We start from the raw sequence: 111,034 nt of genomic DNA, 5'->3' as shown, positions 1-111,034 counted from the left end.
TCGTGACCACGCTCGGCGAGGACCTCAGCCAGTTCTGGACCTTCGACCCCGAAGAGGCGATGGACGAAGAGCCCTACAACGACCTCAAGGGCACCTGGGTCAAGTGAGTCGACACCCCTGGGGCCACCGCAGCACGCGGTGGCCCCAGGCCGTGACACTCGCCGACGCGAAACGGAGATTGCAATGGAGATCGAGATGGTGCTCGCACGCACCCTCAACGGCTTGTCGTACGGGGCGCTCCTGTTCCTGGTGGCCAGCGGACTCACGCTGACCTTCGGTCTCATGCGCACCCTGAACCTGGCCCACGGAGCCTTCTACCTCCTCGGTGGCTACCTGGCGTTGGAGGTGCTGGGTACCACCGGCAGCTACTGGGCGGGGCTCGGCGCCGCCATGGTGGCCGTGGGGCTGGTGGGCATGCTGTTCGAGCGTGTCCTGCTGCACCGCTTCATCGGACGTGAGCTGCAGCAGATCATCGTCACCATCGGTCTCGCGTTCTTCCTCTCCGATCTGATGCTCGGGTACTTCGGAGGAGCTCCGAGGAACCCACCGCGCCCACCCGGCCTGACCACCTCCATGGAGGTCGGCGGCCTGACGTTCCCGTGGTTCCGCATCGCGCTGATCGTCATCGCGCTCCTGGTCTGGTTCGGCCTGTGGTACCTGGTCAACCGCACCCGTGCCGGAGCCCAGATCCGCGCCGCCGTCGACGACCAGGAGATGGCTCGCGCGGTCGGCATCAAGGTGCCCCTCATCTTCATGCTTGTCTTCGCCTGCGGGTCCGCGCTCGCAGCGTTCGCCGGCGTCTGGGGTGGCGCCTTCACCGGCCTCGAGCCGGGCACCGAGTCCCAGATGCTGATCATGGCGCTCGTCGTGGTCGTCGTCGGGGGCCTGGGCTCGGTCAACGGCGCCCTGCTCGCCGCCGCCCTCGTCGGGCTGGTCGACGAGTTCGGGAAGACGCTGTTCCCCGAGTTCGCCATGTTCACCGTCTTCGCACCGGTCGCGCTCCTCCTCGCGATCCGGCCACAGGGCTTGTTCGGAAAGGCGAACGCATGAGCACGCTGACCCACTCCCGCACGCGCACGGCCCTCGTGGTGCTGGCCCTCGTGGCCCTCTTCGTCGCCTTGTTCCTGGCGCCGTTCTACGTCCCGCTCTACTACATGTCGATCGTCACCCGCATCGTCATCGTGGGAGCGTTCGCCGTCGCGTTCAACATCGTCTTCGGCCTCGGCGGGATGCCGTCCCTGGGACACGCCGCGTTCTTCGGCCTCGGGGGCTACGTGGTCGGCCTGGGTGTCACCCGATGGGAATGGGGACTCGGCACCATCCTGCTCGGTGTCGTCGTCGTGGGGGCCGGCCTGGGTCTGGTGCTGGGCCTGCTGTGTCAGCGCGTCAGCGGAATCTACCTGCTCCTCATGACGCTCGCCGTCGGTCAGGCCATCTACGGCCTCGTGTTCCAGAACGCTCGAATCACCGGGGGCGACATGGGCATCAGCGGTGTCTTCCGTGACGTCCTTCCCTTCGAGCTTGCATCTCGTCAGCAGTTCCACCAGTTCGCCGTCCTCGTCTGCGCCGCCGTGATGGCCCTGCTGTGGTGGTTCATGCTCTCCCCGATGGGACGCGCCATCGTCGGACTGCGCGAGAGCGAGAGCCGGATGGGCAGCCTGGGGTACAACCCCGGCATCTACAAGGCCGCTGCCTTCGTCGTGTCCGGCCTGGCGTGCTCCTTCCTGGGTGCGCTGTACGCCGTGCAGCGAGGCTTCGTCGGCACCGACGGGCTCGAGTGGACGTTGAGTGCAACGGTCCTCCTGGCCGCGATCGTGGGCGGCTCGCGGTTCTTCCTGGGCCCGTTCATCGGCATTGCGGTGATCATCGCGATCGAGGCGTTCTTCCAGGAGTACACCGAGCGCTACACCACCGTCCTTGGCCTGTTCTACATCCTGACCATCCTGGTCCTGCCCAACGGCATCCTCGGCATCGGACGGAGCCGCAAGGCGCCCGCCGACTCACCCGCCCCGCTCGAAGACCACGCCCGACCCACCGAACGCGAGGCAGTCTCATGAACCCCGCACCCGCCATTGCAGCCCGTGACATCAAGGTCCACTTCGGAGGCCTGAAGGTCCTCGAAGGGATCGACCTGACCGTCGACACCGGAGAACGACGCGCACTGATCGGCCCCAATGGCGCGGGAAAGACGACGCTCTTCAACGTCTTGGACGGCCACATCAAGCCGACCGCCGGCACCGTCGAGATCTTCGGCGAGTCGGTGGGCACCCTCAAGCCGCACCAGCGCGCCCGCAAGGGGCTGGCTCGCACCTACCAGATCACCAACCTGTTCGCGGAGCTCACCGTGCGCGAGAACGTACACCTCGCGCTCGCGGCGGTGCGCGGAGTGGACCGCAACAAGTTCTGGAGCCCACTGACCCGCATCCCGGGCGTGAAGGCCCGAGCTGAGGAGCTCCTGCGCACGTGGGAGCTGTGGGACCGACGGGACACCACCGTCGCGGAGCTGGCCTACGGCCAGCAGCGGGTCCTGGAGATCGTGATGGCCCTCGCCGGCAACCCCAAGGTGTTGCTGCTCGACGAACCCACCGCAGGCCTGTCCCGGCGGGACGCCGACATCCTCGCCCAGGTCGTCGACGCCCTGCCCGGCGACCTCGCGCTGCTCGTCATCGAGCACGACATGGACATCGCGTTCCGACTCTGCGGCCAGGTGACCGTCCTGGCGGCAGGAGCCATCCTCGAAGAGGGCAGCCCCGCACAGATCCGCAAGTCGCGTGCTGTCATCGAGACCTACCTGGGAGAACACGATGACGTTGCTTGAGTGCGAGGGGCTCGACACCTACTACGGCGACAGCCAGGTGCTGCACGACACGTCGCTGAGCATCGGCCGCGGAGAGCACATCGGCGTGATCGGCCGCAACGGGATGGGCAAGAGCACCCTCGTGTACACGATCATGGGCATCGTGCGCGCACGCCGCGGGCGCGTGGTGTTCAACGGCAAGGACCTCACCGGCGTCGCCCCGGAGAAGGTGGCGGCGGCGGGCATCACGCTCGTTCCCCAGGGCCGACGCGTGTTCGGCTCGCTGACCGTGGGGGAGAACCTCCGCGTGTCGCACGTCGACCGCGGCTCCGACGGGTGGACCGTCGACCAGGTCTGCGACCGCCTTCCCATCCTGCGCGACCGCTGGTCCCAGCCGGCCGGGCAGATGAGTGGCGGGCAGCAGCAGATGCTCGCCCTGGGCCGCGCGCTGGTCGGCAACGGAGACCTCGTCCTGATGGACGAGCCGAGCGAGGGCCTCGACCAGCATCACCTCGCACTCGTCGTCGACGTCGTCCAGGAGCTGCGTCGCCGTGGCACCGCGGTGCTGGTCGTGGAGCAGAAGCTGCGCTTCGCCCTCGACATGGTCGACGAGCTGAACGTGATGGTGCGCGGGCAGTTCGTGCAGACCATCTCCACCGAGCAGGCCCGCAACGACCCGAGCGTGCTCATGGAAGGACTGGGCTTCGGGTCCGCAGCGGTCTGAGCCACCCGTCACACACATCGAGGGTTGGAGGAGAACACCGTGCTCGACGCGCGAGACCGGGTGACAGGCCGCACGCCGTACGTCATCAACCACGACCTGCCCGGCATGCTGCACTGCCAGGTCGTGCGCTCGACGCTGCCGCACGCGCGCATCCTGGAGGTCGACACGTCGCAGGCCGCGGCCGCCCCCGGCGTCCGCGCCGTGGTCTCCGGGCAGGACCTGCGTGCCATGGACGACGTCGCGTCGCGCTTCGGTCCCGTGCTCGCCGACCAGCCGGTGCTGGCCCATGACGTGGTGCGCTACGTCGGCGAACCCGTCGTGGCCGTCGTCGCCGAGACCGCTCATGCCGCCGCTCGTGCCGCCGAGCTGGTCGAGGTGACCTACGAGCCGATGCCCGCGGTCTTCGACGCCATCGAGGCCTGCAGCGGTCAGGCGCCCATCCTGTTCACCGAGGTGCCGGAACGCGACCCGATGTTCGTGGATATCACCTTGCGGGCCGACCACGACCGCAACATCTGCAACACCTTCACCGTCGAGCGCGGTGACGTCGAGGCCGGCTTCGCGCAGGCCGACCACGTCTTCGACGAGTGGTACGACAGTCCGGCCGTCGGTGCGGTGCCGCTGGAGACGCACGCCGTGGTGGCCGACTGGCGCGCTGACGGCGTCACGGTGTGGAGCAACACGCAGACGCCCCACATCGTCCGCCGCCAGCTCGCCCTGCTCCTGCGCACCACCTTGAGCAGGGTGCGCGTCATCGTGCCGGCGGTCGGCGGTGGGTTCGGTGCGAAGGCCTACGCCGCCATCGAGCCCGTCGCGGTGCTCATGTCGAAGGTCTGCCGGGCACCAGTGCGGATGCACCTGCGCCGTGACGAGGAGTTCGTCACCATGACCAAGCATGCGATGAAGGTGCGGCTGCGGACCGGCGTCACCGCCGAGGGCGTCATCGTCGCTCGCGAAGCCACCGCCTACTACAACGCGGGTGCCTACGCCACGATCAGCCCGCGCAAGGTGATGTTCGCCGGGTACGGGCTCAACGGCCCCTACCGGATCCCGAACGTCCGCATCAACGCGCACGCGGTTCTCACCAACACGCCGCCCGCCGGCGCGTACCGGGGGTTCGCCATCAACCAGGCCGCGTGGGCCTACGAGAACCAGATGGACACGATCGCCGAGCACCTCGGCATCGACGCCGTCGACCTGCGTCGCCGCAACCTGCTTGTCGACGGAGACACCTTCTGCACCGGCGAACAGCTCGACCACCTCAACTTCGTCGACATGCTCGACACCGTCGCCGAGAAGGTCGGCTGGGGCCGGGTGCCGGCCGTGGAACGCGACGGCGACGTCGTACGGGCCTGGGGCGTCAGCGCGGTCATCGAGGGCACCATCACCCCCTCGACCTCCGCTGCCGCGGTGCGTGTCAACGACGACGGCAGCGTGGTGGTCCTGACGAGCTCGGTGGAGATGGGCCAAGGAATCCGCTCCGCGCTGGCCTACAACGTCGCCGCGCACCTCGGTGTGTTCATCGACGACGTGCAGGTCTCCTACGTCGACACGGACCTGACCCCCTACGACCAGCAGACCACCGCCAGCCGGTCCGCGTTCTCCATGGGCGAAGCCCTGGGGCGGGCTTCCGAGGACCTCATCGAGAAGATCCGCCACCTCGCCGCGGGCCTGCTGGAGGCCCCGGTCGAGGAGATCGAGTTCGACCGGGGCGCGGTTCAGGTTCGCGGAGTACCCGACACCCGCATGAGCATGGCGGACGTCATCAGACGCACCATGAGCGGCGACGTGCTCGGGGAGGGAACCTTCACGACCTCCGGCGGGCTGGACCCGTTCACGGGTCAGGGCATCGGTTCCGCGCACTGGCACCAGTCGATCGGTGCCGCGCAGGTCGCAGTCGACCTCGGGACCGGACGTGTCACCCTCGAGCGTTACCACGGTGCCGTGTTCGCCGGGAAGGTCATCGACCCGGTCGGTGCGCAGCACCAGTGTGAAGGCTGCCTGCTGTTCGGCGTCGGCAACGCGCTGTTCGAGGAGCTCGTCTACACCGACGGGCAGCTGGTGAACGGGAGCCTGGCCGACTACATGGTCCCCACCATGGAGGACCTACCGACCGACCGCTCCTTCGACCTTGTCGAGGACCCCGAGCGCGGGGAGCCGCACGGCCTAGGCGAACCGGCGTTGCCGCCCATTGCACCTGCGATGAGCAACGCCGTCTACCGGGCCACCGGGGTGCGCGTGACCTCGCTGCCCCTGACCTCGGAGCGGGTGTACCGGGCCCTGCAGGAGGCGAAGGGATCGACATCACGGACCGGTGCAGAGGGCGGTGTGGCATGAGCAGCGACGACGAGACCCTGGTCCTCCTGCCCGACGAGGAGGGCGAGGTCCAGCTGACCTTGAACGTGAACGGGCAGCGACGCAAGGTCACCGCCCGCACCACGCAACCACTTCTCGAGGTCCTGCGCGACGAGCTGCGTCTGCACGGCGCTCGGAGCGGCTGCGGTGTGGGGATCTGCGGCGCCTGCACGGTGCTGCGTGACGGCGCCGCCGTCAACAGCTGCCTGACCCTGGCCGGCCTGTGCGCCGACGCCGAGATCACCACCATCGAGGGTCTCGACGACGGGGAAGGCGACCTCTCCCCGGTCCAGGAGGCGTTCCTGCGTCACCGCGCGTTCCAGTGCTCCTACTGCACCTCCGGCTTCATCCTCGCTCTCGAAGCACTCCTGCGCAGGAATCCCCACCCGAGCGAGAAGGACGTCCACGAGGCCTTCAGTGGGCAGGTGTGCCGGTGCGGCAGTTACACCCAGATCATGGCCGCAGCGCGGGAGTTCGTGGGGGAGCCGAGCGCCGACGAGCCCGTCACGGGAGACGCTCCCTCGGCCGCAGGTGGACGGGCAGGCGAGGACCAGTGAGCTCTCCGCCGATCTTCTTCCCTCGCACCCTGGCCGAGGCCTGCGAGATCCTTGCCGACTACGACGGGCAGGCCAAGGTCGTGGCCGGCGCGACCGCGTTGTCGCTGCTCATGGGGCAGAAGCTGGTCGACCCCGAGGGCCTGGTCTCGCTGAGCAGGATCCCCGACCTCGACCGGATCACGGTCGCCGATGGCGTCCTCACCCTGGGCGCCCTGGTCAAGCACACCGAGGTCGACCGCTCCGAGCTCGTGCGGGAGCACGCTCCCGTCCTGGCGCAGTCCTTCGCCGTGGTCGGCAACCCGCGCATCCGCGCGGCCGCGACCGTGGGCGGGGTGCTCGCCGAGGCCGACTACGCCTCCGACCCCCCTGCGCCCGTGGTGCTCCTCGACGGGTGGGTCACCGCGGTCGGCCCGCACGGGACCCGCGAGATCGCCGCCACGGACCTGTTCGTCGGTTTCTACGAGACCAGCCTCGAGCCCGACGAGGTCATCTCCCACCTGCACGTCCCGGTGACGGACCCGGCCGCCTTCACCTCGTACCTGAAGTACTCCTCCAGGTCGGCAGAGGACCGTCCGTGCGTCGGCGTGGCAGTACTGGTCCGCGTCGACGACGACGGCTCGTGCGCCGACGTGCGGGTCAGCGTGGGTGCTGCCGCAGAGGTTCCCCTGCGGCTGCGGGAGGTGGAGAGGGAGGCGATCGGTCATCGGCTGGACGAGGCGCGGATCGCGCGGATCGGCCAGGCCTATGCCGACGCGCTGGACCCGATCGAGGACGTGCGCGGCAGTGGCTGGTACCGCACCGAGATGACCCGAAACCTGATCTCGCGAGCGCTCACGAACGCACGCGACGCCTCGGCCCGAGCAACTGGAGCAGGAGAGAACAAGCCATGATCGTAGACAGGCGGATCGTCATCGACGCCGCGGCTGCCGAGACGTTCGAGCGTGTCGTCGACATCCCCTTCGTCGGGGAGTGCCTCCCCGGCGCGTCCGGCGTCCGGGACACAGGGGACGGCGTGTACGCGGGCAACTTCATCGTCAAGGTGGGCCCCGTCAAGGTCAACCTCGACGGCACCGTCAGCATCACCGAACACGATGTCGACGCCCGCCGCGCAGTGCTGCAGATGAGGGGATCGGACCGGCGGGTCGGCGGGGAGGTTGTCGGCCGGATGGACCTCGCGGTCGAGGAGAGCGGCGAGACCGCGTCCCTGCTGGTCGTGCACACCGAGTTCACCATCTCGGGCAAGCTCGGCCAGTTCGGCCAGGCCGTGATGCTGAAGAAGGCCGACCAGATCACCGAGGGGTTCGTCGACGAGTTCTCGCGGCGCATGGGCGAGCTCCCCGTGGGCGAGACCACCGGGACCGACACGGGCCGCCCGATCGAGATCGTGGAGGCCACCGGAGCGGGTGCCGTCCCGGGCGTGCAGGGTCCGGATGCTGTGCGTGCCGCCGCGATGGTCCAGCCCGGCGCCGTCGCCCGGTCCGAGCCGGGGGTGGTGGCACCGGTGGACATGGTCGACCCGATGCCGTTGCTGCACGCACTGCTGGGCCTGCTGCGCCGCAGCCGACACTTCACCCACATCGAGTCCCGGGCGGACCTGGGGGACAAGGCGGTCTCAGCCGAGCCGGTGTGGATCACGCATCAGGCGATGCGCTCCGGTGTCCGAGGGGCCGACGTCGCGGCCGCGCCGGCGTACGTGGTCGAGGCGCGCCTGGGCAGGCCCGAGGACGTCCCGACGTTCTGGCGTGACGCCACCCGGGCCGGACTGGACGCGGCCGCCGCCATCGCGCTGACGCCGATGGGGCCTGCGGTCGCTGACGTCGCCGCGCTCGCCGAGCTGGGTGCGGCACTCGCCACGCAGACCGGTCGCCCCGTTCTCGTCGTGGCCACCACGCCGTGGTCGCTGATGTCGGTGGCGCGGGTGGCCCAGACCGGTGTCGTGCACGGCATCGTGGCCGACACCGGCGCCGTCACCTCGGGCGACGCGACGACCTGGATGTGCCTGGCGGTCGAAGAGGTGCGTCGCGCCGGTCTGGAGTCACCGCTGCTGGCCGGCCCGAGCGCCTCTTCGGCGGACGACGACGCCCTTCGCGCCGCCGGGGCGGATGGAGTCATCCGGCGTCACAGGTCGCGCAACCCCGTCAGGCGGGTCACGGCAGCCCGACGGCGCTGACAAGGCATGCGAGATGCGTGAGGTCCTCGACGAGCTGCTCGCCTGGTGGTCGGCCGGGGAGGTCGTCGGTGCCGGGACCGTCGTCGACACGTTCCGCTCGGCCCCCCAGCCGCCCGGGGCGACCATGCTCGTCGGACCCGACGGCACCGTAGTCGGGTCGGTCTCCGGGGGCTGCGTCGAGGGCACCGTCTACGACCTCGCGACCGACGTCCGAGAGACCCGCGACGGAGCACTGTACCGGTTCGGCGTCTCCGACGACGAGGCGTTCTCTGTCGGGCTCACGTGCGGCGGAGAGCTCGGCATCCTGGTGACCGCCATCGACAAGACGAGCTTCGTCGACCTCGACCGGTTCGTCGCCGACGTCAAGGCAGGTCGGCCCGTGGCGCTGGCGACCGTCATCGAGCACCCCGACCCGGCCCGCGTCGGGCGACGACTGGTGCTGCGCCCGGACCACCCCGGCTCCACCGCGTCACCCCCGACCGGTGGCACCGCGACCGGCGACCTGGGCAGCGACCGGCTCGACCAGGCGGTCCTGGACGATGGCCTGGGCCTGCTCTCCGCGGGGCAGGACGGCGTCATCGAGTACGGCCCCGACGGGCAACGGCTTGAGACCGGGTGCCGGGTCTTCGTCTGCTCCTTCGCGCCCGCCCCACGCCTCATCGTCTTCGGCGCCATCGACTTCGCCCGGTCCATGACGACAGCGGGACGCTTCCTCGGCTACGACGTCACCCTGTGTGATGCCCGCCCGGTCTTCGCCACCCCTGAGCGGTTCCCCGACGCCGACCGGGTCGTCGTGGACTGGCCGCACCGCTACCTCGCTGCCGAGCGCGACGCCGGGCGTCTCGACGCGCGCACGGCGCTGACCGTGCTGACGCACGACCCGAAGTTCGACGTGCCGCTCCTCGAGGTGGCGCTCCGGCTGCCCGAGGTCGGCTACGTCGGCGCGATGGGGTCGCGGCAGGCCCACGAGGACCGCCTGGCGCGGCTGCGCGCGGCAGGGGTGACCGACGCCGAGCTCACGAGGCTTCGCTCTCCCATCGGGCTGGACCTGCGCGGGCGTACTGCGCCCGAGACGGCCATGAGCATCGGCGCGGAGATCGTGGCCCTCCGATGGGGTGGGACGGGGGTGCCGCTCACGCATGTGAACGGGAGCATCCACCAGCATGCAGATGCGGACGTCCAGTCGGCTGATCAGTCGCCCTGAGTCTCCCCACCCGCAGATCTGCGCCAGATTCGGTTCGTGCTGCGCTTGAACTTCGTGGATCTCTTTGTATACAGTTGCATCCAGACGATACGAGAGGCGGCAAAATGTCGAAGCGAGTCATTGTCGTAGGCGGGGGCAACGCGGCCCTGTGTGCGGCACTTTCTGCCCGGGAGAACGGCGCGGACGTCGTGGTGCTCGAGCGCGCCGAGGGCGAGCTGAAGGGCGGGAACACCGCCTTCACCGCAGGCGCGATGCGGGTGGCGTACGACGGGGTCGACGACCTCCTCACGTTGATGCCCGAGCTGACCGACGAGGAGCTGGCGAACACCGACTTCGGCAGCTACTCCGCCTCGGACTTCTACGACGACCTCGCGCGCGTCACCGAGTACCGGACCGACCCCGAGCTCGCGAGCGTCCTGGCCGACGAGAGCCTGCCGACGCTGCAGTGGATGAACAAGCAGGGCGTGCGGTTCGTGCCGATCTACGGCCGCCAGGCGTTCAAGATCGACGGCCGCTTCAAGTTCTGGGGCGGACTGACCGTCGAGGTCTCCGGCGGCGGTCCCGGCCTCGTCGACGCGCTCACCAAGGCGGCCGCCAACGCTGGCGTGCAGGTCGAGTACGGCGCCCGCGTGCTCTCGCTCATCGCGGGCGACAACGGCGTGTCCGGGGTCACCGTGCGCCAGCACGGCGTGACCCGCGAGGAGCACGCCGACGCGGTGATCCTCGCCAGTGGCGGCTTCCAGGCGAACACCGCGTGGCGGACGCAGTACCTCGGCCCGAACTGGGACCTCGCCAAGGTGCGCGGCACCCAGTTCAACACCGGCGACGGTCACCAGATGGCGCTCAGCATCGGGGCCAGCCCGGCCGGCAACTGGTCCGGCTGCCACGCCGTGAGCTGGGAGCTCAACGCTCCCGAGTTCGGCGACATGGCCGTGGGCGACCACTTCCAGAAGCACAGCTACCCGTGGTCGGTCATGGTCAACGCCGAGGGGAAGCGGTTCGTCGACGAGGGTGCTGACTTCCGCAACTACACCTATGCCAAGTACGGACGTCGGGTGCTCGAACAGCCCGGCCAGTTCGCGTGGCAGGTCTTCGACAGCAAGGTCAGCCACCTGCTGCGCGACGAGTACCGCATCAAGCAGGTCACGAAGGTCACCGCGAACACCCTCGAGGAGCTCGCCAAGAAGATGGACGGCGTCGACGCGGAAGGCTTCCTCGCCGAGATCCGCGCCTACAACGCAGCCGTCGACCAGGACGTCCCCTTCGACCCGAACGTCAAGGACGGACGAGGGACGAGCGGCCTGGCGGTCAACAAGACGAACTGGGCCAACACCATCGAGGACGGGCCGTTCGAGGCCTACGCGGTCACCTGCGGCATCACGTTCACGTTCGGGGGCCTGCGCATCAACCGCGACGCACAGGTGCTGGACACGGACCAGCGCGTCATCCCCAACCTGTACGCAGCAGGGGAGATCGTCGGCGGCGTCTTCTACTTCAACTACCCGGGTGGCTCGGGCCTGACGAACGGTTCCGTCTTTGGCAAGATCGCCGGCGCGAACGCGGCCGGCTGATCACGCCAGGCGGCCACGGGAGGGCATCCATGTCGACAAGTGCTGCACCATCCCACGCGGCACCGGCGAAGCAGCCAACGACGTACTGGTTCACCGCGTGCCAGTTCGTCGTCCGCACCGAGGCCGAGGGGCTCACCCGACAGGCCGCCTCCATGGCACACGCCAAGCAGATGGGGACGACGCTGACGGCGTGCGGGCTCGATGCCACGAGCTGGCACCGACTGTGGGAGGTGCCCTTCGTGGCCGCGGCGGTCAAGGACCGCTGTCCGCAGTGCGTATCCATCTGCGCCGAGGCGCGACCTTGAGGGACCCGCGGGCTGTGCTCCAAGGCGTTGGAAGGCAGTCGAACGACACCAGAGGCCAGGGATGACACTGCAAGGCGACGATCCAGCGGAGCAGGGCACGTGCGGGTGGGAACGCCCGCGCCCCACCGGGTGGGCCCTCCGGCAGGCGCTCGACGAGGACCCCCCCAACCCACCCAAGGAGATGCAGCTTGATTCCTACTGAAGCCCTCACTGGGTCGCTCGTCGTCTTCGACGACATACTCCCCGCCAAGCAGGGCATCGCGTTCGAGATGGCCATGGGGCAAGTGCTGCGCATCGTCGACGTCGAGGGCCAGCAGGTGCCGGACCTGCTGTGCTTCAACGCCGCGGACCATGCGGACAAGTTCTCGCCGCCGAACACCCAGCTGCTCAACCAGACAGTCTTTCTCAAAACCGGACATCACCTGTACTCAACCCGAGCCAGGCCGATGATGACCATCCTCGAGGACACGGTCGGCGTCCATGACGTGATCAGCGGGGGGTGCAGCGCCGCCACGAACGAGTTTCGTTACGGCGTGCGAGGCACGGCGAGCTGCCGCGGCAACTTCGAGGAGGCGCTCGCCCCGTACGACATTCCTGAACCTGAGATCCCGTACAACTTCAACATCTTCATGAATGTGACGGTCGCAGCGGACGGCGCGACCGCGATCGAGGAGAGCCCGAGCAAGGCGGGTGACTACATCGACTTGCGTGCCGACATGGACCTCGTGGTGGCGATCTCGAACTGCCCGCAGTCGCGCAACCCGTGCAACGGCTGGAACCCGACCGCGCTCCGGCTTATTATGCACGAGCCGGAGGCTCGCAGCAGCGCCTGACGCGCAGTGTGCACAGGCTCGGCGCGGTGGGCATGGCTGGCAGCCCCACTGACCGGCCGGACGTGCGGTCGGTCGGTCTTGTCACGGTCGCCAGGAACGGCGTCGAGGTCCTGTCCACCTGTCCCCGGCCGAGCATCGGCAACCGTCCAGTCACGGCTGTGGAGTCGACAACCTCCCCGACGGCGAGACGGCATGAACGAGCGTCGGTTCGGTTGCAGGCCCGGCTGCTTCGGCGTGTGCGGCACGGCCGCGGATGCTGGATCGCACGGTGTTCGCAGATCTGACCTGCGGGCTTGTGCTGGTCTGGTGCCCCAGGCAAGAGTCGAACTTGCGACCTTTCGCTTAGGAGGGGTTGATCGATCGCACCGACCTGCGGCTCAGATGGTCAGAATCTCCCGATTCACACATAAACCTCCGAGCCGTAGGCTTCGCTGCCTGCCCCTCACTCAGACGCGCCCTGACGCGGATCTTCAACTCGCCGGCTTGTCTGACGGCGACTCATGAGCACGCGCACATGCCGACGGTCTCAGGGGTCAGCGCAACACTTCCTTGATTCGAGTAGGTTGCGGTGTGTCGGCGACGCCTGAAAACTGACCCCCTATCGCCGGTCGAAAACTGACCCCCCTCCGAGACCCTGACCTCACCAGCGGTGAGGCAGGAGGACGGGAGTGTTGTCAGTGGAGGACTGGGCAGAGATCCGCAGGTTGCACCGGGCCGAGGGGTTGCCGATCAAGATGATCGCCAGGACGTTGGGCGTCTCGCGCAACACGGTCCGTGCGGCGCTGGCGGTTGACGGGCCACCGAGGTACGTGCGGAAGCCAGTGGGGTCCGCGGTCGATGTGTTCGAGCCGCGGATCCGTGAGCAGCTTCAGGCGGTGCCGACGATGCCGGCCACGGTGATCGCGGAGCGGGTCGGCTGGGACCGTGGGATGACGGTGTTCAAGCAGCGGGTGGCCGAGCTGCGTCCGGCCTATCTGCCGCCCGATCCTGCGTCGCGGACCACCTATGAGGCCGGTGAGCTGGCGCAGTTCGACTTCTGGTTTCCCGACATCGAGCTCCCGGTCGGCTACGGGCAGACCCGGACCGCGAAGCGGCTGCCGGTGATGACGTGCGTGACCGGTTACTCGCGCTGGTCCGGTGGCATCTTGATCCCCTCGCGCGAAGCCGAGGATCTGTACGCGGGCTGGTGGCACCTGCTGTCGACCCAGCTGCAGGGTGTCCCGAAGACGCTGGTGTGGGACGGCGAAGGAGCCGTCGGCCGGTGGCGCGCACGACGACCCGAGCTGACCGGTCACTGCCAGGGTTTCCGCGGTGTCCTGGGGGCGAGTGTGTACATCTGCAAGCCCGCCGACCCTGAAGCCAAGGGGATGCTCGAGCGGCTGCATGACTACCTCGAGAGGTCCTTCCTGCCCGGACGGCGTTTCGCGTCGCCAGCGGACTTCAACGTCCAGCTGGCCGGGTTCTTCGCCAAGGCCAACGCCCGTCGGATGCGGGTCCTGGGCTGCACGCCCGGTGACCGGGTCGAAGCCGACCGGGCCGCGATGTTGCCCCTGCCACCGGTCCCGCCCGAGGTCGGCTGGCGCAAGACGCTGCGGCTTCCGCGTGACCACTACGTCCGCGTCGACTCGAACGACTACTCCGTCCACCCCGCCGTGGTCGGGCGCCGGATCGAGGTCCACGCCGACCTGGACCGGGTGTGGGTGACCTGCGAGGGCGCGGTCGTGGCCGACCACGCCCGGGTGTGGGCACGGCACCAGACCATCACCGAGTTCGAGCACACCGTCGCCGCCAAACACCTGCGCCACGGCCGAGCCGACCTCCTGCGGCCAGTCGCCGACGCTGCGACCGGCGAGGAGGTCGAGATCCGCTCACTCGGGTGCTACGACCTAGCACTCGGCCTCGTCGATGAGCTGGTCGACGAGGAGGTGTCGTAATGGCCACCCGGACGAAGTCGGCACCGAGGACCGGCCGCGATGTCACGAGCGAGCTGGAGTTCCTGACGCGGGCGTTGAAGGCACCCACGCTGCGCGAATCGGTCGCCCGGCTGGCCGAGCGGGCGCGCGAGGAGTCCTGGACCCATGAGGAGTTCCTGGCCGCGTGCCTGCAACGCGAGGTGTCAGCGCGGGAGTCCCATGGTGGGGAGGGACGGATCCGCGCAGCCCGGTTCCCGGCCCGCAAGAGTCTGGAAGACTTCGACTACGACCACGCCCGTGGCCTGAAGCGGGAGACGATCGCGCACCTGGGCACCTTGGACTTCGTTGCTGGCAAGGAGAACGTCGTGCTCCTCGGCCCGCCCGGCACCGGGAAGACCCACTTGGCCACCGGGCTGGCGATCCGGGCCTGCCAGGCAGGGCACCGCGTCCAGTTCGCCACCGCCAGCCAGTGGGTCGATCGGCTCGCCGAAGCCCACCACGCGGGCCGGCTGCAAGACGAGCTCCGCCGGCTGGTCCGCTACCCGGTGCTGGTCATCGACGAGGTCGGCTACATCCCGTTCGAACCCGAGGCCGCCAACCTGTTCTTCCAGCTCGTCTCATCGCGCTACGAACGCGCCAGCCTCATCGTCACGTCCAACAAGAACTTCGCCCGCTGGGGCGAGGTCTTCGGCGACGACACCGTCGCCGCCGCGATGATCGACCGGCTCGTCCACCACGCCGAGGTCATCGCCTTGAAGGGCGACTCCTACCGGCTGAAGAACCGAGAGCTCGGCCGCGTCCCCGCGGCCGTCAACGAAGAGAACTAGAAACTGAGGGGGTCAATTTTCAACCGTCGGAAAGGGGTCAGTTTTCGACCGTCGTTGACACGGTGGGACGCGGTGACTACGAGAAGTTGACGCCGGAGACGGTCGAGCGTTGTCGACAGACCCAGGGGCGCGCCGGCCGCTGAGCAAGGCCGGCCTGCGGAGGCGGTCACATGCGAGTTGTCCCGAGGATCATGGACGTGGCAGAACGACGTCGATCGCGGTGTCGCCCGGCTGGCTCGCGAGTGTCACCCTGCCACGGTGGGCGCCAGCTATGGCCTGCACCAGTGATAGTCCGAGGCCGGCGCCCCCGCGGCTCCGGGCTGCGTCCCCGCGGGTGAAGCGCTCGAACGCGTGCGGTGCGAGGTCGGGCGCGAATCCGGGGCCGTCGTCGTGGACCGTGAAGCCGGCGCTGGTCGGTCCGGCCGTGCCGGTCACTGTCACGGTGCTGCCGGGCGGCGTGTGTTTGAGTGCGTTGGTGAGCAGGTCCGGTACGGGGCGAGGACTTGGGCGCTGACCGGGCTTCGGCGCCCTGAGGGGCCGAGAAATTGACATAGAATTCCCATAGATCGACGCCGTCAACGCCGCTGTCGAGCGTTTCGCAGAGCACCGGACGCACCAGTGCGACACGCCACGGCATAGCCCGACACGGAGCGAACAATGACAAAACCGCAGGTCAGCGCGGGATTCGCGTATCTGACCTGCGGTTTTGCGGTGGTGCCCCAGGCAAGAGTCGAACTTGCGACCTTTCGCTTAGGAGGCGGCTGCTCTATCCACTGAGCTACTGGGGCGGTGCCACGTCACCGGTGGTGCTGCGGCGGGAAGCATCCTGCCACGACGGCGTACACCGCTGCGCATCAGCACATCGGTCAGTGGGACGGCAGCGAGCCGGACAGCCGCTCGTGGCGTTCGGCGCTCGACGGGTTGAGGCCGACGATCTCCACGGTCTTGCCCTTGCGGGCGTACTTGGTGGTGATGGCGTCGAGCGAGGCGACGGTGGAGGCGTCCCAGACGTGGGACTGCGACAGGTCGATGACGACGTGGGCGGGGTCGCCGGCGTAGTCGAACTGGGTGTAGAGGTCGTTGCTCGAGGCGAAGAACAGCTCGCCGGTGACGCGGTAGACCGCGCTGGTCGTGCCGTCGCGGTTCGTGACGAGCTCGCGGTGCGTCTCCGTGAGGTGGGCGACGCGGCGCGCGAACAGGGTCATGGCGACCAGCACGCCGACCCCGACGCCGATCGCGAGGTTGTGGGTCAGCACGGTCACGACGACCGTGGCCAGCATGACGGCGGTCTCCGACTTCGGCATCCGCCGGAGCGTCGACGGCTGGATCGAGTGCCAGTCGAAGGTGCCGACCGAGACCATGATCATGACGGCGACGAGCGCGGCCATCGGGATGAGCGCGACGACGTCGCCGAAGCCGACGACCAGGACCAGCAGGAAGACGCCGGCGAGGAAGGTCGAGATCCGGGTGCGGGCGCCGGACGCCTTCACGTTGATCATCGTCTGGCCGATCATCGCGCAGCCGCCCATGCCGCCGAAGAAGCCGGTGACCACGTTGGCCGCGCCCTGGCCCCACGCCTCACGTGTCTTGGCGGAGTGGGTGTCGGTGATGTCGTCGACCAGCTTGGCCGTGAGCAGCGACTCCAGCAGGCCGACGAGCGCCATCGCCACGGCGTAGGGCGCGATCACCTGCAGGGTGTCGAGGGTCCACGGCACGTCGGGGAGGAAGAGGGCCGGCAGGCTGTCGGGCAGCTCGCCCTCGTCGCCGACGTCGGGCAGGGACAGTCCGGCCAGCAGGGCGAAGCCGGTCAGCGCGACGATCGCGACGAGCGGGGACGGGATCACCTTGTTGAGGCGTGGGAAGCCCACGATGACCGCGATGCCGACGGCGACCATCGGGTAGACCAGCCACGGCACGTCGACCAGGTGGGGCACCTGGGCGAGGAAGATCAAGATGGCCAGCGCGTTGACGAACCCGACCATCACCTGGCGCGGGATGAAGCGCATCAGCCGGGCCACGCCCAGCAGCCCCAGCACAACCTGGATGACCCCGCCGAGCAGCACCGTGGCGATCAGGTAGTCGTAGCCGTGGTCGCGCATCACCGGCGCGATCACCAGCGCGATGGCGCCGGTGGCTGCCGAGATCATCGCCGGACGACCGCCGAGGAAGGCGATCGAGACCGCCATCGTGAAGGACGCGAAGAGGCCGATGCGCGGGTCGACCCCGGCGATGATGGAGAACGAGATGGCCTCGGGGATCAGGGCCAGCGCGACGACGAGGCCGGCCAGCACCTCGGTGCGCAGCATCCGGGGCGAGCGCAGCGCGGCTCGCACAGTGGGCTCGGGTGCGGGCTCGGACTGGGCCATAGAGTCGGTGGTGGCAGGCACGAGCAACAAACCTACCCTTACGTGAGGGTAGGGTTGAAATCGAAGGGCAGGAGGGCGCGGTCGTGGGCGAGCAGTCCGTCGAGGGGGCCGTGATGCACATCGGCGAGGTGGCCGCGCGCACCGAGCTGTCCCTGCGCAGCCTGCGCCACTGGGAGGAGGTCGGACTCCTCACGCCGTCGGGCCGCACCGACGGCGGCTTCCGGCTCTACACCGAGTCCGACGTCGACAAGATCCTCGTCATCCGGCGGATGAAGCCCCTGGGGTTCAGCATCGAGGAGATGAAGGCCGTGATGGGCGACCTGGAGGTGCTCGACGACGCGTCGTCCGACCCGGCGGCCGGGCAGGCCGCACGCGATCGCCTCGCGGCCGTGTCGGGGGAGGCCGCCGAGCGGCGGGAGCGGTTGGTGCGCCAGCTCGAGATGGCCGACGAGTTCATCGGTCTCCTCGCCGCGCGCCGTCGTACCTGAGCAGTCCCGAGCGCAGGGGTCGGCGCTGCGGAGGGCGGCAAACTTGCCGGAGTGAAGTAGATTCCGTCCCGGTCCAGTTCCCACCCCTGCGAAGGTGCCCACGTGTCGGACGAGTCGCGCCCCGAATCTCCTGCGGGCGCGCCCAAGCGCCGCGGCAAGGCCGCCCGCAAGCACACCGTGGGACGCGTCATCCTCATCAGCGCGGTCGTGCTGGCCCTCATCACCGGGCTCGGCACGGTGTACTTCATCCGCCACCTCAACGGCAACATCGAGGGGCTCTCGCTCGACGCGCTCGGTGACGAGGAGCGACCCGAGAAGGTCTACACCGGCAACGGCGAGCCGCTCAACATCCTCGTGATGGGCTCCGACTCGCGCGACTGCGAGGGCTGCGACATCGACGCGGAGGGCGGCGGCGGCTCCGACACCACCATCCTCGTGCACCTCTCCGCGGACCGCAGCCGGGCGTACGCCGTCTCGATCCCGCGCGACTCGATCATCGACCGGCCCGAGTGCAACGACGGCGACTCCGCCGCCGCGACCGACGTGATGTGGAACGCCGCCTACACCGAGGGCGGCCCGGTCTGCACCCTCGACCAGCTCGAGACGACCACGGGCATCTACGTCGACCACTTCGTCGTCGTCGACTTCGCCAGCTTCGGCGACATGGTCGACGCCGTCGGCGGTGTGCCGGTGTGCGTGCCCGAGGACATCGTGGACCGCGAGCACCAGATCTTCGTCCCCAAGGGCAACCCGTCGGTCCTCTCGGGCGACCAGGCGCTCGACTACGTCCGCGCACGCTACGTGGGCGAGCAGCTCCAGCAGAACGACATCTCCCGGATCCGGCGCCAGCAGGAGTTCATCGGCGCGCTGGTCCGCGAGGTGCAGTCGGCGGGCACGCTGACGCGGCTCGACAAGGTCGTGAAGTTCCTCGACGCGGCCACCAAGTCGCTGACCACCGACGAGGAGTTCGCCTCGGTGACCCGGCTTGGAAAGGTGGCGATGCAGCTGCAGGGGATCGGCCTCGACAAGGTCCAGTTCGTCACGCTGCCCACCGAGTACTACCCGCGCGACTCCGAGTTCTGGGGCAAGGTCTACTGGACGCCCGAGGCCGAGAAGATCTGGGAGCTCATCAACGAGGACAAGGCGATCCCGCCGCGTCTGCTCGGCGGCAACTCCGTCAGCGCCGAGGGACCGCCCGAATCCTCGGAGACGCCGTCGCCGACCGCGGACGGGGAGACCCCGACGCCCTCCGAGACGCCCTCCGAGACCCCCACGCCGACCGAGACGGCCTCGCCGAGCGAGACCGCCAGCCCTGACGCCCCGGCCACGACCGAGCCGGAGCCCGTCCCCGGCATCTGCGCCTGACCTGCTCGTGACCCCCGACGACGCCACCGACGCCACCGACACCACCGGTCCCGCCGACCCGGTGGCCCCGGCGGCCGAGCGCGAGCCGGAGTGGAAGCGCCGTCGCCGGCTGGCGGCGGTGTTCGGGGACGGCGCGCCCGAGCAGACGAGCGACGACCGCGACCCGCGCGAGGACCGCTCGGGCAAGGGCGACGACTGGTACCGCGACCAGGTCCCGCCCCACCACGGCTGACCGCCACCACGGCTGACCGCCACCACGGCTGACCGCCCCGGCGCGCCGCCGTACGACGCGCGGGCGGGCGGTGGTCCACCCACGTTCACGGGCTCGCGAGTGTGGCTCAGCCACCGCTGAACGGGGCGTCTCGGGAGCGGGAGTGACCAGCCGGACGACGAACGGCCCGCCCCCGGTCGGGGACGGGCCGGTGAGCGTCGTACGACGGGGTGGCTCAGACCGCGCCGCCGCGAGCGCGGAGCAGGTCGCGGATCTCCTCGAGCAGGGCGACGTCGGGGGCCGCGCCGGCCTCCTCGGTGGGGAAGAAGCGCTCGCGCGCCTTGGTGTAGGGCAGCACGATGAAGAAGTAGACGACGGCGCCCATGATCAGGAACGAGATCAGCGCGTTGAGGAAGGCGCCGAAGCTGCCGGCCTCGCCGCTGAAGAAGTCGTCGGTGTTGGGCAGCAGGCCGGTGAGCCACTCCGTGAAGGTGGTGACGACCGCTGCGAAGGCGAGCGCCATGATCAGGCCGGTGGCGATCTCGACCAGGTTGCCCTTGAGGACGAAGGCCTTGAAGCCGCTCATGCTGGGTTCTCCTTCTGACGGGGCCCCGAGAGGAGCCGCGGACGGTGCGTGCTCCTCACGCTAGCGGTTCCACGACACGGTGAGGAACTGCGTCAGCGCGGCGCCCGCGATCGTGACCGCCTCGTCGGCGCTCGCCCCGACCACGACGAGTGCTCCGCCCGATCCGCCCGCCGGACCCTCGGGGACGCCCGTCGGGGTCGCGAGGACGGTGACGTCGCGCGCCACCAGGACGGCCTCGCCGGTGCCCGGGTCGGTCGCCAGCAGGTCGACCTCGTCGCCCGCGTGCAGCAGCGCGGCCATGCCCGCGTCGGGCAGCCGGACCGGCACGACCGTCTCGCCGGGGTGGGCCAGCGCCAGCCCCGGACCGACCAGGCGTACGCCGGTCAGTACCTCGCCGCGGCCGATCGGTGCCGCCAGCACGCGGCCGGCCGCGCCGACCCCGGCGTCGGGCAGGGCGTCGGGCGGGGCGAGGTCGACGGGCCAGTCGCGCACGACCAGGTCGTCCTCCTCGAGGAGCGAGCCCGAGGGCAGGTCGCGCGCCGCGACCAGCACCTCGACGGTCTCGGCCGGTGGCGGGGCGAGCGTGCGTAGCGCGGCGAGGGCGGCGGCGGCGGTGAGTGCGGCGGCGATCAGCCGACGACGGCGCCGCAGCTGGTGGCGCGCGGCGCGCAGCCGACGCCGCGCCGGCGGGAGTCCCGGGAACATGCATCGACGCTAGGCCGGACGGGCGTGCTCCCGCTCGGCCTCTCCACAGGGGAGGTCAGCCGGGGGAGATCAGTCGGAGGAGGTCAGTCCGAGGAGGACGACGACGAGGAGGACGTCGAGGAGGACGAGCTGCTGGACGCTGCGGTCGACGACGACGAGGAGCCGCCGTCGGAGGAGGACGAGGACGAGGAGGACGACTTCGAGGTGGACGCGGACGTCGAGGCGGGGGTCGAGGAGGACGCGTCCGAACGGCTGTCGGTGCGGTAGAACCCGGAGCCCTTGAACACCACGCCGACGGCGTTGTAGAGCTTGCGCAGCCGGCCGTCGCACTCGGGGCAGACGGTCAGCGCGTCCTCGCTGAAGCTCTGGAACTGCTCGAAGGAGTGGCCGCACTCGGTGCAGGCGTACTGGTAGGTCGGCATGTGGGTCCTCGGAAAGCGACTGGAGAGCGACTGACGGGATCGGCCGGGCCGGCGCGACGCGCTGGCACTCGAGCCCTTCGACTGCCAATGGTACGGCACAATGGTCGAGCGATGACCGAGCCTGCCGACACCACCGACTCCGCCACCAGTTCCGCCGCGACCGATCAGAAGGCCGAGCCCACCCGCGGTTCGCGCTGGCAGGCCTTCCGGCGCGCGCCCCGGGCGGTGCGCTGGACGGCCTGGATCGCCCTCGGCCTCGTGCTGCTGCTCCTCGTGCTGGCCGTGGCGGTCGTGGTCGTCGTACGCCGTCCGCTGCCGCAGACCGACGGCGAGATCGAGGTGCCGGGCCTGTCCGCGTCGGTGGAGGTGGTGCGCGACGAGCACGGCATCGCGCAGGTCTACGCCGACTCCGACGCCGACCTGATGTTCGCGCAGGGCTTCGTGCACGCGCAGGAGCGCTTCTTCGAGATGGACTTCCGTCGCCACGTGACGGCGGGCCGGCTCTCGGAGATCTTCGGTCCCGACACCCTCGAGACCGACCGCTTCATCCGGACGATGGGCTGGCGTCGGGTCGCCGAGCGCGAGCTGGCCCTGCTGGAGCCCGCGACCCGCGACGCCCTGACGGCCTACGCCGCCGGCGTCAACGCCTACATCGGCGACCGCAGCCCCTCGCAGCTGGCGGCGGAGTACAGCATCCTCGGCCTCACCGGGCTCGACTACACGCCGGAGGAGTGGGAGCCCGTCGACTCGCTCGCCTGGCTCAAGGCCATGGCGTGGGACCTGCGCGGCAACATGGAGGCCGAGGTCGACCGGGTGCTGCTCTCGCTCGACCACACCGAGGACGAGGTCGCGTCGCTGTGGCCGGGCTATCCCTTCGACGAGCACCCGACGATCGTCAGCGGCGGCGGGGTCGTCGACGGCGTCTTCGAGCAGAACGCGACGGGCAACGCGACCCGCAACCCGCGCCGGCCGGCGTACGCCCCCGGGGTGGTCACGGCGCTCGAGCGCGTGCGCGACCGGCTCGACGCGATGCCCGCGCTCATCGGCAAGGGCCGCGGCATCGGCAGCAACTCGTGGGTCGTCGACGGCGAGCACAGCGCGACCGGCGCGCCGATCCTGGCCAACGACCCGCACCTGGGGATCAGCCAGCCGGGGATCTGGATGCAGATGGGGCTGCACTGCCGCGAGCAGGCGCCCGACTGCACGCTCGACACCGCGGGCTTCACGTTCTCCGGCGTCCCCGGCGTCATCATCGGCCACAACGCCGACATCGCCTGGGGCTTCACCAACCTCGGCCCGGACGTGACCGACCTCTTCCTCGAGCAGACCGAGGGCGACGACCGCTACGTCCGCGACGGCGGGACCGAGGCGATGGAGGTGCGCACCGAGACCATCGAGGTGCGCGGTGAGGACGACGTCGAGCTGCGCGTGCGCGAGACGGTGCACGGACCGCTGATCAGCGACGTCTCGTCGGAGTTCGCGACCGTCGGCGCCAACGCACCGACCGACGAGCCCGGCGAGCGGGGGAGCGGGTACGCCGTCGCGCTGGCGTGGACCGCCCTCGAGCCGGCACCCACCGCCGACGCGATCCTCGCCCTCAACCGGGCCTCGGACTGGGACTCCTTCCGCGCCGCCGCCGCCGACTTCAGCGTGCCGGCGCAGAACCTCGTCTACGCCGACCGCGAGGGTCACATCGGCTACCAGTCACCAGGCCGGATCCCGATCCGGCGCGGTGGCAACGACGGCACCATGCCGGTGGAGGGCTGGATCAGCGCCAACGACTGGACCGGCGACTACATCCCCTTCGACGGGCTGCCCAGCGTGCTCGACCCGGAGGAGGGCTTCATCGCGACGGCCAACCAGGCCGTCATCGACGAGCGCTACCCCTACCTGCTCACCAAGGACTGGGACTACGGCTACCGCTCGACGCGCATCCGCGAGCTGCTCGAGGCCGAGGGGGAGCTGTCGGTGCCGGAGATGGCCGCGCTCCAGCTCGACTCGGCGAACCCGATGGCCGAGACCCTCGTGCCCTACCTCCTCGACGTCGAGGCGCTGCCGTCGCCCTACTACCGCAACGCGCTCAACCTGCTGCGGCAGTGGGACTTCTCCTCACCCGCCGACAGCCCCGCCGCGGCCTACTTCAACGTCGTGTGGCGCACGATCCTGGAGAAGACCTTCCACGACGACCTGCGCCAGCGCACCTGGCCCGACGGCGGTGACCGGTGGTTCCGCGTGGTCGGGCAGATGCTCTCCGAGCCCGCCGGGCCGTGGTGGGACGACGTGCGCACCGACGACGTCGTGGAGACCCGCGACGACATCCTGCGGGCCGCGCTCGTCGACGCGCGCGACGAGATGACGCGCCGCCAGTCCCGCGACCCGCGCCTGTGGGAGTGGGGCCGGCTGCACCGGATGGACCTGCGCAACGCCACGCTCGGTGACTCGGGTGTGGCGCCGGTCGAGCGCTTCTTCAACCGCACCGGCTGGGAGGTGGGCGGCGGCTCGTCCGTCGTCGACGCCACGTCGTGGGACGCGGTCGAGGGCTTCGAGGTCACGGCCGCGCCGTCGATGCGGATGGTGGTCTCGCTCGCCGACTGGGACGACTCCCGGTGGATCAACCTCACCGGCGTCTCCGGGCACCCGACCTCGTCGCACTACTCCGACCAGACCGAGCTCTACGTCGACGGCGAGACCCTGCCCTGGGCCTTCTCCCGCGACGCCGTCGAGGCGGCAGCCGGGGACCGGCTGGTCCTCACGCCCGCGGAGTAGCCGCCAACGCCGTCACCCCACTGCCCGTGAGGGCGAAGCCGACCGGCACGTCGTGGGGGTCGGCCGGCACGTCGAGCCCGACCTCGTCGTCGTACAGCACCACGGCGACGGGGGTGCCGGGGAGGACGCGGGGCAGGGCGCGGTCGTAGCAGCCACCACCCTGGCCGAGCCGCGTGCCGTCGAGCGAGACGCCCGTGCCCGGCACGAGCACGACGTCGGCCCGGGCGATCGCCTCGCGTCCGAGGCGCGGGGCGGTCGGCTCGAGGAGGCCGCGCACCGCCGGGGCGAGGCCGTCTCGACCGGTGTACGCCGCCCAGTCGAGGTCGAGCCCCGGCAGCACCACCGGCAGCAGCACCCGCTTCCCGGCGTGCGCGAGCGCGTCGAGGAGCAGGCCCGTGCCGGGCTCGCTGCCGACCGAGACGTAGGCCGCCACGGTGGCCGCGCTGCGCACCGGTTGCCACGCCAGCGCGACGTCGACCACGTCGGCCGAGAAGGCGGCTGCTGCCTCGAGCGGGCGGCGTTTGCGCGCGGCCTGCACCTGGTCGCGCAGCGCGGTCTTGGCCGCCGAGTGTCCTGCTCCCACACAGGCAGCCTACGATCGAACCATGGCAGGCAAGGGCAATCCGCAGGGTCTCGTTCTCGCGCGCGAGAAGATGCGCCAGGCAGGCGTCGACGAGGTCGCGATCGACACGTTCGCGCACTACTACCGGCTCCTCGAGCACGGGGAGACCGGCATGATCGCCGAGGACTCCATCGAGCCCCTCGACATGGAGTCGCTGGCCGACGTCGAGGTCCCCGAGGAGACCGCCGCCGAGGCGATCCGCAAGACGGCGGTCATCAAGCTCAACGGCGGCCTCGGCACGTCGATGGGCATGGAGCGCGCGAAGTCGCTGCTGTGCGTGCGCCGCGGGCTGAGCTTCCTCGACATCATCGCCCGGCAGGTGCTGCACCTCCGCAAGGAGCACGACGCCACGCTGCCGCTGCTGTTCATGAACTCGTTCCGCACCTCGTCCGACACGATGGCCGCGCTCGCGCGCTACGAGGAGCTCCCGGTCGAGGGGCTGCCGCTGGAGTTCCTGCAGAACAAGGAGCCCAAGCTCCTCGCCGCCGACCTCATGCCCGCGGCGTACCCGAAGAACCCGGACCTCGAGTGGTGCCCGCCCGGCCACGGCGACATCTACACCGCGCTGCGCGGCACCGGGCTGCTCGCCCAGCTGCTCGACGCCGGCTACCGCTACGTCTTCGTCTCCAACTCCGACAACCTCGGCGCGGTGCCGGACGCGCGCGTGGCCGGCTGGTTCGCCCAGAGCGGCGCGCCCTTCGCGATCGAGGCCGTGCGTCGTACGCCGTCGGACCGCAAGGGCGGGCACTTCGCCCTCCGCAAGGCCGACGGCCGCATCGTGCTGCGCGAGTCGGCGCAGACGCTCGACGCCGACAAGGAGGCGCTGGCCGACCTCACCCGCCACAAGTACGCCTCGACCAACAACCTGTGGTTCGACCTGCAGGCGATGGTCGACGCGCTCGACGCCCGCGGCGGCATCCTCGGCCTGCCGCTCATCAAGAACGTCAAGCACCTCGACCCCGCCGACAGGTCCACCCCGGAGGTCATCCAGATCGAGACGGCGATGGGTGCAGCGATCGAGGTCTTCGAGGGCGCGCTGACGATCGAGGTCGGCCGCGACCGGTTCGTCCCGGTGAAGACGACCGACGACCTGCTCGTCCTGCGCTCCGACGTCTACGACCTGGGCCGCGACTTCGTGCTCGACCAGGCCGGTGACGAGGTGCCGTTCGTGTCGCTCGACGGCGACTTCTACAAGCTGGTCGGCGACTTCGACAAGCGCTTCCCCGAGGGCGCGCCGTCGCTGCGCGAGGCCGAGTCGTTCACCGTCGCCGGCGACTGGACCTTCGGACCCGGTGTCCGGGTGGTCGGCCCCGTCGCGCTCGAGGCGTCGTCGGCCCAGCGCGTCGAGGGCGGCACCGTGCTGAGCGAGGACCCGGCCCAGGGCACCGATGGCTGACCTGCTGCCCGTTGCCGACTACGTCGAGCGCATCCTCGCCACCGTCTCCCCGCTGCCGGCCTTCCCGCAGCCCCTGATGGAGGCGCTCGGGCTGGCCCTGGCCGAGGACGTCGTCGCCCCGATCTCGCTTCCGAGCTTCGACAACTCCGCGATGGACGGCTACGCCGTGGTCGCCGAGGACGTCGCCGGGGCGAGCGAGGACGACCCCGTCACGCTCCCCGTCGTCGGGGAGATCGGTGCCGGGCAGTCGTCGATCCTGGCGATCTCGCCGGGCAGCGCCGTCAAGATCATGACCGGGGCGCCCGTGCCCGCAGGAGCGACGACGGTGGTGCCCTACGAGTGGACCGACCGCGGCGTCGCCAGCGTCCGGATCAGCCGCGCCGCCACGCCCGGCCAGCACATCCGGCCCACCGGTGACGACATCACCGAGGGCGACATGCTGCTCGAGGAGGGCACGGTCCTCGGGCCACGCCACCTCGGCCTGCTCGCCGCGGTGGGTCGCGCGACCGTACGCACCCGGCCGCGGCCGCGCGTCGTGGTGATCTCCACCGGCTCCGAGCTGCGCGACCCCGGCACGCCGCTGGGTCGCGACTCGATCTACGACGGCAACTCCTACCTCCTTGCCGCCGCCGCCCGGGCCGCCGGCGCCATCGCCTACCGCGTCGGGATCGTGCCCGACGAGGCGCACGCCTTCACCGAGGCGCTGAGCGACCAGCTCGTCCGCGCCGACCTCGTCGTCACCAGCGGCGGCGTGAGCGAGGGCGACTTCGACGTGGTCAAGGAGTCGCTGTCGCACCACGGCTCGATGTGGTTCGGCGGCGTCGGCATGCAGCCCGGCAAGCCGCAGGGCTTCGGCACGGTCGGCGAGGACGACACCCCGGTCTTCACCCTTCCCGGCAACCCGGTCTCCTCCTACGTCTCGTTCGAGATGTTCGTGGCGCCGGCGATCCGCCGGATGATGGGCAAGCTGCCCTACGTCCGGCCCGCCGGCCGCGCCCGGCTCACCCACGGCCTGTCGTCGCCGGAGGGCAAGGTCCAGCTCGTGCGCGGCCACTACGAGACCGACCGCGGCGGCACGTTCGTCTCGCCGGTCGGCGGCCACGGCTCGCACCTCCTCGGCGACCTCGCGACGTCCAACTGCCTGATCGAGGTGCCCGCGGACACGACCGCGATCCCCGCCGGCGAGATGGTGGCGATCCGCAAGCTCGACGAGGAGTTCTGATGGCCACCCAGCACGAGGGGGGCGACCGGCTCACCCATGTCGACGAGACCGGTGCTGCCCGCATGGTCGACGTCGGCGACAAGCCCGTCACCGCGCGTACGGCGTCCGCCTCCGGCCGCGTGCTCGTCAGCCCGGCCGTGGTCGAGCTGCTGCGCGGCGAGGGCGTGCCGAAGGGTGACGCGCTGGCGGTGGCCCGCATCGCCGGGATCATGGGCGCCAAGCAGACCCCCGCGCTCGTGCCCCTGTGCCACCCGCTGTCGATCTCCGGCGTCACCGTCGACCTCGAGGTCACCGACGCGTCCGTCGACATCACCGCGACCGTCCGCACGACCGACCGCACCGGCGTCGAGATGGAGGCCCTCACCGCCGTCTCGGTCGCCGCGCTCACCGTCGTCGACATGGTCAAGGCGGTCGACAAGGCCGCGACCATCACCGACATCCGGGTCGAGGCCAAGAGCGGCGGCCGATCCGGCCCATGGACACGGTGACGCTGTGGGAGCGATGAGCCTCCCGGCGGCAGTGGTCGTCGCGTCCAACCGCGCGGCGGCCGGGACCTACGCCGACGAGACCGGGCCGCTGATCGCGGCCTGGCTGCGCGACCAGGGCTTCGACTGCGGCGACCCGGTCGTCGTGCCCGACGGCGACCCGGTGCGCGACGCCATCGCCGCGGCCGTCTCGGCCGGAGCCCGGCTGGTGCTCACCACCGGCGGCACCGGCCTGACCCCGACCGACCGGACGCCCGAGGCGACCGCGCCGCTGCTCGACCGCGAGGTGCCCGGCATCGCCGAGGCGATCCGCGCCGCCGGGGTCGCCAAGGGCGTGCCGACCGCGATGCTCTCGCGGGGCCTCGCCGGGGTCGCCGGCGACTGCCTCGTCGTCAACCTCCCCGGCTCGCGCGGCGGGGTGAAGGACGGCCTGGGCGTTCTCGAGCCCGTCGTGCGCCACGCCGTGGAGCAGGTCGTCGGGAGCGACCACTGAGCGGCCTGTCCGGGAGCGCCCCCGGCTGGCCCGCCCGCCTGGAGTCGCAGGGCGTGGTCGTCCGCGCGCTGCGCCGCTCGGACGCCGACGAGTGGCAGGCCGTGCGCGCCCGCAACCACGACTGGCTGCGGCCGTGGGACGCCACCGTGCCGCCGGGCGCCGCGCCGCGCCCGTCGTCGTACAAGGTCGTCACGCGCTCCCTGATCCACCAGGCCAAGCTGGGCCAGTGCCTGCCTTTCGTCATCGAGGTCGGGGGCCGCTTCGCCGGGCAGGTCACCGTCAGCAACGTGGCCCGCGGCTCGGCGCAGTGGGGCTCGATCGGCTACTGGGTCGCCGCCGAGGTGGCCGGGCGCGGGGTCGCGCCCCGGGCGGTGGGGATGGTGATCGACCACTGCCTCGGACCCGTCGGACTGCACCGGGTCGAGATCTGCGTACGTCCCGAGAACACCAACTCGCTGCGCGTCGTGGAGAAGCTGGGCCTCGAGCAGGTGGGCTACGCGCCGCGCTTCCTGCACATCGACGGTGCGTGGCGCGACCACCGGATCTTCGCCGTCACGGCCGAGGAGGCACCCGAAGGGGTCCTCGTCCGGCTCCAGACACACCCTTCACACCAGTAGTTCTGCGACACACCTCTTGACATCCGCCTCGCCCGCGCTCCCCGCTCCTACGCTTCGAGCGTGGACCTGAGCGCTCTCATCTTCGTCGCCCTTGCCGTGGCGTGGGCCGTCTACCTGATCCCCAAGGCCCTCAAGCACCACGACGAGGTCGTCCGCAGCCGATCCGTGGAGAAGTTCTCCCACACGATGCGCGTCCTCGCCCGGCGCGAGCCCGTCGACCGCCGCAACGCCCGCCTGGTCGTCTCGCCGATCCGGGCCTCGCTCCGCCCGCCCGTCGAGACCAAGGCGCACACCGAGCCGGAGGTCGTGGCCGCGTCGGTCACGACGGAGGTGACCCGCGAGGTCACCGTGTCGAGCCCGGTGTCACGTCCGCTGTCGCCGGCCGCCGAGCGTGCGTCCGCCCGCCGGGCCGCGAAGCGCCGCCGCAACGTCCTCGCGCTGGTCCTGCTGGCCAACGCCGTCGTCGTCGGCCTGGCCGTCGCCCGCGTCGTCGCCTGGCCGTGGGTCGCCGCGTCGGTCGCCGTCCTCGTCGCGTGGCTGGTGGCCTGCCGGGTGTCGGTGCGCGCCGAGCGTCGCCAGCGTGCGTCCCGCTCCGCCATCGAGATCGGCCTGCCGCCGGTCGTCGAGGAGGAGCCCGACGAGTCCGAGCTGACCGGCGAGATCACCGTGACCCCGCCGCAGCCCCGCGTCCCCGCCGCGCCGTCCGCGTCCGAGCCGTCCGCACCCGCGCAGGCCCCGCCCGCCGCCGACACCCCGGCGGTGCTCACCGGCGAGGTCCCGGTCGTCGGCGGTTGGGACATGGTGCCCACCACGCTGCCGACCTACGTCAGCAAGCCGGCCGCCCAGCGGCGCACGGTCTCCACGATCGACCTCGACTCCACCGGCGTCTGGTCGAGCGGCCACCACGACGGCGACTCCGCCCTCGCCCGCTCGGCCGAGCAGTCCGCGAAGGACGCGAAGGCCGCCCGCGAGGCCGGCGAGACCCGCCGCGCCAGCGGCGCCTGACGTCCGCCGGGTTGCTCCACGCGCGCCTGGAGATGAACTTCCACCCGCACGCGTGGAAGTTCAGGCCCCGAAACGGTCTCGTACGCTCAGGTGCTGATGCATTTCCACGCGTACGCGTGGAGGTTCAGGCCGCGCGCGGGGGTCGTACGCCGGGGTCGGGATGGACTTCGACCCGCACGCGTGGAAGTCCACCAGGGCGATTGGGTGGGCGCCGAACCGCTCGTGTATCTTGGCGTCGCGCCTCCGGGCGCATGGGGCTGTGGCGCAGTTGGTAGCGCGTCTCGTTCGCAATGAGAAGGTCAGGGGTTCGAATCCCCTCAGCTCCACCACGTGAACCGCCCGTCACCGCAAGGGGACGGGCGGTTCTGCGCGTCCGGGGTCCCAGCCGGGAGCCGCACCGCCGTCAGAGGGCGATGGCCCGGTTGACCCAGGTCGATGCGACCACCATGCCGACCTTCTCGTAGAGACCACGCGCTCCGGCGCGGGTGTCGGTCGACAGGTAGCACCGGTCGGCCCCGTGCTCGCGCGCACGGGCGAAGGCGTCCACCAGCATCGATGGCGCGAGCCCACGGCCGCGGTGGTCGGGTCGCACCGCGATGCGAGCAACGTAGGCGCTGCCACCGGCCAGGAACACGTGGGTGGCACCGACGACCTCGCTGTCGGGCGAGACGAGGAGCCGCAGGTTCCAGGGCTCGAAGCCGGGTCGGCCCCACACCCGTGCGCCGAAGTCGTCCAGGCTCATCCGGTCGCGGTCGGACCACTCGAGGAAGCAGTCCTCGACGAGGGTCCACGCCGAGCTCCGGTCGGCCTCCTCCGCGTCGCGCAGCACGAAGCCGGGAGGCAGCGGCCGGGCTGCGATCTCGCTGCTCGGCGGCAGCTCGAGGTCCCAGGCGGTCCATCGAGCCTCGTAGCCGAGGTCGCGCATGAGCCGGTCGGCCGCGCTGTCCTGCGGGACCTGGGTGCCGATCCTGGTGGACCCGGCCGCGCGAGCGGTCGCCTGCAACCACTGCGCGATGGCTGTGCCGATGCCGCGACCCTGGTACGACGGGAGCACCGCGGTGTAGGCCACGTCCACGTCGCTGTGGTCGGCGTACGCGACCAGACGGTCGCCGTCGAAGACCCCGATCGTCCGTGCGCTGACGTCGTAGCTGGGCCGCTGCCAGTCGGCGACCACGTCCGCCAGGGTCATCTCCGCCTCGCCGAGGTCCACCTCCTCCTCGGCTGCGATCACGGCGTGCACCGACTCGGCGTCGGCGAGGGTGAGTGGGCGGGTGGTGAGACCGTCGGGCAGTCCGCTGGGAGCTGTCATGGCTCCATGGTGCGTGCACCACCTTGCGGCTCGCTTGCGTCGCGGCACCCGAGCCGCCAGCGGCGTACAAGGACGACGCAAGGAGCGCGCAAGCCCGCACCGGTTGTCTCGAGGTCGTCACCGACCTCGAGAAAGCGAACACCATGTCCACGACCAGCGGATCCGACCTCGCGTCGTCCCGTCCGACCACGCCCGACCCGCGGACCGCGGAGGTCTGGCAGCGCCTCGCTGCCCGACTCGTCGACCACGTCGGCCTCGCCGTCGCCACCACCGTCCTGCTCGCCCCGCTCGGTCTGGGGGCATCGGTGCTGGGCGGTCCGGCCGGCCTGCTGGCGGGAGCCTTCTCCGCGGTGGTGTCGGCCGCGGTGACGATCGGCTACTTCGCCGTCCTGGAGTCACGCGACGGGCAGACGATCGGCAAGCGCCTGCTCGGCGTACGGGTCGTCGACACCACCGGCGCGTCCCCCGCGATCGGCGCCGCGCTGCGACGCAACGCCTGGACCGGTCTCGGCGTCGTGTCGGCGGTGCCGGTCGTCGGTGGACTGGCGGGCAGCCTCGCGACCCTGGTCGCCGCGATCGCCATCCTCGTCGGCATCGCCGGCGACCCCGAGCGACGCGGCTGGCACGACCGGTTGGCCGGCGGCACCCGCGTCGTCCTCCGTGACCGCTGAGCGCCCGCGAGCCCCGGGCCCCGCCGTGACCACCACCCCACGCACCACCGCACGCACCACCGCACGCACCACCGCACTCGCACCACCGCACTCGCACACCCACACACCAGCTCGACCCACGAAAGGCACGACCATGAAGAAGCTCGCCATGTCCATCGCGACGACAGCCGTCGCCGCGGGACTGATCGCCCCCGGTCCGGCCGGCGCCACCGCCGCCGCCTGGAACGACGGGTTCCAGGACCAGGACACGATCATCGACTGCATCACCAGCACGACGTCCGTCGGCGTGAGCGCCAACATCGGCTGGTCCTCCCCGTCCGGGCAGGTGCCGAAGGTCGGTGAGAAGTTCTACATCCGCGGCTACGCCGGCCTGGTCGGCCTGCCGTGCAGCGGCAAGGTCGCGATCCTGCCGGAGCTGCTCGCACCGACCGGTGTCGAGTACGTCGACGAGGACGTGCAGTGGGACGTCTACCACACCGGGGAGCAGCCCTCCTTCGCCTCCGGCGGTCTCGACTTCGACCACGGCGCGAACGGCGGCTACCTCATGGCACCGGCAGGCACCGAGGCGTTCACGCTGCGCCAGGGCGACATCGTGGAGTTCCGGTTCCCGGTCCGCGCCACGCGCGAGCTCAAGGGTCCGGCCACCCAGCAGCCGAACTGCCAGTCCCGGCTCGACGGCGACGCGCCGTGCCCGATCAGCCAGGCCGGGGACCACATGCAGATCGCCTACACGGTGGGCGGGCACGGGGGAGACAAGTACTACGTGACTCCCTACGTGGGCCTGTTCGCGAGCAACGCCCAGACCACGCCGACCCCGACCACGCCGATCCCGACGACGCCGACCCCGACCACGCCGACCCCGACCACGCCGACCACGCCGGCCCCCAACCCGGGCCCGGGCGCAGGCAAGGTGGCCTCGACGACGTCGGCCACCTGGAAGGTGGTGCCGGGCCGTCGGGGCAAGGTGGCCGTGACCGTGAAGGCGGCCGTTGCGGCCACCGGCACGGTGGTGGTGCGTGACAAGGGCAAGGTCGTCGCCCGGGCGACGCTGAGCCCGTCCCGGCGCGGCAAGGTCACCGTCAGGCTGCCGAAGCTCCGCCGCGGCACGCACAAGCTGGTCGCCGCCTACCTCGGCTCGCCCGACGTGGCGGCCTCCGCCTCGCGTCAGCGCACCATCACCCTGCGCTGACCTGCCGGAGTCCGCAGCCCGCACGCGACCCCCTTGCGTGGGCCGTGGGCTCACCCCACGCCGCCGCGCAACGGGCCCCACCCCGTTGCGCGGCGGCGTGCTGTCGTCCCTCACCTTGACCGCCGCCACCCGAGCGCGCAGCGGAAATCCCCCGGGTCGATCGCCTGCCGCGGTCTACTATTCGTCAGGCTCGGACGGGTGCAAGGGGGGCAGGGCGTGATCGAGGTGCTCGGTCCGCTGCAGGTGCGTCACGGAGACGAGCCGATCACGGTCGGCTCGGCCCGCCACCGTGAGGTGCTCGCCGCGCTCGTCGTCGATGTCGGCAGGGTGGTGTCCGTCGACGCCCTGCTGGAGCGGGTGTGGGGCGGTGCCGGGCGAGGCGCCAGCGCCTCGAACCTCCACGCGGTCATGTCCCGACTGCGCTCGCGCCTGGCCGGACTGCCCGGCGTCTCGATCAGCACCGTGTCGCCGGGATACCGGCTGGAGGCCGCGGACGGCACCGTCGATGCGGTCGTCTTCGTCGAGGGGTTCGCCCGGGCGCGTGAGCACCACGCACGGGGTGACCTGGCCGCCACGAGGCGAGAGCTCGACGCGGCGCTGGCAGCGTGGCGCGACACGGCCTACGCCGACGTACGGCTCCCGTTCGCCGAGGTCGAGGCCGCCCGTCTCGAGGGCATCCGGGTGAGCGCCTTCGAGCTCCTGGTCGAGGTCGAGCTCGCGCAGGGCCGGGTCCGGGAGGCCCTCGACCACCTCACGCCCCTGGTGTCGGAGCACCCGCTCCGAGAGGCGTTCCGGCGCCACCAGATGCTCGCGCTCTACCGCGCCGGCAGGCAGGCGGAGGCGCTCGAGGTGTACGCGGACCTGCGGCACCTCCTGGCCGAGGAGTTGGGGATCGACCCGGGGCCGCAGCTGCAGGAGCTCCACCAGCGCATCCTCGCCCACGACGACGACCTGCTTCCCGCCGCGCAGGAGGCGCCGCCGACCGAGGACGCGCCGGCGTCTCGGCCCGTGGCGGGCCTCAGCTGGCACTCCGACGTCGTCGTCCCTGCCGACGACCTGGTGGGCCGAGGTCGCGACGTCGACTACCTGGTCGACCTGCTCACCGCCTCCCCCCAGCGACTCGTCACCGTCACCGGGGTGGGAGGGGTCGGGAAGACCCGACTCGCGTACGCCGTGGCCGAGGCGTCGCGCGACGCGTTCCCCGGTGGCGTCTGCATCACCTCCCTCATCGCGGTGACTGACGAGCACGTGGTGCTGCCGACGATCGGTCGCGGCCTCGGGCTCAGCGGGGTCGAGGGGCAGGACGCGTTCGACGTGGTCGCCCAGCACGTCCGGGGCGCCCGCACCCTGCTCGTGGTGGACAACTTCGAGCACGTCCTCGACGCCGCGCCCGTGCTCGCGCGGCTGGTGGCCACCTGCCCGCTCCTCAGCATCCTGGTCACCAGCCGCACCACGTTGCGGGTCCGCGGCGAGCTGCAGTACCAGCTCGCACCCCTGTCCCTCCCCGGGCCGGGCGTCGGCCACCCGGACGCCGCTGCCGCGTCCACCGCGATCGAGCTGTTCGTCGCACGGGCCCGCTCCGCCCGGGCCGGCTTCGAGCTAGACGAGGGAAACGTGGGCGCGGTGTCGAGCATCTGCCGGCGGCTGGCCGGCATCCCACTGGCACTCGAGCTCGCAGCCGCCCGGACACCGCTCCTGCCGCCCGCGGCCATGCTGGAGCGCCTCGACCGCGTGATGGCCACGGCAGGAGCGCGCGACCTCCCCGCGCGGCAACGCACCATGCGGTCGGCGATCGACTGGAGCTACCAGCTCCTCAACCCTGACGAGCAGCGCCTGTTCCGTCAGCTCGCCGTCTTCGCCGACGGCTTCACGCTCGAGGCGGTCGAGGCGCTCCGCCCGCGGGACGACGCGGACTCGCTGGCGGCGCTGGAGTCGCTGACGTCCCACTCGCTGGTGCTGCGCGACCTCGACCACCCCGAGGCGGTGCGCTTCCGGATGCTCGAGCCGATCGCGCAGTTCGCGGACAGCCGGCTCGAGGGCGTGGAGGCCACCGATGCCCGTGACGCCCACCTGCACTACTTCCTCGACCTGATCGAGCGGACCGCGGCCGGGTTCCGCGGTCACGCCACGCGCGCGTCGCTCGCAGTGACCGAGCGCGAGCACGCCAACCTGACGAGCGCGATCGAGTGGGCACTCGCTTCCGAGCGCGGTGAGCTGGCCGGTCGGGCCTGCTGGGCGATGTGGCTGTACTGGTGGCTGCGCGGCCACCTGCACGAGGGACGCCGGCTGACCCAGGCGACCCTGGCGCACGACCTCACCGGGCCGACCCGGACCCGTGTCACCGCCGTGCTCGGCGCGATGGCCTTCGCCCAGGGCGACCTGCAGGCGGCCACGTGCTGGGGCGAGGGCGCGGCCCTGGGGCGGAGCATCGGCGACATCGAGGGGCAGGCCCACAACGTCGCGGGTGAGGGACTGGTCGCGCTGGCCAGCGGCGACCTCGCCGCCGCCGACACCCACCTCGACGCGACGATCGCGCTGACCGAGTCGTGCGGGCTCCGTGGCGGGTGGCTCTGGACCCTGGCGCACGTGTGGCTCGGCACCGTCCGGCTCCTGCAGGGAGATCCCGGCAAGGCGACCCCGCTGCTCCACGACGCGCTGACCGCGGCCCGGGTGCGTGAGGACCCGCTCGCCATCTACATCACCCTCTTCACCTCGGTGCAGGTCGCCCTCACCACGGGCGACCTCGCGTCCGCACGCCTGCAGCTGCGGGAGGGCATCTCGCTCAGCCTCGACACCGGCGACATGGCGAACCTGGCCTACTTCCTCGAGAGCCTCGCCGTCGTCGAGTCCCAGAGTGACGACTGGCGGCACGTGGCTCTCCTCCTCGGCGCGGCCGACGAGCTCCGCGAGACCGTCGGCAGCAACGTCTACGGCTACTACCAGCCGGACGAGCAGGTCCTGTCCCAGACGCGGGCCGCCGCCCGCGAGCACCTCGGCGAGACGTACGACGACGTGCTCGCCCGGGGCCGACGGCTGTCACTCGACGAGACCGTCGACCTCGCCCGGAGGTGCACCGACGTCGTGGCCTGAGGGAGTGGGCCTGAGGGAGGGGCCTGAAGGAGTGGCCTGAGGGAGTGGCCTGAGGGGCCCGCAAGGGGTGCGGAAGCGCGCCGCAAGCATCGCGGAAGGGGTCGGCCCTAGCGTGGGGCGCATGGACCTGCCTTCCCTGCCGGACGCGCCGCCGGTCGAGCCCCCGGAGCCCGGGCTGCCCGCAGCCTGGATGCCGGACCACTGGACGCACCCCGAGGTCGTGCAGGTGGGACCCCACCACCACCTCCGGCCGATCCGCGCGACGGATGTCGACCTCGACCTCACGGCCGTCCGCGGCTCGCGGGAACGGCTGTGGTCGATCTACGGGACCGTGTGGAGCTGGCCGCCGGCCGACCTCACCCGGGAGCAGGACCTCGAGGACCTGGTCCGTCACGCGGCGGAGCACGAGGAGCACGAGTCGTTCACCTACGCCTTGTTCGACGCCGAGGAGACGACACTGCTCGGCTGTGTCTACATCGATCCCCCCGGCCGCGCCGGCGCCGACGCCGACGTCTCCTGGTGGGTCGTCGACGACCTGGTGGGCACCGAGCTCGAGAGCCGGCTCGGTGCCTTCGTCCCTGCCTGGGTGGCGTCGGCCTGGCCCCTGCGCCGGCCTCGCTTCATCGGGCGTGACCTGACGTGGGACGCGTGGCTCGCCCTCCCCGAGCAGGAGGCCGGCGCGTGACAGTCGCACCCGGCGACCGGCGGCGCAACGTTCAGTCGCCGGTCGGTCCGAAGCGCTCGACCCGGATCGCGCCCGGGTCGAGCCCGCACGCGACCAGAAGGTCCTCGGCGTACGACGCGAAGCGGGCCGAGCCGCAGACGTACCCCAGGTCGACCCCCTCGAGCAGGGGCGTGAGCTCCGCTGCAGTGAACGGTCCGGCCGGTCGGCCGTCGACGTCCGCGCGGGTGAAGGCCAGTGTCGCGCCGTACCTCTCCAGCTCGGAGGCGTAGGCGAGCTCGTCGCGGCTGCGGCCCATCGCGGCGATGCGCAGCAGGTCGGTGCGACCGAGCCGGCGCGCGGTGCGGGCCATGGCGACGGCCGGCACCACGCCGGTGCCGCCGACGAGGCACAGGACGCGGCTCTTCGTGTCCCAGACGAACCAGCGACCGATCGGCCCGCGCAGCTCGAGCACGTCGCCCACCTCGGCGACGTCGGCGAGGAACTCCGACACCTCGCCGTCGGGCTGCCGCTCGACGAGCATCTCGAGCAGCGGGTCGTCGCTGTCGGAGGCCAGCGAGTAGGACCGCTGGGCGGTGTAGCCGTCGGGGGCGCGCAGCCGGAGGATGTAGTGCTGCCCGGGCAGGTGGTGGGGCCGGTCGTCCACGTGCAGCCGCAACCGGACGGTGGTCGGCGTGGGCTGGTCCTTCTCGATGATGCGGCCGTCGCTCCAGGCCGCCATGGGCGCCGGTGCCACGTCAGTCGTCGCCCTGGTAGCGCTGCTCGCGCCACGGGTCGCCGCGGTCGTGGTAGCCGTTCTGCTCCCAGAAGCCCGGCCGGTCCTCGGTCATCAGCTCGAGGCGCGAGAGCCACTTGGCCGACTTCCAGAAGTAGAGGTGCGGCACCAGCAGGCGCAGCGGGCCGCCGTGCTGGCGGGGGAGCGGCTTGCCGTCGACGCTCCACACCACCCACGCCTTGCCGCCGGTGACGTCGGCCAGCGGAAGGTTGGTGGTGTAGCCGGTGACCGAGTGGGCCAGGACGTACGCCGCCGCGGGGTCCGGCTTCGCGACGTCGAGCAGGTCATCGACGCTGACGCCGCTGAAGGTCATGTCGAACTTCGACCACGTGGTGACGCAGTGGATGTCGCCGAAATAGGTCGAGCCGGGGACCGCGTGCAGCTCCTGCCAGGTCCAGGTGTGCGGCGACTCGACGAGCCCGTCGATGCTGAAGGTCCACGACTCCTCGGGCTTCTGGGGCGTGGCCTCCGCGCTCAGCACCGGCCACGACGCGCCGGTGTCGTACTGCCCGGGTGGCAGCCGTCCGCGCTCCGGCTCGGGACGGCGGCGGTGGAACCCTCGGGTGACAGGCATCGATGCTCCTGGGACTCGGCTCGTGCACGAGGCGGACGAGGGCCAGTCTGCCGTGGCCCGGGGCCTATGCGAAGTGCGCCCACTCGCCCTCCGAGACGACCTCGACCCGGTCTCCGTCGACGAGGACGGCGGACTGCTCGTCGAGTGCGTACGCCGGGTTGCCCAGGTCGGCGGCCCACTGCTCGGCGACCTCCAGGGTGTTGCCAGGGAACAGGCCGACGTGGGGGAAGAGCGAGAAGTCCACGAGGCCGAGGGTCCGGTCGCCCTCCTCGGGCCGCCACTCGACGAACAGGTCGCCGATGCGCGGGGTCAGCGCCATGCTGCCGGCGCTGACGCCGACCCAGACGGTGTCGGTCAACTCGGGGATCAGGTCCACGAGGCCGGACTCCCGCACCCAGTGGGCGAGGTAGGTCGCCTCGCCGCCGTTGACGAGGAGGATGTCGGCCTCGCGCACCCAGGGCACCCAGCGGTCCGGACTGATCGTCGGGAGCGCGGTGAGGTCGAGCACGCCGACCGAGCGCCAACCGAGGCCGGTCATCGTCGGCGGCGTGCGGTCGGTGACGAAGCTGCGCAGCAGCTCCGGTCCGCACATCGGGTGGCCCCACTGGGCCGTGGGGATGGCCAGTGCCGTGGCCTCCTCGACCGGCTTGCCGAGCAGCTCCACCAGCGCTGCGCGGATGCTGTCGTTGGTCACACCACCGGAGGTCAGCAGGAGCTTCATCCCTGCATCGTCGCAGGAGGTGCCCGGCGCTAACGTCGTCCCGTGAGCGACTACCAGCGGATCCTCGTGGTCAGCACGCAGGCCGACGCCGCCGAGGTCGCGCGGGTGCGCGCCGGGATCGCGTCGTCCGCCGTCGTCCTCACTGCACCGACCGCCGACGGCAAGCGGATCGTGCAGGGCCTCGGGCGCACCGCCCACCCCGAGACGCTGCTGGCGCCGGTGCGCTTCCCCGACGTGGACCGCGGGCACCGGCTCGACGAGGTCGTACGTCGCCATGCCGTGGCCGACCGCTACCGCGACGTCGTCGTGGTGGCCGACCCCGCCACGATCATCCTCCTGCTCCGGGTGCTGGCACCCGACCAGCTGCCCGCGTCGGGCCCCGTCACGGAGGTCGGCCTGCCCCGCGGCCCGCGGCCGGTCCCGCTGGGCCGGGCCGCCGGCGCCGGCGTCGCCCTCGCGGTGCTGGTCGGCCTGCTGTCGGCCGCGGTGCCGGTCTGGGTGCTGCCGGCCCTGGCTGCGGTGGCCGGGGTCGTGCTCCTCGCGCTGCCGGGGCGCCGCTGGCTGGGCCAGTCGGTGCTGATCGCGGTCGCGGTGTCGCTGGTGGTCTCGCTGCTCGCGATCGCAGGGTCGGCACGGTTCCCCGGCGCCTGGTGAGGCTGTCCGGAGGGACGCTCAGCCCTTGCGGGGGCCGAAGAGCAGCCCGCGGCGCGCGGCCTTGCGGGGCTGCGGGATGGCCGGGGCGGGCCACCACTCGAGGCTCGGGTAGCCGGCCCGGTTGAAGCCCTCGCGGTAGACGAAGTTGTCCCCGCACGTGCAGACCCAGCGCTCGCCCACCTCGTGGTCCTCACCGGTCGGTGCACCCTCGGTCTGCAGGCAGACATGGATCATCATGGAGTCCATCAACGCTCCCTCCCTGGCGTCGAGCCCTGGCACAAACCCCCGTGTGCGCCGGGCTGGACCATCGTCGCGGGGCCCTACCGGAAAGAGAATGGGCGCCGGCCGAACTGCGGTCCATCTTGAGGAAACCTCGATTGTTCCTGCCTGGTTCACGGACCGCGCAGCGGCGGAGACCGCCCGTCGTCAGATCCAGCGCTGGAACCAGATGCGGGCCTGCCACTCCGACTTCGTCAGCAGCGCGTCGGTCCAGATCGGCCAGAACCACGCGAAGGTGATCAGGGCCAGCACGGTGAAGCTGCCCGCGACGACCACGCCGAAGGTGCGCCTCGGCGTGGGGACGTCGGAGGTGCCGATGAGGTGGCCCATCGCCAGCACGATCGAGAGCACCAGGAAGGGCAGCGAGGTGATGGCGTAGAAGAAGAAGATCGGACGGTCGTCGTAGGCGAACCAGGGCAGCCAGGTGCTGGCCAGGCCGGCGACCACGACGCCGTGGCGCCAGTCGCGCGCCCCGACCCACAGCAGCAGCGAGGCGATGGCGGCCAGGCAGCCGCCCCACCAGATGACGGGGTTGCCGATGAGCAGCACCTGGCGGATGCAGCTCGAGCCCGAGGGTGCCTCGCACGCTTGCGAACCGGGCTGGATGTCGGTCTGGGCGTCGACGCCGACCGGGCGGCCCATGACCAGCCACGTCGAGGGCTTGGAGGCGTAGATGTGGGTGGAGTCGTTGAGGAAGTGGCTGTGGAAGGTGTAGACGTCCTGGTGGTAGGACCACAGCGACCGCAGCGACTGGGTGACCTCCCCGAGGCCCTCGGCGTCGGGCTCGCTCGCGGTCGGCCATGCCTCGCCACCGGCGTACGACGTGTACTGCGTGTTGCTGAACGCCTCCTCGTAGGCGTCGGCGTTCAGCAGCCACCCCGTCCACGACGCGACGTACGTCGCCAGCGCGACGCCGACCAGCGCGACGAACGCCGGTACGCCGTCGAGGACCACCGAGCGGAGCAGCGGCCGGCGCTGGCCGAACGCCCGGCGGGCTCCGGCGCTCCACAGCCACGCGAGCAGGCCGAAGACGGCGAGCGCGTAGACCGCGGACCACTTGGTGCCGCACGCGAGGCCGAAGGACACGCCCCCGGCGACGAGCCACGGGCGCCACCACGTGCGCGTCGCGCCGGCGGCCAGCCGGTCGCGCAGCCACTGGCGGTCGGCGACGACGCAGTGCACGCCGCAGAGGGTGAAGAAGGCCAGGAAGATGTCGAGCAGCGCCAGCCGGGACAGCACGAGCTGGAGGCCGTCGACGGACAGCAGCAGGCCGGCCACGAGCCCGAGGACGGTCGAGCCGGTGACGCGCCGGGCGAAGCGGCACATCAGCAGGACCATCAGCGCCCCCACCAGCGCCGACGCCGTGCGCCAGCCGGCGGGGTCCATCCCGAAGACCTCGATCCCGCCGGCGATCAGCCACTTGCCGACCTCGGGGTGGACGATCATCGACGGGCCGTCCTGGAACAGCCCGGTGAGGTCGCCGTTGAGGATCGTCTTGTCGGCGTCCTCGACGTACTGGCGCACGTAGCCGTGGTTGAGCAGCGACCACGCGTCCTTGGCGTAGTAGGTCTCGTCGAAGGAGAACGCGTGCGGCGTGCCGAGGTTCCAGCGCCTCAGGAAGAACGCCAGGGCGGCGAGGCACAGGGCGCCCGCCCACCCGAGCATCGGGTCCTCCGACCGCCAGCGCGGACGATTCCGCTCGGCGGCTGTCGGGATCACGCGGGAACTCTAGCCAGACGTGACCGACCCGTCCGGTGCCTCCGTCCGTAGGCGCCGGCCGGGCCGGCGCCCGCTCAAACGCCGATCGAGGCCCAGTCCCCCCAGATCGCGAAGGTCAGCCCACGGCTCGCCTGGATGTTGACGAAGAGGGTGTGCCCGTCGGGGCTGAACGTCGACCCGGCGAACTCGTCGTTCTCGCGCCCGACCATCGCGTTGCGGGCGATGGAGAACAGGTCGCCCTCGGTGGTCAGACCTCGCAGGTAGTTGCCCTCGTCGTGGTCCTCGCAGAGCACCAGCGTGCCGCGCGGGCTGGTGGTGACGTTGTCGGGGAAGTCGAGCACCTGGCGGCTCTCGGACTGGTAGACGCACCGCAGCGTCTGGGTGCGGGTGTCGTAGCCCCACACCTGGCCGTAGCCCTTGCCGTAGCCGTCGACGTTGTCGGGCCCCGTCATTGCCTCGCCGCCCCCCTGGGTCGCGGTGAAGTAGACGACGCCGTCGTGGAAGACCTGGCCCTCGCAGCGCGAGAAGTGCGCCGCGCCCTTGGCCCGGCCCTGGTCGCCGACGAAGTTGATGGCGGTGTCGTTGCTCGTCGGCGCCGGCTCGCCCGGCGTGTAGGGGAACTCCACGTCCGGCTCGTCGATGTCGACCCACTCGACGTCGTGCACCGTCGTGGTGTCCTGGTGCGCCTCGAGGTGCGCCTGCGGGCGCCCGGCGACCGCGAGCATCTGCAGCTGGCCGTTGTGGTCGAGGTTGCGGTGCCGGTCGCGCCGCTCCCGGGGCACGTAGCGGTAGAAGCCCGAGGGGAAGGCGAAGTTGTCCTCGGTCAGGTAGAGCACGCCGTCGGCCGGGTCGTACGACACCGCCTCGTGCGCGAAGCGGCCGGCCTTGCGCAGCGGTCGCGCGTCGGCGAGGCCGCCGGCCGGGACCTCGAAGACGTAGCCGTGCCGCTTCTGCAGGGGCACGTTGGACGCGCCCGTGAAGTCGGGCCCGACGTCGGGGCCGTTGACGGTCTCCTCGCAGGTCACCCAGGCGCCCCACGGCATCTGGCCGCCGCTGCAGTTCATCATCGTGCCGCTCAGGCTGGTGTAGGCGTCCTGCACCTCGCCGTACCTCGTCACCTGGATCGTGGTCGTGCCCGCGCCGCCGCGCTTGTCGTAGGGCTTGGTCGGACCGAACGCCGGCTGCGGGTTGTTGACCTCGTGGTTGCGCACCAGCAGCACCGACCCGCCGGGCCCGGCGAAGGCCCCCATCCCGTCGTGCCGACCGGGCAGCCGGGTGCCGTCGCGCAGGGTCACCGGCGACGACGTGTCGTGGAAGGAGCGGTAGGAGAAGCCTGCCGGCAGGTCCAGCCGTACGACGCCGTCGCGGGCGTCGGGGACCGGGACGAGCGTGCCGGCGGCGGCACCGGCGAGCGCGCCCGTGCGGGAGAGCGCGTTGGCGTTGGCGAAGCCGGCGAACGGGCCGGCGGCGAGGGCGCCACCGAGGGCTCCCGTGATGGCGGTGCGGCGGTTGAGCTGCATGTGAGTGACCTCCGGGGGCAGCGAGGACGATGGGGGGATCTCGACACGCTAGGCCTGCGGAGCCGGGAGCGGAACCCCTCCCGCCAGCATCTACGGTGATCCCATGAGCACCCCCCGACCTTCTTCTCCTCCGCTTCGCTCCCCCGAACAACGCCGCGGGGACCCCGCTTGACTGGCGTCCTGGTGCTCGCGGGCACCCCGATCGGGCAGGCCGGCGACGCGCCGCCGCGGCTGGCCGCCGAGCTGTCGGGTGCCGCCGTCGTCGCGGCCGAGGACACCCGCCGCCTCAAGCGGCTGTGCGCCGACCTCGGCATCACCCTGTCCGGGCGCGTCGTGTCCTACTTCGAGGGCAACGAGCAGGCCCGCACCCCGGTGCTCCTCGAGGCCCTGCTCGCCGGCGAGCGGGTCGTGCTGGTGACCGACGCGGGGATGCCGAGCGTCTCCGATCCGGGCTACCGGCTCGTCGCCGCGGCGGTCGAGCACGACGTACGCGTGACGGCCGTGCCGGGCCCCAGCGCGGTGCTCACCGCGCTGGCCGTGAGCGGGCTGCCCGTCGACCGGTTCTGCTTCGAGGGCTTCCTGCCCCGCAAGGCGGGCGAGCGGGGACGACGCCTGGCCGCCCTGGCCGCGGAGGAGCGCACGATGGTGTTCTTCGAGGCGCCGCACCGCACCGAGGCGGCGCTGGCCGCGATGGCGGAGGCGCTGGGCGAGGACCGTCCGGCCGCGGTGTGCCGTGAGCTCACCAAGACCCACGAGGAGGTGCGCCGCGGCCCGCTGGCCGAGCTCGTCGCCTGGGCCGCCGACGGCGTACGAGGCGAGGTCACGATCGTCGTCGAGGGGTCGAGCGGCGCCCCGGCCCTCGGCACCGACCCCGGCACCCTGCGCGCGGCGGTCGCCGACCTCGAGGCCGCCGGATCGACCCGCAAGGAGGCGATCGCCGAGGTCGCCAAGCGGTCCGGCCTGCCCAAGCGGGAGGTGTACGACGTTGTCCACCGCTGAGGGCGGGGCCGGGCCGACCCGCAGCCGCGCGGCCACCGAGGAGACCTCTGGCGCCCGGCGCGACCGGGAGCGACCGCCGGCCCCCGATCCGCTCCCGCACCCTGTCGTCGACAACCACTGCCACCTCGACATCGCCGACGGGGACTGGCTCGACACCGCGGACGCCATCGCAGCCGCGGCGGCCGTCGGCGTGCCGCGGATCGTGCAGATCGGCTGCGACCTCCCCGGTGCCCGCTGGGCCGTAGCCGCGGCTGCCGAGCACGACGCGCTCGTCGCCGGCGTGGCCCTGCACCCCAACGAGGCGCCACGCCTCGCCGCGGCCGGTCGCCTCGAGGAGGCCCTCGCCGAGATCGAGCAGCTCGCGCAGGCCCACGACAAGGTGCGGGCCGTCGGCGAGACCGGCCTGGACTTCTTCCGCACCGGCGAGGACGGGCGGGCGGCGCAGGAGGAGAGCTTCCGGCGCCACGTCGAGATGGCCAAGCGGCTCGACAAGACCCTCGTCATCCACGACCGCGACGCCCACGACGACGTGCTCCGCGTCCTCGACTCCGAGGGCGCGCCCGAGCGCTGGGTGATGCACTGCTTCTCCGGCGACGAGGCCTTCGCGCGGCGCTGCCTGGACCGCGGCGCCCACCTCAGCTTCGCCGGGACGGTGACGTTCAAGAACGCGCAGCAGCTGCGCGACGCGCTGGCGGTCACGCCCCACGACCGGCTGCTGGTGGAGACCGATGCGCCCTACCTGACGCCCACGCCGTGGCGTGGTCGGCCCAACGCCTCCTACCTCGTCCCGCACACGGTGCGGGCGATGGCGGAGGTGCTGCAGGCCGACCTGGAGGCGCTCTGCGCGGCGATCGACGCCACCACCGAACGCGTCTTCGGCGGCGCCTGGTAGCCGTCCAGACCCCGTGTCCCACCCCCGTCCCGGGGCCCCTCCGGAGGGGTGGGCGTGAGGCGGATCTCCCCAGGAATTTGCCCCGAAGAGTTTGCGTCATCGCCGGTCATCGTTATCGTCCTGTGATTGTTGGCCGGGATCGGGAGTGATTTCCGGCAGCACGAGGACCGGATCGGGCCGGTCCTGCGAGGCCCCCGCTCGCACGTCGTACGGCTCCCGCGACCCCGTCGTGATCGCCGTGCATCGCTCGGCCGGGGGGTGCTGCCGCCCGAGGCCCGGGTAGTACGACGTTCGGAGAATCGTGCGCTCTCGACTCGCGCAGCTCAGCAGGTCCAAGACAGTCCTGGCGACCCTCGTGGCGCTGGTGGTGGCAGCCGTCGGAGGTACGACGGTCGGCTACGCAGCCCTCACCAAGGACGTGACCCTCACCCTGGACGGGGAGACCCGTCAGGTCAGCGCCATCGGTGACACGGTCGCCGACGTGCTCGCGGCCGAGGGTGTCGAGGTCGGCGACAAGGACCTGGTCGCCCCGGCGGTCGACGAGGCCGTCAGCGACGGCTCGGCCATCGCCGTGCAGTTCGGGCGTCCGCTCGAGCTCGACGTCGACGGCACGTCGCACACCTACTGGGTCAACTCGACCGACGTCGCCAGCGCCCTCGGCGAGATCGGTCGGCGCTTCGAGGGTGCCGACCTGTCGGCCAGCCGCGGCTCCTCGATCGGCCGCAGCGGGCTGTCCCTCGCGGTCGTCACGCCCAAGGTGGTGCACCTCAAGCTCGGTGCCCAGCAGCTGAAGAAGCGCAAGCTGACCGCGATGACGGTCGCCGACGTGCTCAAGTCAGCCGACTTCGAGGTCGACCGCCACGACAAGGTGCGCCCGTCGCTGACCACCGAGATCGCCGACGGCGACAAGATCGTCGTGACCGACATCCGCGTGGCCACCAAGAAGGTCAAGCGCGAGGTCCTGGACGCACCCGTCGTCGAGCGCGAGGACTCCTCGATGTTCGAGGGCGAGCAGGAGGTCGTGCGCGCCGGTCGCGACGGCGTCCGCGCCGTCACCTACCAGCTCCGCTTCGTCAACGGCGAGCTCGCGGCGCGCAAGGTCGTCAAGGCCGACGTGCGCCAGAAGGCCGTCGCCCGCATCGTCGCGGTCGGCACCAAGGAGAAGCCCGAGGAGCCGGCTGCCGACTTCTCCGGCGGCAGCACCGTGTGGGACGCGCTCGCGCAGTGCGAGTCCGGCGGCAACTGGGCCATCAACACCGGCAACGGCTACTACGGCGGCCTCCAGTTCAACCTCGGCACCTGGCAGGCCTACGGCGGCACCGGCTATCCGCACCAGGCCTCCCGCGAGACGCAGATCGCCGTGGCGACCCGCCTCCGCGACGCCACTGGCGGCTACGGCTCCTGGCCGAGCTGCTCCTCCAAGCTCGGCCTGCCCCAGTGATCCTCGCCTGAACCGCTGTAACGCCGGGTTACTGCAACTACCCACCCACATGCATCAGGGTGGGTACAGCGATCAACCCGGCGTTACAGCGGCACTAGGCTGACGCCATGACCTCCCATCCGGCCGGCCCGAGACTCCTCGGGCCGGCCGAGGTGCGTCAGCTGGCCGCCGAGCTCGACCTGCGACCCACCAAGCAGCGGGGCCAGAACTTCGTCATCGACGCCAACACCGTGCGCCGGATCGTCCGCGAGTCCGGCATCACCGGCGACGACGTGGTCGTCGAGGTCGGGCCGGGGCTGGGCTCGCTCACCCTCGCGCTGCTCGAGGTCGCGCGCCGCGTGATCGCGATCGAGCTGGACCCGCTCCTGGCCGAGCGGCTGCCCGCCACCATCGCGGCGTACGCCCCTGCGCAGGCCGACCGCTTCGAGGTGGTGCTGGCCGACGCGATGCGGGTGGACGCCCTGCCGGGTCCGCCGCCCACGGCGCTGGTCGCCAACCTGCCCTACAACGTCTCGGTGCCGGTGCTCATCCACCTGCTGACCCTGCTGCCGTCGCTCGAGCGCGGCCTGGTGATGGTGCAGGCGGAGGTCGCCGACCGCCTCGCCGCCCCACCTGGGTCGAAGACCTACGGCGTGCCCAGCGTGAAGGCGGCTTGGTTCGCCGACGTACGCCGTGCCGGTGCGATCGGGCGCAACGTCTTCTGGCCGGCCCCCAACGTCGACTCCGGCCTCGTCGCCTGGACCCGGCGCGAGCCGCCGCAGACCACCGCGACCCGCGAGCAGGTCTTCGCCGTCGTCGACGCCGCCTTCGCGCAGCGGCGCAAGCAGGTGCGCGCCGCGCTGCGCGGGCTGGCCGGCTCGGCGGACGCCGCCACCGCCGCGCTCGAGCTCGCCGGCGTCGACCCCACCGCCCGCGGCGAGGTCCTCGACGTGCACGACTTCGCCCGCATCGCCGAGGGCCTGGCGGCGGCTCGGTGACCGTCACCGTCCGCGCCGCCGCGAAGATCAACCTCCACCTCGGGGTCGGCGCCCCCCGCGAGGACGGGTTCCACCCGCTCGACACGGTCTACCAGGCGATCTCGCTCTACGACGACGTCACCGTCTCCGACGCCCCCGACGACGCGCTGACGGTCACCGGCTCCGCGCACGTCGACGTGGCGGGTGTCCCCACCGACGCCTCCAACATCGCGATGCGTGCCCTGGCCGAGGCGCCGTGCGGGGGTGCGCACCTCGTGCAGATCGCCAAGCAGGTCCCCGTCGCCGGCGGCATGGCCGGCGGCTCGGCCGACGGTGCGGCGGCCCTGCTCGCGCACGACCGGCTCCACGACCTCCGCCAGCCCGACGACCTGCTCCTCGCGCAGGCCGCCCGGCTCGGCAGCGACGTGCCCTTCTCCCTGGTGGGAGGTACGGCGCGTGGGCGCGGCCGCGGCGAGGTGGTCGAGCCGATCGTCGACCACGGCACGTGGTGGTGGGTCGTGGTCCCCGCCGCGGTCGGCCTGTCGACGCCCGAGGTCTACCGCCACTTTGACCGGCTCCACCCCGACGCGCCGGCGCAGCCCGCCGAGCCGACCGAGCTCCTCGCCGCGCTCGCCACCGGCGAGCCGGTCCGGCTGGCCCGGGCGCTCCACAACGACCTCCAGGAGCCGGCCATCGACCTGCGCCCCGAGCTCGGCGACCTGATCGCGCGCGGCGAGGCCGAGGGTGCCCTGCGCGGCATGGTCAGTGGCTCGGGCCCGACCTGCGTCTTCCTCTGCGACTCGCAGGAGGGCTCGATGGAGGTGCTCACCGCGCTGTCGTCGTCGTACGACGTCGTGCTCTCCGCGGTCGGTCCCGTCGCGGGAGCGCACGTCGTCGGCACCGGGGGAGCGCACCAGGACCTGCGGTAGCGGGATGGGGTCCTGACCCGGTGGCGTGAACCGCCGCGGACGGGGAAGCATCTCGATATGTTGTGCGCGGCGTCGACGACGTCGCACTGATCGCCTGGGGGAGGCATCGTGACCGTGTTCCTGGTGGTGGGCGCCGTCGGCGTCCTGCTGCTGCTCGTGGCGCTCGTCGTCGGCGACGTCCTCGACGGCGCCCTCGAGGGGCTCAGCGCCGGCTTCTTCTCGACCGAAGCGCTCGCCGGGTTCCTCGGCGCCCTCGGCTTCGGCGGCGCGATCGCGCTCGAGGCGACCGGGTCCACCTCGCTGGCCGTCGTCATCGGTCTGGTGCTCGGCGTCCTGCTCGGCTGGCTGGCCGCGAAGGCCTCGACGTTCCTCCACGGCGACGGGGAGGGCGACACCGTGCGCACCTCCGACGTGCTCGAGCGCATCGGCTCCGTGGTCAGCGCGATCCCCGAGGGCGGCTTCGGCGTCGTGTCGCTCAGCGTCGGCGGCCACATCACCCGCCTCAACGCCCGCTCGAGCACCGCCGTGCCGGCCGGCACCCAGGTCAGCGTCACCCAGGTCATCTCGCCCACGGCCGTCCAGGTCGAGCCCCTCTTCCTCCCCTGACCCGTTCCACGTACGCCATCTCGCTAGGAGCACCTGCCCATGTTCGGTCTGTCCCCGGTCGTCACCTCCGTGATCGGCCTCCTCGTCCTCCTCGTGCTGCTCGCGCTGCTGGTCACCACGCGCTACAAGGTGGCCGGCCCCAACGAGTCGTTCATCGTCACCGGGCGCAAGGGCAAGGGCGAGGTGCGCAACCCGGAGACCGGCGAGATCTCCACCGACCTGTCGGGGCAGAAGGTCGTCATGGGCGGCGGTGTGTTCGTCATCCCGTTCGTGCAGCGTCTCGCCACCCTCGACCTGTCCTCGCGCCGCATCTCGGTGCAGATCCGCGGCGCGGTGTCGGGGCAGGGCATCAAGCTCAACCTCGACGGCGTGGCGCTGGTCAAGGTCGGCGGCAACGAGGACTCCATCCGTGCCGCCGGCCAGCGGTTCCTCAGCCAGCAGGAGGAGATCGAGACCTTCACCCAGGAGGTGCTCGCCGGTGCCCTGCGCTCGATCGTCGGCTCGATGTCGGTCGAGCAGATCATCCGCGACCGCGCCGCCTTCGCCCAGCGCGTCGCGGAGGAGTCCGAGTCCTCGCTCACCGGCCAGGGCCTGGTCCTCGACACCTTCCAGATCCAGGACATCACCGACGACGGCTCCTACCTCGCCGACCTCGGCCGCCCCGAGGCCGCCAAGCTCAACCAGCTCGCCTCGATCGCCGAGGCCAACGCCCGCCAGGCCGCCGAGCAGGCCCGCATCGCCGCCGAGCAGGAGATCGCCGTCACCCAGCGGGCGCTCGCCCTCAAGAACGCCGAGATCAAGGCCGAGACCGACGCCGCCAACGCCCAGGCCGCGGCCGCCGGCCCCCTCGCCCAGGCCGACCGCGACCAGGCCGTCCTGCTCGAGCAGGAGAAGGTCGCCGTCCGGCAGGCGGCGCTGAAGGAGCGCCAGCTCGACACCGAGGTCCGCAAGCCCGCCGACGCCGAGCGCTACCGCGTCGAGACCGAGGCGCAGGGTCGCCGCAGCTCGGCGATCCTCGAGGCCGAGGCCCGCAAGGCGGCCTCGATCGCCAACGCCGAGGCCGAGGCCGAGAAGGCCCGCCTGACCGGTGAGGGCGAGAAGTCCCGCCGCTCGGCGCTGGCCGAGGCCGAGGCCATCGAGGGCGCCAAGCGCGGTGAGGCCGAGAAGGCCCGCCGCGTCGCCGAGGCCGACGCCGTACGCGCCGAGGGCGAGGCGCAGGGTGCCGCCATCCTCGCCGCAGGACAGGCCGAGGCGGAGGCGATGGACAAGAAGGCCGCGGCGTTCGCCGGCTACAACGAGGCCGCCGTGCTGCAGATGCTCATCGAGGTCATGCCCAAGGTGGCCGCCGAGCTGGCCCGCCCGATGGGCAGCATCGACAAGCTGACGGTGATCTCCGCCGACGGCGCCGGCGAGCTGCCCAAGCAGGTGACCAACAACCTCGTGCAGACCATGGAGATGCTCAAGGCCACCACCGGGCTCGACGTGGAGTCGCTGATCCAGAAGTACTCCGGCACCAACGGCACGGCCGCGCCCTCCCTCGCCGGAGGCGCGACCGACGGCGACGGGCGCCCCGCCAGCTGAGCCCCTACCTGGGCGGTGCGTGAGACAGCTTCTGGACGCGCGAAAGCTGTCTCACGCACCGCCCGCGCGGGGACGCCACGTCGAGCGGTGAGTGACGCAGGGTTCGGCAGCTCAGAACGTGTCTCACGCACCGCCAGCCCGAGGGCGTACGCCGATCCGCGTCCGCTGGGCCGCACCTGAGAGGATCGCCCGGACATGGCGAACCTGATCAACCTCGAGCGCGTCTCGAAGTCCTACGGCGTGCGGCCCCTGCTCGACAACGTCTCGCTCGGCATCTCCGTCGGCGAGCGCGTCGGCGTCGTGGGCCGCAACGGCGACGGCAAGACCACCCTGCTCGAGGTGATGACCGGCCTCGAGGTGCCCGACTCCGGTCGCGTCTCCCGCACCCGCGGTGTCGAGATCGGCTACCTCCACCAGGGCGACGAGCTCGTCGACAGCCACACCGTCCGCGAGGCGGTGCTGGGCGGGCGGCAGGACCACGAGTGGGCCGCCGACCCGACCATGCGGCAGGTGGTCGAGGAGCTGCTCGCGGGCGTGACGCTCGACCGCGCGGTCGTGGGCCTGTCCGGCGGCGAGCGCCGTCGCTGCGCGCTGGCCGCGCTGCTGCTCTCGCGCCACGACCTGATCGTGCTCGACGAGCCGACCAACCACCTCGACGTCGAGGCCGTCGCCTGGCTCGCCGGCCACCTCGTCGGCCTGCCGAGCGCGCTCATCGTGGTGACCCACGACCGGTGGTTCCTCGACGCGGTCTGCCAGACCACGTGGGAGGTGCACGACGGCGCGGTCGACTCCTACGAGGGCGGCTACGCGGCGTACGTCCTGGCCAAGGCCGAGCGCCAGCGGCAGGCGGCCGCCACCGAGACGCGGCGGCTCAACCTCGCCCGCAAGGAGCTCGCGTGGCTGCGGCGCGGCGCCCCGGCGCGTACGTCGAAGCCGAAGTTCCGCATCGACGCGGCCAACGCGCTCATCGACGACGTACCCCCGCCGCGCGACCGGATGGAGCTGCAGCGCTTCGCCAGCCAGCGGCTCGGCAAGGACGTCATCGACATCGAGGACGTCGACCTGGCGCGCGGTGAGCGGGTGCTGCTCCACCACGCGACCTGGCGCATCGGGCCGGGCGACCGCGTCGGGATCGTCGGCGTCAACGGCGCTGGCAAGACCTCGCTCCTGTCGCTGATCGCGGGCACCCTCGAGCCCGACGTCGGGCGGGTCAAGCACGGGCGCACCGTCGAGATGAAGCACCTCACCCAGGCGCTCGACGAGATCGACCCCGAGGCGCGGGTGCTGCCGACGGTCGAGTCGATCCGGCGGGTCACCAAGACCCTCGACGGCCAGGAGATCACCGCCACGTCGCTGCTCGAGCGGTTCGGCTTCACCGGCGACCGGCTGACCGCGCGGCTCGGCGACCTGTCCGGCGGTGAGCGGCGACGCTTCCAGCTGCTCAAGCTGCTGCTCACCGAGCCCAACGTGCTGCTCCTCGACGAGCCCACCAACGACCTCGACATCGACACCCTCAACGTCCTCGAGGACTTCCTCGACTCCTGGCCCGGCACCCTGATCGTGGTATCCCACGACCGCTACTTCCTCGAGCGGGTCACCGACTCGACGTGGGCGCTGCTCGGCGACGGGCAGGTCTCGATGCTGCCGCGCGGGGTCGACGAGTACCTCGAGCGTCGGGCCGCCCTGCAGGCTGCCGCCGCCTCGTCCGCCGCCTCGTCCGCCACCGCTGCGTCATCCGAACCCGCACCTGTGCGTACGTCTTCGGATGACGCAGGCCCGTCGGAGGCGGCTGCCGCCTCCCCGAAGGCGCGGGCCGGAAGCGCCGAGGACCGTGCGGCCCGCAAGGTGCTCGCCCGGGTGGAGAAGCAGCTCGAGCGCATCGCCGTACGCGAGGCGGAGCTGCACGCCGAGATGGAGGCCAACCTCACCGACTACGACCTGCTCGCGCGCGTCGGCGAGCAGCTCGGCGAGCTGGCGGCGGAGAAGGAGGAGCTGGAGCTGGAGTGGCTCGAGGCCTCCGAGGTCGTGGAGTAGCGGGTCCCCGCAGCCCGATCAGCTGAAGGGCGCGAGCAGCGAGCGCAGCAGTCCCGCGAGCTGGGTGCGGTCGCGGTCCGGGAGGTCGGCGAGCAGGTCGGCCTCGGCCGCGAGCAGCGCCTCGAAGGCGCCGTCGACCGCGGCCTTGCCGTCGGCGGTCAGCCGGACCAGCACGCCGCGGCGGTCGTGGGGGTCGGGCAGCCGCTCGACGAGCCCGCGCCCGGCGAGCCGGTCCACGCGGTTGGTCATCGTGCCGCTGGTCACGAGCGTCTCGCGCAGCAGCCGGCCGGGGGAGAGCTCGTACGGCTGACCGGCCCTCCGCAGCGCGGCGAGCACGTCGAACTCCCACGACTCGATGCCGTGCGCGGTGAAGGCGTCGCGCCGGGCGAGGTCGAGGTGGCGGGCCAGGCGGCTGATGCGCGAGAACACCTCGACGGGCGCGAGGTCCAGGTCGCCACGCTCGCGGCGCCATGCCTCGACCAGGTCGTCCACCTCGTCACGCATGCCGCCATCGTGCCAGATCGGTCGAGAATCTTGACATCGAGACTGTTTCGGACGAGGGTGGAGGTATCTCGACATCAAGACACTTCCTCTCGATCCGGGATATCTGAGGACGTTCTGGTAGGTGGATCCAGCGATTGACCTACCACGACGTCCTCAGATATCTCCGTACGAGACGAGGGCCGCCGCCGACTGCCTGTGGAGGACGCACATGAGCCACACCTGGGACCCCGACCGCTACCTCGCGTACGCCGACGAGCGCGGCAGGCCGTTCGTCGACCTGCTCGCCCGGGTGCCCGCCGAGAACCCGCGCGTCGTCGTCGACCTCGGCTGCGGGCCCGGGAACCTCACCGCGCTGCTGGCCGCCCGGTGGCGCAGCGCCGCGGTCACGGGCGTCGACAGCAGTCCCGAGATGATCGAGGCCGCCCGCGCGGTCGGCGGCATCCGGTGGGAGGTCGGCGACCTGCGCGACTGGGCCCGCCGCGACCCGCTCGCCCTGCACGAGCCGATCGACGTACTCGTGTCCAACGCCACCCTGCAGTGGGTCCCCGACCACCTCGAGCTGCTGCCCGGCCTGCTCGACCGCCTCCAGCCCGGCGGCTGGCTCGCCTTCCAGGTGCCCGGCAACTTCGACGAGCCCAGCCACACCACCCGCACCGACCTGGCGGCCCGGGCGCCGTACGCCGAGCACGTGCACGACGCCCGCGTGCCGGCGAGCCACGACCCGGTCGACTACGCCCGCGTCCTGCTCGACCTCGGCTGCGAGGTCGACGCCTGGGAGACGACGTACCTCCACGTCCTGACCGGCGAGGACCCGGTCTTCGACTGGGTCTCGGGCACGGGCGCGAGGCCCACGCTGCAGGCGCTGCCTGACGACCTGCGGCCCCTCTTCGAGGACGAGTTCAAGGCGCTGCTGCGTGACGCCTACCCGGCCGACACCGCGGGTCGCGTGGTCATGCCCTTCCGGCGGATCTTCGTGGTCGCGCGCAAGCCGCAGGGGGTGCCGGTCCCGTGAGGCTCCACCACGTGCAGGTCGCCTGCCCGCCCGGGGGAGAGGATGGAGCCCGCCGCTTCTACGCCGAGGGGCTCGGCATGGCCGAGGTCGACAAGCCGGCCGACCTGGTGGCGCGCGGCGGGTGCTGGTTCCGGGCGTACGACGACGCGGGGGCCGTCGCGGCCGAGCTGCACGTCGGCGTCGAGGAACCGTTCGCGCCGGCCCGCAAGGCGCACCCGGCCTTCGTTGTCGCCGACCTCGAGGAGGTCGCGGACCGGCTCCGGACGCTCGGCTTCGACGTGGACGAGAGCCAGCGCGACTCGTTCCCCGGCCACGTCCGGCTCCACACGCACGACGGCCACGGCAACCGGGTCGAGGTGCTGCAGCTCCGCTGAGCGGTTGTCCCCAGAATGGGGGCACCTCGGCGACCGCGCGCGTGGCGGGGGCCGATACGTCCCTACGGTGTCGGGGTGCTGAGGGAGCGCAGGGGGTCGGGAGCACACGCCGTCGGGCGGGTGCTCCTGGGCGCTGCCGTCGTCCTCGCGGTCGGCGCGGTCGTGCTGGTCCGCTTCTGGGGGCCCCGCGAGCCGGAGCCGTCCCCGGACACCGCGGCGCGGACGGTGCCGCCCGCCGAGCTGCGCGAGGCTGCAGGCCAGCGCGTCTTCATCGGCCACATGTCGATCGGCTGGAACCTGCTCGACGGACTCGACCGGCTATACGCCGACAAGGACGTCGCGGAGGCGCGGGTCGTGCAGGTGGCGGTCGACGACCCGGTCCCGGAGGTCCCCGCCGGGCAGGGCGCGGTGATCCACGCCGAGATCGGCGTCAACGGCGACCCGATGGGCAAGCTCGCGAACTTCGACACGGTGATGCGCGCGGGCCTGGTCAGCCAGGTCGACGTGGCGATGGTGAAGCTCTGCTACACCGACGTGACGGCGGCGACCGACGTCGACCGGCTCTTCGCCGCCTACCGCCAGACGCTCGACGACCTGCAGCGCGACCACCCGGACGTCCGGTTCATCCACGCGACGGTGCCCCTGACCGCGGCACCGTCCGGGGTCAAGCAGCACCTCAAGGTCCTCGTGCGCGGCGACGACAACGACGCCCGCGAGCGCTTCAACGACCTCGTCCGCGAGGCCTACGCCGACGACGACCTCTTCGACATCGCCGCCGTCGAGAGCACCGCCGCCGACGGCACCAGGCTGGCCACGCTCGCCCCGGGGTGGGCCGATCCCGACCGCCAGCACCTCAACCCCGCCGGGGCGACCGTGCTGGCCGCCCGGTTCCTCGACGTCCTCACGCAGGGAGCACCCGCATGACCGCCACCACCGCCGAAGCCGCAGCGCCGCCCCTCTTCGAGCGCCACCTCGCCCGCCTCGACGCCGAGGCCGCGATCCTCCCGGACCATCCCGAGGAGACGCCCGAGTCGACCCTCCGCGCCCTGTGGGCCGTGGCGGCGGGTACGCCGCTCTCCGTGGCGGCCGCGTCCGTCGCGCCGCTGCGACCCCTGACCGACGAGGGCGAGCGGTTGCTCGGCGCGCTGATGGAGCGGCGCATCGCCGGGTCGCCGCTGGGCCACCTCACCGGGCGGCAGAGCTTCATGGGTGTCGAGCTCCTCGCCGGGCCCGAGGCGCTCGTGCCCCGGGTGGAGACGGAGATCCTCGGCCGCACCGCGCTCGACCTGGTCCGCACCACCGAGGGTTCCCTCGTCGTCGACCTGTGCACGGGCGCCGGCAACCTCGCGGCAGCCGTCGCGGTGGCCGCCCCGCGCGTCACGCTCCACGCCGCCGACCTCTCGACGGCAGCCGTCGGCCTGGCTCGCGCCAACATGGTCTTCACCGGGGTCGCCGACCGCGTGACGGTGCACGAGGGTGACCTGTTCGACGCCCTGCCCGCCGAGCTGCGGGGCGGGGTCGACGTACTTATCTGCAACCCGCCCTACATCTCCTCGGCCCGGGTGGGGGAGATGGCCGCCGAGATCTCCGAGCACGAGCCCCGCATGGCCTTCGACGGCGGCAGCCTGGGCCTGTCGATCGTCAGCCGGCTCGTCCAGGAGGCGCCCGACTGGCTGCGCCCCGGCGGGTGGCTGTGCTTCGAGATCGGCCTCGGCCAGGGGTCGTACTGGCAGAAGCGGATCCCGCGCTTCCCCGGGTGGGACGTCGTCGAGCCGGTCGAGGACGACGAGGGCAACATCCGCGTCATCACCGCCCGCCGGAGCTGACCGCCACGGCCCCGACTCGGTGGGGAAGTCCGACACCTCGAGGGGGTTGCAACGGCCTCCAGGTGGCGGACTCCCCGCACGAGCGGGGACTCCGCCCGAAGTTACCGACTGGTAGCATTCCGGCATGACTGCCGTCCTCGACCTGTGGCGGAAGACCTCCGCCCTCCCGCTGGGCACCCGGGCCTTCTCGCTCGCGTTCAGCCAGAAGGCGCCGTACTTCGCCTCGATCCGCCCGCGGTTCACCGTCATCGAGCCCGACCGCGCCGAGCTCGTCATCCGCAAGCGGCGGCGGGTGCACAACCACCTCGGGACCGTGCACGCGATCGCGCTGTGCAACGGCCTCGAGGCGGCGATGGGCGCGCTCGCCGAGGCGACCATCCCGCGCGACCGGCGCTGGATCCCGAAGGGCATGGAGGTGGCCTACACCGCCAAGGCCACGACCGACATCACCTGCATCGCCGAGACCGACCCCGAGCAGTGGACGGCGGATCCGGGTGACGGCTACGACCTGCCGGTGCGCGTGCGCGGCGTACGCACCGACGGCACGGTCGTCGTCGAGGGCGAGATCCGGCTCTGGGTGACCGAGAGGACCGGAGCGTAGCGACGGGTCAGGCGGTGTTGCTCCCGCCGTCGAGGTTGCCGACCCGGCTCAGCTCGAGCGGGCTCTTCTCGCCGACCAGGCGCTTCTGCACCTTGGTCGCGATCCAGGTCAGGACCAGGTTGACCGCCACGTAGAGCGCCGTGATCACGATCGCGACCTGCACCTGGTTGTTGAACTCGAGGTAGATCGGCTTGCCCACGGCGGTGAGGCCAGGCGCGAGGATGTAGTAGCCGAGGCTGGTGTCCTTCAGCGCGACGACCATCTGGCTGATGATCGCCGGCAGCATGATCTTGACCGCCTGGGGCAGCAGCACCGACGTCATCACCTGCGACTTGCGCATGCCGACGGCGTACGCCGCCTCGGCCTGGCCCCGCGGCACGGCGTTGATGCCGGCCCGGAACACCTCGGCGAGCACCGACCCGTTGTAGAGCGTCAGGGCGATCACCACGCACCAGAACGACGTCAGCGGGCCGTCGCCGATGGCGAGCAGGAAGAAGGCGAAGACCATCAGGAGCAGGACCGGCACGGCACGGAAGAACTCCACGACGAGCCAGGCGGGCCACCGCACCCACGCGCGGTCCGACAGCTTGGCGACGCCGAAGACGAGCCCGAAGACCACTGCGAAGATGATGGAGAAGAAGGCCATCTTGAGCGTCTCGAGGAGACCGTCGACCAGGATGTACTCCACGTACTCCGGAGTCACGAAGGGCTCCCAGAGCTCGTACTCGAGCTGACCCGTGTCGTACATCGTCCACACGACGAAGGCGACCAGCGCAGCCAGGGCGACGAGGCTGACGACGGAGTAGATGCGGTGGCGGGCGACGGTCCTGGGGCCCGGGGCGTCGAAGAGGACGGATGTCGTCATCGGGCGACCTTGACCTTCCGCTCGATGCCGTACGAGACCAGGGAGATGACCTCGACGACGATGATGTAGCCGACCGCGAAGGCCAGGAAGATCCCGATCCGCTGGTCGGCGTTGTCGTTGGTGAAGCCGCGCATCGTGGCGGTCGCCTCGGCGAGGCCGAAGGCCGCCGCCACGGAGGTGTTCTTGGCGAGGGCGATCAGCACGCTGGTCATCGGCGGGATCACGGCGCGCACCGCCTGGGGGAGGATGACGAGGTTCATCGACTGGGCGAAGGTCAGCCCGATCGCGCGACCCGCCTCGGCCTGCCCGAGCGGTACGGCGTTGACGCCGGAGCGCATCGCCTCGCAGACGAAGGCGGAGGTGTAGAGCGTCAGGGCCAGGCAGGCGCGGAAGAAGAAGGCAGAGACGTTGTAGCCCGCGATCTCGATGTCCTCGACGACCTTGAAGTTGTAGCCCATCACCGGCATGGCGATGAAGATGAAGACGAAGATCATCAGCAGCGGCGTGTTGCGGAACATGGTGACGTAGACGGCCGCCGCCTTGTTGAGGACGGACACCGGGCCGACCCGGAACACAGCCAGGATGGTGCCGAGCACCAGCGAGGCGATGCCGGAGACCACGAACAGGCCGATGGTCAGGCCGAACGCCTTGAGGTACTCGTCGAAGTTCGAGAACACCGCATCCATGGCGGCGGGCTCCTCTCTGCGGGACGCCGGCGGGCCTCGCGGCCCGCCGGCGTCCGATCAGGTGGTGATCCGGGTGGTGGTGTGGTCCGGCGTCAGGCGGCCGGGCACTCGTCCATCGCCGGCGGCTCGGGCGTCTCGACGCCCGACTGGCCCAGGGTGGCCTCGAAGGCCTCGCCCCACGTGCCCTCCTCCTGCGCGGAGGTCAGCGTGTCGACGATCCACTGGCACATCTCGGGCTTGTCGAGGCTGTAGCCCACGCCGTAGCGCTCCTCGGAGAACGGGTCGACGACGACCTTGAGCTCGTCGGGGTTCTCCGCGGCGTAGCCGAGCAGGATCGCACCGTCGGTCGTCATGGCGTCCACCGTGCCGCTCAGGACCTGGTCGACGCACTCGGAGTAGGTGTCGAAGCCGCGCGGCTTGGCGCCCTCGGCCTTGATGTTCTCCAGGGACGTGGAGCCGGTCACCGAGCAGACCTCGGTGCCCGCGACGTCCTCGAGGCTCTCGATGTCGCTGTCGGACTTCACCAGCAGCTGCTGGCCCGTGACGTAGTAGGGGCCGGCCTGGCCGACGACCTCACGACGCTCGTCGGTGATGGAGTACGAGGCGATGACGAGGTCGACCTCGCCCTCCTGGAGGAACGGCTCGCGGTTGTCGGAGATCGTCTCCTTCCAGGTGATGTCCTCGGGGGCGATGCCGAGCGAGCCGGCGAGGATCTTCCCGATCTCGGGGTCGAAGCCCACCGGCATGTCGTCGGTGGCGCCCTTGAAGCCGATACCGGGCTGGTCGTACTTCACGCCGATGGTGATCTCGCCCGAGTCGGCGAACTCCTTCATCGCGGTGCCGTCGTCGAACTCGTCGGCGGCGTTCTCCTGGACCTCCACGTCGGTGGCCTCGCCGCCGTCGTCACCTGCGTCGCCGCAGGCTGCCAGCGAGAGGGCCAGCCCGACCGTCGCGATGACGGCCTTGGTACGGATGAATCGCATCTGCTTCTCCCTTGTCTGTGGTGCGGGGAACTCGTGGTCGGACGCGCGCCTCAGTGCTTGAGGATCTTGCCGAGGAAGTCCTTGGCGCGGTCCGAGCGTGGGTTGGTGAAGAACTCCTCGGGCGTGTTCTCCTCGACGATCGCGCCGTCGGCCATGAAGACGACGCGGTCGGCGGCGGTGCGGGCGAAGCCCATCTCGTGGGTGACGACGACCATCGTCATGCCCTGCTGGGCGAGGTCCACCATGACGTCGAGGACCTCCTTGATCATCTCCGGGTCGAGCGCGGAGGTGGGCTCGTCGAAGAGCATCACCTTCGGCTCCATCGCCAGCGCACGGGCGATCGCCACGCGCTGCTGCTGGCCGCCGGAGAGCTGGGCGGGGTACTTCTCGGCCTGGTGGCCGACGCCGACCCGGTCGAGCAGCTCGCGTGCCTTCTTCTCCGCCTCGTCCTTCTTCATGCCGCGGACCTTGATCGGGCCGAGGGTGACGTTCTCCAGGATCGTCTTGTGGGCGAAGAGGTTGAAGCTCTGGAAGACCATGCCGACCTCGGCGCGCAGCGCGGCGAGCGCCTTGCCCTCCTGGGGGAGGTCCTTGCCGTCGAGGGTGATCGTGCCCTCGTCGATCGTCTCGAGCCGGTTGATCGTGCGGCACAGCGTGGACTTGCCCGATCCGGACGGCCCGATCACGACGACGACCTCACCGCGCTTGACGCTGAGCTCGATGTCCTTGAGTGCATGGAGCTGCCCGAAGTGCTTCTGGACGCCGCTCAGCACGACGAGGGGCTCGCCCCGGCCGGCGCTGACGGTGCCCGTTTCCTGCGCGGTCATAGGCGCAACCTATCGGCAGGGGGACCGCTTGGGCCATCACACATGGCCCATCAGGACCATTACAGAGTGGTGACGATTCCGGCGTCGGGATCCCAGCGACGCAGCGACGCCAGCGTGAGGACCACGTCCTCGTGCCCCACCGCCTCGACCGCCCGGCCCACGTCGGCGCGGTCCATCCGGCGGGCCAGGGTGACGTGCGGGAGCCACCCGACGTGCTGCACGTCGCGCACCTGCGACCGCAGGTCGAGCACGACGCGCACCAGCGGGTCCGGCACGTCGAGGACGCGGACGACGGAGACCCGGGTGCCGCCGAGGAGCGCGATCCCCGACGCCCGCACCTGCGTCGGCAGGAGCGACGCCACCAGCTCCGCCGCCCGCTGCTCGTCGTCGCCGTCAAGCGCCGACGCGGCGAGCACCGTGACGTGCGGGCTGTTGGTGGCGCCGCGGTGGTCCAGCTGCGAGGGCAGGCCCGCGTCGCGCAGCACCTGCCAGTCACGGCGTACGACGTCGCAGCCGGCCTCGTCGGGCAGCAGCTCGAGCGCGTGCATGCGGGGCATGGCGCGAGCCTAGGTCGGCCGGCACGATTGCCGCGGCCCCCGCCGGCCGCCGTACCCTTGACCCCGAGATGAGCACCGTCGCAGAGACCCCCGCACGCACCTACGAGGTCAAGACCCACGGGTGCCAGATGAACGTCCACGACTCCGAGCGGCTCAGTGGCCTGCTGGAGGACGCGGGATACGTCCGCGCGACGTCGGACGAGCAGGCCGACGTGGTCGTCTTCAACACCTGCGCCGTGCGGGAGAACGCCGACAACAAGCTCTACGGCAACCTCGGCCAGCTCGCCTCGGTCAAGGCCGTCACGCCGGGCATGCAGATCGCCGTCGGCGGCTGCCTGGCGCAGAAGGACCGCGAGACGATCACCACGCGGGCGCCGTGGGTCGACGTCGTCTTCGGCACCCACAACATCGGGTCGCTGCCGGTGCTGCTGGAGCGGGCGCGGGTGATGGAGGAGGCGCAGGTCGAGATCCTCGAGTCGCTGTCGGTCTTCCCCTCGACGCTGCCCACCAAGCGCGAGTCGGCGTACGCCGCCTGGGTGTCGATCTCGGTCGGGTGCAACAACACCTGCACCTTCTGCATCGTCCCGGCGCTGCGTGGCAAGGAGAAGGACCGCCGGCCCGGTGAGATCCTCGCCGAGGTCGAGGCGCTGGTCGCCGAGGGCGTCACCGAGATCACCCTGCTCGGGCAGAACGTCAACGCCTACGGCGTGGAGTTCGGCGACCGCCAGGCCTTCTCGAAGCTGCTGCGCGCGTGCGGTGAGATCGAGGGCCTCGAGCGGGTGCGCTTCACCTCGCCGCACCCGGCCGAGTTCACCGACGACGTCATCGAGGCGATGGCCGAGACGCCCAACGTGATGCCCTCGCTGCACATGCCGCTGCAGTCCGGCTCCGACAAGGTGCTGCGCGACATGCGCCGTTCGTACCGCCAGTCGCGCTACCTGGGGATCATCGACCGGGTGCGGGCCGCCATCCCCGACGCCGCGATCACGACCGACATCATTGTCGGCTTCCCGGGCGAGACCGAGGAGGACTTCCAGGCCACCCTCGACGTGGTCCGCGCCGCCCGCTTCTCCTCGGCCTTCACCTTCCAGTACTCCAAGCGCCCCGGCACCCCGGCCGCCGTGCTCGACGACCAGGTCTCGCCCGAGGTCGTCAAGGACCGCTACCTGCGCCTGGCCGAGGTCGTCGACGAGATCGCCTGGGCCGAGAACAAGGCGCTCGTCGGTCGCACCGTCGAGCTGATGGTCGCCGAGGGCCAGGGCCGCAAGGACACCGAGACGCAGCGCCTGTCCGGCCGCGCGCCCGACAACCGGCTCGTCCACTTCGCCGCCGACTTCTCAGCCGTCGACGCCGACTCCGTCCGGCCCGGCGACATGGTGACCGTCGAGATCACCTACGCCGCCCCGCACCACCTCGTCGCCGACGGCGCCATCCGCTCCGTGCGCCGCACCCGCGCCGGTGACGCCTGGGAGCGTCGTACGTCGACCCCCTCCGCGCCGGCCGCCATCGGGCTGGGCATGCCCGCCGTCGGCGTCCCCGCCCCGCTGCCTCCGGCGCCCGCCTGCGGCTGAGCGGCTCTGTGCGGTGCCTGTGGTCCACCCGGTGGACCAAGGTCACCGCGCTGTCTGGCGTGGGCGGGATCAGCTCGCCGTCGGCCAGGCATCCGGGCACGCGGGACACGTCCGGGCCCTGCCCGACCACCCGCGGGCGTTGAGCAGTCGCGCCACGCGGGCGGCGGTCGCGCACGGGCGGCCGAAGACCTGACCCCATCCGAGTCGTACGGTGCCGATTCGCACCACGGCTGCATCAAGGTCGCGATCCAGGTCGGCGTCGCGCTGCTGCGGGCTGTCGTGCCACATGCGGCCGTCGAGCTCGACGACCTGCCCGACCGCATAGACGACGTCCCGGTAGAGCGGGCCGTTGATCGAGTCGCGGAGCTGCCGCTCGGCGACCGGGAGCCCGTGCGGACGCTCGACGAGCGTCAGGTAGCCATGCTCCAGCACCGAGCACGTGCCCTGCTTGAGGTCGGTGAGCACACCGCGCAGGAAGGCCCGACGGGCGATCCTCGCCCGGGCGTCGAGCGCCTGACGGATGCGTTCCGGCGTGGTGCGTCGCGCCCGTACGGCGTCAGCCAGGCCGGCGATCGCGTCGAAGTCGCAGGTGGCGGCGGCCGCCACGTCGACCAGCGCCTCCTCGATGCGCACGCGCGGCGGGCTGGCGTTCCACTGCACCTTGGCGTCGAAGTCACTGATCCGGTGGAGCCGGTAGCCGCTGGGCACCCGCACGGCGCGGTGCCGATCGACGGCGAGGTGGATCACCGAGTCGTCGCGGCCGGCGCGGCCCGGTCCGTCGCCGGCGCGGAGGGCGCTGTCGCGGGCCAGGGCGGCCGGCCACGCGAGCAGGACTCCGCCCCACGCTCGCTGGACCCACGTGGGCTGGCCCGTGTGGTTGACGAACACGCCGTCGTACAGGCGTACGAGGTCGCGTCGTCGCAGCATCCGCTTGACGTCGTGGCCGAGCGCTCCGGCGGCGGTCAGCTGCCTCCTGGAGATGACGCCCGACTGCAGGGCGAGCACTCCGGAACAGGCCTCGAGATCCATCGCCCCAGCCTCGTCCGGGTGGCCTCATGCCCGCCAGAGGGCCCTTGTCACCTGTGGAGAACGACAGCGCGGTGGCTGTGGTCCATCAGACGGACCACAGCCACCGCACAGTGCGAGGTGCTCGGGGCGGGTGCTCGGGGCGGGTGCTCGGCGCGAGATGGTCAGGCGGGGGGCTCCGGGGAGCCGTCCTCCGCCTCCTGGCCGGCGCTCGGCGAGTCGGAGGCGTCGGACGAGCGCGGGGTGTCGGACTCCTTGTCCTCCGCCTCGCCGTCGGGGGCCTGCGACTTCTCGTCGGCCTCGGCGATCTCGTCGGGCAGGACGTCGTCGACGGCGGGGTTGTCGTCGGGGTCGAGGTCACGCGCGAGGCCCGCGTCCGCGGGGTCCTCGACCAGTGCGTCGACTCCGCCGGGCACCAGCTGGGGCTCCTCGGCGTACGGCTCGGGCATCGGGCTGAGCTCTTCGTTGGTCATCGATTCCCTCCCTGGGTCTCGGGCGATCCTGCCTCGGCCAGGCTGCTCGGGCCACCCCCGCTCGGGCGAGCATCCCACCCGAAGGTGAGGTAGCCGACCCCGGAGGACAGGTGGGCCAGCGCGTGCGCCTCGTGCGGGACCATCGGCTGGGGGAGCGCGTCGAGGCCGAACCAGCCCAGCTCCGCGCACTTCTCGGGCTCGACGATCCGCGGCTCGCCGCTCCACGACCGGGCGGTGAAGAACCAGTCCACCCGTTCCTCGACCGCCGGCCCGAACTGGCTGCGCTGCATCGTGAACGCGAACTCCAGCGACACGTCGGTGATCCCGAGCTCCTCGACCGCTTCGCGGCGCGCAGCGTCGTACGCCGTCTCGCCCGGCTCGACGTGCCCGGCGGCCGCGGCGGCCCAGTGGTCGGGCATGTAGGGGACCGGGCCGCGCCGCTGGAGGAGGACCTCCGTGCCGGCGGCCCCGTCGCGCAGCAGGTAGACGTAGGACGCCGGGACGAGGGCGAAGGGCGGGACGGTCACGCCCGGGAGGTCGGCGGGGCGGGCGGGATGTCGTCGTTCCTGCCGTCGAGGGAGTCGAGCGCGTCGCGCGCCTTGCCGGTGGCCTGGTCGATCTTGTCGGCGTGCTTGCCGCCGGTCTTCTCGTTGACCATGTCGCCGGCCTTGTCGATGCCCTGGGCGATCTTGTCGCCGTGCTGGTCGACGGCGTCGGTGAGCGTGGCCTTGGCCTTGTCCAGGAAACCCATGCGTCCTCCTCGGGGGCCGGCCCACCCCGGCGGATGGGGACTCCGGCACGGCCGAGACTAGCCACGCTGCGACAATCGGGGCATGTCCCGTCCGGTCGTCGCCCTCGTCGGCGCCACCGCGTCGGGCAAGACCGGGCTGAGCCTCGACCTCGCCGAGAGGGTCGGGGGAGAGGTGGTCAACACCGACGCCATGCAGGTCTACCGCGGGATGGACGTCGGGACGGCCAAGCTGCCGGTCTCGGAGCGGCGGGGGATCCCGCACCACCTGCTCGACATCCACGACGTCACCGCCCCGGCCACCGTCGCGCTCTTCCAGGGCTGGGCGCGTGACGCGATCGCCGACATCCGCGGCCGCGACGCCACCCCGGTGCTGGTCGGCGGCTCCGCGCTCTACACCCGCGCGATCCTCGACCGCTTCGAGTTCCCCGGCACCGACGACTCGCTGCGCCGCGAGCTGGAGGTCGAGCTCGAGCGGATCGGCAGCCACGCGCTGCACGCGCGGCTGGCAGGGGTGGACCCCGAGGCGGCCGCGTCGATCCTGCCCGACAACGGGCGCCGCGTCGTCCGCGCGCTGGAGGTCGTCGCGCTCACCGGCCGGCCGTACAGCGCCAGCCTCCCGCGCCTCGAGTACGTCGACCCGCTGACCGTCCAGATCGGGGTCGACATCGACCGGCCGACGCTCGACGCGCGGATCGCCCGGCGGGTCGAGGAGATGTTCGCCGGGGGATTCGTCGAGGAGGTCGAGGCACTGCTCGACCGCGGCCTCGCCGACGCGCGCACCGCGTCACGCGCGATCGGCTACCGCGAGGTGATGGGCTTCCTCGCCGGCGACCGCAGCCTCGCCGAGGCGATGGAGCAGACCACCGTCGCCACCCGCCGCTTCGCGCGTCGCCAGGACTCGTGGTTCCGCAAGGACCCGCGCATCGTGTGGGTGGCCCACGACGACCCCGACCGCGTGGACAAGGCGGTCGGGGCGGTCGAGCGGCTCGGCTGACTCAGGCGGCGGTCGGCTCCGGACGTACGACGTCGGGGCGCGCGGGACGGCCCGGCCGGGCGGCGTCGGCGGCCCCGAGGTCGGCCGCCTCCCGGATCCACGTCTCGATCTGCTCGTTGGTCCGGCCGCGGACGTCGGCGTAGCGGGTGAGCCTCGTCGGCTTGATCCCGCAGAACTCCATCGTGCGGCGGCGCACCTGCTTGACGGTGCTGTCGCCGACGAGGGGGAGGTACCACCGCGGCGAGTCGGAGGTGACCGCGAGCCGGCCGGTGCGCCCGGCGAGGAGGCCCTCGGGCATGCCGTTGTCCTTGTAGCGGAAGGCCCAGCCGCGCTCCAGGGTGCGGTCGAAGAAGCCCTTGAGGAGCGCGGGCACCGAGCCCCACCACAGGGGCGTGAACACGGCGACGTGGTCGGCCCACTCGAGCAGCTCCTGGGCGTGGGCGAGGTCGGGCTCGAGGTCCTGCGGGGTCCGGTAGCCGGTGCGGAGGGTGAGGTCGAAGTCGAGGTCGCGCAGCACGAGCGCGGTGGCGCCGGCGCCGTCGGCGTACGACGTGGCGAGGCGCGCGGTGAGCGAGGCGGGGTCGGGGTGGCCGTCGATGACGAGGACGTGGCCCATGGCGGGCTCCAATCTGGACAGTGACAAGAATCTGGACAACGTCCACATTGGAGTAGGATGTTGCTCATGTCAAGATCTGCGGCCGGCTATCACCACGGCAACCTGCAGGCCGCGCTCGAGGACGCCGCGCTCGACCTGCTCGAGACCACCTCGGCGGCGAAGATCAGCCTGCGCGAGGTCGCCCGGCGGGCCGGGGTGAGCCACAACGCGCCCTACCACCACTTCGGCGACCGGGCCGCGCTCCTCAGCGCGCTCGGCGTACGCGGCATGGCAGCGCTGCTGGCCGCCCAGGAGGAGGCGGTGCGCGCAGCCGAGGGAACGGTCGCCCAGGTGCGTGCGCTCGGTCTGGCCTACGTCGGCTACGCCGCCGCCCACCCGCAGGCGTTCGCGCTGGTCTTCGACCCTGACTACTGCGCTGCCGGTGCTCCCAGCGCGGAGATGGCCCCGTTGATCGCCCGCAACGAGGAGCTGCTCGGGTCGCTGGTCGGTGCGCTTGTGCAGGAGCCGGGCTGGGAGGGGCGCGATCCGATGGCCCTCTCGGCCGCGCTCTGGTCCACGGTGCACGGGATGGCCCAGCTGATCACCCTCGGCCACCTCCCGCCCGAGGCGGCGGAGTCCGCCCTCGACGCGCTCGTGCGGTAGCGGTGCGGAGCCGGCGCGCTCGATCACGCGCGGTGTCGGTGGGCGATGCCATGGTGGTCCGATGGCGACGATCTACTACACCGGCTGCACGCTCGACGGGTTCATCGCGACCGACGACCACTCGCTCGACTGGCTCACCTCGCGCGACATCGACATGGACGGCCCGATGGCCTACCCGTCCTTCCGGGAGCAGGTCGGCGCCTGCGTCATGGGCGCCACCACCTGGCAGTGGATCCTCGACCACGACGACGACCCGTGGGGGCCGCTGCCGACCTGGGTGCTGACCCACCGCACCTTCCCGGAGGCGCCGCCGAGCGTGCGGTTCGACCGCGACGACGTGCGCCGCGTCCACGCCGAGATGACCGAGGCCGCCGACGGCAAGGACCTGTGGGTGGTGGGCGGTGGTGAGCTCGTCGGTCAGTTCCACGACGCGGGGCTGCTCGACGAGGTGTGGATCCAGTACGCCCCGGTGACCGTCGGCAGCGGCGCACCGGTGCTGCCTCGCCACGTCGAGCTGCGGCTCGAGGAGACCGCCCGCAACCGCGACTTCATGTGCGGGCGCTACTCGGTCGTCCGGTGACGGGAGAGCGCGTACGACGACGCACCCGCGGGGGTGTTGGACAACCCGCAGGGGCGGGGGCAGGGTGGAGCCACCGACTCTCGGGAGGAACCCCCATGTCCCACCTCGCCCGCCGCGTCACCGCCGGCGTCTCGGCCGCCACCGGAATCGCCGTTGCCGCCGCGCTCGTCGCGACCCCGGTCCCCGCCCAGTCCGCGACGCAGGCGGCACCGGCCGCACCGGCGCCGTCGACCACCTCGGACCGACCGACCGTGAAGGACCCCACCGCGGTGGGCAAGGGCGGTGCGATCAGCACGGTCGACCCCGAGGCCAGCGCGGCCGGGCTCAAGGTCCTCAAGGCCGGCGGCAACGCGGTCGACGCGGCGGTGGCCGCCGCGGCGACGCTCGGCGTCACCGAGCCCTACAGCGCGGGCATCGGCGGCGGAGGCTACTTCGTCCTCTACAACGCCAAGTCCGGCAAGGTCCGCACCCTCGACGGCCGCGAGACGGCCCCGATGAAGATGCCGCAGGACGCCTTCATCGACCCCGCGACGGGCAAGCCCTACACGTTCACCCCCGACCTCGTCACCAGCGGCGCGAGCGTCGGCACCCCCGGCACCCTCGCCACCTGGGACAAGGCGCTCGCCAACTGGGGCACCCTGTCGCTCGCCGACGCCCTGGCGCCGGCCACCAAGGTCGCGCGTCGCGGCTTCAAGGTCGACGAGACCTTCCGCCAGCAGACCCTCGACAACGAGGTGCGCTTCTCCGCCTTCAAGGACTCCAAGAAGCTCTTCCTGCCGAAGGGCGACGCCCCCAAGGTCGGCTCCGTCTTCCGCAACCCCGAGCTCGCCGACACCTACGACATGATCGCGCAGCGCGGCACCAAGGCGTTTTACCGCGGCAAGCTGGCCAAGCTGATGTCGAAGGTCGTGCGCGACCCGCGCACGACCAAGAACACCGAGCTCCCGGTGCCCGCCGGGTGGCTCACCCCCCGTGACCTGCGCGACTACCGGGTCCGCTCGCAGCGCGCGGCGAGGACGAGCTACCGCGGCCACGACGTCTACGGCATGGCCCCCTCCTCGTCGGGTGGCACGACCGTCGGCGAGGCGCTCAACATCCTCGAGCGCTACGACCTGTCGGCGATGACGGCCGAGCAGGCGCTCCACCACTACCTCGAGGCCAGCGCCCTGGCCTTCGCCGACCGCGGCAAGTACCTCGGCGACCCGGCCTTCGTCGACGTGCCGGTCAAGCGGCTCCTCGACGACCGGTTCGCCGCCGAGCGGGCCTGCTCGCTCAACCCGGCGAAGGCGGCGCCCAAGCCGGTCGCGGCCGGCGACGTCACGTCCTACGACGGCGTGTGCTCGCCGTCGTCGGCGAAGGGCACGACCGACGCCGACACCGAGAACATCTCCACCACCAACCTCACGGTCGCCGACCGGTGGGGCAACGTCGTGGAGTACACCCTCACGATCGAGCAGACCGGCGGTTCGGGCATGGTCGTGCCCGGTCACGGCTTCCTGCTCAACAACGAGCTCACCGACTTCTCGACGGTGTACGACGCCGCCGACCCCAACCGCATCCAGCCCGGCAAGCGCCCGCGCAGCTCGATGTCGCCGACGATCGTGCTCAAGGACGGCAAGCCGTTCCTCGCCCTCGGTTCGCCCGGCGGCTCGACGATCATCACGACCGTCCTGCAGATGCTGGTCAACCGCATCGACCTCGGCATGACGATCGAGGAGGCCATCGCGGCGCCGCGCGCCACCCAGCGCAACACCACCAACGTGACCGCGGAGCCGGCGTTCATCGCGGCCTACGGTCCGGCGCTGACGGCGCTCGGTCACACCTTGGTCCCGGCGGGCGACGCGTTCACCAGTGCCGCCGAGATCGGTGCGGCGACGGCGATCGAGATCGGTCCGCGCAAGCGGCTGACCGCGGTGGCCGAGCCCAGCCGCCGCGGGAAGGGTTCGGCCAAGGTGGTCGACCCGCGCTGACCGCGGGCGCGCCTGCCACAATCGAGGCGTGAGCTACCCCTTCCTCAAGGGCCACGGCACCGAGAACGACTTCGTGGTGCTGCCCGACCCCGACGGCACGGTGCACGGCGACCTGTCCGCGGAGCGGGTGCGGGCGCTGTGCGACCGCCGCGCCGGCATCGGTGCCGACGGGGTGCTGCGGGCGGTGCGCGAGGACGGCGGCTGGTTCATGGACTACCGCAACGCCGACGGCTCGGTCAGCGAGATGTGCGGCAACGGGGTCCGGGTCTTCGCGCGCTACCTCCACGAGCGCGAGGGCGAGGGCTTCCCGATGCGCATCTCGACGCGCGCCGGGGTGAAGGTCCTCGACCGGACCGGCGAGGACTACACCGCCGACATGGGCAGGCCCGAGGTGCTCGGCGAGACCGAGGTGTCGGTGATGGGCCGCACGTGGCCCGCCGTCCACGTCTCGATGGGCAACCCCCACGCCGTGGCGTACGTCGACAACCTGGCCGAGCCGGGCCCGCTGCTCGAGCCCCCGGAGCACGACGACGGGGTCTACCCCGAGGGGGTCAACGTCGAGTTCGTGGTGCGCCGCGGTGAGCACCACGTGGCGATGCGGGTGCACGAGCGCGGCTCGGGCGAGACCCGGTCCTGCGGCACCGGCGCCTGTGCGGTTGCGGTCGCCACGGCGTTGGCCGACGACGCGCCCCGCGGGACGACGTACCGCGTGGACCTGCCCGGCGGCACGCTGCACGTGGTGTGGACCGAGGACGACCGGGTGCTGATGACCGGCCCCGCCATGCTGGTGGCCGAGGGCGTCACCGACCTCTGAGCAGGTCGAGTGCTGACGCGGTCATATCCGCCGCGGGGCCGCGCACTCGACTCCTCTAGCATCCGGATCATGGACATCACCGGATCCACCGCCATCGTCACCGGCGGCGCGAGCGGCATCGGCGCCGCCGTCGCGCGCGCCCTCGCAGCGAAGGGCGCCGTGGTCGTCGTCGCCGACCTCAACGCCGAGAAGGGCGAGGCGCTGGCCGCGGAGATCGGCGGCGTCTTCGCCTCCGTCGACGTGACGAGGACCGAGCAGGTCGCCGCCGCCGTCGAGGCGGCCGCGGAGATCGCCCCGCTGCGCGCGTGCGTGAACTCGGCCGGCATCGGCTGGGCGCAGCGCACCATCGGCCGCGACGGGCTGCTCGAGCAGGCCCACGACCTCGACGCCTTCCGGAAGGTCGTCGAGATCAACCTGATCGGCACCTTCGACATGACCCGCCAGGCCGCGACCGTGATGAGCCGCAACGAGCCCGACGCCGACGGCCAGCGCGGCGCGATCGTCAACCTGGCCTCGGTCGCCGCCTTCGACGGCCAGATCGGCCAGGCGTCGTACTCCGCGTCCAAGGGCGGTGTCGTCGGCATGACCCTGCCCGTCGCACGCGACCTGTCCGCCGCCGGCATCCGGCTCAACACCGTCGCGCCCGGCCTGATCGACACCCCGATCTACGACGCGTTTCCCAACCCCGGCGAGTTCAAGGCAAACCTCGGCCAGAACGTCCTCTTCCCCAAGCGTCTCGGTCACGCGGAGGAGCTCGCCAGCATGGTCGTGGAGTGCCTGACCAACTCCTACATGAACGGCGAGACGATCCGCGTCGACGGCGGCATCCGGATGCCACCCAAGTAGGGGTCCGCCCCTCGCTGCCTGCTTCCTGACTGGTCCAGACCGTCGTCCACGATTCGGGCGATCCCCGGCACGGCACGCCCGAAAGGGTGGATGGTGCTGGAGGGAAGCATGCATCAACGCCTGTGGGGGGCACGATGACCAACGTGGTGGAGCCGCGCGCAGCGGCTGACAGCGACGACAACGAGCTGGCGACGCTCGTACGACGATGGGTGGGCGCGCGCCGCGGCGGCGCGCTGCGCGTCGCACCGACGCCGAAGGCACCGCCTGCGAAGACGTCCGAGGCGAAGGCGCCAGAAGCTAAGGCTCCAGAAGCGAAGGCGCCGGACACGAAGGCCGTGACCGAGCGGCCGGCTCCGGGACCGGTGCCCGGCGCTCGCGCCCTGCCGCGCCGGCCGGTCGCCGACGAGCCGGAGCAGGCGAGGCGGGTGGCGGTGCTGATCGACGCCCGCCGGATCACCGCGGACGCGGCGGCCGGACTGCTGGACCGGCTCCCCGGACGCGGCTCGGTGACCGTGTGCCGGGCCTACGCCGACTGGAGCCGCTCGGACCTCGGCTCGTGGGTCGAGCACCTGCGGCGGCAGGGCCTGCACTCCTTCCACCAGTTCGCCGACGACGACGGGCAGGCGCGGGTGGCGCTGGCCATCGACGCCGTCGACATCGCACGCGAGGCGGCGGTCGACGAGGTCGTCCTGGCCGGCGACATGACCTCGATGCTCCCGCTGCTGCACCGCCTGCACGCGGCCGGCGTACGCGTCGTGGTGGTCGGGCCGGGCCACACGCCCCACGACGTACGAGCGGCGTGCGACGAGTTCGTCGACGAGGACTCCCTGGTCGGGGAGCCGGCGGTCCCCGCCGGTCGGCACCGCGCCTGAGCCGTGCGCTCGAGCCCTGCGCCCCGGGCCTGCGGGGTCGGGCGCCGTCCGCCCTGCGCGAAACCGTTCGCGCAGGTGGGACCGGGCGACCTACCCTTGTCGACATATGACGAACGCACCTGACTTCAACCTCCGTGACGCCCTCGACGCCACCCGCGCCTGGGACGACGACACGATCGAGCTCGACGACGAGCTCCTCGAGGACGCCGACGCCGAGACCGAGGACGACGACTTCGAGTCCGGCTACGCCGACGACGCGGCGTACGACGACTACGACGAGGACGACCCCGAGGAGCTGACCGTCGGCGCGCAGGAGCTCGCCGAGCGGCACGCCCTGCGCCGGGTCGCCAGCCTGCGCACCGAGCTCGAGGACATCACCGAGGTCGAGTACCGCCAGCTCCGCCTGGAGAAGGTCGTGCTCGTCGGCGTGTGGACCGACGGGTCCGTCACCGACGCGGAGAACTCGATGGCCGAGCTTGCGCTGCTCGCCGAGACCGCCGGCTCCGAGGTGCTGGAGGCCGTCTTCCAGCGCCGGCAGAAGCCCGACCCGGCGACCTACATCGGTCGCGGCAAGGTCGAGGCGATCCGCGAGATCGTGCAGGCCACCGGCGCTGACACCGTCATCTGCGACGGCGAGCTCGCGCCCAGCCAGCTGCGCAACCTCGAGGACAAGATCAAGGTGAAGGTCGTCGACCGCACCGCGCTCATCCTCGACATCTTCGCCCAGCACGCGAAGAGCAAGGAGGGCCAGGCGCAGGTCGAGCTCGCGCAGCTGCAGTACATGAAGCAGCGCCTGCGCGGCTGGGGCGGCAACCTGTCGCGCCAGGCCGGTGGCCGGGCTGCCGGCGGTGAGGGCATCGGCGGGCGCGGGCCCGGTGAGACCAAGATCGAGACCGACCGGCGCCGGATCAACACCAAGATCGCCAAGCTCCGCCGCGAGCTCAAGGAGATGCGCGGCACCCGCGACGTCAAGCGCCAGTCGCGACGCCGCAACCACATCCCCAGCGTCGCGATCGCCGGCTACACCAACGCCGGCAAGTCCTCGCTGCTCAACCGGCTCACCGACGCGGGCGTGCTGGTGGAGGACTCGCTCTTCGCGACGCTCGACCCCACCACGCGTCGTACGACGACCAGTGACGGGCGCATCTACACGATGTCCGACACCGTGGGGTTCGTACGCCACCTCCCGCACGGCCTCGTCGAGGCCTTCCGCTCGACGCTGGAGGAGGTCGCCGACTCCGACCTGCTGCTCCACGTCGTCGACGGCTCGCACCCCGACCCCGAGGGCCAGATCGCCGCGGTGCGCGAGGTGCTCGCCGAGATCGGCGCGACCAAGGTCCCGGAGATCATCGTCGTCAACAAGGCCGACGCCGCCGACCCGATGGTGATCAGCCGGCTGCGCGCCCGCGAGCCGCACAGCGTCGTGGTGAGCGCGAAGACCGGCGAGGGCATCGAGGAGGCGCTGCGGACGATCGAGTCCGAGCTGCCGCGGCCGCAGGTCGAGTTCGACGTGCTGCTGCCCTACGAGCGCGGCGACCTGGTCAACCGCATCCACCAGGAGGCCGAGATCGGCTCGATGGAGCACACCGGTGACGGCACGCTCGTCGCCGGGCGGGCCAACGCCGACCTCGCCGGCGAGCTCGAGGCCTACGGCCGCTGAGGCTCGCTCGCGCGACGGCCGGCTGGCCGGGGATCGCTGAGCTTGTCAGGCCTTGCACGGCGCGACATGTTCAGGAATCCCCGGCTGACCGGGGATCCCTGAACATGTCAGCGTCTTCCTGAAGGTGTCAGGCGATGCCGGACCTCAGTCCTTGACCCGCTTGCAGGCGTTGCCGATGTCGACGGTCTCGCCGCGGTCGACGACGACCTCGCGGGTGGCGAGCACGTTGCCGCGCTTGTCGGCGCAGCTCAGCAGCCACGCCTCCTTGGTCCCGGTCGGGCTGGGCGGGGTCGGTCCCTCGAAGGTGACCTCGCCCGACCAGTCGTACTCCGCCGAGCCGCCGAGGTAGTTGTTGGCCTCGAGGGTGTACGTCCCCGGCTGCGGGTCGGGGATCCGGATGACCTCCGGGTTGGCGAGCGTGGCGCCCGAGCCGACCGGCTCGCCGTCGGGACCGGTGAGGAAGAAGTCCCAGTCCTGTGCTTCCGGGTCGGCCGTGGCCGGCCAGTCGACGGAGACGACGAGGAACCCGTTGTCGACCGTCGGCAGGCCCTGCACGTCGAAGGTGACGTACTCGCTGGAGCCGACCGGCGGCACGCCGGCGGGGTTGGTCAGCGTGATCGGCGCCTGCGGCGGCGCCTGGGCCTCACGGCCGTAGCGACCCATCACGAGCGGCCGGGTCGAGGGGTTGACGTCGAAGGTGAACCGGCCTCCCGTCGAGGTGTAGTCGGTGCGCAGGTTGTCGGTGTAGAGCAGCGGCTCCCCGACCGTGCCGTTGGTCTGGATGACCGGTGAGGTCTCCGACGTCACCGTCTTCGACACGCTGACGGTGTGCTTGGCCGGCGCGGTGCCTCGGATGACGGAGTGCAGGTCGCGGTCGGCGGCTGCCTCGGTCGCGAGCCAGTACGCCTCCCGGTTGCCGCCGAGCCCGGCGCCGTCGGCGGGTGCCAGGCCGAGGTACTCGCCGACCACCGCCTCCTCGTAGGCCGGGTGGAAGCCCTCGTCACCGATCTCGAAGGTGTAGCCGAAGCCGCCGGTGATCCAGTAGCTCCAGTCCTCGGTCGAGCCGGAGGTGTCGTAGAGCTGGTAGGACGCCTGGCTGACGTAGTCGTTCTTCGACGCCATCGCGTCGCCGAGGGCCTTCAGCTCGGGCTCGTCGATCGCCAGTCCCGTGGCCGCGATGGCCGGCGGGCGGAGGACGAGGTTGCTGTAGGTGTGGTTGGAGATCATCACCGTGACCGCGCGCTCGGAGATCAGCTTGCGGACCGCGTCGCTCTCGGGCTCGCTGCCGGGTGCGTCGCCGCGGTAGGTGTCGTTGGACCAGTTGGGGCTGGCGCCGCCGCCGCCCCAGAAGCCGGGGTAGTTGCGGTTGAGGTCGGTGCCGCGCAGGCGGCCGGCGAGGTTGTTGTCGCACGAGCCGGTCGTGTACTGGTCCGGGGTGTTGGCAGAGATCGAGCAGTTCTTGCGCTTCATCTCGTAGTCCATGACCGAGAAGTCGCCCAGGGGAGCGGCCGCCCGGGAGACCTTGAAGCCGTCGACGTTGACGACCGGCACCAGGATGACCCGCGAGCGTGACAGCAGGTCACGCGCCCGCGCGTCGCCGGCGCTGTAGGACTGGAGCAGGTCGAAGGCGAACTCGATGGTGTGCTCCGCGCTGGGCCACTCACGCGCGTGGTGGGCACCCATGAGGAGGAAGACCGGCTTGCCGTCCTTGACGTTGTCGGCGTCGGCGGTGACCTCGATGCCGCGGATGTCCTCGCCGAGGACCGTCTTGTTGGCGAGGGTCAGCGGACGGGTGAGGGAGGGGTAGTCGCGGGCCAGCTGGTCGAGGTCGCTGAGGTAGTCGGCGTACGTGCGGTAGGACGTGCGGCCGCTCGGCAGGCCCGAGGCCGCCACCGAGGCGGCGTACGCGCGGTCGGCCTTGCGGTTCTTCTTCATCAGGGCTTCGAGGTCCTTGACGGTGACCCGCCAGGTGAAGCCGGCGTCGCGCAGGGTCTGGGCGTCCTGCGCGTCGTGGAGGACGACCTCGATGCCGCGCTTGTCGGCGTGCTCGGTGACGTCGAGGCCGAGGTCGATGACCTCGTTGCGGTCCGCGACCGTCGGCGCCTTCACCATCACGATCTGTGTGGTGTCGCCGTCCGCTGCGCGGGCCAGCTCGCGTGGTGCGTCGTCCCGTCCGGCGTTGCCCGTGGCGCCCGCCGCGGTGGCGGCGAGTCCTGCGGCGACGAGGGCGGTGACGGTGGCCAGCCTGGTGGCGCCGGCCCGTGGAATGCGTGGTGACATGTGTGCTCCCAAGAGGTGACAGCCGCGTGGGGGGTACGCGGGTGTGACCCAGACAACACCCGGGGTTGTTTCCGTGTCGATACCTACTACGGCGTACAGTCGCACGCGTTTTGCGTGTCACGTGCAGCCCGGAACCTTCCGCGCGGGCCACCCGTTGACCCGTCCGTGCCCGGATTCGGGCGTTCGAAGTCTCGTCAGGGAGGATGTCGCGCATGTCACGTGGTGTCTGGGTTCGCTTCATCCTCGTGCTCGGCCTGCTGGCCGGGTGTGCGGCGCTGGCCGTCAACGTCAAGCCCAACCTGGGCCTCGACCTCCGCGGCGGTGCGCAGTTCGTCTTCGAGGCCGAGGGCACCGAGCAGACCCCCGCCACCGCGGAGAACGTCGACAAGACCCTCGAGGTGCTCCGTGGTCGCGTGGACGCCCTCGGTGTCGCCGAGTCCACCCTCGTCCGCCAGGGCGAGAACCGGATCCTCGTCGAGCTGCCCGGCGTCACGAACGACGAGGAGGCGCAGGAGGCCGAGGAGCGCATCGGCACCACCGCCAAGCTGACCATCCACGAGGTCATCGCCACCGCCCAGCCCGACGCGGAGCCCAGCAAGAACAAGAACCTCGTCCTCCCCTCCGACCAGGGCGACACCCTCGAGATCGGCCCCACGGTCATCCAGGGCGAGGAGATCAGCGGCGCCAGCGCCGTCCAGCGCGAGCAGAGCGTCGAGTGGGTCGTCGCCATCGACTTCAACGGCCCCGGCGGCAGCACGTGGGCCGACATCACCGGCGAGGCCGCGTGCAACCCGTCCGGTGACCCCAAGCGACGCATCGCGATCGTCCTGGACAACGAGATCATCTCCTCGCCAGAGGTCAACACCGACGTCGGTTGCGACGTCGGCATCCGCGGCGGCTCGACCGACATCACCGGCAACTTCACCTCCCAGGAGGCCAAGGACCTCGCCGCCCTGATCGAGGGCGGCGCGCTGCCGCTCGAGCTCCGTGCGATCTCCGACCGTCTCGTCGGCCCGTCGCTCGGCGCCGCGGCCATCGACGCGTCGATCGAGGCCGGCATCATCGGCCTGATCCTCACCGGCCTCTTCATCGTCATCGTCTACCGCCTCGTCGGCCTGATGGCGACCGTCGCGCTGGCCTCGTACGCCCTGCTCGCCTACGCCATGCTGGTGGGGCTGGGCTCGACGCTCACCCTGCCCGGCCTCGCCGGCTTCGTGCTGGCCATCGGCATGGCGATCGACGCCAACGTGCTCGTCTTCGAACGAGCACGGGAGGAGTACCAGGCCTATCCCTCGGCGGGCCTGCGCCGCGCCCTCATGGTGGGCTTCAACAAGGCCTGGACCGCGATCATCGACTCCAACGTCACGACGCTGCTCGCGGCCGGACTGCTGTTCTTCCTCGGCTCCGGTCCGATCAAGGGCTTCGGCGTCACGCTGTCCATCGGTGTCATCGCGTCGATGATCTCCGCGCTGATCATCGCCCGCGTGCTGTGCGACCTCGCGGTCTCCAACAAGGGCGTCGCGCGCCGGCCCGCCGTCAGCGGCCTCAGCGACATCGGCAAGGTGCGGACCTGGCTGGACCGCAAGGACCCCGACATCATGAAGAACCGCGGCCGCTGGCTGGCCGTGTCGGGCGCGGCGACGGTCTTCGCCATCGCCGGCATCGCAATCCAGGGGCTCAACCTCGGCGTGGAGTTCACCGGCGGTCGCCAGCTCGACTACTCGGTGACCAACCAGGACATGGACGTCGAGCAGGCGCGGGCCGCCGTGTCCGACGCCGGCTTCTCCGAGGCCGTCGTCCAGACCGCCGACGACCCCGCCGACTTCACCGTCCGCACCGGCGAGATCTCCAACGAGGAGGAGCAGCGGATCGAGGACGAGCTGGCCGTGGTCGGCGGTGAGGTCGAGAAGATCGACGACCAGCAGATCGGCGCCTCCCTCGGCGAGGAGCTGCGCAACAACGCCCTGATCGCGTTCGGCGTGGCGTTCCTCGCCCAGCTGCTCTACCTCGCCTTCCGGTTCAAGTGGACCTTCGGCGTCTCGGCGGTCATCGCGATGGCCCACGACGTGCTGATCGTCGTCGGCGTCTTCGCCTGGCTGGAGAAGCCGATCGACGGCATCTTCCTGGCCGCCGCGATGACGATCATCGGTCTGTCCGTCAACGACACCGTCGTCGTCTTCGACCGCGTCCGCGAACGGTGGTTCGGCTCGAGGCCCGAGGACGACTTCCGCTCGCTGGCCAACAAGGCCGCGGTCGAGACCGTGCCGCGCACGGTCAACACCGGTCTCGGCACGATGTTCATCCTCGCCGCGCTCGCCATCCTCGGTGGCGACTCGCTGCGTGACTTCTCGATCGCGCTGCTCATCGGACTCATCGTCGGCACCTACTCGTCGATCTTCACCGCCACCCCGCTGGTCACCTACTTCCACGAGAAGTGGCCGATGAGCCGGGTGAAGAAGGAGAAGGTCGAGCGGGCGCCCGAGGACTCCGGCGCTGTCGTCTGACGCGTCCCTGCGGATTTTCTGGCTCGCGCTCGACGGGGACTCCCCGCCTGAGCGGGGAGTCCGTCACTGGGAGGGGTGTACAACCCCCTCCAGGTGTCGGACTTCCCCACCAGGTCGTTGCCCCGGGCGCGCTGGGGGCGCGCGGATAGGATCGCCGCATGTTGTGGATCCTGCTGATCGTCGTCCTGGGCGTGGTCGCCTACCGCTACCGGGTCAAGATCCTCGCCCGGGTGCTCGGCCAGCCCGAGCGCCGCATCGAGCGCCAGATCGGCCGCAAGAAGAAGTACTGAGGTCGGCTGTGGACGGCGTACGACGGAGCGTCGGCGCCGCCACGTAGGGTGCTCTGGTGCCTGAGACCGCCACCGCCTCTCCCTCCGTCGGCACGCCCGTCAGCGAGGTGCTGGGCACGGCGGTCGCCGCCCTCGGCGGGCAGCCGCGCGACGGCCAGGTCCAGATGGCGACCGAGGTCGCCGAGGCGATGGAGGAGGGCCGCCACCTGCTCGTGCAGGCCGGCACGGGCACCGGCAAGTCGCTGGGCTACCTCGTCCCCGCGATGCTCCACGACAAGCGCGTCGTGGTCGCCACCGCCACCCTCGCGCTGCAGCACCAGCTCGTCGAGCGCGACCTGCCGAGGCTGGTCGAGGCGGTCAAGGGCGTACCCGGCCTCGACACCTCCTACGCCGTGCTCAAGGGCCGCTCCAACTACGCCTGCCTGCACCGCATCCGCGCCGGTGTCCCCGACGACCAGGGCACGCTGGTCGACGTACCCCTCGGTGCGATGGCCGAGAAGGTGCTCGAGCTCCGGGCGTGGGCCGAGGAGGAGACGGAGCAGGGCGGTAGCGGTGAGCGCGACAACGCCCCGCGCCACACCGACCGCGAGTGGCGCCAGGTCTCGGTCAACCACCGCGAGTGCCTCGGCGCGAGCAAGTGCCCCTTCGGGCAGGAGTGCTTCGCCGAGCTGGCGAAGGAGAAGGCGCACCGCAGCCACCTGATCGTCACCAACCACTCCCTCCTCGCGATCGACGCGATCGAGGACGTCCCGATGATCCCCGACTACGAAACCGTGGTCATCGACGAGGCCCACGAGCTGACCGCGCGCGTCACGCAGGCGGCGACCGACGAGCTGGGAGTCTCCGACATCGAGCGGGCGGCGCGCCGCGCCATGCGCTGGGCTGACGGCGACGGCGACCCGGCCGGCGACCTCGAGGACGCCGCGCAGCAGCTCGCCGAGGCGTTCGAGGCGACGTCGCCCGGTCGCATCGACCAGGTGTCCACCCAGCTCTCCGACGCCTTGATTCTCGTACGCGACGCGGCGCGGGCGTGCCTGTCGGCGTTCCCCCGCGAGTCCGGCGGCGAGGCGGAGGGCGACGCCGGCCGCACGCAGGCCAAGGGCATGGTGCAGGAGGTCTTCGTCAACGCCGAGCGGATGGCCGCCGGCTCCGACCGCGACGTGCTGTGGCTGGGGGAGGCGCGTGACCGGTTCCCGGCGCGGCTCCACGTCGCGCCGCTGCAGGTGTGGGGGCCGATGCGCGACAAGCTGCTCACCGACAAGACCGTCGTCTTCACCAGCGCGACGCTGATGCTGGGTGGGGAGTTCGGCGCCGTCGCCACCTCGCTCGGCCTCAAGCCCACCGAGCGCGTCGGCTCGCAGGTCGCCCCGACCGACCCCGACACCGCGCTGCCGTGGAAGGGCATCGACGTCGGCTCGCCCTTCGACTACGGCCAGCAGTCGATCCTCTACGTCGCCCGCCACCTGCCCCAGCCCGGCCGCGACGGTCTCGGCCCTGCCCAGCTCGACGAGATCTGCGACCTCGTCGACGCCCTCGACGGGCGCACCCTTGGCCTCTTCTCGTCGCGCCGCGCCGCGGAGACCGCGGCCGAGGCCGTCCGCACCCGCCTGCCGCACCTGACCACCCTGGCTCAGGGCGACGCGCAGCTCCCGGAGCTCGCCAAGCAGTTCGTTGAGGACCCCCACACCTGCCTGTTCGGCACGCTCTCGTTGTGGCAGGGACTCGACGTGCCGGGCGACACGTGCCAGCTGGTGATCATCGACCGGATCCCGTTCCCGCGGCCCGACGACCCGTTGATGTCGGCGCGCGCCAAGGCAGCCGACGCCGCGGGCGGCAACGGGTTCATGGAGGTGTCCGCGACCCACGCGGCGCTGCTGATGGCGCAGGGTGCCGGGCGGCTGATCCGTACGACCTCGGACCGCGGCATCGTCGCCGTCCTCGACCCGCGCCTCGAGACCGCCCGCTACGGCCGCTTCCTCAAGGCGTCGCTCCCGCCGATGTGGTCGACCACCGATCCCGCGCTCGTGCGCCAGGCGCTCACGCGGCTCGGCCAGTCCTGAGCCCGGCGCTCACGCAGCCGGGCGACACTATGAAGGCAGTTCGGCCGGGGAGGCGCCTTGGCCACGCTCGGGGCGGTGCTGGCGAACGCGAACTGCCTTCCTGGTGTCCGTCATCCCCACGGCGGCGCGCCGCAGCGTCATCCGGACCCGAGTCCATGGGCGCGGGTCCGGATGACGCTCAGGCGGGTGGCTCGTAGCCGAGGACCTGGTAGTCGCGGGCGTACATCCGCGCCACGAGCTCGCGCAGCTCGGCGGAGTGCTGTCGGTCCCGGCCGCCGGGTGAGGTCTGGTTCTTCGGCGCGGTCGGCACCGCCGGGGCGCCGATGCGCTCGCACACCTCGGCGAAGTCGCGGTCGAACCTCTCGAGCCGCCCCACGAAGTCGACCCGGTTGAGATCGATCATCCGGCTCTGCAGCGTCAGGTGCTGGTCGGTGCCCGGCACGGCAGACAGGTCCTGGGCGGCGGTCCAGCGGGCGAACTCCTCGACCGTCTGCATCCGCTCGTGGGTCGCCGCGTCGAAGTCGTAGTAGTTGTGGTCGACGACCTTGTCGTGCCACGCCGAGACGAAGCGGTCGAGCGGGTCGCGCACGAAGGCGAAGGTGAAGTAGTCGGCGAAGCTGGCGAGCGGGTAGCGCACCCGCATCGCGTGGTCGACGTCCATGCTCACGCCGTGGGTCTCGCAGTGGTGGCGGATGGTGCGCGTCGCGACCTTGGCGACCCGGTACCAGACGAACCGGTGGCTGTGGCTGATCGTGAGGTTGTACGCCAGCGGGCTGAGCCAGGCGGACGCCTCGCCCGCCGCGGCCAGCCGGTCGACCTCGACCTGCGCGTCCACCGTGTAGCGGCGCCGGTTGCCCGGGCGGGTGCGGAAGACCGTGGGGTCGGGGGCCTCGGATGACATCGGCGCGAGGCTACACGGATCCACCGTTGGTCGAGGAGGTCGCGCAGCGACCGTCACGAGACCAGGTCGGTCCGGGTCTCGTGACAGGCGCCGGGGCGCCTTCCTCGACCAGCGGGGGAGCTCAGTCGAAGGGGATGCGGCCTCGCAGCGACTCCGGGTCGGCGACCGGCTCCTTGCCGGTCTCCGCGATGAGGGCGCGGGCCTGGTCGACGCTGTCCCAGACGTTCCAGAGCACCACGCCGCGGACCTGCCCGGACTGGAGGTAGTAGACGACGCCGGTGCCGACCTCGCCGTCCTTCCAGTCCTCCACCAGGTCGAGGTCGCTGCGGGTCTCGCCGACGGCCTCGTAGCCGTGGTCGAGGATGTCGGACCAGAAGAAGGGGGTGTAGTCGTAGGCGTCGTAGGCGTCGTCGGAGCCGGCCATCACCTTGCCGGCGTGCTCCCCGGACTTCTCCGCGTGGTCGACGTGCTCGACGCGGCGGCGGCCGAGGAGGGCGTCGGGGTAGGACGCGACGTCGCCCGCGGCGTACACGTCGGGGTCGCTGGTGCGCAGGTGCTCGTCCACGACGACGCCGTTGTCGACCTCGAGCCCCGCGGCCTCGGCGAGGCCGGTGCGCGGCAGCACGCCGATGCCGATGACCGCGGCGTCGGCGGTGATGGAGGTGCCGTCCGCGAGGCGGATCCGGACGCCGCCGTCGTCCTCCTGCCCGCCCTCGACCGAGCCGTGCACGACGGTGACGCCGCGGTCGGCGAAGTCCTTGGTCAGGGTGGCGGCGAGCGCGCGCGGGAACATCTGCTCCTGCACGTCCTCGAGGTCGAGCACGAGCGTGACCTGCACGCCGTTCTGCACGAGGGAGGAGGTGATCTCCGAGCCGATGTAGCCGCCACCGATGACGGCGACGTGGCTGCCCTCGGTCGCGACCGCGCGCAGCCGCTGGTAGTCGGCGGCGGTGCGGTAGTAGATGACCCGCGGGCCCGGGTCGACGGCAAGCACGCGCGGCTCGGCGCCCGTGGCCAGCAGCAGCTTGCCGTAGCCGACACTGCTGCCGTCGGCGAGGCGTACGACGTGGGCGCCGGGGTCGATCTCCGTGACCGTCGTGTCGGTGACCAGGTCGACGCCCTCGTCGTCGTCGAGGTCGCCGGCGAGCGAGGACCCCTCGAGGGTCTCGTCATCCTTGAGCCAGAGGTCCTTGGACAGCACCGGCCGGTAGACGGGCTTGTCGGGCTCGGAGCCGATCACCGCGACCCGACCGCTCCCGTCCTGTGAACGGATGCCCTTCACGGCGCTCGCCGCAGCGACCCCCGCACCGACGATGACGTAGTCATAGGACTGCTCGACGTTGCTCATGCACGCCATCGTGGCCCGCGGGTGGGCGCCTTTCAACGGCGTCCCACCCCTGCGGTCGTCAGAGGCTGCGCAGCACCGCCGTCACGACGCCGAGGATCGTGGCGTTGTCGCCCGGGATCGGGTCGTAGGCGTCGTTGTGGGGGAGCAGCCACACGTGGCCGTCCTTGCGCTGGAAGGTCTTCACCGTGGCCTCGCCCTCGATCATCGCCGCGACGATCTGGCCGTTGGTGGCGGTCTGCTCCTGGCGGATGACGACGTAGTCGCCGTTGCAGATCGCCGCGTCGACCATCGAGTCGCCGGAGACCTCGAGGAGGAAGAGCGTGCCGTCGCCGACGAGCTGCTTGGGCAGCGGGAAGACGTCGGTGACCTGCTCCTCGGCGAGGATCGGGCCACCGGCGGCGATCCGGCCGACGACCGGGATGTTGACCGCGGTGGGGTGGACGTCGCCGATGCCGGTCTCGTCGACGCTCGACTCCTCGCCGCTGGACATCGAGCGGCGTGCGGCCATCACCTCGGGCAGGAAGACCTCGAGGGCGCGGGGGCGGTTGGGGTCGCGCTTGAGGAAGCCCTTGCCCTCCAGCACGCGCAGCTGGTGGGCGACGCTGGACGACGAGGTGAGGCCGACGGCCTGGCCGATCTCACGCATCGACGGCGGGTAGCCCTTGGTCTCGATGGAGTCCTTGATCGTGGCGAGCACCCGCTGCTGGCGCGGGGTCAGGCCGGTCGCGTCCGGGGGGCCGTCGGGCATCTCGATGACGTTCTTGTCGTCCTGCTTGGCCATGCGTCCTCCACTACGTCGACCCCTCCGTCCGCGGCTGGACAGGGAGGATCTGGTGAGCCCACCGTAGTCCTCATCGGCGGGTGGGATCAAACACCTGTTCGAAGCCGCGTGTCGCTACTGTCAGCAGATGCAGACCTCGTGCGTCGTCACCGGTGGGGCCCGTGGGATCGGGCGCGGGATCGCGGAGCTGATGGTCGCGCGCGGCCACCACGTCGTCATCGGCGACGTCGACGGCTGGGCGGCGGCCGCGACGGCGGCCGAGGTCGGCGCGGTCGCCGGCCTCGCCCAGGACGTACGAGATCCCGACTCGCACCGCCTCGTCGCGGAGGAGGCGGTACGGCACGGCCGGCTGGTCGCGTGGTTCAACAACGCCGGCGTCGGCGACGACGGCACCCTCGCCGCACTGACCGAGGAGCAGGTACGCCGGCTGGTGGAGGTCAACCTGCTCGGTACGACGTGGGGCACCCGCGCCGCGTTGGCGGCGTTCGGTCCGGCCGGGGGAGACGTCGTCAACGTCGCGTCCCTCTCCGGGCTCGGGCCCGTGCCGGGCTACAGCATGTACGCCGCCACGAAGGCCGCGGTCGTCTCGCTGTCCGCGTCGGTCAACGCCGAGTCCCCGCGCGGCGTGCGGGTCCACGCGCTGTGCCCGGACGGCGTCGACACCGCGATGCTCGCCGCGCAGGACCCCGACGGCCTCGGCTCCCAGCTCACCTGGTCCGGCGGCTCGATCCTGGGCGTGTCCGAGGTCGCCGCCGCGGCCGTCGACCTCGTCGGCTCGCGCCGGGTCGTGCGGACGGTGCCCGCCTGGCGCGGGGGAGTCGTGCGTGGTGCGGCCCTCGCCCCCGGGTCGCTCGGGCCCCTTGCCCGGTTGTTCGCTGCCCAGGGACGACGGGCCATGAAGCGGCGCTGACCGGTCCGGTCAGGGCAGCCGCACCTGGCCGTGCTTCATCTTCCACAGGAAGTACTTCTCGAAGCCCAGCTTCATCGCGTGCGCCTGCGGTCCGGGGATCAGCACGCCGTGCTTGCGCGGCGGCAGCATCTTGTCGGCGAGGATGATGACGCCGTTGTTGCCGGCGTCCATCACGCACACGGCGGCGATGTCACCGAACTTCTTGTGCGCGTCGGGGGTCTCGCCCTTGATCTGCGAGGCGATGTTCTTCGCGGCGACGTGGGCCTGCTGCTCGGTCGGGAAGCCGGTCTTGGGGATGCCTACCGGCGTCGGGGTCTGCCACGGGACGTCGACCGCGGCGGCCACCCCGACGGCGTACACGTCGTCGTAGGCCTCGCTCTGGTAGGTGTCGCGCACCTTCACGAAGCCGTTGTCGTCGGCGATCTTGGGGGTGCGGGTGATGACCTCCTGGCCGGAGAACGGCGGGATGATCATGGCGTAGCCGAAGTCGACGGTGCGCCCGTCGGCCAGCACGAGGCGGCCGTCGTCGACGTGGTCCATCGCGGTGTCGAGGACGGTGTCGATGTTCTCCTTCTTGAGGAACATCCCGAGCAGCTTCTCGCCGTGGGGGAGGCCGCCGATGCCGAAGTGGCCGAGGAACGGCTCGGCGCTGACGTAGGTGAGCTTGACCCGGTCCTTGAGGCCGGCCTTCTTCAGCTGGTAGCTGGTGTTGAAGAGGAACTCGTACGCCGCTCCGAAGCAGCCGGCGCCCTGGGTCGCGCCGATCACGACGTCGCCGGGCTTCTCGCGGAACTGCGCCCAGCCCTCGCCCGCGCGGATCGCGTCGTCCATCGTGGTGATGGTGTGGGCGTTGCCGCCCTCGCCGAGGCCGGGGATGACCTCGAAGCGGTTGCGGTAGCCGGTGGCGATGACGAGGTAGTCGTAGTCCTGCGGGCCGGCGGTGGTCTCGACGCGGCGCGCCTCGGGGTCGATCGCGGTGGCCTCGGCGTGGACGAACTCGACCTCGTGCTCCTCGAAGGTCGGGCCGACCTTGAAGGTGATGTCGGCGCGCGTGCGCTTGCCGAAGGGCACCCAGATCAGCGAGGGGGTGAACAGGAACTCGTCGGAGGACGACACGACCGTCACGTCGACGTCCCCGTGCAGCTCGTGCTTCACCGTGATGGCGGCGGTGAGACCGCCGAAGTTGCCCCCGAGGACCAGGACCTTCTTGCGCGACATGGCTCGCTCCGTTTCTGCGTCGGTGTGCTTCCACGGTCGTCCGGCCGGGGCGATCGGGGTAGGTCCGTTGGTCCCGTCCGTGGGGGCCGTCCGGTCGTCGAACATTTGTTCGTCCGGGTGCTTGTGTTGTTCGAACACGTGCTCTACCGTCGTACACATGTTCGATCGAACGCCTGATCGAGACCCGGTGGCCCAGGCCGCTGTCGGTGGGTCCGACTAGACATTCGTTCGACAGACCACCCGGCTGAATCTTCCCCAGGAGGCCACCATGAGCACCCTCAGCCTTTCCCCCGCTTTCTCCCCCGTCCCGGCCCGCGCCCGCTCGACGGTGCGCCTGACCCGCCGCGGCCGGCTCGTGGTCTTCATGACCTCCCTGTTCCTGGTGCTCGGTGTGGCCCTGATGTTCGCCGGCGGCGCCGTCGGCACCGGCGAGGCCGGTCAGCCGGCCCCGACCGAGGTCGTCCAGGTGGCGCCCGGCGACACCCTCTGGGGGATCGCCAGCGAGATCGCCACCGACGGCGACGTCCGCTCCATGATGAACGAGATCGAGCGGCTCAACGCCCTCGAGTCCGCCGGCCTCTCCGCCGGCCAGAAGCTCCGCGTCCCGGTCGTCTCCGACTGACGCGCGAGGCCTCCATCAGCCGCTTCGACCCCGGCTGGTGGAACCAAGGGGAAGACCGAGGGGCGGGCCACTGGCCCGCCCCTCGGCGCATTTCGTCGGCCCGGCCGTCCTGTCGGCCCGCTGATCGCGGCCCGGCGCCCGAGGGTTGCGGCAGATCGCATCTCGGAGGGTCGGTCTGATGCCGTGTGCCGCCACCCTTCGGCCGTACGGCGCCGGGGTGGCGGCAGATCGCAGTTGGGGAGGCTGGGTCGTTGTCGTGTGCCGCCACCGCCCGGTGGTTCTCCACAGGTTTTGCTCTCGGGGTGGTTCCACGATCGCCTGAATGGGTAGTTTCACGGTGCTGACGTTGTTCTCGGGAAGGCACCTCATGCACGTACGCCGCACACTCGCGCTGGCTTTCGCGGTCCCCGCCCTCCTCGCCGGGTGCTCCGACGACCCCGAGCCCACGCCCAAGATCCCCGAGCCGACGAGCTCGTCGCCTACTCCGACGCCTACGGAGTCCGAGACGCCCGAGGCGGAGAGTCCCGAGGACTTTGTACGGCGTTGGCAGGCAGCGGCGCTGAAGGCGCAGAACGTAGGCGACACGAGCGAGTACCGAGCATTCGGTCCGAAGTGCAAGCCCTGCCTGGAATTCGCTGACCAGGTTGATCAGATCTATGCCGATGGCGGTCAGGTCCGCTTGGCGAGTCTGCGAGTCGTCAGCGTCAAGTCGGCCGGGGGAGCGGACCAGTTCCGACTCACACGCGTGCTTGGCCGCACTCGGGTGCTGAATGCCGAGGGTGAAGAGCAACAGTCCTTCGAGGGCGGTCGCGAGGTCCTCTCGGTCTTTTTGGAGCCGGTCGGCGAGGAATGGCGGATCAAGAACTTCCTTCGGACAACGGCATGAGGGGAGCGCTGACCGTCTGCTTGCTGGTGATGGCAGCGCTTGTTCCGTCTCCAGCGGCCGCCGCCGATGGTCCATGTGCGGTTGCTGGCGGTCTGGATTCTGTGAGCGCTGAATGCCAGTGGGCCTATGTCGACTACACGGCTAGTGCCGGTTCCGGCGACGGTCACACCTGGGTCGTCTCCATCCAGTGCGACAACGGCGGGATCTGCACCGAATACGTCGAATGTGAGGAAGGTGGCCAGGAGGGCTACATCCACGACGTCTACCTGGACGGTACCGACGTCGGCGACGTGTGCGTGCCGGACAACGCCGTACAGGAGGTCGACCTGGCCAAGCTGATCCTCCGCGAGTTCAAGCGCATCGCCTGGCCGTCGTCCGAGCTCGTCGTCCAGCCGCGGGGCGGGCGCACGCTGGTGAACTTCGAGACCAACTTCTTCACCCCCGACCACCGGTCGATCGACCAGTCCGTCACCGTTGCCGGACAGTCGGTGGTGATCCGCGCGGTGCCCGTCTCCTACACCTACTACTTCGGCGACGACACCAGCACGACGAGCGCCAGTCCCGGGAGCCCGCACCCCGACCTCGAGATCACCCACCAGTACGAGCGGACCGGCGACGTCGTCGTACGCGTGGACACGACCTATGCCGGCGAGTACCGCATCGGGCAGGGGGAGTGGACCGCCATCGGGGAGACGCTGACGGTGGAGGGTGCGGACCAGGAGCTCGAGGTGGTCGAGGCCCTCCCGCAGCTCGTCCTCGAGTAGTGCGGTGGCTGTGGTCCACCGGGTGGACCACAGCCACCGCACAGAGGCGCGAGTCCGTGATCGTGGAGCTTCCGAGCCACCAGGTGACTCGAAACTTCCACGACTCAGCGGGCGGCGCGCTTCCCGCCAACAGGCCGTGGGGGAGCGTCGGCCGACGGCGGCGGGTCGGTGATTCCCAGCGCCCGCATCAGCCGGGCGACCAGCAGCAGCCCGACGAACAGGCAGGCGATCGCACCGAGGCAGGCCAGCGCCATGAAGGACCAGGCCGACCCGCCGGAGCCCTCGCGGGCCGCCGTACCGAAGTCGATGGCGGCGTAGACGAGGTAGCCCCAGGCGACCACACAGAGCGTGATCGCAGCGCCGAGGGCGAGGGCGGACTTGTTCAGCGTGCGGGGTGGCCGAGCGCCTCTGCGCGACCCTGCTCGCTTACCCCCCGTGGACACGGAGTCATTGTGGCCGATGCGCCCTCACGGCGTGAGCGCAACTCCCCCGGAGGGAGCCCCGACGCGCCGATGCGAGCCGGTCGCGGACCTCAAAACCGCAGGTCAGGACGGTGTCGAGAAATTGGTGGGCCGACTTCCCGCGTTCACTTGCCAGCGTGGTGGCCGGGGCGTACGGTTACCACTACATCTAGTAGTTACACCGCTGTAGTTATCCACATCTGGTGCACAGGCCAGAGGGCGAACCCCACAGCTACAGGCTAGTTGTCCACAGGAACATCCCCAGTCCGCACCCTGTTCTACAGGTGTGTGAAGCGCGCCCGAGAGGAGGACCCCATGCACTGTCCCTACTGCAAGAACGAGGACACCAAGGTCCTCGACTCCCGGGTGGCCGACGACGGCGGTTCGATCCGCCGTCGCCGTACGTGCGCCGCCTGCGACCGCCGCTTCACGACGGTCGAGAAGATGCAGCTCACCGTGCTCAAGCGCTCCGGCGCGACCGAGCCGTTCAACCGCGACAAGGCGATCGCCGGCGTCCGGAAGGCCTGCAAGGGCCGCCCGGTCACCGACGCCCAGCTCGCCTGCCTCGGCCAGGAGGTCGAGGACGCACTGCGCCTGAGCGGGCAGGCCGAGTTCGCCGCCAACGAGGTCGGGCTCGCGATCCTGGCCCCGCTGCGCGCGCTCGACGAGGTGGCCTACCTCCGCTTCGCGAGCGTCTACCGCGCGTTCGAGTCGGCCGACGACTTCGACGCCGAGATCAAGATGCTGCGGCTCGAGCGAGCCGCGGACGATCAGCCCGTCCAGACGGGCTGACCCACATTCGGCCCGGCAGACCGTGGGGAAGCGGTCTGCCGGGCTCACCAAGCACCCGCGAGAAGACTCGCGATGTTGAAACCACCACCACACAGGAGATGGCATGACCGAGACGGTGAGCACCCGCGCCAAGGCGAGGGGCAAGGGCCTCAAGCTGGAGCGCGTCTTCAGCACCGAGGGCACCCACCCCTACGACGCCATCACGTGGGAGCGTCGCGACGTCGTCCAGCAGAACTGGAAGACCGGCGAGACCGTCTTCGAGCAGCGCGGCGTGGAGTTCCCCGACTTCTGGTCGGTCAACGCCTCCACCATCGTCACCACCAAGTACTTCCGCGGCGCGGTCGGCACCGACGTACGCGAGTGGAGCCTCAAGCAGCTCATCGACCGGGTCGTGAAGACCTACACGAAGGCCGGCATCGACAACGGCTACTTCGCCGGTGACGCCGACGCCGAGATCTTCGAGCACGAGCTGACCTGGCTGCTGGTCAACCAGTACTTCTCCTTCAACTCGCCCGTCTGGTTCAACGTCGGCACCCCGTCGCCGCAGCAGGTCAGCGCCTGCTTCATCCTCTCGGTCGACGACTCGATGGACTCGATCCTCAACTGGTACAAGGAGGAGGGCTTCATCTTCAAGGGCGGCTCCGGCGCCGGCCTCAACCTCTCTCGCATCCGCTCGTCGAAGGAGCTCCTCTCCTCCGGCGGTACGGCGTCCGGTCCCGTCTCCTTCATGCGCGGCGCCGACGCTTCCGCGGGCACCATCAAGTCGGGCGGCGCGACACGACGTGCGGCCAAGATGGTCGTCCTCGACGTCGACCACCCCGACATCGAGGAGTTCGTGATGACGAAGGCGCGTGAGGAGGACAAGATCCGCGCCCTCCGCGACGCCGGCTTCGACATGGACCTCGGCGGCGCCGACATCACGTCGGTCCAGTACCAGAACGCCAACAACTCGGTCCGCGTCAGCGACGAGTTCATGCGTGCGGTCGAGGACGGCACCGAGTTCGGCCTGCGCTCGCGCGGCACCGGCGAGGTCATCGAGACCGTCGACGCCCGCGACCTGTTCCGCAAGATCAGCACCGCCGCGTGGGAGTGCGCCGACCCGGGCCTGCAGTACGACGACACGATCAACGACTGGCACACCAACCCCGAGACCGGCCGCATCACCGCGTCCAACCCGTGCTCGGAGTACATGTCGCTCGACAACTCCTCGTGCAACCTGGCGTCGCTCAACCTGCTGAAGTTCCTCAAGGACGACGACACCTTCGACGCCGCGCTCTTCGCCAAGGCCGTCGAGTTCATCATCACCGCGATGGACATCTCGATCTGCTTCGCCGACTTCCCGACCGAGGCGATCGGCCAGACCACCGTCGACTACCGTCAGCTCGGCATCGGCTACGCCAACCTCGGCGCGCTGCTGATGGCCATGGGCCTGGGCTACGACTCCGAGGGTGGCCGCTCGATGGCTGCCGCGATCACGTCGCTCATGACCGGTACGTCGTACAAGCGCAGCGCCGAGCTCGCCGGGATCGTCGGCCCCTACGCCGGCTACGCCCGCAACGCCGACGCCCACAAGCGCGTGATGCGCAAGCACCAGGCGGCCAACGACGTCGTCCGCGTGCTGCACACCGAGGACGGCCGCGTGCACAAGCTGGCCACCAAGGCGTGGGCCGACGTGATCAAGACCGGCGAGAAGAACGGCTTCCGCAACGCGCAGGCCTCGGTCCTCGCGCCCACCGGCACCATCGGCTTCATGATGGACTGCGACACCACCGGCATCGAGCCCGACTTCTCGCTCGTGAAGTTCAAGAAGCTCGTCGGTGGCGGCTCGATGCAGATCGTCAACCAGACGATCCCGCGGGCCCTGAAGAAGATGGGCTACCAGCCCGAGCAGATCGAGGCGATCGTCGCCTACATCTCCGAGCACGGCCATGTGGTCGACGCCCCGGGCCTCAAGACCGAGCACTACGAGATCTTCGACACCGCGATGGGCGCCCGCTCGCTCAAGCCGATGGGCCACGTGCGGATGATGGCGGCCGCGCAGCCGTTCCTCTCCGGTGCGATCTCCAAGACGGTCAACCTGCCCGAGGACGCCACGGTCGAGGAGATCGAGGACGTCTACCTGCAGTCCTGGAAGCTCGGCCTGAAGGCGACCGCCGTCTACAGGGACAACTGCAAGGTCGGCCAGCCTCTCGCCGACGGTGGTGGCAAGGCCAAGAAGGACGCCGCCGACAAGGCCGCCGCCTCGGCCGAGGTCGAGACCAAGGTCGTGGAGAAGGTCGTCTACGCCCCGGTCCGCAAGCGCCTGCCGAAGTCGCGCGTCTCCCGTACGACGTCGTTCACCGTCGGCGGTGCCGAGGGCTACATGACCTCCGGCGCCCACGACGACGGCCAGCTCGGCGAGGTCTTCCTCAAGCTCGGCAAGCAGGGCTCGACCCTCGCCGGCGTGATGGACGCCTTCTCGATCGCGGTGTCGATCGGCCTGCAGTACGGCGTCCCGCTGGAGACCTACGTCTCGAAGTTCACCAACCTGCGCTTCGAGCCCGCCGGCCTCACCGACGACCCCGACGTGCGGATGTCGCAGTCGATCATGGACTACATCTTCCGCCGCCTCGCCCTGGACTACCTGACCTTCGAGGACCGCTCGATGCTCGGCATCTACTCCGCCGAGGAGCGCCAGCGCCACCTCGAGACCGGCTCCTACGAGCCGCTCGTGGAGGAGACGGGCAGCGCGTCCGAGCTGCTTGAGCCGCTGGTTGAGCAGGGCGAGGAACGAGCCCGTGTCGAAACCAAGGCCGAGGTGATCGACCTCGAGACCAAAGACACCCACGGCTCCGAGGCCCGCGAGGTCCCGGCCCACGTGACCACGGGCGAGGCCAAGACCACCGCCGAGCTCTTCGAGAAGCTCACCGGCACCGCCGTCGACTCCCCGCTCTGCATGACGTGTGGGACGAAGATGCGACCGGCTGGCTCGTGCTACGTCTGCGAGGGCTGTGGGAGCACCAGCGGCTGCAGCTGATCTAAGACCGAGAGGGGGATTCGTTCCGCACGGACCAATCCCCCTCTCGGCTGTTCGATGCTCGATAACGCCCGGGAGACGACATGCTCACAACCGACAGTAGGGAGGTAAGAGCCGTCGTCGACTCGGGTGCTGAGTGGATGATCTCCCGGGACATTCCTGACCCGGTTGGTTGGGCTGATCTAAGATTCGGTGCAACTCAGCTCGCGCTCCTCGTAGCTCCGCGCCTCACGGGTGAGCGGCCCGCGACGCGCGTCCATACGCTGCCCTTTCCCAAGGGGCCAGGCGCCGAAAATCGCCCGTGGATAATGGCGAGCCCGATCGACGAAGTGGCCTACAGGCTTCTGGGTGGTCGGTTGATCGAATACGCGGAGGCCGCGCTTGGCCCCGAGGTTTTGTCGTATCGCGCCAGCGCAATCGGGCCGGGCTGGAAGACTAAGGACTTCAGGTACGGAGGACGGATTCGACGCTCATCGGTCGTCGCGTTGATGGAGTCTCGGTTTACGGGTGTAGGAGCCCTCGATATCCGAAACTACTACCCCTCACTTACCAATCGAGTGATTGCTCAGCCTCTTGCGGCGGTCGGTGCGCCAGTAGCGGTGGTGACCTCGGTTTTGCGGATGCTTGCCACGTGGCAGACGACCTGGGAGGCAGCGGGCATTCCTATTGGGCCAGAAACTTCTGGTCTGTTGGGGAACGTCGGTCTCGTCAGTGTTGATGAGGTAGTTCGCCCGCGTGTCGGTTCGTTCTTTCGGATTACCGACGACTACACCGTGATGTGTTCCTCGCGCGACTTCACTGACCTCACAGATCGAGTCGCAGAAGCTGCCGGCGAGTTGCAGCTCGAGCTGAACGAGAAGAAGATTCAGTTCTACGACGACCTGGCAGACCTTCCCCTCAACCTTTTCGATCCTGAGATCGATTCGCTACTTCCACTCCTCGCCCGGGATCGTGCACGAGGTTTGGGCAGGACGCGTGACCTCCTGCAGTCTGCGCTCGACTCGGACATACCCGCGCCTTCGAGGGTGAAGTTCTGCTTGGGGGTGTTGGCCGGCGCTCGCGACGAACTTCCGCTGCGACTTGTAGCCGAACGGCCCGAGCTGATGCGGATCTCGCCCAAGGGTTTCGGTCGCTACTTACGAGCGATGATTGAGCGGCGGGCTGTCGATGAGGAATGGCTGGTACACCTCGCACTCTCGAAACCTACGGCGATGATGGCGGCTGTTCAGTATCACCTGCTGCTTGCGTGCAGGAGCCTGCGTCTTTCGAAGGGCCTGGCCGTCGATCTTCAGGACTTCGCGCTGCGTCCAGGGAATTGGACGCCACTACGTTGCGCCGCCGCAGAAGCGTGGGCAGCCAGCGAAAGGGCGCGGGACACGCTCGCAGTCCAGGCCGTGCTCGACGTGGGAGATGTCGTTCATCGGCGAGCTATCACGTTGGGGCTCCGTCACATAAATGAATCGAAACACAGGGGAAAGCTGTTGGATCGTGCGGAAGCCAGCACCCCTGAGCTCGGCCCAAGCGTCTCGTGGATTCGAGCAGGGGCGCCGAGGGCTGCCTGACGCAGCACCGCTACTGAGCAATCGCGGACGCGTGGTTAAAGAAGTCTATTGGCATCTGCGCCTCGAGTCGCCAGGTGATCGCGATCGGCCGGTCGCCGGTGTGGTTGACGTACGTCGCCGGCCCGAGAAACAAGTAGGGCGACGTTCCAAAGTCATCTTTTTGCTCCTGACGCACAAACAGGAGCACGGTGCTCGTCCCGTTCAGGTATCGCTGGCCAGTCTTTGACGAGACCGATGTCGTCGACTGCGACTCCCAGTGGAACAGGTCCCGCGAAATGGGGTAATCGGCGTACATCGTCGTGGGCGAGTAGTCGGCCTCGGACTTCTTCAGCGTGATGAACGCGTCGATGTTGAGATGCTCGAGGTAGAGCACACCTTCGCGGAAGCTGTTGGGGTTCCGCGGGAAGTCGAGCGCGGCGAGGATCTCTTCGCGCTGGTACCTGGCATGGACCTTCAGCGGGATGTCTGCGAGCGCTGCCGGCAGGTCAGTCGGAACGTGACGCGCTGCCTCGTAGCTTAGATCGACGACCGTCGAGATTTCGGCGCGCGTCGCGGATTCTCTGCGAAACGCGCTCAGGCCCTCTTCGACCGAGGCGAAGCCCCCGCCGTCGGACCAGAGCGAGTAGTAGAGCATCCGCGCCAAGCGCTGTTCAGACGGTGACATCTCTGGGTAGTCCGACGCTCCGTCGTCCAGGAGCGCCTTGTAAGCCAGAGCTCTTGTCGGGTCATCCACGTGCGCGAACGCGCGAACGCGCTTGAGAAGCTTTGCCTCGAGCTCCGAGCCCGGAAGCGTGGGCAGGTCGGCATCCCGACGAAGCTTGGTCCACGAGTGGCTCCCCCGTCGGAGGATGTCGCTGAGCTCCAACCCAGAGGCATCGAGGAACTCTGCGAGTGAGTCGTCCTTGGTGGCCTTGAGGTGGGCGACGATCTGCGCCCAGCGATTGCTGATTTGGGACCGAAGGTTCTCCAAGACAACCTGCTGGCTCTGCTGATCCAGCCGGACCTGACACCCGGATGGAAGGAAGGGGAAGTCTTCCTTCACTGCCTTCTCCAGCTGCTTTCCGTGGAGTCCGGTGAGAGCACTGAACTTGCGGGCGAAACTGAACTCCTTGCGGTGGTAGCCGACGAAGTCGAGGACCGTGAGCACCGCCTTGCTCTTCGTCCGGCGCAGCCCGCGACCCAACTGCTGCATGAAGATGGTCGAGCTCTCTGTCGGCCGCAAGAACAGCACCGTGTCAACATCGGGGATGTCGAGACCTTCGTTGAAGACGTCGACGGTGAACAGCACGTTCACCTCCGCGTCCCGAAGCGCGCGAATCGCAGTAGCCCGCTCGTCGTGAGGCGTCGTCCCGGTAACGGTGCGCGCCGGAATGCCGGCATCGTTGAATACGCGTGTCATGTACTCGGCGTGAGCAACGCTTACGCAGAAGCCCAGCGCGCGCATCTGCCCGGCATTGACGATCTTGTCGTTGACTGCCTTAAGGATGATCCGCGCACGCGCGTCGTTTCCGGTGAAGACGTCATCGAGCTGGGTCTCGTCGTACTTGCCTCGAGACCACGTGATCGATCGAAGATCAGTGCCATCGGCGATCGCGAAGTAGTGGAACGGGCAGAGCAGGTCGGCTCCGAGGGCATCCCACAGTCGCAGCTCGGCCGCTGTACGACCGTCGAAGAAGCTGCGCACATCGACCCCGTCGCCGCGCTCTGGCGTTGCCGTGAGGCCGAGAAGTTCGGCGGGCGTCAGATGGTCGAGGATCCGTCGGTAGGTCCGCGCCTCAGCGTGGTGGAACTCGTCGATAACGACGATCTCGAACGAGTCGGCTGGAATGTTCCCGATGCCGTAAGCGGTGAGCGACTGAATGCTGGCGAAGACGTGATGCCACCGCTCGGGTCGCCGCCCCCCGACGTACAGCTCGCCGAAGTCGCCGTCGCCCAAGACTTCGCGGTATGTCTGCATTGACTGCTTGAGAATCTCTTGGCGGTGGGCGACAAAGAGCAGCCGCGGCTGCTTGCCTGCCTTCTCTGCAAGGGCGCGGTAGTCCAATGCGGCGATGACGGTCTTGCCCGTGCCGGTCGCCGCTACGACAAGGTTCCGGTGCCGGTCATGCAGCACGCGCTCAACCTCAATGGCGTCCAGCATCTCCTGCTGATACGGGTAGGGCCGTACCTCGAGGCCCGCGAGCGTGATGGTGACCCGGTCGGAGAATTTGCCGCCCTTCGCCTCGAGAAGCGCGTCGTCGAGGCGATCGCGATCGCGCTCGGGGTCGTACGACTCGAACTCGGGGCTGTTCCAGTACGCCTCGAAGGTGGCGCGGAACTTGTCGAGAAGGCTCGGAGTCGCGGCCGTGCTGAGACGCACGTTCCATTCGACCCCCTCCAGCATGGCCGAAGTGGTGAGGTTGGACGACCCCACGTACGCGGTGTCGAACCCGGTGTCACGTCCGAAGAGCCAGGCCTTGGCGTGCAAGCGGGTGCGCTTGGCGTCGTACTGCACCTTCACATCGGCCCCGAACTCGTTGACGAGGCGATCAAGCGCGCGTCTCTCGGTGCCACCGATGTAGGTCGTCGTGACGACGCGAATCGGCACGCCGGCTTCGTGCGCCGCCTTGAGTTCGTTCTCGATAAGCCGCAGCCCGTGCCACATCACAAACGCGCACAGCAGGTCGACGGTGTCTGCCGAGTCGATCTCAGCTCGGAGCTCGGAGGCGAGACTTGGCTCGCCGTGTGCGTTGGTGAGCAGCGCGGCGTCGTTCAGTGGGGTCTTGGGCCGCAGGGCCATCCGGGCGACCTCGCCCGGACCCGCAGGCCGGCGCACAGCAAGCAGTTGCTCGACGGGCGCGGTGACGGGCGGGTGCGTGCCTTCAATGACTCGCAAGAGCTCGTTCGCCGCGTCCAGTCGAGCAATCGGATCCTTGATTGCTGCCAGTCGGCGCTGAAGTGCAAACGCGATGTGACGCGTCAGTACGTGCGCTTGATCCGCCTCATCCACCCGGCCTTGCTCGTGCTCGTGCGCCTCGTCGATATCGATCAACGACTGAAGCTGCTCCGTAAGGAGTGTTTCGTGAAGTCCAACGGGCAGCGACGAAGGTTCATGCACGCGACGAAAGCTTGCCAGGCGCCTTCCACCACGTGTGGGGTTTCAGACGGTTCGCGAGAGCCAACCTGCCAGCTTCATTCTTTCGTCGCGGGGGCCAACTGCCGGACGATGTCGTCGACCGTCGGGACGTCCGCTGGAGCCCAGACAACGTCGACGAGCTGGTCAGGTGGAAGCCAGAGCTCAGCTGCGTGCTCGGTAAGCGACGGCTCGCCTGCGATCAGCTCGCAGTAGTAGGTCGTGAGGCGAACGGTTCCGAAGTCGTAGTCGTGCGCTGTCGTGGTGACCTTCTGGCCAACCCTCACCTCGCACAGGAGCTCTTCCCGGATCTCGCGAGTGAGGGCGGTGATCTCGTCTTCACCGGGCTCGACTTTCCCGCCGGGGAACTCCCACATGCCCGGCAGGCTGCCGCCGGGTCCGCGCTGTACGCAATAGACCAGCCCGCTGCGAACGATCACCGCGCCGACAACATCGATGAACTCGCCCACGCGGCCATTCTGACGGCAGCGTCCGCTCGCTGCCTCACCTATGTGCCAAACACCTCGATATGAACAAAACCGCAACGTGCGGGCGCAGAAGTTGCTGGGATGTATGCGGGACGTCAAGGCGACGTCGAGTACTCGATTGGAGCGCGACCTTGCAGTTCTCGTTCAAGCACTTCCCGTCGTCGCGTCGCGTCTTCAGGGGTGTCGCTGTGCCGACTCTCGCTGCCGTCGTGCTGGGCGCGTTGCTGCAGCCGCTGCCTGCGTCAGCAGCACCTTCCGCGGACGGGACCGTAACGCGAGTCGTCGACGGCGACACGATCGTCGCGTCGGTCGGCGGAGTTGAGGAGCGCGTCCGTTTCCTCAACATCGATACTCCGGAGGTGGGGACCTGCATGGCTGATAAGGCCACCGGCTTCACTTCGCGCCAATTGCCGGCAGGCGCGCCCATCGACCTCCGGTACGACCGTGACCTCAGGGACCCGTACGAGCGTCTCCTCGCCCTCGTCAAGCCACAGGGGAGCGAATGGGTCTCAGTGTCGCTCGCTGAGCGTGGCCTCGGATTTCCAGTGAGCATCGCGCCGAACAGCACCTACTACGCGCGTGTGGTCAGCGCCGCCAATCGAGCGAAGCGGACCGGAGCAGGGATGTACAGCCCGAAGCGGTCCTGCACGCCTGTGTCGCGCGCTCGACGGGCCAACGCGATGGTGACGCAAGCGCAAGGTGCCCCCGTCCGCTCCAAGGCCCAGTACGACGCTGCGAACCGTAAGCTCGACCAGGCGCTCGCTCTGCTAGCGCTGGCGTCGGCGAGCCGGTACGGCGTCAGCTCGACGTACTTTGGGAGCTACACGAAGTCCCTCCGCGTGCCTGTCCAGCGACGCATCCGCTCGGTCCGCGCCGCCAAGGCCCGCCAGTGGAACATCGTGAGAAACCAACAGCAGAACCAGCAGAACCAGCAGAACCAGCAGGACCAGCAGAACAACAGCGACGACAACCACACGCCATCGAACTCGAACAACGGCTGGTGGCCCCCGGGCGTCCCCCTCAGCTACACCGGCCCGCGCTGCTACGAACCGGGTGGCGTTATCTGGTACCCCTGCTGATCGTCTGGCCGGCTTACCTGACCTCGACGACGTACACGTGGTGATCGGAGAGGCGCTCACCCGAATGCCTGAAAGACCGCGGACAAGGCCGGGTGGACAGCAGGTTCATGCGTCGTGGCATCCGTGCCCACGTCACAGGCGGGACCGGCGATGAGGTGCACGTGTCCGTGGAGGTGCCCGGCAGCGATGCGGTGCCGAGTCACCGGCCGAGCGTCACGCCGACCGGGCTTCCGACCCTGAAGAAGCTGACCAAGACGGAGACATCCGAGACCGTTCCGCAGCTCGTGGCAGCTCGTGGCAGCCCGGGCGCTACTGGTGGGCAAGGAGGTCATGACCGAGTCGCCAGCCACCGAAGTGGTTTCTGTCGCGGGAAGGTTCGTCAGCTCGGCCGACGTCCTTCGCGCGACGCTGCGTCGAGATCGTCTGAAGCAGGCGCCGTGGCAGCTGGACGCCTGGCGCGTCCTGACCGCCGTCGACCCGGACGTCGAGGTCAACATCGGCGGGCGCACACAGGAGCTGCGACCTCTTTATTCACCGAGCAGGAACGCCGATCGGCAGCAGCCATAAGGTGGCCGGCGACGACGTGGCGCGCCGGCTAGGGGTGTGAGCGGCCCCTATCGCGGGCGGTGCAGCCTCTTCAGCCTGCCGCCGTCGAGCGGCGTACCGCGCCACGTGGCTCGCGCGGTCCCGGTCGAGAGCGAGCACTCGACGTCCAGGCGATGAGGTGTCTCGAGGAAGATCGCCTCGACTCGGAGGGTGTCGTCGTCGATCCAGCCGGCCGATGCCGCAACGGGTACGTCATCCCCCGAGGCGTCGCTCGGCTCGGTGACGAGCCACTCGCCGGCGCCCGCTGCGAAGGTCAGGGCGTTGTCCGGCTCGTGGAGCGTGATGCCGACGCTGCCGTGCGTCGTCTCCACGGCGACGGACGACAGCGTGGACGCAGTCTCGCCTACGGAGGAGTCCACCACCGAGAACGTGGTGCCGCTCCAGTGCTCCCGCCACGCTGGCGACGGCGTACCCGGGCAGGGAGGCAGGCGGAGCGCGCGGAGCCGCTGGACCAGGTGAGCGTGTGCGTCTTCGACGATCTCGGCCCCGCCACCGAGGCTGGGAAGCAGGTGCTCCCAGACCTGGTCCAGGACCGTCTGCATCGCCTCGGTGCCGCCGGTGATGGCGACCACGGCGTCCTGCTCCGGCAGCACCAGGCAGAACTGGCCGAAGGCGCCGTCGCCGCGGTAACCGTGTCGGGCCATCCAGAAGCCGTACCCGTAGCCCTGGCTCCAGTCGACCTTGTCTGGTTCCGCTGTGGCCACCGCCCGGGACGTCGCCTGGGCGACGTACGACTCGGGGATCAGCTGCTGACCGTCCCAGCGGCCGCCCTGGAGATAGAGCTGGCCGAGCTTCGCCACGTCCTCGGTGCGCGCGAAGAGGCCGCTGAAGCCCTGTTCGCGTCCCGGCGGCATGGAGAACCAGGCGACGGGGTCGATCCCGAGCGGCTCGAGGAGCCGCGGGCCGAGGTACTCGCTCAGCCGCTGCCCCGCGCGGCGCTGGATCACGGCTGCGACGGTGTAGGTGCAGGGCTGGCTGTAGGCGAAGGCACTGCCCGGGGTTGCCTCGGGTGGCATCAGCAGGAACCCGCGAACCGGATCCTCCCGGTCCCGCGCCACGGCCTCCGGCCACATCTCCCGGTCGTGGCCGCTGGCCATCGAGATGAGGTGCCGCAGGGTGAGCGACCGGCTGCGCGGATCGACCACCTCGTCGGCGTACTCCGGGAAGTGCTGCAGCACCGTGTCGTCGAGGTCGACCAGGCCCTCGTCCACCGCGAACGCCAGAGCAGTCGAGGTGAAGCTCTTGCTGAGCGAGTAGAGCAGCCGCGTCCGCTCTGCCGTGTGCGGGGCCCACCAGCCCTCGGCGACGACGTACCCGTGCCGGAGCACCATGAGCCCGTGGAGCTCGACGCTCGGATCAGCGTCCACCGCGTCGACGAACGCCAGGACTCCGGCCGGGTCGACACCCTGGCTCATGGGCGTGGCTCGTGGGAGGTGGTGCACGTCGCAAGCGTACGGCGGGCACAGCGCACCTGCCCGGCGTGTGGGCCGGGCAGGTAGGGCCTTTCGGCCCCGCGGTGGTGCCGGCGCGCGCTGGTTGGGTGGTCATGGAGACGGCAGGACCGTCGCCAGCGGGCTTGGTGGGCCGACAGCAAGTCCGCCCCGACCGTGCTCATGCGGGTCGACCGGTCCTGCCGTCTTGGTGCTGCCCGGGTACGCCGTCCACTGCGCGTCGGCGCGGACGGCCGCGCGCCGTCGGTGGCTGGGCGCCTGAATGGCCTGTGGAGGAAGCGCGCCACCTGTCGGTGGAACGTCGTAGCGTCCTGCGGACCACGAAGGGGGAGCGATGGGCGCCAACAGCAGGAAGCGCAAGGCAGCGCGGCAGCGCACGCAGGAGCGGGACGAGTCCGGTGAGGGCCCGATGCGGGCCGGCGAGAGCTGGGACGCTGCGAGGGCCTACGCGGTCGTCGAGGCACACGTGCACCACGCGTTGCGACTGCTCACCCGCAAGAAGCTCAGCGACGACGAGGTCGCACGAGTCGCGGAGCACCTCGTCACCAGGGCCGCGCCCCACCCGAGGCACGTGGTCGAGATCGTGCTGCACGACCTGGCGCAGGTGGTGGTCGGCCACGTGGTGGACGGCGGGTGGTCGCCGTCGGACCTCGGCGAGCTGGTCGCGCGCAACCTCGGCCCGGCGCACCTCACGTTTCTGGCGACGGCCCTGCGCGAGCACGAGCGCAGCAGCGCACGTGCTCAGGCATGGCGGGACGCGGTCGACGCCCTCGACGAGCCGTCACTCGCGCTGGGGCCCGGCGAGCCCGTCGCTGCGTTGCTCGGGCTGGTCGCCCTGCTGAACGTCGCGCCACGGCTGACCGATGCGATCGCCGACACTGCCGCGCAGGCGGGACCTGAGCACCCGAAGCTCGCGCGGGTGCGGGCCTTGCTCGCCAAGGCCGAGTCCACCGAGTTCGACGAGGAGGCCGAGACGTTGTCGGCCAAGGCGCAGGAGCTCATCTCCCGCTACGCGCTGGACCGGCTGCTCGAGGAAGGGCCGGCACGCGGGCACAGCGACCTGCAGGTGCGGCGCCTCTGGCTCGACAGGCCCTACGTGCGGGCCAAGACGCTGCTGGTCTCGGCCGTGGCCTCGGCCAACCGGTGCCGTGCGGCGGGTGCGGACCAGCTCGGGTTCAGCGTGGTGATCGGGTCTGCGGCCGACCTCGACGCGGTCGAGCTGCTGGTGACCTCCCTGCTGGTGCAGGCGGATGCTGCGATGTTGCGCCACGGTCGCCGCACCAGCGCGAGCGGGACGACCCGGACGAAGTCCTTCCGCCAGGCCTTCCTCACCGCCTACGCCCTCCGCATCGCGGACCGACTGGAGCGGGCCAACGCCGAGGCTGCCCGCGCTGCCGGTGCCGACCTGCTCCCCGTGCTCCGGTCGCAGGAGGCGAAGGTCGCCGAGGAGTTCCTCCGGCTGGTGCCGCACAGCGTCGGCAGGAGCACGACCGTGAGCAACAGCGAGGGCTGGACGGCCGGTCTCGCGGCGGCCGACCTGGCGCAGCTCGGGGTCAACGGACGCCTCGACCACGCCGGGTGACTTTGTGACACCGCGACGCGACGTCAGGACCAGTGGCGCCGCATGACGGTGGTCGCAGCGAACGGGTCCTCGCCCGAGACCGCGGCCACGATGCCGGCTCCCTCCGGCTTCGCAGCGGCGAGCAGGCGGCCCTCGCCGACCCACGTACGCCAGGCGTCCAGGTAGTGGCCGGCGTTCGTGGCGTTGCGGCCGAGAACGGTCGGGACGGGGTGCCACGCCTCGCCGGCCGCGCGTGCGGCCTGCAGGGCCTTGCGCGCGCCCCGGCGCGTACGGATCGGACGGTCTGGCAGCTGCGCGTCGGTGTAGCGCGAGACGAGGTAGCGCGGAACGCCGACCGGGCCGATCGCCTCGTCAAGAGCGCCCGCGAACACCCCGGCGTCGCTTTCGGTGCCGACGAGGCGGAAGCGGTACTCCCCGCCCGGGTGGACGTCGACCGCAAGCGCCGACGCGCCGACGCTCGTCAGGCCGGCCGCGGCGAGGCCGTCCGCGACCGCCGCGGCGGCCGCCTCCAGGGGCGGGACGGCCGACGTCAGCGCGAGCTGGTCTCGCACCCACGAGGTGAGGTCGTCCGCGTGCGAGCGACCGGTCACCGCGCTCTGGCCGAGGGTCGCGAGCCCGCCCACGGCGCCGGCCACGAGCGCCCACTCGCCTACAGCGAGGGAGGCTGCGCCGACACCGGCAGATGCGGCGGCCAGCGCCCACGACGTACGCCAGCTGGTGGCCGGCACCGGGGCGTCGGTCGTCATGCCGTCCGAGGTCAGCCGCCACGTCGGCGGGGCAGGCGTGAGCGTGACGACCTCGTCGAGCGGCGTGACGTCCGAGGCGGGGCGGCGTACTCGCAGCGACGCGAGCGTGACGTCCTGGTAGGGCTCGCCCACCTTCCAGGCGTCGCGGATGGCGTCGCGTTCGGCGGCAGTGACGAGCATCCGGGCGTTGAGGGCGTCGAACGAGTCGACCGGCGGGGGCGCGTACGGGGAGAAGGAGGCGTCGATGTGGGCGACCCCGTCGACGATGTCACCGTCGGCGTCCACGCCGTGGAAGCCCTGGTGCTTGCGCACCAGCCGCGACCAGTCGTTGTCGCCCTTGGGGTGCGCCTCCGACACGCACACGACGGTCCAGTTGGTGGCGACCTTGTCCGGCCAGGTCGGGTCGGTACGCAGCGCCCGGCCCCGCGTCTGGACGACGGCCGTCAGCGTGGTCGCGGTGGTCAGGTCGATGAGGGTGGAGACGCCGCGGGCGTTCCACCCCTCGCCGAGGAGGCCGCGGGTGCCGACGAGGACCTGGGTGCCGCCTGACTCGAAGAACGCGGTGACGTGGCTGACCCAGGTGCGCGAGGTCCACCCGGACGTGCACGTCGCGACAGCGCCCGCGCCCGCCTCGACGCGGAGCCGCGACGCCAGGTCGGGGTCGCGGCCGGCGACGAAGGCGACGAGGTCGTGCAGCGTCGACTCGGACGCGGCGACGACGGACCCGGCGACCAGCATCGGGTGGAGGAGGGCGGTGCTCGGGTCCGCCAGGAGGGTCTCGAGCGCCGCGATCGCGGAACCGGCCTCGGCGTCGAGGACGCCGTCCAGGGTGACCGGTACGGTCGCGGCCGCGCGCTCGTGGTCGCACAGCACCAGCACCCGGGTGCGCTCGCCGATCGCGGCGTGCTCGGCAGCGATGATCTGGGCGGCGGCGCTGGGCTTGGCGTGCGACCGGGCGAGCACCCGGTCCACGGTGGAGCGCCCGCGACGTACGCCGCGACGCGTCCACTGGTAGCCCACCGACGGCAGCGCGGCCTTCACCACCGCGAGCACCTCGGCGTCGGCCGGGTCGTCGGACTCGGCGACGTGGTGGAGCAGCCAGTCGCCGAGGAGCCGGACCCAGTCCTCGGCCACGGGGCGTGCCGGTGCTCCTCACGCAGGCGCGCGCCGACGGGCAGGTCGAGCAGGCCTGCGTGGTGCATGCGCAGCGCGGCGTCGCACAGGTCGGGCTCGCGCTCGGCGAGCGCCGCCCAGGTGGTCGTGGCGGGGACGGGCTCGACGAATCGCGTGGTGAGCCACGCGTAGAACCCGACCGACCCGAAGCCCGGGGTGGTGAGCAGGGTGGTGAGCTCGGTGAAGCGCAGCGCCTCGCTGGTGAGCCAGTCCTCCTCGGGCGGGGTGGGGGTGGTCAGCCAGACGAGCTCGTCGAACGGCGCGAGGTGACCCTCCTTCACCACCGCCGGCACGGAGACGCGGTAGCGGATGCTCCCGAAGAGCTGGTCGACGAGGGCGCGTTGCGCGCCGGCGAGGCTCTCGGGCGGTGTCGCGGTGAGCGCAAGGACGTGGGCGCGGCCGACGGCGTCGAGCAGCTCGGCGAGCAGCCGCCCCCACACCTCGAGCAGGTGGTGGCACTCGTCGAGGACGAGCACCAGGCGTGGCTGCGCGCGGATCCGGTCGAAGAGGGCGACGCCGTTGGGGTGGAGCCGGTCGACGACCGTCGTCGTGGAGTCGTCGTCGTCCGCTGCTTCTGAGTCGAAGACCGCCAGGGACTGGTAGGTCAGGCAGGTCAACGGGCTCGCGAGCGATCTGTCGTCGCTCGCGTCGAGCCCCATCGTCCGCGCCTCGGCGATCCACTGGGACTGGATGGCGGTGTTGGGGGCGAGCACGACGGCGCGGGTGTCGGGGTGTGCCCGGAGCTCACCCGCGACGGCCTCCAGGCCCACGCGAGTCTTGCCCGCGCCGGGCGGCAGGACGACCCAGGCCCGCGGGTGGTCGGCGTCGTCCCACGCGCGGGCGAGTGCCTCGAGTGCTTCACGTTGGTGGATGCGCAGCGGCGGTACGGCGGGCGTGTCCGGGTCGGGCACGGGCTACGCCTCCTGTGCGTCGACGACGTACGCGTCGTGGTCCGAGAGGCGCTTGCCGTCGCACTCCGCCACGATGCGCCGCGCGGTCGCGGCCAGCCCCGCAGGTACGGCGACGTGGTCGATGCTGAGCAGCCCGTCGATCGCGTGCGGAAGCTCGGCGGTGGGCACGACTAGCCCCAGCTCGTCGAGAGCGCTCGCGATCGCGTCACGACAGACCTTCGAGCCGGCGTACTCCTTGCCCGTCAGCGCGTGGTTCCAGTCGCCGCCCCACACCAGGGACGGGGAGGCGCGCAGCCGCAGGAGCAGGTCGTCGACTGCGTTCTGCGTCCGGTCAGCGTGACGCTCGCCGACCCACACCGGACCCGATCGGGCAGTTCGCCACGGCAGCACCGAGCTGACGTACGTCGTCGCGCCGATCTGCGCTGCGGCGCTGGCGGGGTGCGGGTCGGGACTCGAAGACATCGGAAGCCGGCTGGCGACCGCAGCCCAGCGACGGCGAGCTGCCATCGGTGCGTCCGACAGGTGCATGGCGTAGCCGGGCAGGCTCGTCCGCTCGTTGACCTCCGTCAACAGCCAGACGTCGCAGCCAGCCTCGAGCATGAGGTTTCGGTGATCGTCCGACCACCGGCCGGCGAGGTTCCACGTCCCGATACGCACGGCCGCATCCTGCCGGACGGATCCGTCGTTCCGCCCACCCGCAGCGCCGACAGGCAGACCTCACACCCCACCACCTCCACCGCGCCGCGCCCCGGGTCCGGCCGCGTGGGCTTCGCCGCCTGCGGTCTACTGCTCGTTCTGGCGGAGCTGGTCGGCCATGACGTCGAGCTGGTCGGGAGCGAGCCCGAGCGCGGTCCGGACGCGCCGGCGTCCGCGGAGCAACATCGCGTCGCCGGGCTCACCGTCCGGGTAGCCATGGGTGAACGGGATGTTGTACCAACGCAGCGCCTGCCGCAGCTGATCGTGGATCTCGTACGCCTCGGCCACGAGGTGGCAGGTGGTCGGGCTGACCTCGTCGTCGCGCGCCAAGCCGCGCAACGTCTTGTCGAACTCCGTGACCGACCCCGCGTCGCCCTCGTCGAGGGCCAGCGACAACAGGTTCGCGATCGGGTCGGAGCCCGACTCGCCGCCGTCGCGCATCGCGAGCCGGAAGCAGCGCCGCGCTTCGTCGTACTCCTTCCTCATCTGCCAGTGCTCGCCCGCCGCGATCAACAGCGACGCGCGTCCGTGCTCGCCGGGCTCGAGGTCGTTCGCCTCACGCTCGAACCACGCGGGCTTCTCCTCGAGCGGGACCCGCTCCTCGATCGCGGTCAGCAGGTCGAACAGCTCGTCCTCGGTCATGGGCACAGCCTCGCAGCACCTGCTGCGGAGCCGTCAGGCCACCATGCGGGGCTCGTGGCCGCAGGCGTCGGTCATGAAGTCCACCCAGCCGTGCTCGGTGACCAGGATGAGCTCGCCCGTGTAGACGTCCTGGAAGTGGTTGGCATAGCGCCAGCCTCGGCACCAGACGCCCTCGTTGGGCCCGAAGACCGCGAAGCCGGGTCGCACGACGATGGTCACGGCCTTGTGGTCGGGCCCCTTCCCGTTCTTGCTCCAGGAGAGTCCGAACGCCTCCGTTGCTGCGCGCAGGTGCTCGGAGATGTCGTCGTCATCGTCGAGCAGGGCCGGAACGGGCAGCGGGTCGACGCGGACCAACGTCTGGTGCGTCGACGGGTGGTGGATGAGGGCCAGCCACGCAGTGTCCTCGACGAGGGTCACGGCCTCGGCCACCTCGCGAATCAGCGCCGCCGGATCGCGGAGCTCGTACGGCTTCAGTTCGTCCATGTCGTCACGATGCCCCGCTCACGCGCTGTCGCGCTGGCGTCATCCACAGGCGGCACGTCCGGTCTGGTGTCGGCGGTGCTGCGCGGTGAGGGTGGAAGTCGATCCCGAGGACACTGGAGGACACATGGGTTTCAGCACCGACTTCGTCGGTCACATCGACATCGAACCGTCTTTGAACGACTCAGAGATCGCCTATCTATCCGCATTCAGCGCGTCGCGGCGCTTCGACCGAGGAGACCCGTACGAGGTGCCCGGCAACCCGCGCGCTGAGTCCAGCGACGGTGTGGGTGACCGGTACAACCGTCCGGGCCCGGGGCAGCCGAACCTCTGGTGTGACTGGGAGGTCTGCTGGGACGGGTGCTGCATCTCGTGGAGCGGCAAGGAGAAGTCGTACTCGATGGAGCCGTGGCTGCGGTACGTCATCGATCACTTCTTGAAGACGGGAGCCCACGCGGCCTCGGACCCGCGATTCGACGACTTCACCTTCGACCACGTCCTGTCGGGGACGGTCGTCGGCTGCCGTCGTGACAACAAGGAGCTGTTCGCCATCCGGGTGGAGGACAACGAGGTCAGCCGGGAGGTCATGGTGCGGGCCGATCCGAGGTACGTCGACTACCCGCCGCTGCCCTACGAGGTCGAGATCGACCGTCAGGACGGCGACAGGCGCCGTCGCCGCCGTCGATCCCTGCCGGGGGAGTCCTCGACGGTGGCCCCGCTTGCCCGCCGGCAAGTATGATCAAAGTATGAGCGCCCGCATCACCGTCAGCCTGCCGGACGACCTCGTCGCGTCCGCAGCCGCCGCGGTGGCTGCCGGGCGCGCGACCTCGGTGTCGGCGTACGTCGCGACTGCGATGCGGGAGAAGGCCGAACGCGAGTCCGTGGCCGAGGTGCTGGCTGAGTGGCGCGCCGAGGCCGGGCCCCTCACGACCGCGGACGAGACCTGGGTGCAGGACGCGCTCGCCAGCGCGCAGCTCGAGCCGTGACCCGCGGCTTCTGCCTGGACGCTGGCGCCCTCATCGCCCTCGATCGCGGACAGTCGCGGGTGGTCCACCTGCTCGACCGGGTGATCGCCGCCGGTGGGGCCTTGGAGATCCCCACTCCGGTCATCGCCCAGGTGTGGCGCGACGGGTCGCGGCAGGCGCGGCTCTCGCGCCTGCTCGGCGCGAGCGACGTCGTCCTGGTCGGCCTCGATGCTGAGATGGCGCGCGCCGTCGGAGTGCTGTGCGGAGCGGCCGGCGTCGCCGACGTGGTGGACGGGCACGTCGCCCTGCACGCGCGACGTAGCGACCTGGCCGTCCTGACGTCGGACCCCGACGACATCGCGCGGCTGGACCCCACCCTGACCATCGTCACGGTCTAGGTGCCGGTGGCGCAGGTCGCCGGCTCGCGCAGGCGCTGGACGAGGCCGAACAGCAGGATGGCGCTGGCGATGATCGGCCCGGCGACGTCCGCGCCGTAGTTGCGCAGCACGATGCTCGCCGCCACCACGGTGAAGGCGGAGACGGTCGCGCACGGCGTGCAGCCGAGGTCCGGCCGGAGTCCCACGGCCGGGACGTAGCTCGCGAGCACGGCGGCGCCGAGGGCTGCGGCAGCGATGGCCAGCGCGTACCACCCGGCCGGCAGTGCGGCGCCGGTCGAGCCGCCGACGACCACGAACCAGGCCGCGACGACCGGGAACAGGAGGGCGGCGGCCACCCGCCGGCGCGTGGGCCAGGCATCGAGCAAGGAGCGGATCACGTCGTGTCCCTTCGTCTCCCGACGCAGCGCGGTGTCGCGCTCGCGCCGGGTTGTGGTGCTGTCTGTAATATACCCCCGGGGGTATCCAACGACAGTACAGGAGTGTGCCCATGCGTGAAGTCAGCACCCACGAGTTCGCCTCGGCCCGCGCCGACGGCGCCTTCACCATCGACGTCCGCGAGCCCGGCGAGTACGTCTCCGGCCACGTGCCCGGCGTACGCCTCATGCCGATGGGCGAGGTCCCGTCACGACAGGCCGAGCTGCCGCGCAACCGGCCGGTCTACGTCGTCTGCCAGAGCGGCAACCGCAGCCGGACGATCGCCGACCTGCTCGTCCGCCAGGGTTTCGACGCGCGGTCGGTCGCCGGCGGTACGTCGGGCTGGGAGTCGCTCGGCTACCCGGTCGTACGCGGGCCCGTCGCCGACGTCGCCTGAGTCGGCGGGCTGACGCCGTCCCACCGGCGCCGGGCCGAGCTCGGATCAGTCGCGCTCCCAGGGCGCCTCGTCGCCCATCTTCGCGTAGTACTTCGCGAGGTGGCTCTTGACCCGGTCAACGTCCTTCGAGGGCAGGTCCACGCCGCCGCGCCCTCCGGCCATGACGTTGCCCGCGGCCATCACGCCGCGCGGCACCGCGCGCAGCTTGCCGTCGATGACGTCGGCGACCAGCAGCTTGTAGGCGGTGAAGTTGTCCTTCTTGTCCGCGTCGTACCAGACGTGGGCGTCGCGGTACTTCTCGTTCGGTCCGTCCTCGGCGCCGGCCCACTCGCGCACGCGCTTCTCGGCGGCGTCGCCGTCCCAGTCGTGGTCGCGGTCGGCAAGGGGCAGGTCCTGGAAGCTCGTCACAGCCATGCCTCCACCGTCCGCCGCGATGACCGTGGCAGCCACACCCGGAGGGGCGGTCAGGCCTTCCGGGTCAGCTCCAGGCGCCAGAGCTCGGGACCCGAGTCGCGGTAGGACACGTCGAAGGCGCCGGGGGCGCGCTGCTCGAGCTGGGCCAGGAGTGGCAACGGGTCGTGGTCGGCGGCCAGCAGGAGACCGGCGCCGGGGCGCAGGCCCTCCAGCGCACCGAAGATGGTCGCGTGACGGATGGCGTGCGGGATGGTGCGCACGTCGAGCTCGGGCAGGCCCGCCTCGTCGTGGCCTCCGCACCCGCACTGGTGCCCGCCGTGCCCGGCCTCTGCGTTCGAGGCGTCCTCGGCGTGGTCGTCGTGACCGCCGAGGAGCTCGTGCATGCCGGTCAGCATCTCCGCCACCGAGTAGTCCGGTGAGGCGACGAGGGTCGGGATGAGCTGGTCGTTCTCCTTGGCGAGGTGGCTGCCGAAGAGCGTCTCGAGGGACCGGGCGACCGCGGCGGCTTCGACCGGGTCAGCCGCAGCCTCGAGGTCGCCCACCAGCCGGTGGATGAGGACGTGCTCGGCGAGCATGGCCTCGACCAGCAGCCGCGCCTCGGCGATCTGCGCGGCGGCCGGGTAGAGGGTCTTCTCCTCCGCGGTCGCGTGCGGGACGAGCTCGTCGCGCAGCCAGGACAGCAGGCCCTGCCGCGCGGACTGGGCCTGGTCGGTGCGTGCCGATTGCACGACACCGGCTGTGAGAACGGCGAGCCGGCCCGCCATCTCGGCGTGGTGCTGCTCGACCTTCTCGGCGGCCTCGGCGTCGGCGTGGCTGCTGGCGATGGTGACGGTGGACATGGGTGCCTCCTCGGTGGGCATGGGGTTCACGAATAACCTACAATGAATCCCGTGGAAATAAATGAGCAGGGCGTCACCGCCGCCCAGGCACGCGTGCTGGCCACCCTTCGCGACGCGGGCCGTGCGCTGACGCTGGGGGAGCTGCAGGAGCGCACCGGCCTGCACCCGAACACCCTGCGCGGCCACCTCGACGCGATTGTGGCGGGAGGCAACGCGAGCCGTATCGCCAGCCGGAGCGGCGGTCGTGGTCGCCCCGCGTGGAGCTACCTCGCCCGCGTGCCGGAGTACGCCGCCCTCGCGATGGCGCTCGCCTCCGGCCTGGACCGGGGGCGAGCGACGGACTCGGACCTCGACTCCGACACCAGCGATGGCGAGGGCCAGGCACGCACCCTCGACCCCGCGGCCGTCCGCGGCGGCCGGGCCTGGGGTGAGCAGCTCCGGTCCCAGCTCGGAGCGGTCGAGGACGGCCGCGAGCGCGTGCTGCTGGCCCTCGCCCACACGGGCTTCGCCCCGGAGGCCGATGGCGACCGGGTCACCCTGAACGCCTGCCCCATCCTCGAGGCGGCGCGG

110 protein-coding genes, 2 tRNA genes and 2 pseudogenes (2 of these 114 only partly in view) are annotated in these 111,034 nt (G+C 70.9%); 71 read left to right on the top strand and 43 right to left on the bottom strand.

Going from position 1 to position 111,034, the window contains the following annotated elements:
• The 15 genes from ACNKF0_RS18970 to istB form a co-directional block, all read left to right on the top strand.
• A protein-coding gene (locus ACNKF0_RS18970; protein WP_416954381.1) for an ABC transporter substrate-binding protein crosses the window boundary here: on the top strand, window positions 1–107 show its 3' end. Its footprint begins 1,156 nt before the window's first position; the window shows 107 of its 1,263 coding nt (coding positions 1,157–1,263); the start codon falls outside the window, past its left edge; its stop codon occupies window positions 105–107.
• Between the two features lie 76 nt (window positions 108–183).
• Window positions 184–1,050 carry a branched-chain amino acid ABC transporter permease gene (locus ACNKF0_RS18965; protein ID WP_416954380.1) on the top strand — a complete coding sequence of 289 codons (867 nt, stop codon included), beginning with the start codon at window positions 184–186 and terminating at the stop codon, window positions 1,048–1,050.
• Window positions 1,047–2,057 carry a branched-chain amino acid ABC transporter permease gene (locus ACNKF0_RS18960; protein ID WP_416954379.1) on the top strand — a complete coding sequence of 337 codons (1,011 nt, stop codon included), beginning with the start codon at window positions 1,047–1,049 and terminating at the stop codon, window positions 2,055–2,057. Before ACNKF0_RS18965 ends, ACNKF0_RS18960 begins: the two co-directional genes overlap by 4 nt.
• Window positions 2,054–2,818, top strand: a complete 765-nt coding sequence (locus ACNKF0_RS18955) for an ABC transporter ATP-binding protein (RefSeq protein WP_416954378.1) — start codon at window positions 2,054–2,056, stop codon at window positions 2,816–2,818. The genes ACNKF0_RS18960 and ACNKF0_RS18955 overlap by 4 nt, the downstream gene beginning before the upstream one ends.
• A complete protein-coding gene (locus tag ACNKF0_RS18950; protein WP_416954377.1) occupies window positions 2,805–3,521 on the top strand; it encodes an ABC transporter ATP-binding protein in 717 nt (238 codons plus the stop codon). The genes ACNKF0_RS18955 and ACNKF0_RS18950 overlap by 14 nt, the downstream gene beginning before the upstream one ends.
• Window positions 3,522–3,560: 39 nt before the next feature.
• The gene (locus ACNKF0_RS18945) at window positions 3,561–5,858 is read left to right on the top strand and encodes a xanthine dehydrogenase family protein molybdopterin-binding subunit (RefSeq protein WP_416954376.1); all 2,298 of its coding nucleotides are present in this window, start codon (window positions 3,561–3,563) and stop codon (window positions 5,856–5,858) included.
• The gene (locus ACNKF0_RS18940) at window positions 5,855–6,433 is read left to right on the top strand and encodes a (2Fe-2S)-binding protein (RefSeq protein ID WP_416954375.1); all 579 of its coding nucleotides are present in this window, start codon (window positions 5,855–5,857) and stop codon (window positions 6,431–6,433) included. Before ACNKF0_RS18945 ends, ACNKF0_RS18940 begins: the two co-directional genes overlap by 4 nt.
• Window positions 6,430–7,323: an FAD binding domain-containing protein gene (locus ACNKF0_RS18935; protein ID WP_416954374.1), complete on the top strand. Its 894-nt coding sequence runs from the start codon at window positions 6,430–6,432 to the stop codon at window positions 7,321–7,323. The genes ACNKF0_RS18940 and ACNKF0_RS18935 overlap by 4 nt, the downstream gene beginning before the upstream one ends.
• Window positions 7,320–8,603 (top strand): SRPBCC domain-containing protein, encoded by a 1,284-nt coding sequence (locus tag ACNKF0_RS18930; RefSeq protein WP_416954373.1) that lies wholly within the window; start codon window positions 7,320–7,322, stop codon window positions 8,601–8,603. The genes ACNKF0_RS18935 and ACNKF0_RS18930 overlap by 4 nt, the downstream gene beginning before the upstream one ends.
• 13 nt (window positions 8,604–8,616) lie before the next feature.
• On the top strand, window positions 8,617–9,807 hold the full coding sequence (locus ACNKF0_RS18925) for an XdhC family protein (RefSeq protein ID WP_416954372.1): 1,191 nt from the start codon (window positions 8,617–8,619) through the stop codon (window positions 9,805–9,807).
• Between the two features lie 104 nt (window positions 9,808–9,911).
• Window positions 9,912–11,378: an FAD-dependent tricarballylate dehydrogenase TcuA gene (tcuA, locus tag ACNKF0_RS18920; RefSeq protein ID WP_416954371.1), complete on the top strand. Its 1,467-nt coding sequence runs from the start codon at window positions 9,912–9,914 to the stop codon at window positions 11,376–11,378.
• Between the two features lie 29 nt (window positions 11,379–11,407).
• Window positions 11,408–11,683 carry a hypothetical protein gene (locus tag ACNKF0_RS18915; RefSeq protein WP_416954370.1) on the top strand — a complete coding sequence of 92 codons (276 nt, stop codon included), beginning with the start codon at window positions 11,408–11,410 and terminating at the stop codon, window positions 11,681–11,683.
• A 188-nt stretch (window positions 11,684–11,871) separates the two neighbouring features.
• Entirely contained in the window at window positions 11,872–12,516 is a 645-nt protein-coding gene (locus tag ACNKF0_RS18910) for a DUF1989 domain-containing protein (RefSeq protein WP_416954369.1), read from the top strand.
• A gap of 668 nt (window positions 12,517–13,184) precedes the next feature.
• Entirely contained in the window at window positions 13,185–14,450 is a 1,266-nt protein-coding gene (gene istA / locus ACNKF0_RS18905; protein ID WP_416954368.1) for an IS21 family transposase, read from the top strand.
• A complete protein-coding gene (gene istB / locus ACNKF0_RS18900) occupies window positions 14,450–15,256 on the top strand; it encodes an IS21-like element helper ATPase IstB (protein ID WP_416954367.1) in 807 nt (268 codons plus the stop codon). The genes istA and istB overlap by 1 nt, the downstream gene beginning before the upstream one ends.
• Before the next feature lie 189 nt (window positions 15,257–15,445).
• Here istB and ACNKF0_RS18895 read toward each other — a convergent pair whose 3' ends face one another.
• The 3 genes from ACNKF0_RS18895 to ACNKF0_RS18885 form a co-directional block, all read right to left on the bottom strand.
• Window positions 15,446–15,808 carry a sensor histidine kinase gene (locus ACNKF0_RS18895; protein WP_416958581.1) on the bottom strand — a complete coding sequence of 121 codons (363 nt, stop codon included), beginning with the start codon at window positions 15,806–15,808 and terminating at the stop codon, window positions 15,446–15,448.
• Window positions 15,809–15,968: 160 nt separating this feature from the next.
• Window positions 15,969–16,044, bottom strand: a tRNA-Arg gene (locus ACNKF0_RS18890).
• Between the two features lie 78 nt (window positions 16,045–16,122).
• A complete protein-coding gene (locus tag ACNKF0_RS18885) occupies window positions 16,123–17,562 on the bottom strand; it encodes a SulP family inorganic anion transporter (RefSeq protein WP_416958580.1) in 1,440 nt (479 codons plus the stop codon).
• 143 nt (window positions 17,563–17,705) lie between these two features.
• Between ACNKF0_RS18885 and ACNKF0_RS18880 the strand changes: the two genes are divergently transcribed.
• The 3 genes from ACNKF0_RS18880 to ACNKF0_RS18870 all read left to right on the top strand — a co-directional run bounded on the left by ACNKF0_RS18880 (window position 17,706) and on the right by ACNKF0_RS18870 (window position 19,707).
• Window positions 17,706–18,110 (top strand): MerR family transcriptional regulator, encoded by a 405-nt coding sequence (locus tag ACNKF0_RS18880; RefSeq protein ID WP_416954366.1) that lies wholly within the window; start codon window positions 17,706–17,708, stop codon window positions 18,108–18,110.
• A 102-nt stretch (window positions 18,111–18,212) separates the two neighbouring features.
• Window positions 18,213–19,475 (top strand): LCP family protein, encoded by a 1,263-nt coding sequence (locus ACNKF0_RS18875; RefSeq protein ID WP_416954365.1) that lies wholly within the window; start codon window positions 18,213–18,215, stop codon window positions 19,473–19,475.
• A gap of 7 nt (window positions 19,476–19,482) precedes the next feature.
• Window positions 19,483–19,707, top strand: coding sequence for a hypothetical protein (locus ACNKF0_RS18870; RefSeq protein ID WP_416954364.1), 225 nt, complete (start codon window positions 19,483–19,485; stop codon window positions 19,705–19,707).
• A 214-nt stretch (window positions 19,708–19,921) separates the two neighbouring features.
• Here the strand turns inward: ACNKF0_RS18870 and ACNKF0_RS18865 are convergent, their stop codons facing one another.
• The 3 genes from ACNKF0_RS18865 to ACNKF0_RS18855 form a co-directional block, all read right to left on the bottom strand.
• On the bottom strand, window positions 19,922–20,272 hold the full coding sequence (locus ACNKF0_RS18865) for an MscL family protein (protein WP_416954363.1): 351 nt from the start codon (window positions 20,270–20,272) through the stop codon (window positions 19,922–19,924).
• Between the two features lie 60 nt (window positions 20,273–20,332).
• Window positions 20,333–20,977: an SAF domain-containing protein gene (locus ACNKF0_RS18860; protein ID WP_416954362.1), complete on the bottom strand. Its 645-nt coding sequence runs from the start codon at window positions 20,975–20,977 to the stop codon at window positions 20,333–20,335.
• 83 nt (window positions 20,978–21,060) lie between these two features.
• Window positions 21,061–21,399: an FmdB family zinc ribbon protein gene (locus tag ACNKF0_RS18855; protein WP_416954361.1), complete on the bottom strand. Its 339-nt coding sequence runs from the start codon at window positions 21,397–21,399 to the stop codon at window positions 21,061–21,063.
• A 111-nt stretch (window positions 21,400–21,510) separates the two neighbouring features.
• On the opposite strand from ACNKF0_RS18855, the gene ACNKF0_RS18850 reads away from it, so the two are divergent.
• Complete coding sequence (locus tag ACNKF0_RS18850) at window positions 21,511–24,165, top strand: penicillin acylase family protein (RefSeq protein WP_416954360.1); 2,655 nt, start codon at window positions 21,511–21,513, stop codon at window positions 24,163–24,165.
• On the opposite strand, the gene ACNKF0_RS18845 is transcribed toward ACNKF0_RS18850, so the two are convergent.
• Window positions 24,149–24,748 (bottom strand): 5-formyltetrahydrofolate cyclo-ligase, encoded by a 600-nt coding sequence (locus ACNKF0_RS18845; RefSeq protein ID WP_416954359.1) that lies wholly within the window; start codon window positions 24,746–24,748, stop codon window positions 24,149–24,151. The two genes, ACNKF0_RS18850 and ACNKF0_RS18845, sit on opposite strands and share 17 nt — an antisense overlap.
• A gap of 22 nt (window positions 24,749–24,770) precedes the next feature.
• Between ACNKF0_RS18845 and ACNKF0_RS18840 the strand changes: the two genes are divergently transcribed.
• The 7 genes from ACNKF0_RS18840 to ACNKF0_RS18810 all read left to right on the top strand — a co-directional run bounded on the left by ACNKF0_RS18840 (window position 24,771) and on the right by ACNKF0_RS18810 (window position 30,334).
• Entirely contained in the window at window positions 24,771–26,183 is a 1,413-nt protein-coding gene (locus ACNKF0_RS18840; RefSeq protein ID WP_416954358.1) for a UTP--glucose-1-phosphate uridylyltransferase, read from the top strand.
• Window positions 26,176–27,405 carry a gephyrin-like molybdotransferase Glp gene (glp, locus tag ACNKF0_RS18835; protein WP_416954357.1) on the top strand — a complete coding sequence of 410 codons (1,230 nt, stop codon included), beginning with the start codon at window positions 26,176–26,178 and terminating at the stop codon, window positions 27,403–27,405. Before ACNKF0_RS18840 ends, glp begins: the two co-directional genes overlap by 8 nt.
• Window positions 27,405–27,893 carry a cyclic pyranopterin monophosphate synthase MoaC gene (gene moaC / locus ACNKF0_RS18830; protein ID WP_299926346.1) on the top strand — a complete coding sequence of 163 codons (489 nt, stop codon included), beginning with the start codon at window positions 27,405–27,407 and terminating at the stop codon, window positions 27,891–27,893. Before glp ends, moaC begins: the two co-directional genes overlap by 1 nt.
• 13 nt (window positions 27,894–27,906) lie before the next feature.
• The gene (locus ACNKF0_RS18825) at window positions 27,907–28,383 is read left to right on the top strand and encodes a MogA/MoaB family molybdenum cofactor biosynthesis protein (RefSeq protein ID WP_299926343.1); all 477 of its coding nucleotides are present in this window, start codon (window positions 27,907–27,909) and stop codon (window positions 28,381–28,383) included.
• A 53-nt stretch (window positions 28,384–28,436) separates the two neighbouring features.
• The gene (locus ACNKF0_RS18820) at window positions 28,437–29,000 is read left to right on the top strand and encodes a GNAT family N-acetyltransferase (protein WP_416954356.1); all 564 of its coding nucleotides are present in this window, start codon (window positions 28,437–28,439) and stop codon (window positions 28,998–29,000) included.
• A 60-nt stretch (window positions 29,001–29,060) separates the two neighbouring features.
• The gene (locus ACNKF0_RS18815; RefSeq protein WP_416954355.1) at window positions 29,061–30,005 is read left to right on the top strand and encodes a hypothetical protein; all 945 of its coding nucleotides are present in this window, start codon (window positions 29,061–29,063) and stop codon (window positions 30,003–30,005) included.
• A 253-nt stretch (window positions 30,006–30,258) separates the two neighbouring features.
• A tRNA-Ala gene (locus tag ACNKF0_RS18810) sits at window positions 30,259–30,334 on the top strand.
• Window positions 30,335–30,408: 74 nt separating this feature from the next.
• Here ACNKF0_RS18810 and ACNKF0_RS18805 read toward each other — a convergent pair.
• A complete protein-coding gene (locus ACNKF0_RS18805; RefSeq protein WP_416954354.1) occupies window positions 30,409–31,314 on the bottom strand; it encodes a GNAT family N-acetyltransferase in 906 nt (301 codons plus the stop codon).
• A gap of 143 nt (window positions 31,315–31,457) precedes the next feature.
• Here ACNKF0_RS18805 and ACNKF0_RS18800 point away from each other — a divergent pair, with 143 nt between their 5' ends.
• From ACNKF0_RS18800 to ACNKF0_RS18785, 4 genes are all read left to right on the top strand, one after another.
• Window positions 31,458–31,985, top strand: coding sequence for an RDD family protein (locus tag ACNKF0_RS18800; RefSeq protein WP_416954353.1), 528 nt, complete (start codon window positions 31,458–31,460; stop codon window positions 31,983–31,985).
• A 133-nt stretch (window positions 31,986–32,118) separates the two neighbouring features.
• Entirely contained in the window at window positions 32,119–33,174 is a 1,056-nt protein-coding gene (locus ACNKF0_RS18795) for an Ig-like domain-containing protein (RefSeq protein WP_416954352.1), read from the top strand.
• A 198-nt stretch (window positions 33,175–33,372) separates the two neighbouring features.
• A complete protein-coding gene (locus ACNKF0_RS18790) occupies window positions 33,373–36,264 on the top strand; it encodes a BTAD domain-containing putative transcriptional regulator (RefSeq protein WP_416954351.1) in 2,892 nt (963 codons plus the stop codon).
• A 121-nt stretch (window positions 36,265–36,385) separates the two neighbouring features.
• Window positions 36,386–36,949, top strand: a complete 564-nt coding sequence (locus tag ACNKF0_RS18785) for a GNAT family N-acetyltransferase (protein WP_416954350.1) — start codon at window positions 36,386–36,388, stop codon at window positions 36,947–36,949.
• Between the two features lie 31 nt (window positions 36,950–36,980).
• Here ACNKF0_RS18785 and ACNKF0_RS18780 read toward each other — a convergent pair whose 3' ends face one another.
• From ACNKF0_RS18780 to ACNKF0_RS18770, 3 genes are all read right to left on the bottom strand, one after another.
• Entirely contained in the window at window positions 36,981–37,682 is a 702-nt protein-coding gene (locus tag ACNKF0_RS18780; RefSeq protein ID WP_416954349.1) for an FAD-binding oxidoreductase, read from the bottom strand.
• Window position 37,683: 1 nt separating this feature from the next.
• On the bottom strand, window positions 37,684–38,295 hold the full coding sequence (locus tag ACNKF0_RS18775) for a sulfite oxidase-like oxidoreductase (protein WP_299926322.1): 612 nt from the start codon (window positions 38,293–38,295) through the stop codon (window positions 37,684–37,686).
• 64 nt (window positions 38,296–38,359) lie between these two features.
• The gene (locus tag ACNKF0_RS18770) at window positions 38,360–39,016 is read right to left on the bottom strand and encodes a Type 1 glutamine amidotransferase-like domain-containing protein (RefSeq protein WP_299926320.1); all 657 of its coding nucleotides are present in this window, start codon (window positions 39,014–39,016) and stop codon (window positions 38,360–38,362) included.
• 42 nt (window positions 39,017–39,058) lie between these two features.
• Between ACNKF0_RS18770 and ACNKF0_RS18765 the strand changes: the two genes are divergently transcribed.
• The gene (locus ACNKF0_RS18765; RefSeq protein ID WP_416954348.1) at window positions 39,059–39,670 is read left to right on the top strand and encodes a hypothetical protein; all 612 of its coding nucleotides are present in this window, start codon (window positions 39,059–39,061) and stop codon (window positions 39,668–39,670) included.
• A gap of 18 nt (window positions 39,671–39,688) precedes the next feature.
• Here the strand turns inward: ACNKF0_RS18765 and ACNKF0_RS18760 are convergent, their stop codons facing one another.
• The 3 genes from ACNKF0_RS18760 to ACNKF0_RS18750 all read right to left on the bottom strand — a co-directional run bounded on the left by ACNKF0_RS18760 (window position 39,689) and on the right by ACNKF0_RS18750 (window position 43,188).
• The gene (locus ACNKF0_RS18760; protein WP_416954347.1) at window positions 39,689–39,916 is read right to left on the bottom strand and encodes a hypothetical protein; all 228 of its coding nucleotides are present in this window, start codon (window positions 39,914–39,916) and stop codon (window positions 39,689–39,691) included.
• 180 nt (window positions 39,917–40,096) lie between these two features.
• Window positions 40,097–41,668: a dolichyl-phosphate-mannose--protein mannosyltransferase gene (locus tag ACNKF0_RS18755; protein WP_416954346.1), complete on the bottom strand. Its 1,572-nt coding sequence runs from the start codon at window positions 41,666–41,668 to the stop codon at window positions 40,097–40,099.
• Window positions 41,669–41,742: 74 nt separating this feature from the next.
• Window positions 41,743–43,188: an alkaline phosphatase PhoX gene (locus ACNKF0_RS18750; RefSeq protein ID WP_416954345.1), complete on the bottom strand. Its 1,446-nt coding sequence runs from the start codon at window positions 43,186–43,188 to the stop codon at window positions 41,743–41,745.
• A gap of 168 nt (window positions 43,189–43,356) precedes the next feature.
• Between ACNKF0_RS18750 and rsmI the strand changes: the two genes are divergently transcribed.
• The 8 genes from rsmI to ACNKF0_RS18710 all read left to right on the top strand — a co-directional run bounded on the left by rsmI (window position 43,357) and on the right by ACNKF0_RS18710 (window position 52,626).
• Window positions 43,357–44,187, top strand: a complete 831-nt coding sequence (rsmI, locus tag ACNKF0_RS18745; RefSeq protein WP_416954344.1) for a 16S rRNA (cytidine(1402)-2'-O)-methyltransferase — start codon at window positions 43,357–43,359, stop codon at window positions 44,185–44,187.
• On the top strand, window positions 44,174–45,079 hold the full coding sequence (locus tag ACNKF0_RS18740) for a TatD family hydrolase (protein ID WP_416954343.1): 906 nt from the start codon (window positions 44,174–44,176) through the stop codon (window positions 45,077–45,079). The genes rsmI and ACNKF0_RS18740 overlap by 14 nt, the downstream gene beginning before the upstream one ends.
• 301 nt (window positions 45,080–45,380) lie before the next feature.
• The gene (locus ACNKF0_RS18735) at window positions 45,381–46,520 is read left to right on the top strand and encodes a transglycosylase family protein (protein WP_416954342.1); all 1,140 of its coding nucleotides are present in this window, start codon (window positions 45,381–45,383) and stop codon (window positions 46,518–46,520) included.
• Between the two features lie 107 nt (window positions 46,521–46,627).
• The gene (gene rsmA, locus ACNKF0_RS18730) at window positions 46,628–47,497 is read left to right on the top strand and encodes a 16S rRNA (adenine(1518)-N(6)/adenine(1519)-N(6))-dimethyltransferase RsmA (RefSeq protein ID WP_299926302.1); all 870 of its coding nucleotides are present in this window, start codon (window positions 46,628–46,630) and stop codon (window positions 47,495–47,497) included.
• Window positions 47,494–48,405, top strand: a complete 912-nt coding sequence (locus ACNKF0_RS18725; RefSeq protein ID WP_416954341.1) for a 4-(cytidine 5'-diphospho)-2-C-methyl-D-erythritol kinase — start codon at window positions 47,494–47,496, stop codon at window positions 48,403–48,405. Before rsmA ends, ACNKF0_RS18725 begins: the two co-directional genes overlap by 4 nt.
• 108 nt (window positions 48,406–48,513) lie before the next feature.
• The gene (locus ACNKF0_RS18720) at window positions 48,514–49,011 is read left to right on the top strand and encodes a hypothetical protein (protein WP_416954340.1); all 498 of its coding nucleotides are present in this window, start codon (window positions 48,514–48,516) and stop codon (window positions 49,009–49,011) included.
• 39 nt (window positions 49,012–49,050) lie between these two features.
• The gene (locus ACNKF0_RS18715) at window positions 49,051–50,592 is read left to right on the top strand and encodes a flotillin family protein (protein WP_416954339.1); all 1,542 of its coding nucleotides are present in this window, start codon (window positions 49,051–49,053) and stop codon (window positions 50,590–50,592) included.
• Between the two features lie 195 nt (window positions 50,593–50,787).
• Window positions 50,788–52,626, top strand: a complete 1,839-nt coding sequence (locus ACNKF0_RS18710; RefSeq protein WP_416954338.1) for an ABC-F family ATP-binding cassette domain-containing protein — start codon at window positions 50,788–50,790, stop codon at window positions 52,624–52,626.
• Between the two features lie 18 nt (window positions 52,627–52,644).
• On the opposite strand, the gene ACNKF0_RS18705 is transcribed toward ACNKF0_RS18710, so the two are convergent.
• Window positions 52,645–53,130, bottom strand: a complete 486-nt coding sequence (locus ACNKF0_RS18705) for a MarR family winged helix-turn-helix transcriptional regulator (RefSeq protein WP_416954337.1) — start codon at window positions 53,128–53,130, stop codon at window positions 52,645–52,647.
• A 208-nt stretch (window positions 53,131–53,338) separates the two neighbouring features.
• On the opposite strand from ACNKF0_RS18705, the gene ACNKF0_RS18700 reads away from it, so the two are divergent.
• The 5 genes from ACNKF0_RS18700 (at window position 53,339) to ACNKF0_RS18680 (ending at window position 56,943) form a co-directional block, all read left to right on the top strand.
• On the top strand, window positions 53,339–54,142 hold the full coding sequence (locus tag ACNKF0_RS18700; protein ID WP_416954336.1) for a trans-aconitate 2-methyltransferase: 804 nt from the start codon (window positions 53,339–53,341) through the stop codon (window positions 54,140–54,142).
• On the top strand, window positions 54,139–54,516 hold the full coding sequence (locus ACNKF0_RS18695; protein ID WP_416954335.1) for a VOC family protein: 378 nt from the start codon (window positions 54,139–54,141) through the stop codon (window positions 54,514–54,516). The genes ACNKF0_RS18700 and ACNKF0_RS18695 overlap by 4 nt, the downstream gene beginning before the upstream one ends.
• Window positions 54,517–54,591: 75 nt before the next feature.
• Window positions 54,592–55,440, top strand: a complete 849-nt coding sequence (locus tag ACNKF0_RS18690; RefSeq protein WP_416954334.1) for an SGNH/GDSL hydrolase family protein — start codon at window positions 54,592–54,594, stop codon at window positions 55,438–55,440.
• Window positions 55,437–56,342 (top strand): N5-glutamine methyltransferase family protein, encoded by a 906-nt coding sequence (locus tag ACNKF0_RS18685; protein ID WP_416954333.1) that lies wholly within the window; start codon window positions 55,437–55,439, stop codon window positions 56,340–56,342. The genes ACNKF0_RS18690 and ACNKF0_RS18685 overlap by 4 nt, the downstream gene beginning before the upstream one ends.
• 124 nt (window positions 56,343–56,466) lie before the next feature.
• Entirely contained in the window at window positions 56,467–56,943 is a 477-nt protein-coding gene (locus ACNKF0_RS18680) for a hotdog fold domain-containing protein (protein ID WP_416954332.1), read from the top strand.
• A 7-nt stretch (window positions 56,944–56,950) separates the two neighbouring features.
• Here the strand turns inward: ACNKF0_RS18680 and ACNKF0_RS18675 are convergent, their stop codons facing one another.
• From ACNKF0_RS18675 to ACNKF0_RS18655, 5 genes are all read right to left on the bottom strand, one after another.
• Entirely contained in the window at window positions 56,951–57,808 is an 858-nt protein-coding gene (locus ACNKF0_RS18675; protein WP_416954331.1) for an amino acid ABC transporter permease, read from the bottom strand.
• Complete coding sequence (locus ACNKF0_RS18670) at window positions 57,805–58,494, bottom strand: amino acid ABC transporter permease (RefSeq protein WP_299926267.1); 690 nt, start codon at window positions 58,492–58,494, stop codon at window positions 57,805–57,807. Before ACNKF0_RS18670 ends, ACNKF0_RS18675 begins: the two co-directional genes overlap by 4 nt.
• 92 nt (window positions 58,495–58,586) lie before the next feature.
• Window positions 58,587–59,477, bottom strand: a complete 891-nt coding sequence (locus ACNKF0_RS18665; RefSeq protein ID WP_416954330.1) for a glutamate ABC transporter substrate-binding protein — start codon at window positions 59,475–59,477, stop codon at window positions 58,587–58,589.
• A 50-nt stretch (window positions 59,478–59,527) separates the two neighbouring features.
• Window positions 59,528–60,304 carry an amino acid ABC transporter ATP-binding protein gene (locus ACNKF0_RS18660; RefSeq protein ID WP_299926261.1) on the bottom strand — a complete coding sequence of 259 codons (777 nt, stop codon included), beginning with the start codon at window positions 60,302–60,304 and terminating at the stop codon, window positions 59,528–59,530.
• Window positions 60,305–60,363: 59 nt separating this feature from the next.
• Window positions 60,364–60,861 (bottom strand): 2'-5' RNA ligase family protein, encoded by a 498-nt coding sequence (locus tag ACNKF0_RS18655; protein WP_416954329.1) that lies wholly within the window; start codon window positions 60,859–60,861, stop codon window positions 60,364–60,366.
• Window positions 60,862–60,929: 68 nt separating this feature from the next.
• Between ACNKF0_RS18655 and miaB the strand changes: the two genes are divergently transcribed.
• Window positions 60,930–62,432: a tRNA (N6-isopentenyl adenosine(37)-C2)-methylthiotransferase MiaB gene (gene miaB / locus ACNKF0_RS18650; protein ID WP_416954328.1), complete on the top strand. Its 1,503-nt coding sequence runs from the start codon at window positions 60,930–60,932 to the stop codon at window positions 62,430–62,432.
• Between the two features lie 69 nt (window positions 62,433–62,501).
• Here the strand turns inward: miaB and ACNKF0_RS18645 are convergent, their stop codons facing one another.
• The 4 genes from ACNKF0_RS18645 to ACNKF0_RS18630 all read right to left on the bottom strand — a co-directional run bounded on the left by ACNKF0_RS18645 (window position 62,502) and on the right by ACNKF0_RS18630 (window position 64,682).
• Complete coding sequence (locus tag ACNKF0_RS18645; protein WP_416954327.1) at window positions 62,502–63,461, bottom strand: hypothetical protein; 960 nt, start codon at window positions 63,459–63,461, stop codon at window positions 62,502–62,504.
• A 161-nt stretch (window positions 63,462–63,622) separates the two neighbouring features.
• A complete protein-coding gene (locus tag ACNKF0_RS18640) occupies window positions 63,623–63,931 on the bottom strand; it encodes a hypothetical protein (protein ID WP_416954326.1) in 309 nt (102 codons plus the stop codon).
• Window positions 63,928–64,458 (bottom strand): NUDIX hydrolase, encoded by a 531-nt coding sequence (locus ACNKF0_RS18635; RefSeq protein WP_416954325.1) that lies wholly within the window; start codon window positions 64,456–64,458, stop codon window positions 63,928–63,930. Before ACNKF0_RS18635 ends, ACNKF0_RS18640 begins: the two co-directional genes overlap by 4 nt.
• Window positions 64,455–64,682, bottom strand: coding sequence for an antitoxin (locus tag ACNKF0_RS18630; protein ID WP_416954324.1), 228 nt, complete (start codon window positions 64,680–64,682; stop codon window positions 64,455–64,457). The genes ACNKF0_RS18635 and ACNKF0_RS18630 overlap by 4 nt, the downstream gene beginning before the upstream one ends.
• An 82-nt stretch (window positions 64,683–64,764) precedes the next feature.
• Between ACNKF0_RS18630 and miaA the strand changes: the two genes are divergently transcribed.
• The gene (gene miaA / locus ACNKF0_RS18625; RefSeq protein WP_416954323.1) at window positions 64,765–65,676 is read left to right on the top strand and encodes a tRNA (adenosine(37)-N6)-dimethylallyltransferase MiaA; all 912 of its coding nucleotides are present in this window, start codon (window positions 64,765–64,767) and stop codon (window positions 65,674–65,676) included.
• Between the two features lies 1 nt (window position 65,677).
• Here the strand turns inward: miaA and ACNKF0_RS18620 are convergent, their stop codons facing one another.
• Complete coding sequence (locus ACNKF0_RS18620) at window positions 65,678–66,292, bottom strand: NAD(P)H-dependent oxidoreductase (protein ID WP_416954322.1); 615 nt, start codon at window positions 66,290–66,292, stop codon at window positions 65,678–65,680.
• A gap of 66 nt (window positions 66,293–66,358) precedes the next feature.
• Here ACNKF0_RS18620 and ACNKF0_RS18615 point away from each other — a divergent pair, with 66 nt between their 5' ends.
• The 7 genes from ACNKF0_RS18615 to hflX all read left to right on the top strand — a co-directional run bounded on the left by ACNKF0_RS18615 (window position 66,359) and on the right by hflX (window position 73,676).
• Window positions 66,359–66,934 carry a TetR/AcrR family transcriptional regulator gene (locus tag ACNKF0_RS18615; protein WP_299926234.1) on the top strand — a complete coding sequence of 192 codons (576 nt, stop codon included), beginning with the start codon at window positions 66,359–66,361 and terminating at the stop codon, window positions 66,932–66,934.
• Window positions 66,935–66,995: 61 nt separating this feature from the next.
• A complete protein-coding gene (locus ACNKF0_RS18610; protein ID WP_416954321.1) occupies window positions 66,996–67,514 on the top strand; it encodes a dihydrofolate reductase family protein in 519 nt (172 codons plus the stop codon).
• A 95-nt stretch (window positions 67,515–67,609) separates the two neighbouring features.
• Window positions 67,610–69,484: a gamma-glutamyltransferase gene (gene ggt / locus ACNKF0_RS18605; protein WP_416954320.1), complete on the top strand. Its 1,875-nt coding sequence runs from the start codon at window positions 67,610–67,612 to the stop codon at window positions 69,482–69,484.
• 28 nt (window positions 69,485–69,512) lie between these two features.
• On the top strand, window positions 69,513–70,298 hold the full coding sequence (gene dapF, locus ACNKF0_RS18600) for a diaminopimelate epimerase (protein ID WP_416954319.1): 786 nt from the start codon (window positions 69,513–69,515) through the stop codon (window positions 70,296–70,298).
• Window positions 70,299–70,367: 69 nt separating this feature from the next.
• Window positions 70,368–71,144 carry an SDR family oxidoreductase gene (locus tag ACNKF0_RS18595; protein ID WP_416954318.1) on the top strand — a complete coding sequence of 259 codons (777 nt, stop codon included), beginning with the start codon at window positions 70,368–70,370 and terminating at the stop codon, window positions 71,142–71,144.
• Window positions 71,145–71,278: 134 nt separating this feature from the next.
• Window positions 71,279–72,016, top strand: coding sequence for an NYN domain-containing protein (locus ACNKF0_RS18590; RefSeq protein ID WP_416954317.1), 738 nt, complete (start codon window positions 71,279–71,281; stop codon window positions 72,014–72,016).
• Between the two features lie 106 nt (window positions 72,017–72,122).
• A complete protein-coding gene (gene hflX / locus ACNKF0_RS18585; RefSeq protein WP_416954316.1) occupies window positions 72,123–73,676 on the top strand; it encodes a GTPase HflX in 1,554 nt (517 codons plus the stop codon).
• Between the two features lie 144 nt (window positions 73,677–73,820).
• On the opposite strand, the gene ACNKF0_RS18580 is transcribed toward hflX, so the two are convergent.
• Complete coding sequence (locus ACNKF0_RS18580; RefSeq protein WP_416954315.1) at window positions 73,821–75,956, bottom strand: M14 family zinc carboxypeptidase; 2,136 nt, start codon at window positions 75,954–75,956, stop codon at window positions 73,821–73,823.
• A gap of 212 nt (window positions 75,957–76,168) precedes the next feature.
• Here ACNKF0_RS18580 and secD point away from each other — a divergent pair, with 212 nt between their 5' ends.
• The 3 genes from secD to ACNKF0_RS18565 all read left to right on the top strand — a co-directional run bounded on the left by secD (window position 76,169) and on the right by ACNKF0_RS18565 (window position 80,810).
• Window positions 76,169–78,460: a protein translocase subunit SecD gene (gene secD / locus ACNKF0_RS18575; RefSeq protein WP_416954314.1), complete on the top strand. Its 2,292-nt coding sequence runs from the start codon at window positions 76,169–76,171 to the stop codon at window positions 78,458–78,460.
• Between the two features lie 158 nt (window positions 78,461–78,618).
• Entirely contained in the window at window positions 78,619–78,750 is a 132-nt protein-coding gene (locus ACNKF0_RS18570; RefSeq protein ID WP_416954313.1) for a hypothetical protein, read from the top strand.
• A gap of 53 nt (window positions 78,751–78,803) precedes the next feature.
• On the top strand, window positions 78,804–80,810 hold the full coding sequence (locus ACNKF0_RS18565) for an ATP-dependent DNA helicase (protein ID WP_416958579.1): 2,007 nt from the start codon (window positions 78,804–78,806) through the stop codon (window positions 80,808–80,810).
• A 178-nt stretch (window positions 80,811–80,988) separates the two neighbouring features.
• Here the strand turns inward: ACNKF0_RS18565 and ACNKF0_RS18560 are convergent, their stop codons facing one another.
• The 3 genes from ACNKF0_RS18560 to lexA form a co-directional block, all read right to left on the bottom strand.
• On the bottom strand, window positions 80,989–81,711 hold the full coding sequence (locus ACNKF0_RS18560; protein WP_416954312.1) for a sulfotransferase family 2 domain-containing protein: 723 nt from the start codon (window positions 81,709–81,711) through the stop codon (window positions 80,989–80,991).
• 121 nt (window positions 81,712–81,832) lie between these two features.
• Window positions 81,833–83,059: an NAD(P)/FAD-dependent oxidoreductase gene (locus ACNKF0_RS18555; protein WP_416954311.1), complete on the bottom strand. Its 1,227-nt coding sequence runs from the start codon at window positions 83,057–83,059 to the stop codon at window positions 81,833–81,835.
• A gap of 58 nt (window positions 83,060–83,117) precedes the next feature.
• Window positions 83,118–83,840, bottom strand: coding sequence for a transcriptional repressor LexA (gene lexA, locus ACNKF0_RS18550; protein ID WP_416954310.1), 723 nt, complete (start codon window positions 83,838–83,840; stop codon window positions 83,118–83,120).
• A 127-nt stretch (window positions 83,841–83,967) separates the two neighbouring features.
• Here lexA and ACNKF0_RS18545 point away from each other — a divergent pair, with 127 nt between their 5' ends.
• Window positions 83,968–84,750, top strand: coding sequence for an SDR family NAD(P)-dependent oxidoreductase (locus ACNKF0_RS18545; RefSeq protein ID WP_416954309.1), 783 nt, complete (start codon window positions 83,968–83,970; stop codon window positions 84,748–84,750).
• A gap of 9 nt (window positions 84,751–84,759) precedes the next feature.
• Here ACNKF0_RS18545 and ACNKF0_RS18540 read toward each other — a convergent pair whose 3' ends face one another.
• Window positions 84,760–85,968, bottom strand: a complete 1,209-nt coding sequence (locus tag ACNKF0_RS18540; protein WP_416954308.1) for an NAD(P)/FAD-dependent oxidoreductase — start codon at window positions 85,966–85,968, stop codon at window positions 84,760–84,762.
• Between the two features lie 268 nt (window positions 85,969–86,236).
• Here ACNKF0_RS18540 and ACNKF0_RS18535 point away from each other — a divergent pair, with 268 nt between their 5' ends.
• The 3 genes from ACNKF0_RS18535 (at window position 86,237) to ACNKF0_RS18525 (ending at window position 88,240) form a co-directional block, all read left to right on the top strand.
• Entirely contained in the window at window positions 86,237–86,590 is a 354-nt protein-coding gene (locus ACNKF0_RS18535) for a LysM peptidoglycan-binding domain-containing protein (RefSeq protein WP_416954307.1), read from the top strand.
• Window positions 86,591–86,912: 322 nt separating this feature from the next.
• On the top strand, window positions 86,913–87,476 hold the full coding sequence (locus ACNKF0_RS18530) for a hypothetical protein (protein ID WP_416954306.1): 564 nt from the start codon (window positions 86,913–86,915) through the stop codon (window positions 87,474–87,476).
• A gap of 101 nt (window positions 87,477–87,577) precedes the next feature.
• A complete protein-coding gene (locus tag ACNKF0_RS18525) occupies window positions 87,578–88,240 on the top strand; it encodes a hypothetical protein (RefSeq protein WP_416954305.1) in 663 nt (220 codons plus the stop codon).
• A gap of 104 nt (window positions 88,241–88,344) precedes the next feature.
• Here ACNKF0_RS18525 and ACNKF0_RS18520 read toward each other — a convergent pair whose 3' ends face one another.
• Entirely contained in the window at window positions 88,345–88,683 is a 339-nt protein-coding gene (locus tag ACNKF0_RS18520; protein ID WP_416954304.1) for a hypothetical protein, read from the bottom strand.
• Window positions 88,684–89,016: 333 nt separating this feature from the next.
• Here ACNKF0_RS18520 and nrdR point away from each other — a divergent pair, with 333 nt between their 5' ends.
• The 3 genes from nrdR to ACNKF0_RS18505 all read left to right on the top strand — a co-directional run bounded on the left by nrdR (window position 89,017) and on the right by ACNKF0_RS18505 (window position 94,071).
• Entirely contained in the window at window positions 89,017–89,493 is a 477-nt protein-coding gene (gene nrdR / locus ACNKF0_RS18515) for a transcriptional regulator NrdR (RefSeq protein ID WP_299926170.1), read from the top strand.
• A 103-nt stretch (window positions 89,494–89,596) separates the two neighbouring features.
• Window positions 89,597–92,509: a vitamin B12-dependent ribonucleotide reductase gene (locus ACNKF0_RS18510; RefSeq protein WP_416954303.1), complete on the top strand. Its 2,913-nt coding sequence runs from the start codon at window positions 89,597–89,599 to the stop codon at window positions 92,507–92,509.
• 83 nt (window positions 92,510–92,592) lie between these two features.
• Window positions 92,593–94,071, top strand: a complete 1,479-nt coding sequence (locus ACNKF0_RS18505; protein WP_416954302.1) for an RNA-directed DNA polymerase — start codon at window positions 92,593–92,595, stop codon at window positions 94,069–94,071.
• Between the two features lie 10 nt (window positions 94,072–94,081).
• Here the strand turns inward: ACNKF0_RS18505 and ACNKF0_RS18500 are convergent, their stop codons facing one another.
• A complete protein-coding gene (locus ACNKF0_RS18500; protein ID WP_416954301.1) occupies window positions 94,082–97,102 on the bottom strand; it encodes a DUF3427 domain-containing protein in 3,021 nt (1,006 codons plus the stop codon).
• 140 nt (window positions 97,103–97,242) lie between these two features.
• On the bottom strand, window positions 97,243–97,653 hold the full coding sequence (locus tag ACNKF0_RS18495) for a (deoxy)nucleoside triphosphate pyrophosphohydrolase (protein ID WP_416954300.1): 411 nt from the start codon (window positions 97,651–97,653) through the stop codon (window positions 97,243–97,245).
• A gap of 149 nt (window positions 97,654–97,802) precedes the next feature.
• Between ACNKF0_RS18495 and ACNKF0_RS18490 the strand changes: the two genes are divergently transcribed.
• Entirely contained in the window at window positions 97,803–98,750 is a 948-nt protein-coding gene (locus ACNKF0_RS18490) for a thermonuclease family protein (RefSeq protein WP_416954299.1), read from the top strand.
• Window positions 98,751–99,065: 315 nt separating this feature from the next.
• The gene (locus tag ACNKF0_RS18485) at window positions 99,066–99,317 is read left to right on the top strand and encodes a hypothetical protein (RefSeq protein WP_416954298.1); all 252 of its coding nucleotides are present in this window, start codon (window positions 99,066–99,068) and stop codon (window positions 99,315–99,317) included.
• Between the two features lie 47 nt (window positions 99,318–99,364).
• Here ACNKF0_RS18485 and ACNKF0_RS18480 read toward each other — a convergent pair whose 3' ends face one another.
• Window positions 99,365–100,771 carry a serine hydrolase domain-containing protein gene (locus ACNKF0_RS18480; protein WP_416954297.1) on the bottom strand — a complete coding sequence of 469 codons (1,407 nt, stop codon included), beginning with the start codon at window positions 100,769–100,771 and terminating at the stop codon, window positions 99,365–99,367.
• 370 nt (window positions 100,772–101,141) lie between these two features.
• Here ACNKF0_RS18480 and ACNKF0_RS18475 point away from each other — a divergent pair, with 370 nt between their 5' ends.
• Complete coding sequence (locus ACNKF0_RS18475) at window positions 101,142–102,389, top strand: DUF2786 domain-containing protein (protein WP_416954296.1); 1,248 nt, start codon at window positions 101,142–101,144, stop codon at window positions 102,387–102,389.
• Between the two features lie 23 nt (window positions 102,390–102,412).
• Here the strand turns inward: ACNKF0_RS18475 and ACNKF0_RS18470 are convergent, their stop codons facing one another.
• The 5 genes from ACNKF0_RS18470 to ACNKF0_RS18450 form a co-directional block, all read right to left on the bottom strand.
• Entirely contained in the window at window positions 102,413–104,269 is a 1,857-nt protein-coding gene (locus ACNKF0_RS18470; RefSeq protein ID WP_416954295.1) for a hypothetical protein, read from the bottom strand.
• On the bottom strand, window positions 104,173–105,219 hold the full coding sequence (locus ACNKF0_RS18465) for a DEAD/DEAH box helicase (RefSeq protein WP_416954294.1): 1,047 nt from the start codon (window positions 105,217–105,219) through the stop codon (window positions 104,173–104,175). Before ACNKF0_RS18465 ends, ACNKF0_RS18470 begins: the two co-directional genes overlap by 97 nt.
• 3 nt (window positions 105,220–105,222) lie before the next feature.
• Window positions 105,223–105,876, bottom strand: coding sequence for an endonuclease/exonuclease/phosphatase family protein (locus ACNKF0_RS18460; RefSeq protein ID WP_416954293.1), 654 nt, complete (start codon window positions 105,874–105,876; stop codon window positions 105,223–105,225).
• A gap of 126 nt (window positions 105,877–106,002) precedes the next feature.
• Window positions 106,003–106,557, bottom strand: coding sequence for a hypothetical protein (locus ACNKF0_RS18455; RefSeq protein WP_416954292.1), 555 nt, complete (start codon window positions 106,555–106,557; stop codon window positions 106,003–106,005).
• A 33-nt stretch (window positions 106,558–106,590) separates the two neighbouring features.
• A complete protein-coding gene (locus ACNKF0_RS18450) occupies window positions 106,591–107,040 on the bottom strand; it encodes a hypothetical protein (protein WP_299926072.1) in 450 nt (149 codons plus the stop codon).
• Window positions 107,041–107,164: 124 nt separating this feature from the next.
• Here ACNKF0_RS18450 and ACNKF0_RS18445 point away from each other — a divergent pair, with 124 nt between their 5' ends.
• The 3 genes from ACNKF0_RS18445 to ACNKF0_RS18435 are packed head-to-tail and all read left to right on the top strand — an operon-like array spanning window position 107,165 to window position 108,400.
• Window positions 107,165–107,776 (top strand): hypothetical protein, encoded by a 612-nt coding sequence (locus ACNKF0_RS18445; protein ID WP_299926069.1) that lies wholly within the window; start codon window positions 107,165–107,167, stop codon window positions 107,774–107,776.
• A 7-nt stretch (window positions 107,777–107,783) separates the two neighbouring features.
• On the top strand, window positions 107,784–108,023 hold the full coding sequence (locus ACNKF0_RS18440; protein ID WP_299926066.1) for a hypothetical protein: 240 nt from the start codon (window positions 107,784–107,786) through the stop codon (window positions 108,021–108,023).
• Entirely contained in the window at window positions 108,020–108,400 is a 381-nt protein-coding gene (locus ACNKF0_RS18435; RefSeq protein WP_299926061.1) for a hypothetical protein, read from the top strand. Before ACNKF0_RS18440 ends, ACNKF0_RS18435 begins: the two co-directional genes overlap by 4 nt.
• On the opposite strand, the gene ACNKF0_RS18430 is transcribed toward ACNKF0_RS18435, so the two are convergent.
• Window positions 108,397–108,777 carry a hypothetical protein gene (locus tag ACNKF0_RS18430; protein WP_416954291.1) on the bottom strand — a complete coding sequence of 127 codons (381 nt, stop codon included), beginning with the start codon at window positions 108,775–108,777 and terminating at the stop codon, window positions 108,397–108,399. The genes ACNKF0_RS18435 and ACNKF0_RS18430 overlap by 4 nt on opposite strands.
• A gap of 110 nt (window positions 108,778–108,887) precedes the next feature.
• Between ACNKF0_RS18430 and ACNKF0_RS18425 the strand changes: the two genes are divergently transcribed.
• Window positions 108,888–109,211, top strand: a complete 324-nt coding sequence (locus tag ACNKF0_RS18425) for a rhodanese-like domain-containing protein (RefSeq protein ID WP_416954290.1) — start codon at window positions 108,888–108,890, stop codon at window positions 109,209–109,211.
• A gap of 45 nt (window positions 109,212–109,256) precedes the next feature.
• Here ACNKF0_RS18425 and ACNKF0_RS18420 read toward each other — a convergent pair whose 3' ends face one another.
• From ACNKF0_RS18420 to ACNKF0_RS18410, 3 genes and pseudogenes are all read right to left on the bottom strand, one after another.
• Window positions 109,257–109,625, bottom strand: a complete 369-nt coding sequence (locus ACNKF0_RS18420; protein ID WP_416954289.1) for a hypothetical protein — start codon at window positions 109,623–109,625, stop codon at window positions 109,257–109,259.
• Between the two features lie 50 nt (window positions 109,626–109,675).
• Window positions 109,676–109,936, bottom strand: a pseudogene (locus tag ACNKF0_RS18415) (DUF2249 domain-containing protein); the annotation flags it as partial.
• A 174-nt stretch (window positions 109,937–110,110) separates the two neighbouring features.
• A pseudogene (locus tag ACNKF0_RS18410) lies at window positions 110,111–110,389 on the bottom strand (hemerythrin domain-containing protein); the annotation flags it as partial.
• A gap of 117 nt (window positions 110,390–110,506) precedes the next feature.
• On the opposite strand from ACNKF0_RS18410, the gene ACNKF0_RS18405 reads away from it, so the two are divergent.
• Window positions 110,507–111,034, top strand: the 5' portion of a protein-coding gene (locus ACNKF0_RS18405; protein ID WP_416954288.1) for a helix-turn-helix transcriptional regulator. It continues 120 nt past the right edge of the window; only the first 528 of its 648 coding nucleotides appear in the window; the start codon lies at window positions 110,507–110,509; the stop codon falls past the right edge of the window.

The organism is Nocardioides sp. T5 (assembly GCF_048161455.1).
GTDB lineage: Bacteria > Actinomycetota > Actinomycetes > Propionibacteriales > Nocardioidaceae > Nocardioides.
This window is presented reverse-complemented; position numbering and strand designations above follow the sequence as displayed.

Coding starts and splice junctions, on each gene's coding strand:
- ACNKF0_RS18965 (WP_416954380.1), top strand. CDS start 184: ATGGAGATCGAGATGGTGCTCGCACGCACCCTCAACGGCTTGTCGTAC.
- ACNKF0_RS18960 (WP_416954379.1), top strand. CDS start 1,047: ATGAGCACGCTGACCCACTCCCGCACGCGCACGGCCCTCGTGGTGCTG.
- ACNKF0_RS18955 (WP_416954378.1), top strand. CDS start 2,054: ATGAACCCCGCACCCGCCATTGCAGCCCGTGACATCAAGGTCCACTTC.
- ACNKF0_RS18950 (WP_416954377.1), top strand. CDS start 2,805: ATGACGTTGCTTGAGTGCGAGGGGCTCGACACCTACTACGGCGACAGC.
- ACNKF0_RS18940 (WP_416954375.1), top strand. CDS start 5,855: ATGAGCAGCGACGACGAGACCCTGGTCCTCCTGCCCGACGAGGAGGGC.
- ACNKF0_RS18930 (WP_416954373.1), top strand. CDS start 7,320: ATGATCGTAGACAGGCGGATCGTCATCGACGCCGCGGCTGCCGAGACG.
- ACNKF0_RS18925 (WP_416954372.1), top strand. CDS start 8,617: ATGCGTGAGGTCCTCGACGAGCTGCTCGCCTGGTGGTCGGCCGGGGAG.
- tcuA (WP_416954371.1), top strand. CDS start 9,912: ATGTCGAAGCGAGTCATTGTCGTAGGCGGGGGCAACGCGGCCCTGTGT.
- ACNKF0_RS18915 (WP_416954370.1), top strand. CDS start 11,408: ATGTCGACAAGTGCTGCACCATCCCACGCGGCACCGGCGAAGCAGCCA.
- istB (WP_416954367.1), top strand. CDS start 14,450: ATGGCCACCCGGACGAAGTCGGCACCGAGGACCGGCCGCGATGTCACG.
- ACNKF0_RS18895 (WP_416958581.1), bottom strand. CDS start 15,808: ATGTCAATTTCTCGGCCCCTCAGGGCGCCGAAGCCCGGTCAGCGCCCA.
- ACNKF0_RS18885 (WP_416958580.1), bottom strand. CDS start 17,562: ATGCTGCGCACCGAGGTGCTGGCCGGCCTCGTCGTCGCGCTGGCCCTG.
- ACNKF0_RS18865 (WP_416954363.1), bottom strand. CDS start 20,272: ATGAGCGGCTTCAAGGCCTTCGTCCTCAAGGGCAACCTGGTCGAGATC.
- ACNKF0_RS18860 (WP_416954362.1), bottom strand. CDS start 20,977: ATGTTCCCGGGACTCCCGCCGGCGCGGCGTCGGCTGCGCGCCGCGCGC.
- ACNKF0_RS18855 (WP_416954361.1), bottom strand. CDS start 21,399: ATGCCGACCTACCAGTACGCCTGCACCGAGTGCGGCCACTCCTTCGAG.
- ACNKF0_RS18850 (WP_416954360.1), top strand. CDS start 21,511: ATGACCGAGCCTGCCGACACCACCGACTCCGCCACCAGTTCCGCCGCG.
- ACNKF0_RS18840 (WP_416954358.1), top strand. CDS start 24,771: ATGGCAGGCAAGGGCAATCCGCAGGGTCTCGTTCTCGCGCGCGAGAAG.
- glp (WP_416954357.1), top strand. CDS start 26,176: ATGGCTGACCTGCTGCCCGTTGCCGACTACGTCGAGCGCATCCTCGCC.
- moaC (WP_299926346.1), top strand. CDS start 27,405: ATGGCCACCCAGCACGAGGGGGGCGACCGGCTCACCCATGTCGACGAG.
- ACNKF0_RS18825 (WP_299926343.1), top strand. CDS start 27,907: ATGAGCCTCCCGGCGGCAGTGGTCGTCGCGTCCAACCGCGCGGCGGCC.
- ACNKF0_RS18805 (WP_416954354.1), bottom strand. CDS start 31,314: ATGACAGCTCCCAGCGGACTGCCCGACGGTCTCACCACCCGCCCACTC.
- ACNKF0_RS18800 (WP_416954353.1), top strand. CDS start 31,458: ATGTCCACGACCAGCGGATCCGACCTCGCGTCGTCCCGTCCGACCACG.
- ACNKF0_RS18795 (WP_416954352.1), top strand. CDS start 32,119: ATGAAGAAGCTCGCCATGTCCATCGCGACGACAGCCGTCGCCGCGGGA.
- ACNKF0_RS18785 (WP_416954350.1), top strand. CDS start 36,386: ATGGACCTGCCTTCCCTGCCGGACGCGCCGCCGGTCGAGCCCCCGGAG.
- ACNKF0_RS18775 (WP_299926322.1), bottom strand. CDS start 38,295: ATGCCTGTCACCCGAGGGTTCCACCGCCGCCGTCCCGAGCCGGAGCGC.
- ACNKF0_RS18770 (WP_299926320.1), bottom strand. CDS start 39,016: ATGAAGCTCCTGCTGACCTCCGGTGGTGTGACCAACGACAGCATCCGC.
- ACNKF0_RS18760 (WP_416954347.1), bottom strand. CDS start 39,916: ATGGACTCCATGATGATCCATGTCTGCCTGCAGACCGAGGGTGCACCG.
- ACNKF0_RS18750 (WP_416954345.1), bottom strand. CDS start 43,188: ATGCAGCTCAACCGCCGCACCGCCATCACGGGAGCCCTCGGTGGCGCC.
- rsmA (WP_299926302.1), top strand. CDS start 46,628: ATGACCTCCCATCCGGCCGGCCCGAGACTCCTCGGGCCGGCCGAGGTG.
- ACNKF0_RS18715 (WP_416954339.1), top strand. CDS start 49,051: ATGTTCGGTCTGTCCCCGGTCGTCACCTCCGTGATCGGCCTCCTCGTC.
- ACNKF0_RS18710 (WP_416954338.1), top strand. CDS start 50,788: ATGGCGAACCTGATCAACCTCGAGCGCGTCTCGAAGTCCTACGGCGTG.
- ACNKF0_RS18705 (WP_416954337.1), bottom strand. CDS start 53,130: ATGCGTGACGAGGTGGACGACCTGGTCGAGGCATGGCGCCGCGAGCGT.
- ACNKF0_RS18700 (WP_416954336.1), top strand. CDS start 53,339: ATGAGCCACACCTGGGACCCCGACCGCTACCTCGCGTACGCCGACGAG.
- ACNKF0_RS18685 (WP_416954333.1), top strand. CDS start 55,437: ATGACCGCCACCACCGCCGAAGCCGCAGCGCCGCCCCTCTTCGAGCGC.
- ACNKF0_RS18680 (WP_416954332.1), top strand. CDS start 56,467: ATGACTGCCGTCCTCGACCTGTGGCGGAAGACCTCCGCCCTCCCGCTG.
- ACNKF0_RS18675 (WP_416954331.1), bottom strand. CDS start 57,808: ATGACGACATCCGTCCTCTTCGACGCCCCGGGCCCCAGGACCGTCGCC.
- ACNKF0_RS18670 (WP_299926267.1), bottom strand. CDS start 58,494: ATGGATGCGGTGTTCTCGAACTTCGACGAGTACCTCAAGGCGTTCGGC.
- ACNKF0_RS18665 (WP_416954330.1), bottom strand. CDS start 59,477: ATGCGATTCATCCGTACCAAGGCCGTCATCGCGACGGTCGGGCTGGCC.
- ACNKF0_RS18660 (WP_299926261.1), bottom strand. CDS start 60,304: ATGACCGCGCAGGAAACGGGCACCGTCAGCGCCGGCCGGGGCGAGCCC.
- ACNKF0_RS18655 (WP_416954329.1), bottom strand. CDS start 60,861: ATGCCCCGCATGCACGCGCTCGAGCTGCTGCCCGACGAGGCCGGCTGC.
- miaB (WP_416954328.1), top strand. CDS start 60,930: ATGAGCACCGTCGCAGAGACCCCCGCACGCACCTACGAGGTCAAGACC.
- ACNKF0_RS18645 (WP_416954327.1), bottom strand. CDS start 63,461: ATGGATCTCGAGGCCTGTTCCGGAGTGCTCGCCCTGCAGTCGGGCGTC.
- ACNKF0_RS18640 (WP_416954326.1), bottom strand. CDS start 63,931: ATGACCAACGAAGAGCTCAGCCCGATGCCCGAGCCGTACGCCGAGGAG.
- ACNKF0_RS18630 (WP_416954324.1), bottom strand. CDS start 64,682: ATGGGTTTCCTGGACAAGGCCAAGGCCACGCTCACCGACGCCGTCGAC.
- miaA (WP_416954323.1), top strand. CDS start 64,765: ATGTCCCGTCCGGTCGTCGCCCTCGTCGGCGCCACCGCGTCGGGCAAG.
- ACNKF0_RS18620 (WP_416954322.1), bottom strand. CDS start 66,292: ATGGGCCACGTCCTCGTCATCGACGGCCACCCCGACCCCGCCTCGCTC.
- ACNKF0_RS18615 (WP_299926234.1), top strand. CDS start 66,359: ATGTCAAGATCTGCGGCCGGCTATCACCACGGCAACCTGCAGGCCGCG.
- ACNKF0_RS18610 (WP_416954321.1), top strand. CDS start 66,996: ATGGCGACGATCTACTACACCGGCTGCACGCTCGACGGGTTCATCGCG.
- ggt (WP_416954320.1), top strand. CDS start 67,610: ATGTCCCACCTCGCCCGCCGCGTCACCGCCGGCGTCTCGGCCGCCACC.
- ACNKF0_RS18595 (WP_416954318.1), top strand. CDS start 70,368: ATGGACATCACCGGATCCACCGCCATCGTCACCGGCGGCGCGAGCGGC.
- ACNKF0_RS18590 (WP_416954317.1), top strand. CDS start 71,279: ATGACCAACGTGGTGGAGCCGCGCGCAGCGGCTGACAGCGACGACAAC.
- hflX (WP_416954316.1), top strand. CDS start 72,123: ATGACGAACGCACCTGACTTCAACCTCCGTGACGCCCTCGACGCCACC.
- ACNKF0_RS18580 (WP_416954315.1), bottom strand. CDS start 75,956: ATGTCACCACGCATTCCACGGGCCGGCGCCACCAGGCTGGCCACCGTC.
- secD (WP_416954314.1), top strand. CDS start 76,169: ATGTCACGTGGTGTCTGGGTTCGCTTCATCCTCGTGCTCGGCCTGCTG.
- ACNKF0_RS18570 (WP_416954313.1), top strand. CDS start 78,619: ATGTTGTGGATCCTGCTGATCGTCGTCCTGGGCGTGGTCGCCTACCGC.
- ACNKF0_RS18560 (WP_416954312.1), bottom strand. CDS start 81,711: ATGTCATCCGAGGCCCCCGACCCCACGGTCTTCCGCACCCGCCCGGGC.
- ACNKF0_RS18555 (WP_416954311.1), bottom strand. CDS start 83,059: ATGAGCAACGTCGAGCAGTCCTATGACTACGTCATCGTCGGTGCGGGG.
- lexA (WP_416954310.1), bottom strand. CDS start 83,840: ATGGCCAAGCAGGACGACAAGAACGTCATCGAGATGCCCGACGGCCCC.
- ACNKF0_RS18545 (WP_416954309.1), top strand. CDS start 83,968: ATGCAGACCTCGTGCGTCGTCACCGGTGGGGCCCGTGGGATCGGGCGC.
- ACNKF0_RS18540 (WP_416954308.1), bottom strand. CDS start 85,968: ATGTCGCGCAAGAAGGTCCTGGTCCTCGGGGGCAACTTCGGCGGTCTC.
- ACNKF0_RS18535 (WP_416954307.1), top strand. CDS start 86,237: ATGAGCACCCTCAGCCTTTCCCCCGCTTTCTCCCCCGTCCCGGCCCGC.
- ACNKF0_RS18530 (WP_416954306.1), top strand. CDS start 86,913: ATGGGTAGTTTCACGGTGCTGACGTTGTTCTCGGGAAGGCACCTCATG.
- nrdR (WP_299926170.1), top strand. CDS start 89,017: ATGCACTGTCCCTACTGCAAGAACGAGGACACCAAGGTCCTCGACTCC.
- ACNKF0_RS18510 (WP_416954303.1), top strand. CDS start 89,597: ATGACCGAGACGGTGAGCACCCGCGCCAAGGCGAGGGGCAAGGGCCTC.
- ACNKF0_RS18505 (WP_416954302.1), top strand. CDS start 92,593: ATGCTCACAACCGACAGTAGGGAGGTAAGAGCCGTCGTCGACTCGGGT.
- ACNKF0_RS18480 (WP_416954297.1), bottom strand. CDS start 100,771: ATGAGCCAGGGTGTCGACCCGGCCGGAGTCCTGGCGTTCGTCGACGCG.
- ACNKF0_RS18475 (WP_416954296.1), top strand. CDS start 101,142: ATGGGCGCCAACAGCAGGAAGCGCAAGGCAGCGCGGCAGCGCACGCAG.
- ACNKF0_RS18455 (WP_416954292.1), bottom strand. CDS start 106,557: ATGACCGAGGACGAGCTGTTCGACCTGCTGACCGCGATCGAGGAGCGG.
- ACNKF0_RS18450 (WP_299926072.1), bottom strand. CDS start 107,040: ATGGACGAACTGAAGCCGTACGAGCTCCGCGATCCGGCGGCGCTGATT.
- ACNKF0_RS18445 (WP_299926069.1), top strand. CDS start 107,165: ATGGGTTTCAGCACCGACTTCGTCGGTCACATCGACATCGAACCGTCT.
- ACNKF0_RS18440 (WP_299926066.1), top strand. CDS start 107,784: ATGAGCGCCCGCATCACCGTCAGCCTGCCGGACGACCTCGTCGCGTCC.
- ACNKF0_RS18425 (WP_416954290.1), top strand. CDS start 108,888: ATGCGTGAAGTCAGCACCCACGAGTTCGCCTCGGCCCGCGCCGACGGC.
- ACNKF0_RS18420 (WP_416954289.1), bottom strand. CDS start 109,625: ATGGCTGTGACGAGCTTCCAGGACCTGCCCCTTGCCGACCGCGACCAC.